94 protein-coding genes and 2 pseudogenes (2 of these 96 only partly in view) are annotated in these 115,343 nt (G+C 71.4%); 41 read left to right on the top strand and 55 right to left on the bottom strand.

Annotated elements, in window-relative coordinates:
* The 3 genes in view from OG242_RS26585 to OG242_RS26575 are tightly spaced (at most 6 nt apart) and all read left to right on the top strand, a layout consistent with a single transcriptional unit that may run on beyond the window.
* On the top strand, positions 1–154 hold the end of the coding sequence (locus OG242_RS26585) for an ABC transporter ATP-binding protein (protein ID WP_405900540.1). It extends 635 nt beyond the left edge of the window; the window shows 154 of its 789 coding nt (coding positions 636–789); its start codon lies beyond the left edge, outside the window; its stop codon occupies positions 152–154.
* Positions 141–1,046, top strand: a complete 906-nt coding sequence (locus tag OG242_RS26580) for an ABC transporter permease (protein ID WP_405900539.1) — start codon at positions 141–143, stop codon at positions 1,044–1,046. The genes OG242_RS26585 and OG242_RS26580 overlap by 14 nt, the downstream gene beginning before the upstream one ends.
* Positions 1,047–1,052: 6 nt before the next feature.
* Positions 1,053–1,811: a sirohydrochlorin chelatase gene (locus OG242_RS26575; protein ID WP_405900538.1), complete on the top strand. Its 759-nt coding sequence runs from the start codon at positions 1,053–1,055 to the stop codon at positions 1,809–1,811.
* A 24-nt stretch (positions 1,812–1,835) separates the two neighbouring features.
* On the opposite strand, the gene OG242_RS26570 is transcribed toward OG242_RS26575, so the two are convergent.
* Both OG242_RS26570 and OG242_RS26565 read right to left on the bottom strand, forming a co-directional pair.
* Positions 1,836–2,468, bottom strand: a complete 633-nt coding sequence (locus OG242_RS26570; RefSeq protein ID WP_405900537.1) for a DsbA family protein — start codon at positions 2,466–2,468, stop codon at positions 1,836–1,838.
* Positions 2,469–2,536: 68 nt separating this feature from the next.
* The gene (locus OG242_RS26565) at positions 2,537–3,118 is read right to left on the bottom strand and encodes a TIGR03086 family metal-binding protein (RefSeq protein ID WP_405900536.1); all 582 of its coding nucleotides are present in this window, start codon (positions 3,116–3,118) and stop codon (positions 2,537–2,539) included.
* Between the two features lie 138 nt (positions 3,119–3,256).
* Between OG242_RS26565 and OG242_RS26560 the strand changes: the two genes are divergently transcribed.
* A complete protein-coding gene (locus OG242_RS26560; RefSeq protein ID WP_405900535.1) occupies positions 3,257–4,093 on the top strand; it encodes an ABC transporter ATP-binding protein in 837 nt (278 codons plus the stop codon).
* A gap of 10 nt (positions 4,094–4,103) precedes the next feature.
* Here OG242_RS26560 and OG242_RS26555 read toward each other — a convergent pair whose 3' ends face one another.
* Both OG242_RS26555 and OG242_RS26550 read right to left on the bottom strand, forming a co-directional pair.
* Positions 4,104–4,496 (bottom strand): DUF4440 domain-containing protein, encoded by a 393-nt coding sequence (locus tag OG242_RS26555; RefSeq protein ID WP_405900534.1) that lies wholly within the window; start codon positions 4,494–4,496, stop codon positions 4,104–4,106.
* A gap of 170 nt (positions 4,497–4,666) precedes the next feature.
* Entirely contained in the window at positions 4,667–5,869 is a 1,203-nt protein-coding gene (locus OG242_RS26550; protein ID WP_405900533.1) for a S8 family peptidase, read from the bottom strand.
* 359 nt (positions 5,870–6,228) lie between these two features.
* Between OG242_RS26550 and OG242_RS26545 the strand changes: the two genes are divergently transcribed.
* On the top strand, positions 6,229–8,520 hold the full coding sequence (locus tag OG242_RS26545) for an MMPL family transporter (RefSeq protein WP_405900532.1): 2,292 nt from the start codon (positions 6,229–6,231) through the stop codon (positions 8,518–8,520).
* 55 nt (positions 8,521–8,575) lie between these two features.
* Here OG242_RS26545 and OG242_RS26540 read toward each other — a convergent pair whose 3' ends face one another.
* From OG242_RS26540 to OG242_RS26530, 3 genes are read right to left on the bottom strand one after another with little or no spacing between them, the layout of a single operon-like run.
* Positions 8,576–9,868, bottom strand: coding sequence for an ABC transporter substrate-binding protein (locus OG242_RS26540; protein ID WP_405900531.1), 1,293 nt, complete (start codon positions 9,866–9,868; stop codon positions 8,576–8,578).
* Positions 9,868–10,707: a carbohydrate ABC transporter permease gene (locus OG242_RS26535; protein ID WP_405900530.1), complete on the bottom strand. Its 840-nt coding sequence runs from the start codon at positions 10,705–10,707 to the stop codon at positions 9,868–9,870. Before OG242_RS26535 ends, OG242_RS26540 begins: the two co-directional genes overlap by 1 nt.
* On the bottom strand, positions 10,704–11,645 hold the full coding sequence (locus OG242_RS26530) for a carbohydrate ABC transporter permease (protein ID WP_405900529.1): 942 nt from the start codon (positions 11,643–11,645) through the stop codon (positions 10,704–10,706). Before OG242_RS26530 ends, OG242_RS26535 begins: the two co-directional genes overlap by 4 nt.
* A 287-nt stretch (positions 11,646–11,932) precedes the next feature.
* Here OG242_RS26530 and OG242_RS26525 point away from each other — a divergent pair, with 287 nt between their 5' ends.
* Positions 11,933–12,799 carry a phosphotransferase enzyme family protein gene (locus OG242_RS26525; RefSeq protein ID WP_405900528.1) on the top strand — a complete coding sequence of 289 codons (867 nt, stop codon included), beginning with the start codon at positions 11,933–11,935 and terminating at the stop codon, positions 12,797–12,799.
* A gap of 163 nt (positions 12,800–12,962) precedes the next feature.
* Here OG242_RS26525 and OG242_RS26520 read toward each other — a convergent pair whose 3' ends face one another.
* Both OG242_RS26520 and OG242_RS26515 read right to left on the bottom strand, forming a co-directional pair.
* Positions 12,963–13,691 carry a 3'-5' exonuclease gene (locus OG242_RS26520; RefSeq protein WP_405900527.1) on the bottom strand — a complete coding sequence of 243 codons (729 nt, stop codon included), beginning with the start codon at positions 13,689–13,691 and terminating at the stop codon, positions 12,963–12,965.
* Between the two features lie 66 nt (positions 13,692–13,757).
* On the bottom strand, positions 13,758–14,990 hold the full coding sequence (locus OG242_RS26515; RefSeq protein WP_405900526.1) for an SAV2148 family HEPN domain-containing protein: 1,233 nt from the start codon (positions 14,988–14,990) through the stop codon (positions 13,758–13,760).
* A gap of 367 nt (positions 14,991–15,357) precedes the next feature.
* On the opposite strand from OG242_RS26515, the gene glgX reads away from it, so the two are divergent.
* Both glgX and treY read left to right on the top strand, forming a co-directional pair.
* Positions 15,358–17,532: a glycogen debranching protein GlgX gene (gene glgX / locus OG242_RS26510; protein ID WP_405900525.1), complete on the top strand. Its 2,175-nt coding sequence runs from the start codon at positions 15,358–15,360 to the stop codon at positions 17,530–17,532.
* A gap of 91 nt (positions 17,533–17,623) precedes the next feature.
* On the top strand, positions 17,624–19,990 hold the full coding sequence (gene treY / locus OG242_RS26505; RefSeq protein WP_405900524.1) for a malto-oligosyltrehalose synthase: 2,367 nt from the start codon (positions 17,624–17,626) through the stop codon (positions 19,988–19,990).
* Between the two features lie 4 nt (positions 19,991–19,994).
* Here treY and OG242_RS26500 read toward each other — a convergent pair whose 3' ends face one another.
* Together OG242_RS26500 and OG242_RS26495 are read right to left on the bottom strand one after the other, a co-directional pair.
* Positions 19,995–21,032, bottom strand: a complete 1,038-nt coding sequence (locus tag OG242_RS26500; protein ID WP_405900523.1) for a cytochrome P450 — start codon at positions 21,030–21,032, stop codon at positions 19,995–19,997.
* A gap of 48 nt (positions 21,033–21,080) precedes the next feature.
* Positions 21,081–22,031 (bottom strand): LysR substrate-binding domain-containing protein, encoded by a 951-nt coding sequence (locus OG242_RS26495; RefSeq protein ID WP_405900522.1) that lies wholly within the window; start codon positions 22,029–22,031, stop codon positions 21,081–21,083.
* An 88-nt stretch (positions 22,032–22,119) separates the two neighbouring features.
* On the opposite strand from OG242_RS26495, the gene lpdA reads away from it, so the two are divergent.
* Positions 22,120–23,541, top strand: a complete 1,422-nt coding sequence (gene lpdA / locus OG242_RS26490) for a dihydrolipoyl dehydrogenase (RefSeq protein ID WP_405900521.1) — start codon at positions 22,120–22,122, stop codon at positions 23,539–23,541.
* 9 nt (positions 23,542–23,550) lie between these two features.
* On the opposite strand, the gene OG242_RS26485 is transcribed toward lpdA, so the two are convergent.
* Positions 23,551–24,117, bottom strand: a complete 567-nt coding sequence (locus OG242_RS26485; RefSeq protein WP_405900520.1) for an FHA domain-containing protein — start codon at positions 24,115–24,117, stop codon at positions 23,551–23,553.
* A 198-nt stretch (positions 24,118–24,315) separates the two neighbouring features.
* On the opposite strand from OG242_RS26485, the gene OG242_RS26480 reads away from it, so the two are divergent.
* The gene (locus tag OG242_RS26480) at positions 24,316–25,272 is read left to right on the top strand and encodes a GNAT family N-acetyltransferase (protein ID WP_405900519.1); all 957 of its coding nucleotides are present in this window, start codon (positions 24,316–24,318) and stop codon (positions 25,270–25,272) included.
* Positions 25,273–25,279: 7 nt separating this feature from the next.
* On the opposite strand, the gene OG242_RS26475 is transcribed toward OG242_RS26480, so the two are convergent.
* Positions 25,280–26,635: a GH1 family beta-glucosidase gene (locus OG242_RS26475; protein WP_405900518.1), complete on the bottom strand. Its 1,356-nt coding sequence runs from the start codon at positions 26,633–26,635 to the stop codon at positions 25,280–25,282.
* A 174-nt stretch (positions 26,636–26,809) separates the two neighbouring features.
* Here OG242_RS26475 and treZ point away from each other — a divergent pair, with 174 nt between their 5' ends.
* Complete coding sequence (gene treZ, locus OG242_RS26470) at positions 26,810–28,570, top strand: malto-oligosyltrehalose trehalohydrolase (protein ID WP_405900517.1); 1,761 nt, start codon at positions 26,810–26,812, stop codon at positions 28,568–28,570.
* Between the two features lie 14 nt (positions 28,571–28,584).
* On the opposite strand, the gene OG242_RS26465 is transcribed toward treZ, so the two are convergent.
* A complete protein-coding gene (locus tag OG242_RS26465; protein ID WP_018523670.1) occupies positions 28,585–29,715 on the bottom strand; it encodes an aminopeptidase P family protein in 1,131 nt (376 codons plus the stop codon).
* A 182-nt stretch (positions 29,716–29,897) separates the two neighbouring features.
* On the opposite strand from OG242_RS26465, the pseudogene OG242_RS26460 reads away from it, so the two are divergent.
* A pseudogene (locus tag OG242_RS26460) lies at positions 29,898–30,221 on the top strand (VOC family protein).
* Positions 30,222–30,237: 16 nt separating this feature from the next.
* On the opposite strand, the gene OG242_RS26455 reads toward OG242_RS26460, so the two are convergent.
* The 8 genes from OG242_RS26455 to OG242_RS26420 all read right to left on the bottom strand — a co-directional run bounded on the left by OG242_RS26455 (position 30,238) and on the right by OG242_RS26420 (position 35,833).
* Entirely contained in the window at positions 30,238–30,648 is a 411-nt protein-coding gene (locus tag OG242_RS26455) for a hypothetical protein (RefSeq protein WP_405900516.1), read from the bottom strand.
* Positions 30,645–31,103, bottom strand: a complete 459-nt coding sequence (locus OG242_RS26450; protein WP_405900515.1) for a hypothetical protein — start codon at positions 31,101–31,103, stop codon at positions 30,645–30,647. Before OG242_RS26450 ends, OG242_RS26455 begins: the two co-directional genes overlap by 4 nt.
* Before the next feature lie 54 nt (positions 31,104–31,157).
* Entirely contained in the window at positions 31,158–31,628 is a 471-nt protein-coding gene (locus OG242_RS26445) for a hypothetical protein (RefSeq protein ID WP_405900514.1), read from the bottom strand.
* A gap of 121 nt (positions 31,629–31,749) precedes the next feature.
* Entirely contained in the window at positions 31,750–31,902 is a 153-nt protein-coding gene (locus OG242_RS26440; protein ID WP_405900513.1) for a hypothetical protein, read from the bottom strand.
* A gap of 4 nt (positions 31,903–31,906) precedes the next feature.
* Entirely contained in the window at positions 31,907–32,806 is a 900-nt protein-coding gene (locus tag OG242_RS26435; protein ID WP_405900512.1) for a LysR substrate-binding domain-containing protein, read from the bottom strand.
* A gap of 88 nt (positions 32,807–32,894) precedes the next feature.
* Positions 32,895–34,088 (bottom strand): glycine C-acetyltransferase, encoded by a 1,194-nt coding sequence (locus tag OG242_RS26430; RefSeq protein WP_405900511.1) that lies wholly within the window; start codon positions 34,086–34,088, stop codon positions 32,895–32,897.
* A 27-nt stretch (positions 34,089–34,115) separates the two neighbouring features.
* Positions 34,116–35,144, bottom strand: a complete 1,029-nt coding sequence (gene tdh, locus OG242_RS26425; RefSeq protein WP_132901106.1) for an L-threonine 3-dehydrogenase — start codon at positions 35,142–35,144, stop codon at positions 34,116–34,118.
* A 242-nt stretch (positions 35,145–35,386) separates the two neighbouring features.
* On the bottom strand, positions 35,387–35,833 hold the full coding sequence (locus OG242_RS26420; RefSeq protein WP_405900510.1) for a MarR family winged helix-turn-helix transcriptional regulator: 447 nt from the start codon (positions 35,831–35,833) through the stop codon (positions 35,387–35,389).
* A gap of 268 nt (positions 35,834–36,101) precedes the next feature.
* Here OG242_RS26420 and OG242_RS26415 point away from each other — a divergent pair, with 268 nt between their 5' ends.
* The 3 genes from OG242_RS26415 to OG242_RS26405 all read left to right on the top strand — a co-directional run bounded on the left by OG242_RS26415 (position 36,102) and on the right by OG242_RS26405 (position 40,284).
* Positions 36,102–36,722 (top strand): L-threonylcarbamoyladenylate synthase, encoded by a 621-nt coding sequence (locus OG242_RS26415; protein WP_405900509.1) that lies wholly within the window; start codon positions 36,102–36,104, stop codon positions 36,720–36,722.
* Positions 36,723–37,152: 430 nt separating this feature from the next.
* A complete protein-coding gene (locus OG242_RS26410) occupies positions 37,153–39,603 on the top strand; it encodes a GTPase-associated protein 1-related protein (RefSeq protein WP_405900508.1) in 2,451 nt (816 codons plus the stop codon).
* Between the two features lie 219 nt (positions 39,604–39,822).
* Positions 39,823–40,284: a hypothetical protein gene (locus OG242_RS26405; RefSeq protein ID WP_405900507.1), complete on the top strand. Its 462-nt coding sequence runs from the start codon at positions 39,823–39,825 to the stop codon at positions 40,282–40,284.
* A gap of 30 nt (positions 40,285–40,314) precedes the next feature.
* Here the strand turns inward: OG242_RS26405 and msrB are convergent, their stop codons facing one another.
* The 4 genes from msrB to OG242_RS26385 all read right to left on the bottom strand — a co-directional run bounded on the left by msrB (position 40,315) and on the right by OG242_RS26385 (position 43,589).
* The gene (gene msrB, locus OG242_RS26400; protein ID WP_405900506.1) at positions 40,315–40,719 is read right to left on the bottom strand and encodes a peptide-methionine (R)-S-oxide reductase MsrB; all 405 of its coding nucleotides are present in this window, start codon (positions 40,717–40,719) and stop codon (positions 40,315–40,317) included.
* A 10-nt stretch (positions 40,720–40,729) separates the two neighbouring features.
* On the bottom strand, positions 40,730–42,127 hold the full coding sequence (murC, locus tag OG242_RS26395; RefSeq protein ID WP_405900505.1) for a UDP-N-acetylmuramate--L-alanine ligase: 1,398 nt from the start codon (positions 42,125–42,127) through the stop codon (positions 40,730–40,732).
* A gap of 42 nt (positions 42,128–42,169) precedes the next feature.
* The gene (locus OG242_RS26390) at positions 42,170–42,622 is read right to left on the bottom strand and encodes an indole-3-glycerol phosphate synthase (protein WP_405901732.1); all 453 of its coding nucleotides are present in this window, start codon (positions 42,620–42,622) and stop codon (positions 42,170–42,172) included.
* Positions 42,623–42,824: 202 nt separating this feature from the next.
* Positions 42,825–43,589, bottom strand: coding sequence for a pyrimidine reductase family protein (locus OG242_RS26385; RefSeq protein WP_405900504.1), 765 nt, complete (start codon positions 43,587–43,589; stop codon positions 42,825–42,827).
* Between the two features lie 37 nt (positions 43,590–43,626).
* Between OG242_RS26385 and zapE the strand changes: the two genes are divergently transcribed.
* The 6 genes and pseudogenes from zapE (at position 43,627) to OG242_RS26355 (ending at position 48,419) form a co-directional block, all read left to right on the top strand.
* Positions 43,627–44,721 (top strand): cell division protein ZapE, encoded by a 1,095-nt coding sequence (gene zapE, locus OG242_RS26380; RefSeq protein WP_405900503.1) that lies wholly within the window; start codon positions 43,627–43,629, stop codon positions 44,719–44,721.
* A gap of 92 nt (positions 44,722–44,813) precedes the next feature.
* Positions 44,814–45,239, top strand: coding sequence for an OsmC family protein (locus tag OG242_RS26375; RefSeq protein WP_405900502.1), 426 nt, complete (start codon positions 44,814–44,816; stop codon positions 45,237–45,239).
* A 179-nt stretch (positions 45,240–45,418) separates the two neighbouring features.
* Positions 45,419–45,836 (top strand): annotated as a pseudogene (locus tag OG242_RS26370) (VTC domain-containing protein); the annotation flags it as partial.
* A 10-nt stretch (positions 45,837–45,846) separates the two neighbouring features.
* Positions 45,847–46,029: a hypothetical protein gene (locus OG242_RS26365; RefSeq protein ID WP_405900501.1), complete on the top strand. Its 183-nt coding sequence runs from the start codon at positions 45,847–45,849 to the stop codon at positions 46,027–46,029.
* Between the two features lie 81 nt (positions 46,030–46,110).
* The gene (locus OG242_RS26360) at positions 46,111–47,487 is read left to right on the top strand and encodes an alkaline phosphatase PhoX (protein WP_405900500.1); all 1,377 of its coding nucleotides are present in this window, start codon (positions 46,111–46,113) and stop codon (positions 47,485–47,487) included.
* Positions 47,488–47,579: 92 nt separating this feature from the next.
* Positions 47,580–48,419 carry a polysaccharide deacetylase family protein gene (locus OG242_RS26355; RefSeq protein ID WP_405900499.1) on the top strand — a complete coding sequence of 280 codons (840 nt, stop codon included), beginning with the start codon at positions 47,580–47,582 and terminating at the stop codon, positions 48,417–48,419.
* 12 nt (positions 48,420–48,431) lie between these two features.
* Here the strand turns inward: OG242_RS26355 and OG242_RS26350 are convergent, their stop codons facing one another.
* The 3 genes from OG242_RS26350 to OG242_RS26340 all read right to left on the bottom strand — a co-directional run bounded on the left by OG242_RS26350 (position 48,432) and on the right by OG242_RS26340 (position 50,286).
* Positions 48,432–48,644, bottom strand: coding sequence for a hypothetical protein (locus OG242_RS26350; RefSeq protein WP_405900498.1), 213 nt, complete (start codon positions 48,642–48,644; stop codon positions 48,432–48,434).
* Between the two features lie 14 nt (positions 48,645–48,658).
* Positions 48,659–49,330 carry an ABC transporter gene (locus OG242_RS26345; protein ID WP_405900497.1) on the bottom strand — a complete coding sequence of 224 codons (672 nt, stop codon included), beginning with the start codon at positions 49,328–49,330 and terminating at the stop codon, positions 48,659–48,661.
* 278 nt (positions 49,331–49,608) lie between these two features.
* Positions 49,609–50,286, bottom strand: coding sequence for an AIM24 family protein (locus OG242_RS26340; RefSeq protein WP_405900496.1), 678 nt, complete (start codon positions 50,284–50,286; stop codon positions 49,609–49,611).
* 71 nt (positions 50,287–50,357) lie between these two features.
* Here OG242_RS26340 and OG242_RS26335 point away from each other — a divergent pair, with 71 nt between their 5' ends.
* The 3 genes from OG242_RS26335 (at position 50,358) to OG242_RS26325 (ending at position 53,497) form a co-directional block, all read left to right on the top strand.
* On the top strand, positions 50,358–51,131 hold the full coding sequence (locus tag OG242_RS26335; protein ID WP_405900495.1) for a peptidyl-tRNA hydrolase: 774 nt from the start codon (positions 50,358–50,360) through the stop codon (positions 51,129–51,131).
* 90 nt (positions 51,132–51,221) lie between these two features.
* Complete coding sequence (locus tag OG242_RS26330; protein WP_405901731.1) at positions 51,222–52,520, top strand: DUF692 domain-containing protein; 1,299 nt, start codon at positions 51,222–51,224, stop codon at positions 52,518–52,520.
* The gene (locus OG242_RS26325) at positions 52,436–53,497 is read left to right on the top strand and encodes a TIGR04222 domain-containing membrane protein (protein WP_405900494.1); all 1,062 of its coding nucleotides are present in this window, start codon (positions 52,436–52,438) and stop codon (positions 53,495–53,497) included. Before OG242_RS26330 ends, OG242_RS26325 begins: the two co-directional genes overlap by 85 nt.
* Before the next feature lie 181 nt (positions 53,498–53,678).
* Here OG242_RS26325 and hemQ read toward each other — a convergent pair whose 3' ends face one another.
* Positions 53,679–54,413, bottom strand: coding sequence for a hydrogen peroxide-dependent heme synthase (gene hemQ / locus OG242_RS26320; protein WP_405900493.1), 735 nt, complete (start codon positions 54,411–54,413; stop codon positions 53,679–53,681).
* Positions 54,414–54,417: 4 nt separating this feature from the next.
* Complete coding sequence (gene hemG / locus OG242_RS26315) at positions 54,418–55,890, bottom strand: protoporphyrinogen oxidase (RefSeq protein ID WP_405900492.1); 1,473 nt, start codon at positions 55,888–55,890, stop codon at positions 54,418–54,420.
* A gap of 127 nt (positions 55,891–56,017) precedes the next feature.
* On the opposite strand from hemG, the gene OG242_RS26310 reads away from it, so the two are divergent.
* Together OG242_RS26310 and OG242_RS26305 are read left to right on the top strand one after the other, a co-directional pair.
* Positions 56,018–56,947: a DUF4349 domain-containing protein gene (locus OG242_RS26310; protein ID WP_405900491.1), complete on the top strand. Its 930-nt coding sequence runs from the start codon at positions 56,018–56,020 to the stop codon at positions 56,945–56,947.
* Between the two features lie 65 nt (positions 56,948–57,012).
* Complete coding sequence (locus OG242_RS26305) at positions 57,013–58,395, top strand: FAD-dependent oxidoreductase (RefSeq protein ID WP_405900490.1); 1,383 nt, start codon at positions 57,013–57,015, stop codon at positions 58,393–58,395.
* A 22-nt stretch (positions 58,396–58,417) separates the two neighbouring features.
* Here the strand turns inward: OG242_RS26305 and hemE are convergent, their stop codons facing one another.
* On the bottom strand, positions 58,418–59,491 hold the full coding sequence (hemE, locus tag OG242_RS26300; protein ID WP_405900489.1) for a uroporphyrinogen decarboxylase: 1,074 nt from the start codon (positions 59,489–59,491) through the stop codon (positions 58,418–58,420).
* Positions 59,492–59,582: 91 nt separating this feature from the next.
* Between hemE and OG242_RS26295 the strand changes: the two genes are divergently transcribed.
* The 5 genes from OG242_RS26295 to OG242_RS26275 all read left to right on the top strand — a co-directional run bounded on the left by OG242_RS26295 (position 59,583) and on the right by OG242_RS26275 (position 66,191).
* On the top strand, positions 59,583–60,251 hold the full coding sequence (locus tag OG242_RS26295) for a DUF3000 domain-containing protein (RefSeq protein ID WP_405900488.1): 669 nt from the start codon (positions 59,583–59,585) through the stop codon (positions 60,249–60,251).
* A gap of 265 nt (positions 60,252–60,516) precedes the next feature.
* Entirely contained in the window at positions 60,517–61,179 is a 663-nt protein-coding gene (locus tag OG242_RS26290) for a response regulator transcription factor (RefSeq protein WP_018100712.1), read from the top strand.
* Positions 61,180–61,295: 116 nt separating this feature from the next.
* Positions 61,296–62,570, top strand: a complete 1,275-nt coding sequence (locus tag OG242_RS26285) for an HRDC domain-containing protein (RefSeq protein WP_405900487.1) — start codon at positions 61,296–61,298, stop codon at positions 62,568–62,570.
* A 265-nt stretch (positions 62,571–62,835) separates the two neighbouring features.
* Positions 62,836–64,062 (top strand): thiolase family protein, encoded by a 1,227-nt coding sequence (locus OG242_RS26280; protein ID WP_405900486.1) that lies wholly within the window; start codon positions 62,836–62,838, stop codon positions 64,060–64,062.
* The gene (locus OG242_RS26275) at positions 64,059–66,191 is read left to right on the top strand and encodes a 3-hydroxyacyl-CoA dehydrogenase NAD-binding domain-containing protein (protein WP_405900485.1); all 2,133 of its coding nucleotides are present in this window, start codon (positions 64,059–64,061) and stop codon (positions 66,189–66,191) included. The genes OG242_RS26280 and OG242_RS26275 overlap by 4 nt, the downstream gene beginning before the upstream one ends.
* A 75-nt stretch (positions 66,192–66,266) precedes the next feature.
* On the opposite strand, the gene OG242_RS26270 is transcribed toward OG242_RS26275, so the two are convergent.
* From OG242_RS26270 to OG242_RS26245, 6 genes are all read right to left on the bottom strand, one after another.
* Entirely contained in the window at positions 66,267–67,655 is a 1,389-nt protein-coding gene (locus tag OG242_RS26270; RefSeq protein ID WP_405900484.1) for a hypothetical protein, read from the bottom strand.
* 43 nt (positions 67,656–67,698) lie between these two features.
* Positions 67,699–69,702 (bottom strand): PIG-L family deacetylase, encoded by a 2,004-nt coding sequence (locus tag OG242_RS26265; protein ID WP_405900483.1) that lies wholly within the window; start codon positions 69,700–69,702, stop codon positions 67,699–67,701.
* A 58-nt stretch (positions 69,703–69,760) separates the two neighbouring features.
* Positions 69,761–72,634 (bottom strand): stealth conserved region 3 domain-containing protein, encoded by a 2,874-nt coding sequence (locus OG242_RS26260; RefSeq protein ID WP_405900482.1) that lies wholly within the window; start codon positions 72,632–72,634, stop codon positions 69,761–69,763.
* 9 nt (positions 72,635–72,643) lie between these two features.
* Positions 72,644–73,573 carry a hypothetical protein gene (locus OG242_RS26255; RefSeq protein WP_405900481.1) on the bottom strand — a complete coding sequence of 310 codons (930 nt, stop codon included), beginning with the start codon at positions 73,571–73,573 and terminating at the stop codon, positions 72,644–72,646.
* Positions 73,570–75,375 carry a stealth family protein gene (locus OG242_RS26250; RefSeq protein WP_405900480.1) on the bottom strand — a complete coding sequence of 602 codons (1,806 nt, stop codon included), beginning with the start codon at positions 75,373–75,375 and terminating at the stop codon, positions 73,570–73,572. The genes OG242_RS26255 and OG242_RS26250 overlap by 4 nt, the downstream gene beginning before the upstream one ends.
* A gap of 383 nt (positions 75,376–75,758) precedes the next feature.
* Positions 75,759–76,868 carry a hypothetical protein gene (locus OG242_RS26245; RefSeq protein WP_405900479.1) on the bottom strand — a complete coding sequence of 370 codons (1,110 nt, stop codon included), beginning with the start codon at positions 76,866–76,868 and terminating at the stop codon, positions 75,759–75,761.
* Between the two features lie 256 nt (positions 76,869–77,124).
* On the opposite strand from OG242_RS26245, the gene OG242_RS26240 reads away from it, so the two are divergent.
* Positions 77,125–78,228, top strand: coding sequence for an LCP family protein (locus tag OG242_RS26240; RefSeq protein ID WP_405900478.1), 1,104 nt, complete (start codon positions 77,125–77,127; stop codon positions 78,226–78,228).
* A 42-nt stretch (positions 78,229–78,270) separates the two neighbouring features.
* Here the strand turns inward: OG242_RS26240 and OG242_RS26235 are convergent, their stop codons facing one another.
* A complete protein-coding gene (locus tag OG242_RS26235) occupies positions 78,271–79,401 on the bottom strand; it encodes a hypothetical protein (RefSeq protein ID WP_405900477.1) in 1,131 nt (376 codons plus the stop codon).
* A gap of 174 nt (positions 79,402–79,575) precedes the next feature.
* On the opposite strand from OG242_RS26235, the gene OG242_RS26230 reads away from it, so the two are divergent.
* Complete coding sequence (locus OG242_RS26230) at positions 79,576–79,959, top strand: NTP pyrophosphohydrolase (RefSeq protein WP_405900476.1); 384 nt, start codon at positions 79,576–79,578, stop codon at positions 79,957–79,959.
* A 3-nt stretch (positions 79,960–79,962) separates the two neighbouring features.
* On the opposite strand, the gene OG242_RS26225 is transcribed toward OG242_RS26230, so the two are convergent.
* The 9 genes from OG242_RS26225 to ngcE form a co-directional block, all read right to left on the bottom strand.
* Positions 79,963–81,498: an amino acid permease gene (locus OG242_RS26225; protein WP_405900475.1), complete on the bottom strand. Its 1,536-nt coding sequence runs from the start codon at positions 81,496–81,498 to the stop codon at positions 79,963–79,965.
* A gap of 171 nt (positions 81,499–81,669) precedes the next feature.
* Positions 81,670–83,598: a 1-deoxy-D-xylulose-5-phosphate synthase gene (dxs, locus tag OG242_RS26220; RefSeq protein WP_405900474.1), complete on the bottom strand. Its 1,929-nt coding sequence runs from the start codon at positions 83,596–83,598 to the stop codon at positions 81,670–81,672.
* 191 nt (positions 83,599–83,789) lie between these two features.
* The gene (locus OG242_RS26215; RefSeq protein WP_405900473.1) at positions 83,790–85,088 is read right to left on the bottom strand and encodes a sugar ABC transporter permease; all 1,299 of its coding nucleotides are present in this window, start codon (positions 85,086–85,088) and stop codon (positions 83,790–83,792) included.
* Positions 85,085–85,873 (bottom strand): ATP-binding cassette domain-containing protein, encoded by a 789-nt coding sequence (locus tag OG242_RS26210; RefSeq protein WP_405900472.1) that lies wholly within the window; start codon positions 85,871–85,873, stop codon positions 85,085–85,087. The genes OG242_RS26215 and OG242_RS26210 overlap by 4 nt, the downstream gene beginning before the upstream one ends.
* A gap of 235 nt (positions 85,874–86,108) precedes the next feature.
* Entirely contained in the window at positions 86,109–87,176 is a 1,068-nt protein-coding gene (locus tag OG242_RS26205; protein WP_405900471.1) for a sugar ABC transporter substrate-binding protein, read from the bottom strand.
* 123 nt (positions 87,177–87,299) lie between these two features.
* The gene (locus tag OG242_RS26200; protein WP_405900470.1) at positions 87,300–88,499 is read right to left on the bottom strand and encodes an ROK family protein; all 1,200 of its coding nucleotides are present in this window, start codon (positions 88,497–88,499) and stop codon (positions 87,300–87,302) included.
* Between the two features lie 223 nt (positions 88,500–88,722).
* Entirely contained in the window at positions 88,723–89,640 is a 918-nt protein-coding gene (locus OG242_RS26195) for a carbohydrate ABC transporter permease (RefSeq protein WP_405900469.1), read from the bottom strand.
* A 94-nt stretch (positions 89,641–89,734) separates the two neighbouring features.
* Complete coding sequence (locus tag OG242_RS26190) at positions 89,735–90,658, bottom strand: carbohydrate ABC transporter permease (protein ID WP_405900468.1); 924 nt, start codon at positions 90,656–90,658, stop codon at positions 89,735–89,737.
* Between the two features lie 50 nt (positions 90,659–90,708).
* Complete coding sequence (ngcE, locus tag OG242_RS26185) at positions 90,709–92,154, bottom strand: N-acetylglucosamine/diacetylchitobiose ABC transporter substrate-binding protein (RefSeq protein ID WP_405900467.1); 1,446 nt, start codon at positions 92,152–92,154, stop codon at positions 90,709–90,711.
* Positions 92,155–92,932: 778 nt separating this feature from the next.
* On the opposite strand from ngcE, the gene OG242_RS26180 reads away from it, so the two are divergent.
* Positions 92,933–96,499 carry a GH92 family glycosyl hydrolase gene (locus OG242_RS26180; RefSeq protein WP_405900466.1) on the top strand — a complete coding sequence of 1,189 codons (3,567 nt, stop codon included), beginning with the start codon at positions 92,933–92,935 and terminating at the stop codon, positions 96,497–96,499.
* A gap of 62 nt (positions 96,500–96,561) precedes the next feature.
* Here the strand turns inward: OG242_RS26180 and OG242_RS26175 are convergent, their stop codons facing one another.
* Together OG242_RS26175 and OG242_RS26170 are read right to left on the bottom strand one after the other, a co-directional pair.
* Positions 96,562–97,206, bottom strand: a complete 645-nt coding sequence (locus OG242_RS26175) for a histidine phosphatase family protein (RefSeq protein ID WP_405900465.1) — start codon at positions 97,204–97,206, stop codon at positions 96,562–96,564.
* Positions 97,207–97,326: 120 nt separating this feature from the next.
* Positions 97,327–98,196, bottom strand: coding sequence for a LysR family transcriptional regulator (locus OG242_RS26170; protein ID WP_405901730.1), 870 nt, complete (start codon positions 98,194–98,196; stop codon positions 97,327–97,329).
* Between the two features lie 158 nt (positions 98,197–98,354).
* Between OG242_RS26170 and OG242_RS26165 the strand changes: the two genes are divergently transcribed.
* On the top strand, positions 98,355–99,515 hold the full coding sequence (locus tag OG242_RS26165; RefSeq protein ID WP_405900464.1) for an alpha/beta hydrolase: 1,161 nt from the start codon (positions 98,355–98,357) through the stop codon (positions 99,513–99,515).
* Here the strand turns inward: OG242_RS26165 and yicI are convergent.
* Complete coding sequence (yicI, locus tag OG242_RS26160; protein WP_405900463.1) at positions 99,496–101,748, bottom strand: alpha-xylosidase; 2,253 nt, start codon at positions 101,746–101,748, stop codon at positions 99,496–99,498. The two genes, OG242_RS26165 and yicI, sit on opposite strands and share 20 nt — an antisense overlap.
* 270 nt (positions 101,749–102,018) lie before the next feature.
* Between yicI and OG242_RS26155 the strand changes: the two genes are divergently transcribed.
* From OG242_RS26155 to OG242_RS26140, 4 genes are read left to right on the top strand one after another with little or no spacing between them, the layout of a single operon-like run.
* Positions 102,019–103,248 carry an ABC transporter substrate-binding protein gene (locus OG242_RS26155; RefSeq protein ID WP_405900462.1) on the top strand — a complete coding sequence of 410 codons (1,230 nt, stop codon included), beginning with the start codon at positions 102,019–102,021 and terminating at the stop codon, positions 103,246–103,248.
* A gap of 11 nt (positions 103,249–103,259) precedes the next feature.
* Entirely contained in the window at positions 103,260–104,207 is a 948-nt protein-coding gene (locus OG242_RS26150) for a carbohydrate ABC transporter permease (RefSeq protein WP_405900461.1), read from the top strand.
* 5 nt (positions 104,208–104,212) lie between these two features.
* Positions 104,213–105,067 carry a carbohydrate ABC transporter permease gene (locus OG242_RS26145; protein ID WP_405900460.1) on the top strand — a complete coding sequence of 285 codons (855 nt, stop codon included), beginning with the start codon at positions 104,213–104,215 and terminating at the stop codon, positions 105,065–105,067.
* A gap of 9 nt (positions 105,068–105,076) precedes the next feature.
* The gene (locus OG242_RS26140) at positions 105,077–106,456 is read left to right on the top strand and encodes a GH1 family beta-glucosidase (RefSeq protein ID WP_405900459.1); all 1,380 of its coding nucleotides are present in this window, start codon (positions 105,077–105,079) and stop codon (positions 106,454–106,456) included.
* Positions 106,457–106,520: 64 nt separating this feature from the next.
* Here the strand turns inward: OG242_RS26140 and OG242_RS26135 are convergent, their stop codons facing one another.
* Positions 106,521–106,781: a GlsB/YeaQ/YmgE family stress response membrane protein gene (locus tag OG242_RS26135; RefSeq protein WP_405900458.1), complete on the bottom strand. Its 261-nt coding sequence runs from the start codon at positions 106,779–106,781 to the stop codon at positions 106,521–106,523.
* Between the two features lie 273 nt (positions 106,782–107,054).
* Here OG242_RS26135 and OG242_RS26130 point away from each other — a divergent pair, with 273 nt between their 5' ends.
* On the top strand, positions 107,055–107,912 hold the full coding sequence (locus OG242_RS26130) for an FG-GAP repeat domain-containing protein (protein ID WP_405900457.1): 858 nt from the start codon (positions 107,055–107,057) through the stop codon (positions 107,910–107,912).
* Between the two features lie 96 nt (positions 107,913–108,008).
* Here the strand turns inward: OG242_RS26130 and acnA are convergent, their stop codons facing one another.
* A complete protein-coding gene (gene acnA / locus OG242_RS26125; protein ID WP_405900456.1) occupies positions 108,009–110,723 on the bottom strand; it encodes an aconitate hydratase AcnA in 2,715 nt (904 codons plus the stop codon).
* Positions 110,724–110,919: 196 nt separating this feature from the next.
* The gene (locus tag OG242_RS26120; protein WP_405900455.1) at positions 110,920–111,612 is read right to left on the bottom strand and encodes an MOSC domain-containing protein; all 693 of its coding nucleotides are present in this window, start codon (positions 111,610–111,612) and stop codon (positions 110,920–110,922) included.
* 148 nt (positions 111,613–111,760) lie between these two features.
* Here OG242_RS26120 and OG242_RS26115 point away from each other — a divergent pair, with 148 nt between their 5' ends.
* Positions 111,761–113,290 (top strand): UDP-N-acetylglucosamine 1-carboxyvinyltransferase, encoded by a 1,530-nt coding sequence (locus tag OG242_RS26115; protein ID WP_018523598.1) that lies wholly within the window; start codon positions 111,761–111,763, stop codon positions 113,288–113,290.
* 447 nt (positions 113,291–113,737) lie between these two features.
* Here the strand turns inward: OG242_RS26115 and OG242_RS26110 are convergent, their stop codons facing one another.
* Positions 113,738–115,343, bottom strand: the 3' portion of a protein-coding gene (locus OG242_RS26110; RefSeq protein WP_405900454.1) for a DUF262 domain-containing protein. It continues 671 nt past the right edge of the window; the window shows 1,606 of its 2,277 coding nt (coding positions 672–2,277); its start codon lies beyond the right edge, outside the window; it ends in the stop codon at positions 113,738–113,740.

The raw sequence follows: 115,343 nt of genomic DNA, 5'->3' as shown, positions 1-115,343 counted from the left end.
GGTGCTGCTCTCGTCCCGCCCCGGCCGTGTCGCCCGCGAGTGGACGGTCGACATCGAGCAGCCGCGCCGTATCGAGGACACCGCCGTCGCGGAACTGTCCGTCGAGATCACCGAACAACTGCGTGGGGAGATCCGCCGTCATGGCCAGCACTGACATCAAGTCGGACGAGGCGGGGTCCGGCGGGAAGCCGGACGATCTGGCCGGCCTCGAAGCCGGTCTGGACGCCCTGGACGCGGTGCACGTGCAGCGCACCCCGGTGCGCGAGGTCCTGCTGCGCAAGGTCCTGCCCCCGCTGGTCGCGGTGGCCCTGGTCGTGGTCGTCTGGCAGCTGCTCGTCTGGGGCGAGGTCACCGAGGACTACAAGCTGCCCTCGCCGTCCGCCGTCTGGGACAGCGCCCACGACATGTGGCTTCAGGGGACGCTGCTGGAGGTGGTGTGGACCAGCATCTCGCGCGGTCTGCTCGGCTTCCTGCTGTCCGTGGCGATCGGTACGCCGCTGGGTCTGCTCGTGGCCCGGGTGAAGTTCGTCCGGGCCGCGATCGGCCCGGTCCTGTCCGGGCTGCAGTCCCTGCCCTCGGTGGCCTGGGTGGCGCCGGCGGTGATCTGGCTCGGGCTGAACGACTCGATGATGTTCGCGGTCATCCTGCTCGGCGCGGTGCCCTCGATCGCCAACGGCCTCGTCTCGGGCGTCGACCAGGTGCCCCCGCTCTTCCTGCGGGCCGGTCGCACGCTGGGCGCGACGGGGCTGCGCGGGACCTGGCTGATCGTGATGCCGGCCGCCCTGCCGGGCTATCTGGCGGGCCTCAAGCAGGGCTGGGCGTTCTCCTGGCGTTCCCTGATGGCCGCCGAGATCATCGCCTCGTCCCCGGACCTCGGTCTCGGGCTCGGCCAGCTGCTGGAGAACGGGCGCAACAACGCGGACATGCCGGGGATCTTCCTCGCCATCATCCTGATCCTGTTCGTCGGCATCGCCATCGACCTGCTCATCTTCAGTCCGCTGGAGCGGTGGGTGCTGCGCAGCCGCGGTCTCCTCGTCAGGAACTGAGCGCCCATGTCCTCTCCGGTCCTCCTCGTCATCGCCCACGGCAGCCGTGACCCCCGGCACGCCGCGACCGTGCACGCGCTGACCGCGCGGGCGGGGGCGCTGCGGCCGGGGCTCCGGGTGGAGACGGCCTTCCTGGACTTCAACGCGCCCTCGGTGCCGCGGGTCCTGGAACGGCTGGCCGCCGAGGGCGCGCCCGAGGTGGTGGCGCTGCCGCTGCTGCTCACCCGGGCGTTCCACGCGAAGTCGGACATCCCGGCGGTGCTGCGCGAGGCGCGCGCGGCGCTGCCCCGGCTGCGGGTGCGGCAGGCCGAGGTGCTCGGCCCGTCGCCGCTGCTGAACGCCGCGCTGGAACGGCGGCTGTACGAGGCCGGGGTCCGCCCCGGCGACCGAAGCTCGACCGGGCTCGTCCTGGCCTCGGCGGGCTCATCAGACCCGGAGGCGATCGCAGTGATCGCTGAAATCGCGCGGGAGCTGCGGCACACCGGTTGGTGTTCCGTGCGGCCTGCGTTCGCCTCCGCATCCCTTCCCCGCACCGAGGACGCGGTTCGGGCCCTGCGCGCCGAGGGCGTGCGCCGCGTGGCGGTCGCCCCGTACGTGATCGCGCCCGGCCGCCTCCCGGACCGCATCGCGGCGGGGGCGGCCGAGGCCGGCGCGGAGGTGCTGGCCGGGGTGCTGGGCCCGGCCCCGGAGCTGGCCCGGCTGCTGCTGGACCGGTACGACGAGGCGAACGCGACCGCGTCACTGCCGGTCGCGGTCAGCGCCTGAGGCGAGCGGCGCGCCCGGATCCGCTCAGCCGACGTCGATGCCGCCCGTGCGGGTGCGCTTGAGCTCGAAGAAGTCGGCGTGGCCGGCGAGCACCCGGAAGCTGTCGAACAGCCGGGCCGCCTCCTCGCCGCGCGGGATCGCCCGTAGCACCGGCCCGAACCACACGGTCCCGTCGACGTGGATCGTGGGCGTACCGACGTAGCCGCCCGCCTCCGGGTCCTGGCCCGCCTCGTGGCTGCGCCGCACGGCCTCGTCGTACGCCTCGGTGTGCGCGGCCTCCGCGAGGTGGGCGGGCAGGTCCAGCTCCGCGAGGGACTGGGCGGCCACCTCGTCGAAGTCCTCGTTCTTCTGCTGGTGGATCCGGCTGCCGAGGGCCGTGTACAGGTCGCGCAGGACCTCTTCGCCGCGCTCCTCGGCGGCCGCCGCCGCCACCCGGACGGGGCCGATCGACCGGTCGACGAGGTCCCGGTACCAGTCGGGGAGTTCGTTGCCGATGTTGTGGAGGTAGAGGCTCATGACGTGGAAGCGGAGCTCGATGTCGCGGTGCTGCTCCACCTCCAGCATCCAGCGTGAGGTGATCCAGGCGAACGGGCAGGCCGGGTCGAAGTAGAAGTCGACGACGGGCCTGCCCTGTTCCGGGGCTCGGTGTGTGGTCATGGGACGAGCCTAGCCAGCCGGTGGCGCACTCCCCCGGGCCATTCGGCGCCCCGTGGCCTGGGCCATTCTCAGGACGCGCTCCACTGCGGGTCGCGTCCGCTCAGGGCAAGCGCGCGGGTGAATCCGGTGGCGCCGGGGACGGCCACCTCGTCGGTGAACCCCTCGTACTGGCGGTAGAGCGCGGCGGTCTTCTCGACGTTGTCCAGGACGTAGGCGGCGGCACCGTCGGAGACCCGGAACTCCTGGCCGGTGGCGCGGGCCACGTCCCAGCCGTGCAGCGCGATCTCCTCGACGAGCATCGCGGCGGTGCCGGCGGCGGGGGACGCGGACTCGCCCTCCCCGATGGTGCCCTCCCAGGCGGACGGGTCGGACCAGGCGGCGACGGCCCGGTCGAGCTGGGCCGCGTACCGCTCGGCCCAGTCGGCGTCGGTGGTGAAGTCGCGGGCGACGAGCGCCTCGGGGAGCTCCGTGCGCAGGGCGCGGTGCTCCATGCCGTGCGAGGTGTAGAGCACCCAGTGGTTGATGAGGGTGCGGACGTCCCAGTCCGCGCAGGGGGTGGCGGTCGCCTCCAGCTGTCGGGCGCTGACGCCCCGGGCCACACGGGCGGCCTCGGCGGCGCATTCGGTCATGTGGGCGTGCTCGGTCTTCATGCACCCCAACGTAGGCACGGGCGTGCGGCCGGTATTGAAGAAAGGCGACAGGTGCCGGACGAGGAGCGTGTACGGGGCACGGATAGGCTTTCCGGTGCGCAGGAAGCCGCTCGCGCCCGTACGAAGGAGCAGCCGCACGTGACCACCACCGCACCCCTGTCCCCCGCCGCCGTCACGGCCCCGGTCCCGGTCATCCGGGCCGACGGGGTCTGCCTCGTACGCGACGGGAACGTCCTGCTCGACTCGGTCTCGCTCACCGTGCGCGGCGGGGAGCACTGGGCGCTGCTCGGGGCCAACGGGGCGGGCAAGAGCACGCTGCTCGGGCTGCTCGGGGCGGTCACGCATCCCACCCGTGGTTCGGTCGAGGTGCTGGGCCGCACGCTGGGGCGGGTGGATCTGCGGGAGCTGCGGACGCTCCTCGGCCATGTCAATCCGCGCCATCCGCTGCGTTCCCCGCTGACGGTGAGCGAGGTGGTGCTGACCGGTCTGACGAATTCGGTCGAGCCGGTGCCGCGCTGGTCGCCGGGTCCGGGGCAGCGGGAGCGGGCGGAGCGGCTGCTGAAGATGCTGGGCATGGGCGGCAAGACGGGCTCGCGCTGGCCGGCGCTGTCGCAGGGCGAGCGCGGCCGGACGCTGATCGCCCGCGCCCTGATGCCGGAGCCCCGGCTGCTGCTGCTCGACGAGCCGGCGACCGGCCTCGACCTGGCCGCCCGGGAGCAGCTGCTGGACAGCCTGGACGCGTTGCGCGAGGAGCACCCGGAGCTGGCGACCGTGCTGGTCACCCATCATCTGGAGGAGCTGCCCGCGTCGACCACGCACGCGATGCTGCTGCGCGGTGGGCGGTGCCTGGCCTCGGGCGGGGCGGACGAGGTGCTGACCACGGACCGGGTCAGCGAGTGCTTCGGGCACCCGGTGCGGATCAGCCGGACGGACGGCCGGTGGGCGGCCCGGGCCCGGCGGGCGCCCCGGGGCTGACGCCGGGGGCTCAGTACCCGGGCGCGGGCTCGGCGGGCGCGGCCTCGAACGGCGTGGCCTGGTGGTAGTAGAGCAGCCAGCCCACCGCGGTGCGGCGCCAGAGCGAACTGTGGTGGGCGCGCCTGCCGTTGACCTCGGTGTCGAAGGTGAGGTGGACGAGCTCGTCGGCGAGGTGGACGCCGCTCATCCCGGAGGCGGTGAGCCGTCCCGGCCAAGGGGCCAGGCCCGAGACGAGCAGGTCGATGATCATGGACCGGTCCCAGTGGCGGCCGGTGCTGTCCACCTCCTGGTAGTCGGGGTGCAGCACCTGGTCGAGGAGGCCGGCGGAGGCCCGGACCAGGGGGTCCATGAGCCGGAGCTCCCCCTCGATGGCCGCGGCCACGCCCGGCGCCGGCCCGGTCATCCCCGTCTCCCGCCCGTATCGGTCGTCATGGGGCAAGCCTAGGGCCTGTATTGAGTTGTGGCGCGGGAGAAGGAGCGGCGTTCACTACAGGCCCCAGGACGGCAGACACGCACCGTGCGGCCGCCGCGCCCCGTGGGGGAGAGCGCGGTGGCCGCCGGTGGGTGGCGCTGTTACTCGACGATCTTCAGCAGCTTGTTCGCGGTGCCCGCGGTGGCGTTGCCGATGGCGTCCGGGGTGGCGCCGTCGGTCAGGGCCGTGGCGACCTCGGCCGGGGTGGCGTCCGGGTGTCCGGCCAGGTAGACGGCGGCGGCGCCGACGACGTGCGGGGTCGCCATCGACGTACCGGAGATGGTGTTGGAGCCGGTGTCGCTGTCGTTCCAGGACGAGGTGATGTCGGAGCCCGGGGCGTAGATGTCCACGACCGAGCCGTAGTTGGAGAACGACGACTGCTCGTCGTCCACGGTGGACGAGGCGACCGTGATGGCCTCGGGGACGCGGGAGGGCGAGCCCTCGCCGGCGTCGCTCGACTCGTTGCCGGCGGCGACCGCGAAGGTGACGCCGGAGGCGATGGCCTTCTGGACGGCCGCGTCGAGCGCCTCGTCCGCCCCGCCGCCGAGGCTCATGTTGGCGACGGACGGGCCCTGGTGGTTCTCGGTGACCCAGTCGATGCCGGCGACGACCTGCTCGGTGGTGCCGGAGCCGGAGTCGTCCAGGACGCGGACGGCGACGACCTTGGCCTTCTTGGCGACGCCGTACGTCGACCCGGCTATGGTGCCGGCCACGTGGGTGCCGTGGCCGTTGCCGTCGTCGGCGCTGTCGTCGTTGTCCACGGCGTCGAAGCCGGAACTGGCCCTGCCGCCGAACTCCTCGTGGGTGGTGCGGACACCGGTGTCGATGACGTACGCGGTGACGCCCTCGCCGGCGCTGTCCGGGTAGGTGTACGCGTTGTCGCCCGCGGTCCCCGTCTGGTCGATGCGGTCCAGGCCCCAGGACGGCGGGTTGTCCTGGGTGGCGTCGATGTGGAACTTCTTGTTCTGGACGACCTTGGAGACGGCCGGGTCGGCGGCGAGCCGCTTGGCCTCGGTCTCCGAGAGGCCGCTGGCGGAGAAGCCGTTGATGGCGGAGCTGTAGTTGCGCTTCAGCTTGCCGCCGTACTCCTTGGCGAGCTCCGCCTTGTCCGCCTTCTGGTCCAGCATCACGATGTAGCTGCCCGAGACCGCGGTCGCCGCGTCGGCGCCGTAGATCTTGCCCGTCGCGGGGGCGGGCGTCGCTCCCGCGAACGGGCTGCCCATCAGGGTCACGCCGGCGGCAGCCGCCACCGCGGTGATGGAAGCGGTCAGCTTGAACCGGTGTGCGCGCTTGTGAATGGCCATGAAGAGGGGTCTCCTCGTCATTCTTTGTGGGGGGATTGGCCCCCGGCCGGAAGATCTCCGGGGGTTGGCTCGAAACCCTGACCGATTGACGCGCGCAGTTCAAGGCCTTCATGCACCTCTGACGCAGTCGTCAATCTTTCGTCACAAGACGCCCGCACCTGCTCCCCGATGCGCCAACCACCTTTACGTGTAAGGGGCTTCGTTCCTCCTTCTGGGGGGCAAGCACCGTCCCCAGGTCGGAGACCCCCGGCTCCCGCCTCGGCAGACAGCATGACGAGATGGCTTTACGCCGCGCCTACTTTCGAATGCGGGAGGCGGCGGCGGTGGGCCGGTGCCGGGCACAAGGGGGCAAGCCCGTCATGGGGAGAGTGGATGCGGCGCGGACGCGGGAGCCGCGGGTACGGGGCATCGCGGCCCGGGCGGGCGGCTGGAGCGCCCGGCACCGCTGGGCGGCGGTGGCGGTCTGGGTGCTGTTCGTCGTCCTGGCGATGGGCCTCGGCTCCGCGGCGGGCCGGGTCGACGTCAAGGAGAGCGACCAGATGTCCGGCGAGGTGGGCCGGGCCGTGCAGATCATCGAGGACGCGGGGCTCAAGGACCCGGCCGGCGAGACCGTGCTCATCCATTCGGAGGGCGAGGACGGGGCCGTGGCCGGTTCGCCGGAGTTCCGCGCGGCGGTCAAGGACGTGATCGGGGCCGTGCAGGCCACCGGTGAGGTCACCGCCGTCACCTCGCCGTACACCACCGAGTCCATCTCGGCCGACGGGCACAGCGCGCTGGTGCAGTTCGAGATGCGGGGCGACCCGGAGACGGCGAGCGAGCGCGTCGCGCCCGTGCTGGACGCCGTCGCCGAGGTGGACGGCGCGCACAAGGAGCTGCTCATCGAGGAGATCGGCGGCGCCAGCATGGGCAAGACGTTCGACGACGCGTTCGGCAGCGACTTCCAGCGGGCCGAGTTCTCCGCCGTGCCGGTCGCGCTCGGCATCCTGCTCATCGCCTTCGGCGCGCTGGTCGCCGCACTCCTCCCGGTCGCCCTCGCGCTCACCGCGATCATCGCGACCATGGGCCTGATGGGCGTGGTGAGCCACCTCCAGCCGATGAGCGACACCGCCAACTCCGTGATGCTGCTGGTCGGTCTGGCCGTCGGCGTCGACTACTGCCTGTTCTACCTGCGCCGCGAGCGCGAGGAGCGGGCCAAGGGCCGGGACCCCCGGACCGCGCTGATGATCGCCGCCGCGACCAGCGGACGCGCCATCGTCGTCTCCGGTGTGACGGTCTGCGTGGCGATGGCGGGCATGCTCTTCACCGGCATCGCCGAGTTCGAGGCGATGGGCCTGGCCTCGCTGATGGTCGTCGCGGTCGCCATGGTCGGCTCGGTCACCGTGCTGCCCGCGCTCCTCTCGCTGCTCGGTGAGCGGGTCGAGAAGGGCCGGGTGCCGTTCCTGAACCGCCGGAAGCGCTCGGAGCGGGGCGGCGCCGACGGCGAGAGCCGGATCTGGCGCGCGGTGCTCACCGCCGTGCTGCGCCGCCCGTGGACCGCGCTCGTGGTCGCCGCCGGCGCGCTCGCCGCGATCGCGCTGCCCGCGCTCGGCATGCACACCCAGAACCTCACCCTGGACCAGGAGTTCGGCGACTCGCTGCCGATCGTGCGGACCTACGACCGGCTGAACGAGGCGTTCCCCGGGGGCGCCGACCCGGCGCAGGTCGTGGTGAAGGCCGACGACATCGGTGCCGCGCCGGTGCGCCGGGCGTTGGAGGAGTTCCGCCGGCAGGCCGTCTCCTCGGGCGCTTCGAAGGGCCCGGTCGACATCGTGACGCACGACGCGGAGAACGTCGCGGTCATCGACGTACCGCTGGTCGGCGGTTCGGACCAGGAGAAGGCCGAGAAGAGCCTGGACCTGCTGCGCGACACCGTGCGTCCGGCGACGTTCGGCAAGGTCGCGGGGGTCGAGGCGCCGATCACCGGGCAGGTCGCCGGTTCGAAGGACTTCAACGACCAGATCGTGGGCTCGGTCGTACCGGTCTTCGCCTTCGTGGTCGTCTTCGCCTTCCTGCTGATGCTGCTCTGCTTCCGGTCGCTGACGGTCGCGGTCACCTCGATCGTCCTCAACCTGCTCTCGGTGGGCGCCGCCTACGGCATCCTGACCGCGGTCTTCCAGCACGGCTGGGGCGCCTCGCTGGTGGGCGCGGAGGGCGTCGGCGCGATCATCTCCTGGCTGCCGCTGTTCCTCTTCGTGATCCTCTTCGGGCTCTCGATGGACTACCACGTGTTCGTGGTCTCCCGTATCCGTGAGGCCCGCCTCCAGGGCCGTACGACCCGGGACGCCATCGCCCACGGGGTGGTCACCACGGCCGGTGTGGTGACCAGCGCGGCCGTGATCATGGTCGCCGTGTTCGCGATCTTCGGCACGCTGTCGATGCAGTCCATGAAGCAGATGGGCGTCGGCCTCGCGGCGGCCGTGCTGATCGACGCGACGATCATCCGCGGGGTGCTGCTGCCGGCCGTCATGGCCCTGCTGGGCGAGCGCAACTGGTACTTCCCGAAGTGGCTGGGCTGGCTGCCCGACATGACGCACGACGAGTCGTACGACGACGAGCCGGCCCTGCCCGCACCGGCGCGCGGCGGCGAGGAGCCGGAGCGGGTCGGCGTCTGACCCCCGCCGTACGTGTGCCCTCCTCCCGGACCGCCGGGAGGAGGGCACACGCCGTTCAGCGCTGGTAGCGGGCCAGGACCCGGTTGCCGTCGGTCACCAGACGCTTCTTCAGCTCGGCCGCGTCGATCGCCCCGCTGTAGTACTCCTGGAGCGCGGGGGTCGCCACCTTGTCCTTCCACTCGGGGTAGCCGCGCACCGACTGCGCCGGGGCGGACCGCAGCGACCCGGCGAGCGCGGCGCCCGTCGCCCAGCCCAGGTCCGCGGTGTGCAGCGAGGGGTCGGCCAGCGCCTCGGTGCCGGTGGGCAGCATCCAGTCCCCCTTCGCCAGGCGGACCATGTTGGCGGGCTTGAGCAGGAAGTCGATGAAGCGGACGGCCTCCTTCTTGTGCGGGCTTTCCTCCGCGACGGACAGGGTCTGCGGGCTCACCCCCTGGGCCGACCCGTCCCGGCCGGCCGGGGCGGGGAGCACCGTCCACTCGAACCCCTTCGGCGCCTGCTCGACGACCTGCTGGCGGTACGAGAACCCGAGCGGCACCATCGCGTACTTGCCGCCGAAGAGGCCGGGCAGGGTGTCGCCGCCGCCCATGCCGAGAGCGGTGCGGGCGGCGCTGTGGTCGGTGTTGACCTGGTCGTGGATGGTGCCCGGGACCACCTGGTCGCCCTCCCCCATCGCGACGGTCACCTTGCCGTCGGCGCCCCGGTGGAACAGCTCGCCGCCCGCCGAGAGGCCGAGGTTGAGGGTGACGGAGACGGGCTCCTTGAGCGGCCAGGCGACCCCGTACCGGCCCTCCCCTGTCAGCTCCTTCGTCACCTTCCGGAACTCCGGCCAGCTCCACGGCTTCCCGGGGGTCGGGATGCGGACGCCGGATGCCTTCAGGATCTTGGTGTTGGCGATCAGGACCCGGGGCTCCTGGAGGAACGGCACTCCGTAGACCCCGCCGTCGAAGGTGGCCGTCTCCCAGATGTTGCCGGGGATGGCGTCGGTGAGCCCCTTCGGCAGGAGCGGGCGCAGGTCGGCGAGGTAGCCGCCGTACGCGAAGTCGGCGAGGTCGTCGGACGCGTCGTGGATGACGTCCGGCGCCTCACCGCCCTCGAAGGAGGTGAGGAGCTGGTCGTGCACGCTGTCCCAGCTGCCCTGGACGTACTCGACGCGGATGTCGGGGTGGGCCGCGTTCCACTCCTTCACCAGCTGCTTGTTGATGTCGACGGACTCCTTCTGCCAGGCCAGCGACTGGAAGCGGAGCGTGATCCTCCCGTCCGTGTCGCCGTCATCGCCCCCGCCGCAGCCGGTGAGCAGCAGGGCCAGCGCGGTGGCCGCCGCAGCCGCCGTACGTACCAGCGCGCGCATCAGTTCTTCACCGCCCCGGCCAGCATGCCGCCGGTGATCCGCCGCTGGATCACGGCGAACAGGACGAGCGAGGGAAGGGTGGCGAGGAACGCGGCGGCGGCGAGCGGCCCGAGGTCGCTGGCGCCCTCCGCGCCGAGGAAGTGCGTCAGTACGACGGGCAAGGTCTGCTTCTCCGGGGTCTTGAGGAGGACGAGGGCGAAGAAGAACTCGTTCCACGCGGTGATGAACGCGAAGAGCGCCGTGGCGACGATCCCGGGGGCCAGCAGCGGGGCGGTGACCGAGACCAGCGTCCGCAGCCGCCCGGCCCCGTCGACCGCCGCCGCGTCCTCCAGCTCGCGCGGCACGGCCCGTACGTATCCGACGAGCATCCACAGCGCGAAGGGCAGGGCCCACACCACGTAGACCATGATCAGGCCCCAGAGGGTGTTGATCAGGTGCAGGTTCTTCAGGACCAGGAAGAGCGGAATGATCAGCAGGACGAAGGGGAACGCCTGGCTGACCACCACCCAGCCGGTGGCGGCCGTGGCGAGCCGGGTCCGGTGGCGGGCCATCACATAGGCCATCGGGGTGGCGATCAGGACAGCGATCAGCCCGGCCGAGAGCGCGGCGATCAGCGAGTTGGCGGTGGCCCGCAGCAGCGGCTGCTCGTCGAACGCCTGCCGGAAGTTGTCCAGCGTCGGGTGCTGCGGGATCCAGGTCGGGTGCAGGGAGCCCAGCTCGGGCGCGGGCTTGAAGGCGGTGGAGATCAGCCACAGGAACGGGAACGCGAGGAAGACCAGGTAGCACAGCAGCGCCACGTACTGCCCGGCGCGCACGGACCGTTTGGTACGCATGCTCATCGGTCGTCGCCTCCCCTGAGCCGGCCGGCGAGATACACGGCGAGGATCACGGAGATCACCGCGACCATCACACAGCCCATCGCGGCGGCGTAGCCGAACTGCCCGTAGCGGAAAGCCTCCTCGTACGCGAACAGCATCGGCAGCCGGGTCCGCCCGCCGGGGCCGCCGTTGGTCAGGACGTAGACCAGGGCGAAGGAGTTGAAGTTCCAGATGAAGTTGAGCGCGGTGATGGACAGGGCGACCGGTCTGATGGCGGGCCAGGTCACCGTCCTGAACCGGCGCCAGGCGCCCGCCCCGTCCAGCGCGGCGGCCTCGTGGAGTTCGTGCGGGGTGTTCTGCAGCCCGGCCAGCAGGGCGACCGTGGTCTGCGGCATCCCGGACCAGACGCCGACGACGATCACCGCGGGCAGCGCGGTGGCGAGCCCGGTCAGCCAGTCCCGGCCGTCCCCGAGCCCCAGGTCGCGGATGGTCTCGTTGAGGATGCCGGCGTCCGGGCTGTAGACCAGCCGCCACATGATGCCGACGACGACCTCGGGCATCGCCCACGGGATGATCGCCAGGGCGCGGGCCAGCCAGCGCATCCGCAGGTTCTCGTTGAGCAGCAGCGCCAGGCCGAGGGCGAGCACGAACTGCGGGACGGTGACGCCCACCGCCCACACCAGACCGATCCGGAACGACTCCCAGAACAGCCCGTCATGCAGCAGGTCCTGGAAGTTCAGAGTGCCGGCCCACTGGGTGGAGCGCGTGCGGCCGGACTGGGCGTCGGTGAAGGCCAGCGCGATGCCGTAGAGCAGCGGGCCGACGCTCAGGATCAGGATCGGGATGAGAGCCGGCAGCACCAGGAACCAGGTGCCGGCACCCCGGTCCAGCCGGCCGTCGGTGCGCTTGCCGGGCGGCCCATGGCGCCCGGACCGCACGGTTGCACTCGCCAATGTCATGCGTAGGGCCTTTCGTTTGGGTCAGGCCGGATCAGGGAGCGGGCTCTGGTGCCGTGCATCGCAAGGCGGAGGATTGAGGTAACGCGGAGCGTTGGTGATTGACGACAACGCCGCGAGGTGCGGCACCAGAGCCCGCGAGCCCGGCATGATCCAAACGAAAGGCCCTGGGCCCCCTTTGCGTCGTTCGACCGGCTACTTGCCGTTCTGGCCGCTGAGGTGGCCTCCGTCATCGTGCTGACGGGCCGCCGGTTCGTCAAGGCAACCTGCACGGATGCGAAAATCGGACCATGAACGAGATGGAAGCGCGCGAGGTGCTGGCCGCCGCCGGGTTCTCCGGCGGGGCGGAGCTGCTCGCGCTCGGCGAGAACGCGGTGTTCACCGTCGGCGACCTCGTCGTCAAGGTCGGCCGGGACGCCGTGCGCCACCCCGAGCTGCTGGAACGGGCCGAGCGCGAGGTGGCCGTCGCCCGGTGGCTCGCCGCCTCCGGCGTCCCCGCCGTGCGGGCGGCCGAGGGCGGGGCCCGGCTGGTCGGGGGTCATCCGGTGACCGTATGGCACCGGCTGCCCGAGGCGGTGCGGCCCGCCGAGCCGCGCGATCTGGCCCCGCTGCTGTCCGCCGTGCACGCGCTGCCCACGCCGGAGGGCTTCGCGCTGCCGCGCCGGGAGCTGCTGGGCGGCGTCGAGCGGTGGCTGCGGCTGGCGGGCGACGCGATCGATCCGGCCGACGCGGCGTATCTGCGCGAGCGCCGCGACGGCTTCGCGGCTGCGGCAGCGGCGCTGGTCCCGCATCTGCCGCCCGGCCCGATCCACGGCGACGCGCTGGCGCGCAACGTCCATGTCGGCCCGGACGGGCCGGTCCTGGTGGACCTGGAGACCTTCTCCTCGGACCTGCGCGAGCACGATCTGGTGGTCCTCGCACTGTCCCGTGACCGGTACGGCCTGGCGGCCGAGGCCTATGACGCGTTCACCGGGGCGTACGGGTGGGACGTGCGCGAGTGGGACGGCTGCGGGGTGCTGCGGGGGGCGCGGGAGACGGCGAGCTGTGCGTGGGTGGCGCAGCATGCGCCCGTGAACGGGCGGGCCCTTGCGGAGTTCCGGCGCAGGGTGGCGTCCCTGCGGGACGGGGACCCTTCGGTGCGGTGGTATCCGTTCTGAGTCGGCTGGGGTGCCCCCGGCGTGCCGGTCCAGCGTTTGTCCTCAATCGCCGGACGGGCTTGATTTTGCCGCCACCCGTGTCCTCCCGCGGCGGGAATACGGGCCGAAATTCAAGCCCGTCCGGCGATTGAGGACAACACACGGACGGGCGTGACAGCCGCATTCAGGCGGTCGTGCGCACCGGCTCCCGCACCGGCCACTGGCCGTCCACCACCGCGTCCGCCGTGCCCTTGCGGCGGAGGAACTGCTGGAAGTCCGCGGCCCACTCCGCGTACCAGGCGATCTGGCGTTCGTGCAGTTGCTCCGCCGGGAGTTCGGCGACGACGCGGTGGCGGGCGGCTATCGCGTACGCCACGCGGACCGCGGCCAGCGCGTCCGCCGTCGCGTCGTGGGCTCCGCCGTGGACCACGCCGTACTCGACGCAGACCGCCTCCAGGTTGCGCTTGCCCTTGCGGTAGCGGTCGACGGCCCGGTCGATGGTGTACGGGTCGATGACGGGGCCGACGGGCGCGCCGCCCAGCCGGTCGGCGAGCGAGGGCAGCCCGTGGCGGTGCAACTCGGCGGTGAGCAGGGTGAGGTCGAAGGCCGCGTTGTACGCCACGACGGGCGTGCCCCGGCGCCAGTACCCGGCCAGTATGTCGGCGATCTCGTCGGCGACCTCACGGGCCGGCCGGCCCTCGGCGGCCGCGCGCTCGCTGCTGATGCCGTGGATCGCGGAGGCCTGGGCGGGGATGCGGATGCCCGGGTCGGCCAGCCAGCTGTGCCGGGCCACCGGCTCGCCGTCCCGGCCGTCCACGGCGATCACCGCGGCCGTCACGATCCGGGCCTCCAGCGGGTCAGTCCCCGTCGTCTCCAGATCGAAGCCGACCAGCGCGTGCCGGTGCCAGCTCATCCCGTACCTCCTTCGTGGTGCTCCCCCGGATGACGACCACCCTCGCACGGGCCACTGACAACGCCGTCAGGAGACCGGCCGGGAGTCCGTCCACACGGACTCGAACTCCTCGCGGTAGGTCTCGAACAGCCCGTGCTCGTACCCCTGCCCCGCCCGTACCACCGCACGCCCGCCGCCGCGCAGCACCAGCACCGGCGCCTCCATGCCGCGCGCCCGCCGCAGATAGGTCTGCACGACGCCGACCGCGTCGGCCCCGTCGCCGTCCACCAGGTAGGCCGTGAAGCGCGGGGTCTCGTCGAAGACGTGGATCTCGAAGGCGCCCGGGTCGCGGAGCTTGGAGCGCACCCGCCGCATGTGCAGGATGTTCATCTCCACGGACCGGCTCAGCTCGCCCTTCTTGAGCCCGAGCTCCCGTTCCCGGCGCTTGACCGCGCTGCTGGCCGGGTTGATGAAGAGCAGCCGGATCCGGCAGCCCGACTCGGCGAGCCGGATGAGGCGGCGTCCGGAGAAGTTCTGCACCAGCAGGTTGAGCCCTATCCCGATCGCGTCCAGCCGGCGCGCGTCGCCGAAGAGGTCCTCGGCGGGCAGCTGGCGCTGGAGGCGCACCCGGTCGGAGTGGACGGAGACCACGTCCGCGTACCGGTCGCCCACCAGCTCCTCGACGGCGTCGACCGGGAGCCGGTCGGCGGAGGGCACGGCCGCCCCGCTGCCCAGCATCTCCAGGAGCCGGGCCGAGGCCCGCTCCGCCTGGGCGAGTACCGCCTCGTTGAGGGCGCGGTTGCGGGAGACGACGTTGCGCGCGACCTCCAGCTCGTCGAGTGCCAGTTCGACATCGCGGCGGTCGTCGAAGTACGGCTCGAAGCAGGGCCAGTGCTGGACCATCAGCTCGCGGAGCTGGGGCAGCGTGAGGAAGCTGAGGACGTTGTCGTCGGCCGGGTCGAGCAGATAGCCCTTGCGGCGGGAGACCTCGCGCACGGCGACGGCGCGCTGCACCCACTCCTGGCCGGCGGGCCCGGCCGCGGCCACCACCCAGTCCTCGCCGTGCACGGGTTCGTAGATCGGCCGGAGCACCGCCGCGACCACGGCGCGCAGCCGCTGTTCGACGAGATTCAGCCAGATATAGGCGCGCCCGGCCCGCTGTGCGCGCGTGCGCACCTCGCTCCAGGCGTCGGCACCCCAGTCCAGTTCCGCGCCGATCTCCAGGGGCTGCGCCAGCGAGACCGCCCCGGGCGGGACCTCGGCCACGTCCCCCTCGTGAGCCGCGTCACCAGGGGGCAGCTCGAACCCTCCCGAGCTCACCCACGCACCGCCTTCCACTCCCCCACCAACGATCAAGGAAGGGTACTCCGGGAGCGGGAGCCGGTGCAGCCGGATGCGCAGGCTCCTTTACCAACTCCCCATGGAATCAAACCTGTTCCGGTCGCCGGGTTCGACGGGAGTGAGCGGATTCATAGTGATTAAACACCCCAGCGAGGACCGTGAACCGGACAGCCGTGGACCGGGTGCGATCGGAGGCCGGTTCCGGGCGACACGGAGAGGCACGAGGTTGACCGACCGGCCGACGTCCTAGGTAAGGGGGGCTCTTTCGGGGAAGATCTGGGCCGGGGCCCCCAGGCGGCCCCGTAGTTCCCCAGGCGACCGCGGCAGAACTGGAAGAGTCGAATCCATGCAGGTGTGGCCGGGACAGGCGTACCCGCTCGGTGCCACGTACGACGGCGCCGGGACCAACTTCGCGGTCTTCTCGGAGGCCGCCCACCGAATCGAGTTGTGCCTGCTGCACGACGACGGTTCCGAGACGGCGGTGGAGCTGAGAGAGACCGATGCCTTCGTCCGGCACGCGTATCTGCCCGGAGTGATGCCCGGTCAGCGCTACGGATTCCGGGTGCACGGCCCGTACGAACCGGAGCGGGGCATCCGGTGCAACTCCGCCAAGCTGCTCCTCGACCCGTACGCGCGCGCGGTCTCCGGGCGGATCAAGTGGGGCGAGGAGGTGTACGGCTACCCCTTCGGGAAGCCGGACGCGCGCAACGACCTCGACTCCGCCCCGCACACGATGTCCTCGGTCGTGGTGAACCCGTACTTCGACTGGGGCGACGACCGGCGCCCCCGTACGGACTACCACCGCACGGTGATCTACGAGGCCCATGTGAAGGGCCTGACGATGCTCCATCCGGGGCTGCCCAAGGAGCTGCGCGGCACGTACGCCGGGCTGGCGCATCCGGAGATCATCGCCCACCTGACGGAGCTGGGCGTCACGGCGATCGAACTGATGCCGGTGCACCAGTTCGTGCAGGACCACCGGCTGGCGGACGCGGGGCTCGCCAACTACTGGGGTTACAACACGATCGGGTTCTTCGCCCCGCACAACGCCTACGCCTCCTGGGGCGACCGGGGCGAGCAGGTCCTGGAGTTCAAGCAGGCCGTGCGCGCCCTGCACCAGGCGGGCATCGAGGTGATCCTCGACGTGGTCTACAACCACACCGCCGAGGGCAACCACCTGGGGCCCACGCTGTCCTTCCGGGGACTGGACAACGCCTCGTACTACCGGCTGACCGACGACCAGCGCTACTACATGGACACCACGGGGACCGGCAACTCCCTGCTCATGCGCTCGCCGCACGTGCTCCAGATGATCATGGACTCGTTGCGGTACTGGGTGACCGAGATGCATGTGGACGGCTTCCGCTTCGACCTGGCGGCCACGCTGGCGCGCCAGTTCCACGAGGTGGACCGGCTGTCGTCGTTCTTCGACCTGGTGCAGCAGGACCCGGTGGTCAGCCAGGTGAAGCTGATCGCCGAACCGTGGGACGTGGGCGAGGGCGGCTACCAGGTGGGGAACTTCCCGCCGCTGTGGACCGAGTGGAACGGCAAGTACCGGGACACGGTCCGCGACCTGTGGCGGGGCGAGCCGCGGACCCTCGCGGAGTTCGCCGGACGGCTGACCGGTTCGTCGGACCTGTACCAGGATGACGGGCGGCGCCCCCTGGCCTCGATCAACTTCACCACCTGCCACGACGGCTTCACCCTGCACGACCTGGTCTCGTACAACGACAAGCACAACGACGCCAACGGCGAGGGCAACCGGGACGGCGAGAGCCACAACCGGTCCTGGAACTGCGGCGCCGAGGGCGAGACCGACGCACCCGAGGTGCTGGAGCTGCGCGAGCGCCAGATGCGCAACTTCATCGCCACGCTGATGCTGTCGCAGGGCGTGCCCATGCTCAGCCACGGCGACGAGTTCGGCCGCACCCAGCAGGGCAACAACAACGCCTACTGCCAGGACAACGAGCTGTCCTGGGTGCACTGGCCCGAGCCCGCCGCCGCGCTGGGCGCCGACGGCGAGGACGAGGAGGAGGACGAGGAGCCGGACGGCGAGGCGGCGGGCATGAGCCTCCTCGAGTTCACCCGGGCGATGGTGTGGCTGCGCCGCGACCACCCGGTCTTCCGCCGCCGCCGGTTCTTCCACGGCCGCCCGGTGGAGGGCACGCACGACGAGCTCTCGGACATCGCCTGGTTCACCCCCCAGGGCAAGGAGATGACCCAGCGGGACTGGCAGGCCGCCCACGCCAAGGCCCTGACGGTGTTCCTGAACGGTCACGCCATCTCGGAGCCGGGGCCGCGCGGGGAGCGGATCTCCGACGACTCGTTCCTGCTGATGTTCAACGCGAGCGCCGAGACCCTTCAGTTCGCGGTGCCCGTCAACCACGGCCGGCAGTGGCACGCCGTGGTGGACACCGCCCGCCCGGCCGGGGTGCTGACCGGGGCGGGGCCGAAAGTGGCGGCGGGCGAACGGGTGACGCTCGTGGGGCGCAGCATGGTGGTGCTGCAGCGGCCCGCCTGACCGGGCCGGCCGGGCCGCCCGTGTCACCCCGTCGTGGCCTTGTTCCGGGCGGGGTGACACAGGCGGCCCGGATGTGGGTACGAAGGTTCCCATGACGCCTACCGCCACGTACCGGCTGCAGCTCCAGCCGGAGTTCCCGTTCCGGGCCGCCGAGGACGCCGTGCCGTATCTCGCCTCGCTCGGCGTCTCCCATCTGCATCTCTCCCCGGTCCTGGAGGCCGTGCCGGGCTCCCGGCACGGCTACGACGTCACCGACCACGGCCGGGTCCGGGCCGAGCTGGGCGGCGAGGACGGGCTGCGGCGGCTGGCGCACACGGCCCGCGAGCACGGGCTCGGCCTGGTCCTGGACATCGTGCCCAACCACATGGCGGCCGACCCCCGGCACAACCACGCCCTGCGCGAGGTGCTGCGCGAGGGCCCGGAGTCCCCGTACGCCCGCTGGTTCGACATCGACTGGGCGGCCGGCGACGGCCGGATGCTGCTGCCGGTGCTGGGCGGCCGGATCGGCGACGAGATGGACGGGATGCGGGTCGACGGCGAGGTGCTGCGTTACGGCGAGCAGGAGTTCCCGCTCCGGGCCGGCACCGCCCACCTTCCGCTGCCGGAGCTGCTGGACGCCCAGCACTACCGGCTCGGCTGGTGGCGGCTGGCCCGCACCGAGCTGAACTACCGGCGGTTCTTCACCATCTCGGACCTGATCGGCGTGCGGGTGGAGGACCCGGAGGTCTTCGCCGCCACCCACGGCAAGATCCTCGAACTGGTACGCGCCGGCGTGGTGGACGGCCTGCGGATCGACCACCCGGACGGCCTCGCCGACCCGGCCGGCTATCTGTCGCGGCTCTCCGAGGAGAGCGGCGGGGTCTGGACGGTGGTGGAGAAGATCCTCACCGGCTCCGAGCAGCTGCCGGCCGGCTGGGCGGTGGCCGGGACCACGGGGTACGACGCGCTGTACCGGATCGACGGACTCTTCACCGACCCCCGGGGCGCCGCCGAGCTGCTGGGCCACTACCGCGAGGCCGCGTCCCCGGCCGGCGACCGGGGCGGCTACTGGACGGCGACCGTGCGCCGGGCCGCGTACCGCGTCGTCACCCATGAACTGGCGGCGGAGACCGAGCTGCTGACCCGGCTGGCCTCCCGCATCTGCGCCGGGGACCCCGCCCTGCGCGACCACGCCCCCTGGGCGCTGCGCACCGCCGTGCGCGAGCTGCTGGTCCGCGTCCCGGTCTACCGCCCGTACGTGACGGCGGGCGGCCCCTGCTCCGAGGCGGCCGGGGCGACGCTCGACGCGACGGCGGTGAGCGACGCCAAGGCGGTGTTCGCGGTACGGGAGGAGGCCTCGGCCGTCGACGTGGTGCGGGACCTGGCGCTGGGTCGGCTGGGTGGCGGCTCCGACCGGGCGGCGTTCTGTGCGCGGTTCGCCCAGACGTCGTCCGCGTTGCGGGCGAAGGCGGTCGAGGACACGGCGTACTACCGCTACCTGCCGCTGATCTCGGCGAACGAGGTGGGCGGCGACCCTGGGCACCCGGCGGTCGAACCGGAGGACTTCCACGCCTTCTGCACCCGGCTCGCCCGCGACTGGCCCGCCACCGGGACGGCCCTGACGACGCATGACACGAAGCGCAGCGCCGATGTGCGGGCGGGCATCGCGGTGCTGTCGCAGTGCCCGGGGCGGTGGGCGGGTCTGGTGGCGGGGCTCGCCCGGTCCGCCCAGGCCGCGCCCGATCCGCAGCTGGCCTGGCAGGCGTGGCAGACGGCGGTCGGCTGCGCGGGGATTCCGGCGGAGGAGCGGGCGGCCCGGCTGGAGCCGGCGCTGCTGAAGGCGGTGCGCGAGTCGGGCCTGTCCACGAGCTGGACGGAGCCCGATCCGGTGTACGAGCGGATGGCGTCGGACTTCATCGCCGCCGGGCCCGCCGCTGACACCGGGCCCGTGCGGTCCCTCGTGGAGGAGTTCGCCGCCCCGCTCGCCACCCATGTACGGGCGCAGTCCCTGGGCGCGGCGCTGGTGCACCTGACGATGCCCGGGGTGCCGGATCTCTACCAGGGCACCGAGCGCGCGTATCTGGCGCTGGTCGACCCGGACAACCGGCGGCCGTTCCGGGAGCCGTCGCCGGACGCGCCCGCCGACGAGAAGGCGGAGCTGACCGCCGCGGCGCTGCGGCTGCGGCGGGAGCGGCCCGCGGTGTTCGGCGAGTCCGGCACGTACGCCCCGCTGCGCGCCTCGGGCCCGGCGGCGGCGCACTGCCTGGCGTTCTGCCGCTCGGGCGAGGTGGTCACGGCGGTGACCCGGCTGTCCCTGCGGCTCGCGGAGTCCGGCGGCTGGCGCGGGACGCGGCTCGCCCTGCCCGACGACGGGGTGTGGCGGGACCTCCTCACACCCGGCCGCGAGTTCACGGGCGGCACGGCCGAGGTGGCGGAACTGTTCGCGGAGCGGCCGGTGGCGTTGCTCGTACGGGGGTGAGGGCTCAGCCCGGCCGGACGAGGAGGGAGCGCGGGCCCCTCGTCAGCAGGCCCGTGGCGGCCGGACGGAAGCCCCCCTCCCAGCGGAGGCGGGGCATCGCGTCGAGCAGGGCGCGCAGCCCCTGTTCGGCCTCCAGGCGGCTGAGCGCCACGGCCGGGCAGCCCGGCGGACCGGTCAGCGTGCGGTCCTGGTCCGGGCGGAACGGGTCGAAGACGTCCGGGGCGGCGAACCGTTGCGGGTCCCGCGCGGCGGCCCCGACGAGGCAGGCGACGGGCGCCCGAGCGGGGAGCGTGCCGCCGCTGAGGGTGACTTCGGCGACCGTGCGGCGCAGGACGACCTGGACCGGCGGATCGTGGCGCAGCGACTCCGTCCAGGCCCGGCCGGTGAGCGCGGGTTCGATGCGCAGGGCGGCCAGCAGGTCGGGGTCGTCCAGCAGGTTGGCGAGGAGCGAGGCGAGCGCGGTGCGGCGCAGGGCGGTGTCCCGGAGGCAGGGGCCGTCCGCGGCGGCAGGGCCGCCCGCTCCCTCCCCGCCGTCCGGGTCCGCGCCGGACGCGGCGGGCAGCCAGCGGCAGAACTCCTCGACGAGGTCGGCGCGGGGGCGGCGGGCGATGCGCCGGGCCAGCACGTAGGCGGTGCGTTCCACGCGCTCGGCGAGGCCGGCGGGGACGGTGCCGGTCACCACGGTGTAGCGGTCGGTGGGCAGGCAGCGCGGGCTGCCGTGGCACAGGCCGATCGGTGCGGGGCCGCCCCTCGGCGCCCCGTCGTGCGGGAAGCCGGTGAACCGGGGGTCGGTGAGGGCGGCGGTGACGTCGTCGTACCGGCTGATCAGCCAGGCGCCGAGGGGCGCGTCGTAGCTGAGCGGGTACTGCTCGCGCAGCATCCGGTAGAAGCGGTACGGGTCCCGGGCGGCGCCGCGTGCCAGCAGGCTGGGGCCGGTGGAGGGCCGGCCGGTCCGGCGGGATCGCGCGGACCGGGTGGCGGGGGCCCGGGGCTCGGGCGAGGTGGTCGGGGCCGGTATGTCTCGGGGCGCGTCGGCCTGCATGGCGTTCCCCCGGTCACGTCGGTGCGCCGGTGCGCGGCGCGGTCCCTCTCAGGGCATCACCTGAACGGGCGCGTCGCAGTCGGCGCGCGGCCGTCCGGGTGACACGGGGGCCGCCTCGGCGCCGCGCCGGACGTCGGCGAGCAGGTCGGTGAACGCGGCGGCCGCACCGGTGAGCGCGACGCGCGAGAAGACGGCGAGCTCGCGCCGCCAGGGCGGGTCCACGGTGAGCAGGGCGCAGTCCTCGCCGACCGCTCCCCGTACGACGTGGGCGGGGGCGGTGGCGACGCCCACACCGGCCGCCGCCATGCGCACCGCCGTCGAGGTGTGCTCGGTGCGCACCGCCGTACGGGGGACGAATCCGGCCCGGGCGCAGGCCCAGTCGAGGAAGGGGCGCCCCTCGACGACGGCCTCCATGGCGCAGCGCACCCAGAACCGGTCGGCGAGTTCCTGGAGGCGGACGGAGGCCCGGCCGGCGAGGGGGTCGTCGAAGGGGACGACGATGACGATGTCCTCCGCGCCGATGGGCACGACCGGGCCGCTCCAGCCGGCGGGCGGCGGGCCGACGGCGAGGTCGGCGGTGCCGCGTTCGATCCGGTCCTCCAGCGCCTCGGTGGTGGCGTACTCGTGCAGGACGAGACCGACCCCGGGGTGGGCGGCGCGCCAGCGGGCGAAGACGTCGGGGAGTATGCCGACGGCGATGGCGTGGACGGTGGCGATGTGCAGCTCGCCGCCCTGCGCGCCGGCGGCGGCGCGCGCGGCGCGGCGGGCCTGGGCGGCGCTGCGGACGGAGCGTTCGGCGTGGGGCAGGAAGGCACGGCCCATCGGGGTGAGGCGCACGCCGCGCGGCAGCCGTTCGAGGAGGGGCCCGCCGACGGCCCGTTCCAGGGCCTTGATCTGGTGGGAGAGCGCCGGCTGGGTGACATGGAGGTGTTCGGCGGCCCGGGTGAAGGAGGACTCCTCGGCCACCGTGACGAAGTACTCCATCTGCCGCAGGCTCATCGCACCTCCCCGTCATGAGCACTGTGCATGGAAGCCACACAAACATTGCCTTGGACTCATGGCAAGGACCGGGCGGAGGGTGGGAGCCATGACACAGGAGCAGCGGGTGGGGGAAGCGGACGTCGTCGTCATCGGCGGCGGGACCGGGGGTTATTCGACGGCGCTGCGGGCGGCCGGGCTCGGGCTGAGCGTGGTCCTCGCGGAGCGCGACAAGGTGGGCGGGACCTGTCTGCACCGGGGCTGCATCCCCAGCAAGGCGATGCTGCACGCCGCGGAACTCGTCGACGGCATCGCGGAGGCCCGTGAGCGGTGGGGCGTGAAGGCGGTCCTGGAGTCGGTGGACTGGCCGGCGCTGGTCGCCACCCGCGACGACATCGTGTCCCGCAACCACCGGGGCGTACAGGCGCACTTGGCGCACGCGAACGTGGACGTGGTGGCGGGGAGCGCCGAGTTGACCGGGCCGCGCGGGGTACGCGTCGAGGGGTACGGGGAGGTGGCCGCCCGGCGCGGGATCGTGCTGGCGACGGGGTCGCGGCCCCGGATGCTGCCGGGCCTGGCGGCGGACGGGCGGCGGGTGGTGACCAGTGACGACGCGCTGTTCGCGCCCGGTCTGCCGGATTCGGTGCTGGTGCTGGGCGGCGGGGCGATCGGGGTGGAGTACGCCTCGCTGCACCGGTCGATGGGGGCGCGGGTGACCCTGGTGGAGGCGGCGGACCGGTTGGTGCCGCTGGAGGACGCGGACGTGTCGCGCCATCTGACCCGGGGGCTGAAGAAGCGGGGCATCGACGTGCGGGCGGGCACCCGGCTGCTGGAGGCGGTGGTGCTCGACGACGGGGTCCTGGCGACGCTCCGCACCCCGCGCGGTGAGACCCGGACGGTGGAGGCGCAACGGCTGCTGGTGGCGGTGGGCCGGGTCCCGGTAACGGACGGGCTCGGGCTCGCCGCCGCCGGACTGGCCACCGACGGGCGGGGGTTCGTGGCGCCGGCGGACTGGTCGCGGCTGGAGACCCCGGTGCCGGGCGTCCACGTGGTGGGCGATCTGCTGCCGCCGCCGTCCCTCGGGCTCGCCCACGCCTCGTTCGCGGAGGGGCTGCTGGTGGCGGAGACCCTGGCGGGGCGGCGGTCCGCGCCGGTGGACTACGACGCGGTGCCCCGGGTCACGTACTCGGCGCCGCAGACGGCCGCGGTGGGGCTCTCCGAGGCCGCCGCGCGCGACGCGGGCCACGACGTGGTGGTCAACACCATGCCGCTGACCGCCGTAGCGAAGGGCATGGTGCACGGGCAGGGCGGCATGGTGAAGGTGGTCGCCGAACGGGACGGACGGGTGCTCGGGGTGCACCTGGTCGGGCCGCACGTCTCGGAGATGATCGCCGAGTCCCAGCTGATCATCGGCTGGGACGCGGAGCCCTTCGACGTGGCCCAGCACATCCACCCGCACCCGACGCTCTCCGAGGCGGTCGGCGAGTCCTTCCTCACCCTGGCGGGCCGGGGACTCCACCAGCAGGCGTGACCGGCGGCGTCAGAGGGGCGGCCGGATCGCGGGGGCGGACAGCCGGAACATCATGCGGCCGAAGCTCACCTGGTCCCCCTCGCGCACCGGGACCGTGCCGGTGACACGCTGCCCGTTGACGCAGGTGCCGTTGGTCGAGCCGAGGTCGCGCAGCAGCCAGCTGCCGCCGTGCGCGGTCAGCTCCGCGTGCATCCGGGAGACGGTCTCGTGGGTGAGGCGCAGTCCGTTGCCCGGGTCGCGGCCGATGAGCAGGGGGCTCGGGCTGGGGGCCGGCAGCAGCAGCTTCGGCAGCCGCTCCGCCCGCCACGCCCTGCGGACCCGCTCGGGGAAGCCGGAGACCCCGCCCACGACGCGCAACAGCCCCCGGGACCAGCGGCCTTCGCGCTCCAGGTCCTTGGTGAGGGCTTCCAGCTCATCGGGACGGCTGGTCGTCAGCGCCACCTCCATGCGTTGCATGAAGGTGTCCTGGGAGAGCTTGCCCTGGGCCGCGCCCTCCCTGAGCACACCGAGAACACGGTCGCGCTGCGCGTCGGACAGGCGCGCGGTGGGCGTGTGGAACTCGAACGGGGACGTCACATGCCGATTGTCGGTCCGAGCGCCCCGAAGTGTCCAGGACAACCCTGCCTTTCCGCCCCTCCTGACCTGCGCGGGACCTGCGCGCGGCCTGCTCCGGACCGCTGCGGATATCCAGGGGCGGCGGTTCCGGAACGTTGCTAGGGTCTGCCGCTGCCGCCCGGCGATCGCCCTGGCGTGCCCGTACAACCTGGGAGTTCAGTGCCCGACGCACAGCTCGATCTGTCCATACGTCCGCTCAACGGCCCCGAGGAGCTGGAGCTCTTCCTCGAACTGCCGTATGTCCTCGACCACGAACTGGCGGACGACCTGGCCACCGGCCGCCGCCGCCCCGAGTGGATGTGGGTGGCGCTGCGCGGTGAGCGGGTGGTGGCGCGGATCGCGTGGTGGAGCAGGGACGGCGAGGCGCCGCTGCTGCTCGACGTCTTCGACCTCGACGACACCCTGCCCCTCGCCGAGCGCGAGGAGGCGGGGCTGCGGCTCGTCGAGACGGCGACCGCCGCCGTCGTACCGGCCAGGACGCCGCGCCCCGAGTACGGGCGCTTCGTGCCGGCCGACTGGCGCGAGGACCCGGCCGTCCGCGAGGCCGTCGAGGCCCGCGTGCGGGTCATGGAGCGCACCGGCGCCCGGATGCTCGTGGAGCGGCTGCGCCTGGAGTGGCGCCCGGGCACACCGGTGCCCGCCGCGAGCGGCCGGCTGCGGTTCCGGCCGGTCACCGGGCGCGAGGACCTGCTCGCGCTGATGACACCGGTGATGGAGGGCACCCTCGACGCCCACGGGCAGCAGGACCTCGCGTCCGGCCTCTCGGCGCGCGAGGCCGCCGAGAAGCACTACGACGAGGAGTTCGCCGGGTACACGACGCCCCGGGAGTGGTGGCGGGTGGCCGAACTCCCGGACGGGGAGCCCGTGGGCTTCGTGATCCCGGCCCGCAACAGCTACAACCCGATCATCGCGTACATCGGGGTGCTGCCCGCCCACCGCGGCCACGGCTACATCGACGACATCCTCGCCGAGGGCACGCGGGTGCTGGCCGGGCAGGAGGACGTGGTGCGCGTCCGGGCCTCGACGGACCTCGGCAACGTGCCGATGGCGAAGGCGTTCGCGCGGCTGGGCTACATCAACTTCGAGCGCTCCTTCGACATGGTGTGGGACGACTGACGCCTCCTCAGTTGCCGCTCGTGCGCTGCGCCTTGATGACGTCCCGGTACCAGGCGTAGGACGCCTTCGGGGTGCGGCGCAGGGTCTCGTAGTCGATGTGGACGAGGCCGAAGCGCTTGGCGACGCCCTCGGTCCACTCGATGTTGTCGGTGAGCGACCAGGTGAAGTAGCCGCGTACGTCGACACCCGCGTCGATCGCCTCCCTCAGCGCCCTCAGGTGGCCGTCGAGGAAGGCGATCCGGCGGGTGTCCTCGGCGGGCTCGTCGACCGCGCAGCCGTTCTCCGTGATGTAGACGGGCGGGAGCAGGTCCCCGTACCGCTCCCGCAGCTGTACGAGGGTCTCGCGCAGTCCGTCCGGGACGACGGGCCAGCCGAAGTCGGTCTTCTCGTAGCCCTCGATCTCCCGGATGCCGAAGGGCAGGCCCTCGGGCATGCCGAAGCCGGCGAAGCTGTCGAGGGCCTCCGGTGCGGGGGCGCCGACGCGGGTCGGGTTGTAGTAGTTGACGCCGTACCAGTCGAGCGGGGCGGCGATCGTCCGCAGGTCGTCCTCGACGGGGCCCGGCATCAGGGCCGCGAAGTTCTCGTCGGGGTAGCGGCCGGTGAGCAGCGGGTCCGCGAAGAGCCGGTTGGTGAGGGTGTCGTACAGCTCGGCGGCGAAGCGGTCCTCGTCGGACTCCCCCGCCGGCCAGACCGGTGAGTGGGACACGGCGATGCCGATGTTGCCGGCGCCAGCCGCGCGCAGCGCGCGTACGGCCAGGCCGTGGGCGAGGAGCTGGTGGTGTGCGGCGGGCAGTGCGTCGAACAGGAGGGTGCGGCCGGGGGCGTGCTCGCCCAGCGCGTAGCCCAGGAGAGTGACTTCGGCGGGCTCATTGACGGTGATCCACATGGGGACGCGGTCGGCGAGGCGTTCGGCGACGATGCCCGCGTACTCGGCGAAGCGGTAGGCGGTGTCCCGGTTGAGCCAGCCGCCTGCCTCGTCCAGCTGGAGCGGGGTGTCCCAGTGGTAGAGGGTGGGCGCGGGCGTGATGCCGTGGGCGCAGAGTTCGTCGACGAGCCGGTCGTAGAAGTCGAGCCCCTGCGGGTTGACCGGTCCGCTGCCGCCGGGGACGACGCGCGGCCAGCTCACCGAGAACCGGAAGGCGTCGGCGCCGAGTCCGGCGAGCAGCGCGACGTCCTCGCGGTAGTGCCGGTGGAACCCGGTCCCCCGGCCGGTGTCGGTGCCGTCCTTGATGCGCCCGGGCTGTGCGGCGAAGGCGTCCCAGCCGGAGGGGCCCTTGCCGTCGGTGTCGGCGGCGCCCTCGGTCTGGAACGCGGAGGCGGAGGCTCCCCAGAGGAATCCGGGCGGGAAGAGCGGCACGGTCATCTCGGCCTCCACAGCCGTAGGAGGGGTGCGTAGGACAGAACCCGACAGGGCAGTGATCAGTTCCAGACCTTAATCGCCGGTGTCGGACTCGATCCAGAGTGTCATCGGCCGGAGATCGCATCGTGTGCCGACCATGGGCCGGGGTGGACGGCCCCGGAAGCGAGGGAGCGCCGCATGTTGTTCGAGGTATGGGCACCGGACGCGGGATCGGCCGTCCTGCGGCTGAGGGACGAGTCACTGCCGATGGAGCCCGATCCGGACCGGACCGGCTGGTGGACCGCCGAGGCGGAGGCCGTGGACGGCGACCGGTACGGCTTCGCCCTAGACGGCGGACCGGTACGCCCCGACCCGCGCTCGCGCCGCCAGCCGGAGGGCCCCGACGGCGAGTCGGCGGTCGTCGACCACGACGCCTACACCTGGCGCTCGGAGTGGGCGGGGCGGGACCTGCCGGGCGCGGTCCTGTACGAGCTGCACATCGGCACGTTCACCGACGAGGGCACGTTCGACGCGGCGGCGGCCCGCCTCGGCCACCTGGAGGAGCTGGGTGTCACCCATGTCTCGCTGATGCCGGTGTGCCCGTTCCCCGGGGTGCACGGCTGGGGGTACGAGGGGGTGTCGCTGTGGGCCGTGCACGAGCCGTACGGCGGCCCCGGGGGACTCAAGCGCTTTGTCGACACGGCGCACGGCCTGGGGCTCGCCGTCGTCCTGGACGTGGTCCACAACCATCTGGGCCCGTCGGGCAACTACCTCCCCGCGTTCGGCCCGTACTTCACCGAGACGCACCACACCCCGTGGGGCGCGGCGGTCAATCTGGACGCGCCGGGCTCCGACGAGGTGCGGGCGTTCCTGCTGGGCAGCGCGCTCGCCTGGCTGCGGGACTACCGGCTGGACGGTCTGCGGCTCGACGCGGTGCACGCGCTGGCCGACACCCGGGCGCTGACGTTCCTGGAGGAGCTGTCCGCCGCGGCCGACGCGCTCTCGGCGGAGCTGGGGCGCCCACTGCCGCTGATCGCCGAGTCAGACCTGTGCGACCCGCGTACGACGACCCCGCGCGCGGAGGGCGGGCTCGGGCTGCACGCCCAGTGGAACGACGACTTCCACCACTGCCTGCACACCGCGCTGACCGGTGAGGACCAGGGCTACTACGCGGACTTCGCGGCCGCCCCGCTGGCCGGCCTCGCCAAGACGATGACGAGCGCCTTCTTCCACGACGGCACGTACTCCAGCTTCCGGGGCCGTACGCACGGCCGCCCCGTAGACGTGACCCGCGGCGCGGCCCACCGCTTCGTCGGCTACGCCCAGACCCACGACCAGATCGGCAACCGGGCGCTCGGCGACCGGCTCGCCGCCTCCCTCTCCCCCGGGCTGGCGGCCTGCGCGGCGGCGCTCGTACTGACCGGCCCGTTCACACCGATGCTGTTCATGGGTGAGGAGTGGGGCGCCCGCACCCCGTGGCAGTTCTTCACCGACCACACCGATCCGGAGCTGGCGGAGGCCGTACGCACGGGCAGGCGGCGGGAGTTCGGGGCGCACGGGTGGGCGGAGGAGGACATCCCCGACCCGCAGGACCCCGCCACCCGGGCCCGCTCCTGCCTGGACTGGGACGAGCTCCACCGCGAGCCGCACGCCCGGCTGTACGCCTGGTACCGCGAGCTGATCGCCCTGCGCCGCACCCTGCCGGACCTGCGCGACCCGGACCTGGCGAGCGTGAAGGCCGCGTACGACGACGGGGCGCGCTGGCTCGCGGTGCGCCGGGGCGATCTGCGGATCGCGGTCAACCTCGACGGGAAGCCGGCCGCGATCCCGCTGGGCAACGGGCGGCACCGGGGCGGTCCGGGGCGGGTGCTGGCCGCGTGGCTGCCGGTGGACCCGCCGGGACCGGACGGGATGCTGCACCTGCCGCCGGAGTCCTGCGTGGTGCTGGCCGACGACTGACCGCCGGCCAGCTCCTACTCCACGATCGCGAGTTCCCGGGCGGTGGCGTTGAGCCGGCGCCCGCCGTCCTCGGTGACGGTCACGATGTCCTCGATGCGGACGCCGAAGCGGCCCGGCAGATAGATGCCGGGCTCCACCGAGAAGCACATGCCGGGCACCAGCGGCTGCTCCTCGCCCTCGATCATGTACGGCGGCTCGTGGGTGGTGACGCCGATGCCGTGGCCGGTGCGGTGGATGAAGCGGTCGCCGTAGCCGAACTCGGTGATGACGGCGCGGGCGGCCCGGTCGACCTCCTGGCAGGAGACGCCGGGGCGCACCGCCGCGCACCCCGCCTGCTGCGCCTCGCGCACGATGTCGTGGACCCGCTGCTCCTCGGCGGTGGGCTCGCCGACGTGGACGGTGCGGGAGGTGTCGGAGCCGTAGCCGTGCTTGAGGCCGCCGAAGTCGAGGACGACCATGTCGCCGTGCTCGATGGTGCGTTCCCCCGCCTCGTGGTGCGGGTTGGCGCCGTTGGGGCCGGAGCCGACGACGGTGAAGTCCACCTGGGAGTGCCCGTGCTCGGTGAGCAGCCGGGCCAGGTCGGCGGCGACCTCGGTCTCCCTGCGGCCGGAGAAGCGGACCTTGAGGATCTCCTCGTACGTGGCGTCGGCGGCGGCTCCGGCGGCGGCGATCCGCGCCAGCTCGTGGGCGTCCTTCACCGCGCGCAGCATCGGCAGGGCCTGGGTGAGCGAGGCGTACGAGGTGTCGGGCAGCCGCTGCTGGAGGCCGAGCAGGTGCATCGCCCAGGCGTTGTCGCTGATCCCGAACCTGCCCCGTGCGTCGAGCAGCGGCGCGGTGACGTCGTACGGGTCCTTGCCGTCCGTCCAGTCCCGCAGGGTCATGGCGGGGGCGCCGACCGCCTTCGCCGCGTCCGGGGCCTCCAGCGTCGGGACGACCAGCACGGGGTCCTGGCCCGCCGCGAGGACGAGGAGCGTGAGGCGTTCGGTGTCCGCGGGCGGTGCGTAGCCGGTCAGGTAGACCATGTCGGGCCCCGGCGCGACCAGCACCCCGGCGAGCCCGGCCGCGGCGGCGGTCTCGGCGGCCCGCGCCATCCGGGCCCGGTAGTCGTCGGCGGTGAACGGCGCGGGCTGGCTGGTGCTGGACATGCGGGTCCTCCTGACGGCGCGGAACGGCCCTCCCATCCTGCCTCTTCCGGCCGTGCGCACGCGAGCGGTCGGGCTCCCTCGCCCGGCAGGACGACGAGGTCGGCGCGGTCCATGCCGGATCCGGATAGTGTCCCGTCCGGGGACCGGTGCCCCTGCCGCCCTGCCGCACCGCGAGGAGTTCCATGCCGCACATCGCCCTGGTCAACTGGTCGTGCGCCACTACGACGAGGCCCTCTCCTTCTACACCGGCGCCCTCGGCTTCGGGCTCGTCGAGGACACCGACCGGGGCGACGGCTCGCGCTGGGTGGTGGTGCGGCCGCGGGGCACCGAGGGCACGGGGCTCCTGCTGGCGCGCGCCAAGGACGAGGCCCAGGCGGCGAGCGTCGGCGCGCAGACCGGCGGCCGGGGTGCGGTTCCTGGAGGAGCCCCGCCACGAGGCCTACGGCTCGGTCGCGGTCTTCGAGGACCTGTACGGCAACCGCTGGGGCCTGCTCCAGCCGGCGTGACGCGGCAGCCCGGCCGTCAGCCGCCCGTGCCGGGCAGGCTCGTGAAGCTGACGACCGGGCCGTCGACCGTCTCGGTCGCCCGGACGTCGAAGGCCCGGTGCGGAAAGGCGTCCGCGAGGGAGAGGCGCCAGGCGCGGGCGATCTCCCGGGCGAGGTCGAGAGCGTCCGTCCGGGATGCGGGATCGTCGTCGAAGTCGACGTACATCCACAGCCGGAACTGATTGAGGGTCGCCTCGACGGAAGCGACGTCTCCCTTCAATTCGTCGTACCACAGCTGGAAATTTGCGGGGGCGTATGAACGGTCCCACAGCACACATCCCCGCACCTCGACGAACCGGGGCAGGAACACGCGCGAGAGGGCGATCCACTCGGCCGGGCCCGCGGACTGGGAGAGAATGTCCAGATAGTCGGCTTCGCCGCCCCTCACTCCGTGCCACCCCACACGGCCTCCAAGTCCTGGCAGTGAACGGTGATTGATGCATCCGTCAGTGCGATCTCATGCAGGCAGCCGCCCTCCCGGGGAAGGACTTCGTCGAGCAGCACGGTATCGGCCTGCATCCAGTCGATCGACTGGTCGTAGTCGATCGAGAAGTGCGATACACCCGAGTATCGAATGCGAAGGCCGGATTCGTGTTTCCACTGGTTGGCGGCGAAATCGATGACGACGATACCGCGCTTGTCCGTCGGTACGGAGATCTCCGCCAGCTCCAGGTCCTTCACGCAACGACTGCTGCGCATACGGTAGTGCTCCGCGTCGGACGCATGGGCCCAGGCGCCAGGAGGCAACGCGTCCCGCATTTTCGGAAGCTCGCCAAGATAGGCGCTCGGGTCCAGATCGAACCCGTGCACCTCGGCGTCCCACTCCGCCTTCACGAACTTCATCGCACGCCTTTCGCTCCGTGCCCGGTACCGCCCGGAGTCTCCCACGAGGAGGAATCACGTCGGGGAGTACTCGATCAGCGCAGGCATGGCACGGTGATCAGTCCCCTCCATCGTCACCACAACATCCTTGCGAGTCGCGTCTCCCAGGTGCCGGACAAACGCTTCCAGACGAGCGAAGGACAGAGGACCATCGACATCGGCGGGGTCAAACGTGAATTCGATCTCGTCAACGTCGAAGAAGTAACAGGTGAACCAGATATCACCCACCTGCACAGCCAGGCTCGCAGATTCCTCCGGTTCACTCTCCAGGCGGCCGAACAAACTACCGGCATCGGGAATCACGCCGTCATTCGATTCCGAAAGCGTCCAAGCGAATCGGACGGTCCAGTCCGTAGATTCCAGCCCCTCAAGAAGATTCCGCCAGTCCGTGATCGAGGCGTCCAGGATGCACACATCGCGGAGCGCCCCGTCAGCCTCGAAGTCCTCGCTGCGGTACCGCATACCGATACCGCCCCATCCGTCCATCACAGGAACCCTTCGAACGGGGGCTGACCATTTCGCCGGCTCCACCGGGCACCCCATCCATCTGGACCTGTCGTTGTGCATTCGCGGGTGACACCACCGTACTGCGCGGACCGTGAGGTGCTCACCGTCTGAACGCGTACCTGGCGGTGCAGCCGTTGACCGTCTCGCTGAGCGGGCGGCCCAGCGCGTCCCGCTCGACGTTGATCTCCGCCTCCGCGCTGGCCGTGTGGGCCAGATCGCCGTAGGCCCCATACACCCGTTCGGTTCCCGCCACCGCCTCAGCCGGCCGCGCCCGCCAGCGCGTCCAGGACCGGTGCGATCAGCGGGTGGGCCTCGGCGCCCCGGCGTACGGCGGCGAAGACGCGGCGGGTGGGGGCGGCCCCCCGCACCGGGCGGACCACCACGCCGGTCAGAGACATGCCGCGCAGGGCGGTGCGCGGGACCAGGGCGACACCCGCGTCCGCGCCGGCGAGTGCGACCACCGCGTGGAAGTCGTCCGAGGAGTGTTCGAGGTTCGGGGCGAAACCGGCGTACTCGCAGGCCAGGACCACCACGTCGTGACAGGGGTTGCCCGGGTACGGACCGATCCAGGCGTCCTTGGCCAGTTCGGCGACGGCCACCTGCTCCTGGCCGGCCAGCCGGTGGCCAACCGGGAGCACCGCGTCGAACGGCTCCGAGTAGAGGGGGACGCGGGTGAGGCGGCGGTCGTCCTCGCCGGGGGCGCCCCGGTATTCGACGGCGACGGCGACGTCGACCTGTCGGTCCAGGACCATCGGGACGCTGGCGTCGCCCTCGGCGTCCTGGACGCGGACCTTGATGCCAGGGGCGGTCCGGCTCAGCGCGGCGATGGCGGGGGCGACGACGAGCCCGATGCCGGTGGCGAACGCGGCGAGCGTGACCGTACCGGCCTCGCCCGAGCCGTACGCGGCCAGCTCGGCCTCCGCCCGCTCCAGCTGGGCCAGCACCGCGTTGGTGTGGGTGAGCAGGATCTCGCCGGCCGGGGTGAGCCGGGCGCCCCGGGAGCCGCGTTCGACGAGGCGGTGGCCGGTCTCCTGCTCCAGGGCGGCGAGCTGCTGGGAGACGGCGGAGGGGGTCAGGTACAGGGCGGCGGCCGCGGCGGTCACCGTGCCGTGGTCCGCCACGGCACGCAGGACGCGCAGCCGCCGTGCATCGATCATGTGCCCTATTGTCCCAGGTCGCGGAGGGGCCTCGGCCCAGGTCGCGGAGGCGCCCTGACCGCCCCCGCGACCGATCCGGGACCGGGGCCTAGCCCTCCAGCTCGGCGCGCGCCGCGACGAACGCGTCCACCGCGCGGTTCACGTCGTCCGTGGAGTGCGCCGCGGAGAGCTGGACGCGGATGCGGGCCGCGCCCTGGGGGACGACCGGGTACGAGAACCCGATCACGTACACACCGCGCTCCAGGAGCAGCTCCGCCATCCGGCCTGCCTTCGCCGCGTCCCCGATCATGACGGGGGCGATGGCGTGGTCGCCGGGCAGGATGTCGAAGCCCTCCGCGGTCATCCGGGTACGGAAGAGCGCGGTGTTGGCGTTGAGCCGCTCGCGCAGGTCGCCGGCGGACTCCAGGAGGTCGATGACCTTGAGGGAGGCGGCGGCGATGACCGGGGCGAGCGAGTTGGAGAAGAGGTACGGGCGCGAGCGCTGGCGCAGCAGGGCGACGATCTCGGCGCGGGCCGCGACGTAGCCGCCGGACGCGCCGCCGAGGGCCTTGCCGAGGGTGCCGGTGATGATGTCGACGCGGTCCATGACGCCGTGCAGCTCGGGCGTGCCGCGGCCGCCGGCGCCGACGAAGCCGACGGCGTGCGAGTCGTCGACCATGACCATGGCGTCGTAGCGCTCGGCGAGGTCGCAGATCTCGCGCAGCGGCGCCACGTAGCCGTCCATGGAGAAGACGCCGTCGGTGACGATCAGGCGGCGCCGGGCGCCGGACGCCTCCTTGAGCTGGGTCTCCAGGTCGGCCATGTCGCGGTTGGCGTAGCGGAAGCGCTTGGCCTTGGACAGACGGATGCCGTCGATGATCGAGGCGTGGTTGAGGGCGTCGGAGATGACCGCGTCCTCGGCGCCGAGGATCGTCTCGAACACGCCGCCGTTGGCGTCGAAGCAGGAGGAGTAGAGGACCGTGTCCTCCTGGCCCAGGAAGGAGGAGAGCCGCTGCTCCAGCTCCTTGTGGACCTCCTGGGTGCCGCAGATGAAGCGGACCGAGGCCATGCCGTAGCCCCAGCGGTCCAGCGCCTCGTGCGCGGCGGCGATCACCTCGGGGTGGTCGGCGAGGCCCAGGTAGTTGTTGGCGCAGAAGTTGAGCACCTCGCCGGGGCGGCCCCCGGCGGTGACGGCCACGGTCGCGGACTGCGGGGTGCCGATGACGCGTTCGGGCTTGTGCAGCCCGGCGGCCTCGATCTCTTCGAGGGTGGTGCGCAGATCGTCGCGTACGGAGTCGAACATGCCGGATTCCTTAAAGAGGTGAGGAGGTCAGACGGTCCAGTCGAGGATGACCTTGCCGCCGCGTCCGCTCGCCGCGTCGTCGAAGGCCGCCTCGAAGTCGCGGTAGCCGTACCGGCCGGTGATCACGGGGGCGAGGTCGAGGCCGCCCTCCAGCAGGACGGACATGGCGTACCAGGTCTCGTACATCTCGCGGCCGTAGATGCCCTTGATCGTGATCATGGAGGTGACGATCCGGGCCCAGTCGACGGCGAACTCCTCGGAGGGCAGTCCGAGCATCGCGATCCGGCCGCCGTGCGTCATGTTCGCGATCATGTCGCGCATCGCCTCGGGGCGGCCGGACATCTCCAGGCCGATGTCGAAGCCCTCGCGCAGGCCCAGCTCCTTCTGGCCGTCGGCGATGGTCTGCTCGCCGACGTTGAGCGCCAGGCTGACGCCGACCTTGCGGGCCAGCTCCAGGCGGGCCTCGCTGACGTCGGTGATCACGACGTTGCGGGCGCCGGCGTGCTTGGCGACGGCGGCGGCCATGATGCCGATCGGGCCGGCGCCGGTGATCAGGACGTCCTCGCCGACCAGCGGGAAGGACAGCGCGGTGTGCACGGCGTTGCCGAACGGGTCGAAGATCGCGGCGACGTCGAGGTCGACGGGGACCCGGTGCACCCACACGTTGGAGGCGGGCAGCGCGACGTACTCGGCGAAGGCGCCGTCGCGGCCGACGCCGAGGCCCAGCGTGGAGCGGCAGAGGTGGCGGCGGCCGGCCAGGCAGTTGCGGCACTTGCCGCACACGAGGTGGCCCTCGCCGCTGACCAGGTCGCCGACGGCGATGTCGACGACGTCCGCGCCGATCGCGGCGACCTCGCCGACGAACTCGTGGCCGAGGACGAGCGGGGTGCTGATGGCCTGCTGCGCCCAGCCGTCGTAGTTGCGGATGTGCAGGTCGGTCCCGCAGATGCCGGTGCGCAGGACCTTGATCAGTACGTCGCCGGGGCCGGTCTCGGGCTCGGGGACGTCCATCAGCCAGAGTCCGGGCTCGGCCTTCTGCTTCACGAGTGCCTTCACGGCTGCGGCTCCCTGTACCTGGTGCGGAGTTGAACTCCCCGGGCCGGGGGCATGCCGAAGGAAGCCTGCGGCCCGGGGAAGGATGAGAGGGACGGCGTGGCAGCGCGCTCGCACCGGCTGCCGCGCACCATCCTCCGCCGTCACGGAGAAATCTGCCGTACCCCGCGCCCCAGGTCCATCGAGGTTTTCTTAAGCGGGGCCGCAGCTCCGCTTCACGCCGTGCGGGGCTTGCGCCGTACGGCTCAGTCGCGCGGCCAGGGCCGCCCGTCGAGGCGCTCGATGTCCCGGTTGAGCCGGGCGAGGTCGTCCGCGAAGCGGGCGGCCTCCTCCGGGGACCAGTCGGCCAGGACCCGCCGGAGCCCCTCCCGGTTCTCCGTCCGGTCCTTGTCGAGCCGGCGTTCGCCCTCGGCCGTGATGGCGAACTTCCGGGCGATCCCGCCGTCGGGGTCCGGGATGCGGTCGACGACACCGGCCCGGAGCATCGCGGCGGTCTGCCGGTTCAGCGTGGAGGTGTCCAGTCCGAAGGCGTCGCGCAGCTGGCCGATGGACATCGGCCCCTGGGCCCGGATACGGCTGAGGAGGATGTACGCGCTGCGGTCGAGCCGCCCGCCGCCCCGCGAGGTGAGCAGACTCATGTGCCGGCCGAGGAGCATCGTCTCGAACTCGATCCGGTCCACAGGCATGTCCACGCGCGGCTCCCTACGACGGCTGTGCGCCTGCCCCGCCGGGACGGCGACCTCTCTGTACAGATATACCACGGAATGTGTGCACGATGCATGCAACATGCATGATGCACACCACCTGCGCTACCCGAGCGGCCGGCCTCACGCCCCCGTGACCAGCGGCCGAAAAGGTTTGAGCGGCGCCCGCCACTCGAACCGGTTGTCCTGCCCCTCCGGGGACCGGACAATCCGCCGCACCGCATGCCGCCCGCCCGCCCGCCCGTAGACTCGCCGGATGGCGAAGTATTTCGACGTACACCCCGAAAATCCCCAGCAGCGCACCATCACCAACGTGGCCGAGAACATCCGCTCCGGGTCGCTCGTCGCGTATCCGACGGACTCCTGCTACGCGCTCGGGTGTCAGCTCGGCAGCCGGGACGGCCTGTCCCGCATCCGGGCGATCCGCCACCTCGACGACCGCCACCACTTCACGCTGATGTGTCAGAACTTCGCGCAGCTCGGGCAGTTCGTGCACATCGACAACGACGTGTTCCGTACCGTCAAGGCATCGACGCCCGGCCAGTACACGTTCATCCTGCCGGCGACGAAGGAGGTGCCGCGCCAGCTGCTGCACCCGAAGAAGAAGACCGTCGGCGTCCGCATCCCGGACCACCCCGTGGTCCAGGCGCTCCTGGCGGAACTGGGCGAACCGCTGCTGTCCAGCACGCTGCTCCTGCCCGACGAGGCCGAACCCCTGACCCAGGGCTGGGAGATCAAGGAGCGCCTCGACCACGAGGTGGACATCGTCATCGACTCGGGCGACTGCGGCACTGAGCCCACGACGGTCATCGACTTCTCCAACGGCGAGCTGGAGATCGTACGCCGGGGGGCCGGCGACACGACGCGGTTCGAGTAGTCCGGCGAGGGCCCCCGCGATGCGCCGAGGATCGCCGGGGGCCTTTGTGCGGTGCCGCGACCCGCGCGGCCAACTTCCCTTGTGCGCGGCGGCCGTCCGCTTCTCGCCGCGGAGTCATTAGGGCCTGTACTGAGTTGTGGCGCGGGAGAAGGAGCGGCGTTCGGTGCGTGCGATCACGGTGCGGTCGGGATGTCCTCGTAGCGGAGCTACTTGGGCATTTCGGCCGTGCCGTGAGCGTACGTGCCGGGCGTCGCGACGCCGCGCCACAACTCACTACAGGCCCTAGGGCGCGCGCCTCCTTGATAGCGTCGCCCCAGCGACTGCGGAGCACTCCCCGCCGGGGTCGCCGCTCTGCCGGACGGCGCTGCCACGGCGCGAGCGGGTGCGGGTGGCAGGGGATCTTCACGGCAGGGACGAAGAGAGCCGACGCATGAGCCTCGCGCAGTTGCACTACACCTCGGCGGCGGACGGGGACGGAACCGGCGAGGACGGGCCGACAGCCGCCCGGTTCACGGTGGTTGACGCCTCGATACCCGCGTCCGTGCTGACCGAGGCGGGGCCGCTGCTGGCGTACGAGGCGCCGCGCGGCACCCCGGAACGGCTCACGGACACCGCCCTTCGCGCCCTGCCCGAGGCGCTCAGCTTCAGCCTGCTCTCCGACGGCAGCCGACTGCTGGCCCGGACCGTCGCGGTGCGCTCCCCCCGCTCGTCCGCCGTACGCTTCCACGCGCACGCGGTCCATCTCCCCGGCGGCACCCGGCTCCCCGAGGGGACGCTGCCGCTCACCGCCTGCCGGTCCGCCCGCTGGGCCTCCACCACACCGGACCGGCCGCGGCCCGACCCGGTCGCCGCACTGCCGGCCGCGACCGTCAACGAGGCCCGCGAGCGGGAGGCCCTCAACGACTTCGCCGTCTCGCGCGGCCCCTGGCTCGCCGGTGTGCTGGCCGATCTGCGCCGCCTCCACGGCCCCGGGGCGCCGGAGCGGGTCGTGCTCGTCGAGCGGCAGAGCGCCGACGTCGCCCGGTGGCTCGCGCTGGCCGGGACCGCCCTGCCGGACGGGCTCGCCGAGCGCCTGACCTTCACCACCTACACCCGCCGCCCGCGCGAGGCCGCGCAGCAGGTCGTGGGGGTGCTGCCCGAGGACGCCGAGGACCTGGCGGACTCCGGGCTGCGCGTGCACGTGTGCGGCGGGCCGCGCCCGGAGGGACGGGCGGGCGACGTGTGGGCCGAGACGGCCGCCCGGGTCTGGCGCGGCCGGGCGCCGGAGCTGTTCCGGGAGGCGGCCGCGCTGCCCGGGGAGCCGTTCGCGGCGGGGCCGCTGGCGGTGACGGCCCTGTGCGCCGGGATACCGCTCGGCACCGATGAGCGCGCGGCGGCGGCCGGCTGGGCCGCCGAGCGGCCGTACGCGCTGGACGGGAAGCGGACCCGGCAGCTGGTCGAGGCGCTGACCGCGCCCGGGGTCGACGACCGCTCCGGCGCCGAGTTCGACGCCGCCGGGCGGCTGTTCGCCGCGCTCGACGGCCGCTCCCCCGCGACCACCACCGCCCCGCTCGCCGCGATGCTGGTGACGGAGGCGGTGCGCGGCGGCAACGGCTCCCTGGAGCTGCCGGGCCGTGCCGCCTTCAGCGGGCCCGAGGGCGCGGCCGTCGCCGGGGTCCTCGGGCCGGAGATCCTTTCCGAGCTGGGCGGCGCGGGCGTCGGCCTGGACGTGGCCCGTACGGTGCAGCTGCTCCGGGTGGCCCGGCTGCTCGGGGTGGACTGCGCCGAGCTGCTGCCCTCGGTCGTGGACCGGCTGGCCCCCGCGCTGCTGACCGGCGGCGAGGAGGGCGCCCCCGACTGGGCGCCGGCGCTGCTGGAGCTGATGGACGAGCAGTTCGACGTCCGTACCGCCCTGCTCGGCGCGCTGGACCGGATCGCGCCGGACAGCCCGGCCGGGGTGGAGCGGCTGCTGAGCCTGGTGCCGCTGCCCTTCACCGGCACACAGGCGCTGCCGCACCTGCGGATGTGCGCCGGGGCGCCGGAGGCCAGGGCCGGCTGCGGCGAGGACCGGGTGGCGGCGCTCCAGCGGATCACGCGGGCCGGCGGGGTGTCCCCGTTCGCGGAACCGCTGGTGCTGCGGACGGCGGCGGGCCTGGTGTGGGGCGAGGAGGCCCCGACGCCCGCCGAGGCCCGGCTGCTGCTGGAGGCGGCGACCTCCGACGCGCACCGGGCGGCCGGCACCTGGTCGCTCCTGGTGGCCGCCGCACTCGCCGCCGGTGCCGGGGACGGGGAGGCGCCGGAGCTGGCCCACGACCTGCTGCGCGGCTTCCCGCAGGAGACAGGGGGCCGGGTGCGCGCGGCGCTCCAGCTCCTCGAGTTCGCCCGGGATGTGCGCTCGGGGGCGGCGGAGCCGGAATGGGCCGAACGGGTGCGGGCGCTGCGCGCGGAGGCGGAGCCGGTGGAGCCGGGCGTGCTCGGGCAGGCGTGCGACGCGGTGGCCGGGCGGCTGCTGGCGCCGGAGCGGCCCGACGCGGAGCTGTACGCCGTGGTGCACAGCGGTGACACGGATCTGGTCGCAGCCTACGAGCGGGCGGCGCGCGGTGACGTGGTCCGGGCCCGGCTGGCGGCCGACCCCGGGTACGCGGCGGACTGCTTCACGGTCTGGACGGCCCACCCGCACGCCGGGCCCGTCTGGAGCGCGGCCGCCTCCGGGCTGCTCGAAGAGGTGCTGCGCCCCGTGGTGCGGAAGCTTCCCGCCGACCGGGTCGCGGCGGTCGAGGAGGCGGTCGGGCGCTCGGGCAGCAGCGGCCGGGCGGAGGCCTTCCGCGACTGGAACCGCCGCGAGCGCCGCACGCTGGGGCGCCTGGGCCGGCGCATCGCAGGGCGGGTCCGGCGGGGCTGAGCGGGGACGCCCCGCCCAACGGCCCGCCCCGGCCGCACGGCCCACCCCGGCCAACGGCCCACCCCGGCCAACGGCCCGCCCCGGCGCCACGGCCGCCCCGCCCAACGCCCCGCCCCGGCGCACGCACGTCACGACGCGCTCCCGGCGCCGGGTACCGTTGAGGGCACCGATCTCGTGTGCCCTCCTGGCGGGCTGCGTGGACCCCAGGAGGAGCAGCACATGACGACGAACCGCGGCCGCAAGGACGTCATCCGCGACCGGATGGCGGCGACCGGCGAGTCGTACAACGTGGCGGCCCGCAATCTCAAGGCCATGAAGGACATGGGCGCCACGCGCGAGGCGGTCCTCACCCAGCGCTGGCAGCCGGCCGATTCGCCGGACGTGCCCTGCCCCTGCGGCGGCACCTGCGAGCCGGGTGAGCGGTGCGGGCGCTGCCACGCGCTGCACCGGCACGTGGCGCGCTACCCGGGCAGCACCACCGAGGTCGAGACGTGGGTGGACCGCTACGAGTGCCTGGGCTGCCCGGCCTCGTACACCCTGACCGTCGTCCTGCCGGGCCGCCCCTGGGGCGTCGCGGAGACGGTGATCAGGGGCGGCGCGGCGGAGCCGGTCGTACGGGCCCGGGTCTTCCCGGGGGTCGCGCACCCGCTGCTGCGGCAGGAGGAGCCGTACGAGGACTGACGCGGCGCGCCGGTCCCCGTACCCGGGGGATCAGGCGTCCGGCGTCAGGCGCAGCGAGATCGAGTTGATGCAGTACCGCTGGTCCGTCGGGGTCGGGTAGCCCTCGCCCTCGAAGACATGGCCCAGGTGGGAGCCGCAGCGGGTGCAGCGGACCTCGGTGCGGACCATGCCGTGGCTGCGGTCCTGGATCAGTTCGACCGCGTCGGTGTCCTTCGGGTCGTAGAAGGACGGCCAGCCGCAGTGCGACTCGAACTTGGTGTCGGAGCGGAACAGCTCCGCGCCGCAGGCCCGGCAGGAGTAGACGCCCTCGGTCCGGGTGTCCGTGTACTCACCGACGAACGCGGGCTCGGTGCCGGCTTTGCGCAGCACCGCGTACTCGGCGGGGGTGAGTTCCTCCCGCCACTGTTCGTCCGGCTTCTCGACGTCGTACGCCACGGTGGCTCCTTCAGCTCGACAGGTGGTCCAGGATCTGCGGGCCGAGGTCGGTGACGTCGCCCGCTCCCATGGTGAGAACGAGGTCGCCGGGCTTCGCCATTCCCGCGACGGCCTCGGGGACCCGCTCCTTGTCGTGGACGGCGGTGACGTCGGCGCCGGCGGCGGTCGCGGCGTCGATGATCAGGGCGCTGGTGACGCCGGGGACCGGGTCCTCGCGGGCCGGGTAGATGTCCAGGACCACGGAGGCGTCGGCGAGGGCGAGGGCCTGGCCCATCTCGGTGCCGAGCTCCTGGGTGCGGGAGAACAGGTGGGGCTGGAAGACGACGAGGAGGCGGGCACCGGTGGCGGCGCCGCGCATGGCCTCCAGGTCGGCGGTCATCTCGGTGGGGTGGTGGGCGTAGCTGTCGATGACCTGGACGCCGGCCGCCTCGCCCTTGAGCTGGAGGCGGCGCTTGACCCCGGTGTACTTGCCGAGGGCCGAGGCGAGGTTGTGGGCGGGGATGCCGAGGGCGATGCCGGCGGCGAGGGCGGCCACCGCGTTGAGCGCGTAGTGGCGGCCGGGGACGGAGACGGTGAAGGTGAGGAACTTCCCGCCGAGGACCACCGTGACCTCGCTGGTCAGACCGCGCGGGGTGATCTTGTGGACGCGCACGTCGGCGGTGCCGGACTCGCCGTAGGTGACGACGGTGAGCGCGGGCAGGGTCTCGCGGACCCGGCGGGTCAGCTCGACGGCGCCGGACTGGTCGGCGGAGACGACGAGGGTGCCGTCGGGGACGATCTTGCCGGCGAAGGTCTCGAAGGACTCGTAGATCTCGTCCATCGAGGCGTAGTTCGCGTGGTGGTCCAGCTCGACGTTGAGGACGATCGCCACGTCGGGGTCGTACTTCTGGAAGCTGCGGTCGCTTTCGTCGGCCTCGGCGACGAAGATGTCGCCCTCGCCGTGCGCGGCGTTGGTGCCGGGTCCGGCCAGGTCGCCGCCGATGGCGTACGAGGGGTCGAGGTCCAGCTCGCTCAGGGCGACGGCCAGCATCGAGGTGGTGGTGGTCTTGCCGTGGGTGCCGGCCACCGCGATGGAGCGGAGCCCGCCCATGAGCGAGGCCAGGGCGTCGGAGCGGTGTACGACGGGGATCGACAGCTCCCCGGCGCGCACCAGCTCCGGGTTGTCGGCGCGGATGGCGCTGGAGACGACCACGCTGGTGGCGTCGTCGGCCAGGTGACCGGCGGCGTGCCCGATGTGGACGGTCGCCCCCAGAGCGCGCAGCGCGTCGGCCGTGGGGGACTCCTTGGCGTCGCTGCCCGCGACCTTGGCGCCGCGCTGGGCGAGGATCTTGGCGATGCCCGACATTCCGGCGCCGCCGATGCCGATGAAGTGCGGCCGTTCCATGGCGGCAGGAATACCGGGTGCCATACGTGTCTCTCCCAGGGTGCGTACGGGTAAGGGCCTCCCAGCCTATTCGCTGTGCGCGAAGAGCTTGAGCACCGGGACGCCGACCTTGTGCCGGGCCCGGGAGGCCCAGTCGCGGTGGAAGAACTCCTCGACGTAGTGGGGCGCGGTCAGCACGATGACCTCGTCGGCCCGGGACTCCTCGACGACCGAGGTGAGCTTGTCCAGGGGGTGGCTCTCGATCACCTGTCCGACGGCTTCGGAGCCCGCCTGGCGCAGGGCCTCCAGGGACACTTCGAGGGCGAGTCCGGCCGACTCCCTGGCGTTCCTGCCCTCGGGCTCCTCGCTCTCGCGGGCCGCTTCCTTCAGTTCGCCCATCGCCAGGTCGTCGATGGCCCGCAGCAGGACGTCCGCCTGGTCTCCGCGCGGCTGCATGAGGACGACGAAGGAGGTGCGCTCCTCCCCGTGCAGGGTGGTGACGAACTCGACGTCCTCGGACGTGAGGGCCTTCTCGATCATCAAAACGCTGGTGAACACCACAGAGCCCTTCTCTTCAGCGACCGTCGCCGGTCGCTGCCGAAACCATCCTTCCCCGCGCTCGCACGGGGACTGCGAGACCCATTCTGCCCACGGAACGCTAACCGGAACGCGATATTCCGCTGATTGCCGCCCAGGGGTGGGGGTACGCGAGACCCCTGGGGCGTACGGGGACGGCCGGGTCTCAGGACCGGCGGTACCGCGAGAAGAGGAATCCGTCCTCCTCCAGCAGCGAGTCCAGGGCGAATCGTTTCGGCAGATCCACCGCGGGCCCGCCCGCGATCCGCTGGGCGTCCCCGGCCGTGAGCAGCGGCGCGACGGTCAGGCACAGTTCGTCCAGCACGTCCTCGGCCACGAACTGCCCGAGCAGCCGGGGCCCGCCCTCGGTCAGCAGCCGCCGGTGCCCCCGGTCGGCCAGCTCCCGCACGGCGCGGGCCGGGTCGACGCGCGAGCCCTCCCCCGCGATCACCACCTCGGCGCCCGCCTTCCGGGCCGTCGCGATCCGGTCCGGGGGCGCGCCCGCCCCGGTCAGCAGGAGCGTCGGGACCAGCGGCGAGACGAAGAGCGGGAGCGAGAAGTCCAGGTCCAGGCTGCCGCTGACCACCGCGACGGCCGGTGCGGGCGTCTGGCCGGCCGCCGCCCGCCGCGCCGCGAAGGCGTCCCGTGCCCTGGCGGGGCGGTACCCCTCCTGGCGCACGGTCTCGGCACCGGCGATCACCACGTCGGCCAGGCCGCGCAGCGTGCCGAAGATCCGCATGTCGCTCTCGCAGGAGATCGGCTGGGAGCGTCCGTCGTGCTGGGCGGCCCCGTCGAGGGTCGACACCATGTTGGCGCGCAGCCAGGGGCCGTCCGTGCGGGGGTAGGCGTAGGCGTCGGCGAGGTCGTCCAGGCTCCATTCGCCCGGGGCTTCGGCCGCTGTCAGGTCGGTCACAGGGAACAGGCGTCGCATGTCCGGCAGTCTGGCACGGGTCGTAAGCTTGACGGTTGTGTCGTCCTCCCACGCCGTGCCGGGGTCCAGCCCCATAGCCGAAACGGCCCCGCTGTCCCTGTGCGCCCGCGAGCCGCACGTCCCCGCCGACCGTCTGGTCGCCGAGATGGTGCCGCCTCCGCGCTTCGACTCGGTGCGTTTCGATACGTACGTACCCGACCCGAACCAGCCGAGCCAGACCGAGGCGGTCCGGGTCCTGAGCGACTTCGCCGCCGGCCTCGGCGGGGCGCACGCGATGGGCGCGGGCAAGCGGAAGTGGTTCGGCCGCAAGGCGCCGGCGCGGCCGTCCGGGCCGCGCGGGGTGTACCTCGACGGCGGCTACGGGGTCGGCAAGACCCACCTGCTCGCCTCCCTCTGGCACGCCACGCCGGCCGCGCCCGAGCTGAAGGCGTTCGGCACGTTCGTCGAGCTGACGAACCTGGTGGGCGCGCTCGGCTTCCAGCAGACCGTGCGGACGCTGAGCGGGCACCGGCTGCTGTGCATCGACGAGTTCGAGCTGGACGACCCGGGCGACACCGTGCTGGTGTCCTCGCTGCTGAGCCGGCTCGTCGAGGAGGGCGTCGCGCTGGCCGCGACCTCCAACACGCTGCCCGGCAAGCTCGGTGAGGGCCGGTTCGCCGCCGCCGACTTCCTGCGCGAGATCCAGGGGCTCTCCGCGCACTTCCGCCCGCTGCGCATCGACGGCGAGGACTACCGCCACCGCGGTCTGCCCGAGGCCCCGCCGCCGTACTCGGACGAACAGGTCACCAAGGCCGCGTACGCCACGCCGGGCGCCGCCCTGGACGACTTCCCCTCGATCCTCGACCACCTGGCCCGCGTCCACCCCAGCCGGTACGGGGCGCTGACGGACGGGGTGAAGGCGGTGTGCCTGACCGACGTGCGGCCGGTGCCCGACCAGTCGACGGCGCTGCGGCTCGTGGTGCTCGCGGACCGGCTGTACGACCGGGAGGTGCCGGTCCTCGCGTCCGGGGCGCCCTTCGACGAGCTGTTCAGTGAGGAGATGCTGAACGGCGGGTACCGGAAGAAGTACTTCCGGGCGATCTCCCGGCTCACGGCGCTGGCGCGTGACGCGAAGGGGCTGGTGGCGCAGTAGGTTCGGGGGCGTAAGGACGTACCACCGGCGGGACACGACGCAGTGCCCCGCCGTCCCCGTACAACCGCGCATTCCGTTCGAAGGGAACCAGCATGGCTACCACGCGTCAGGCGCACACGGTCTGGGAAGGCAATCTGACCGAGGGCACGGGCGTCGTCACGTTCGACTCCTCCGGGATCGGCGACTACCCGGTCTCCTGGCCGTCCCGTGCGGAGGAGGCGAACGGGAAGACCAGCCCCGAGGAGCTGATCGCCGCGGCCCACTCCAGCTGCTTCTCGATGGCGCTCTCGCACGGCCTCAGCGGCGCCGGCACCCCGCCGGCCCGGCTGGAGACGAAGGCCGACGTCACCTTCCAGCCCGGCACCGGCATCACCGGCATCCACCTCACCGTCGTGGGCGAGGTGCCCGGTCTCGACGAGGCCGGCTTCGTCAAGGCGGCCGAGGACGCGAAGGCCAACTGCCCGGTCAGCCAGGCGCTTTCCGGCACCACGATCACGCTGAGCGCCTCGCTCGGCTGATCGCTCCCCCGCTGTGTCCCCGGGCCGCCGGTCCGGGGACACAGGCATTTCCGCACCGGCCGTGTTCACCTTCCGGCCATCTTGGGATCCTCCTGCAATACACCCGGGTTCCTCATCGCTTCCTCATCCGTCGTTGGTTGCGTATCGCGGTCCGGCACGGACGACGAAGGAGGCGCACGGTGTCGCAACCCGACACGGCTACGGACGACCCCCCACCGCTGCATGTGGCGAGCAGGCCGCACGCCTTCAACAGATACGGGCTGAAGTTCCGCCGCAAACTGCGCGTCAGGCACTACGGCGATCCGGTCGGGGTCACGGACGACTCCCCGGCCTGCGTCGAGATCAAGCAGCGCGTCAACCGGGTCACCCAGAAGCGCCGCATCACCCTCCCGTACGGGACGGCCCGCCGGCTCTGCGACGGGGCGCGAGCTGGTGGAGCACTCCCCGAAGGAGCGGGCGTTCATCCACGAGGTGCTCGACCCGGTCGTACGGCTGAACCTGCGGCCCACCGCGATGACCGGCTACCAGCGCGAGGCGCTGGTCGGGTGCGCCGCCGACACCGGGCCGCGGATCACCTTCGACCGGCGCATCCGGGGCCTCTCCCCAGGTGATCGGCAACCTCCTGGCCAACGCCTGCCGGCACACCCCGCCCGGCACGCGCGTCGAGGTCCGGGTGGGCGCGGTGCGCACCGGCCCGGAGACCGGGGGGACGGACCGGCCGGGCTACGGCTGCGTCTTCCGTCTGCTGCCGCCCCGGAGCGTCGGCTCCGGTCCGTACTGTCCGGCGTGACAGCGTTCACCGAGGGCCTCGGATGGGCAGGCCTGCTCTTGACGAAGCCATGTCACTTGTCCCCCAAGCAGGGAGTTGCTCATGTCAGTCGCACCCCGCCCCGCCGCCACCCGGCGGAACGTTCTGGCCGCGAGCGGCGCCGCCGCCGTCTCCCTCGCCTTCACGGGGGCGTTCACCGAACTCTTCGCGGGAAGCTCGGCCGCCCGCGGCCACAGCGGTTACGGCCCGCTCGTGCCGGACCCGGACGGTCTGCTCGACCTGCCGAAGGGTTTCCGCTACCGGGTGCTGTCGCGGGAGGGCGACGCGCTCCGCTCGGGCGAGGGCCGGGTCCCCAGCCACTGCGACGGGATGGCCGCGTTCAAGGCCAGGGGCGGGCACGTACGACTGGTGCGCAACCACGAGAACCGGGTGGACGCCGCGATCCCCGTACCGACGGTCGAGGGGCTCACGTACGACCCGATGGGCAAGGGCGGCTGTACGGCCCTGGAGCTCGACGGCCACAACCGGGTGCTGTCCGAGCGGGTCGCGATCGCGGGCACGGCGGTGAACTGCGCGGGCGGGCGCACCCCCTGGAACACCTGGCTGACCTGCGAGGAGACCGAGGACAAGGCCGGGACCAACGGATACACCAAGGACCACGGCTACGTCTTCGAGGTGGACGGCGCCGATCCGCGCCGCACCGGTGCCGTGCCGCTGACCGCGATGGGCCGCTTCCAGCACGAAGCCGTCGCGATCGACCCGCGCGACGGGACCGTGTACGAGACGGAGGACGCGTTCGAGAAGCCGTTCGGCCTGTTCTACCGCTTCCTGCCGGAGAAGCCGCTGGGCGGTACGGGTTCGCTGCGCGCGGGCGGCCGGCTGGAGGCCATGCGGGTGCCGGGGGTGCCCGACCTCTCGGCCGTCCAGGAGACCGGGACGGTGTTCGAGGGCGTCGAGTGGGTCCCCGTACCGGATCCGCAGGCCGCCGAAACCCCCATCCGCTTCCAGGACTTCGGCCCGAGGGGCATCACCCACGGCCAGAAGCTGGAAGGCTGCTACTGGGGCGGTTCGTGCGTCTACTTCGTCTCCAGTTTCGCGCACCGCGACGAGGGTTCGGCGGCGGACCACTACGGCCAGGTCTGGCGCTACGACCCCGCCCGGCGCCGGCTGACCCTGGTCGTCGTCTTCGGCCCCGGCACCGACCTCCAACTGCCCGGCGAGTCCCCCGACAACATCACCCTCGCCCCCGACGGCGGCCTGATGGTCTGCGAGGACGGCGGCGGCGCCCAGCACGTGTTCGGCCTGACCCGGCGCGGCGAGGTGTACCCGATGGCGCGCGGCCGGCAGAACACCGGAACGCCGGAAGAGCCGGAGTGGGGCGAGTTCGCGGGCGTCACGTTCGCACCGGACTACGGGACGATGTACGTGAACGTCTACACGCCGGGCACCACGTTCGCGGTGACGGGCCCCTGGCGCTGACGCGCCGAAAGTCGTGCGCCATCTGCGTGGGGCGGAGCCCGGTCGGCGTGCCCGCCCCGCGCACCTTCCGGGCGATCGGCTAGCTTCCGGAAATGATCAGATCTGCGTACAAAATGGCCGCTCTGGGTGTGCTGGGTGCGGTGCTCGTCGGATGCGGACAGGCCGGGCCTCGTACGGCCGCGGAACGGCCCCCGGCCTCCCCGCCCCCCGCCCCCTCGGCCTCCACCGAGCAGCCCGCGGTCATGGCCCCCGGGCCCGGCGGGCTGACCCCCGTCTTCAAGCGCGGTCCGCAGCACGCGGCCAAGGTCGTCGCGCTGAGCTTCGACGCCGATATGACGGCCGACGAGGGACCGCGCGCGGCGGCCGGTGAGCACTTCGACAACCCGGAACTGATCGCCCTGCTGCGCCGGCTGAAGGTGCCCGCGACGGTGTTCATGACCGGGCGGTGGGCCGAGGAGTACCCGGACCAGGCCCGCTCCATCGGCACCGATCCCCTCTTCGAGATCGGCAACCACTCCTACAGCCACTACGCCTTCACCACGCCCTGCTACGGGCTGCCCACGGTGGAGAAGGGCGGCGTGCGGAAGGAGGTGCAACGGGCCTTCGGGGCGATCCGCCGGACCGGTGCCCGCAACGTGGTGCCGTACTTCCGCTTCCCCGGCGGCTGCTACGACGACGACACGCTGCGCGCCCTCGGGCCGGAGAAGGTGACCGCCGTGCAGTGGGACGTCGTCAGCGGCGACGCCTTCGCGACGGACGCGGACGCGGTCGCCGAACAGGTGCTGGACGGGGTGCGTTCCGGTTCGCTCGTCGTCATGCACTGCACGCGCAGCGCGGCGCCGGTGACCGCCGAGGCGGTCGCTCAGGTCGTGCCGGAGCTGCGGAAGCGCGGCTACCGCTTCGTCAGGGTGTCCGAGCTGATGGCGGGCTGAGAGGACCGCGTCTCACCCCGAGCACGCCGTGCGCTGGGCCTCCTGCCACTCGCACACCGGGCACAGCGTGATGCCCTTGACCGACTCGGCGTACTCGGTCGGCTTCCGGCACAGCACGCACTCGGCGTACGGCGGCCCCTCGGCCCGTTCCGGCGTGCCGGCCGGGGCCGTCTCGCAGTAGGACCCGGATTCCGCTTCCGCCCGCTCGTTCCTGTCCTCACTCATACGTACGAGCCTACTCAGCCGCGTACCGAACTGAGCCGGCAGGCGAGCGCGAGCGCGGCGGTCGCCACGGCGGCCGCCGCGAGCAGCGGGAGCACCGGCACATGGACGGTGCCGGTCAGCGAACCGGTGACCAGGCCCGTCACCGCGTACTTCGCGGGCGATCCGGCGGTGACCAGGGCCAGCAGCGCCACGAGCACGGTCGCCGCGACGGACCAGCCGCGTCCGTGCAGCAGCGGCCGGCCGCACAGCGCGCCCGCCGCCGCGCCCAGGAGCACGCAGCACGCGGTGGCGAGGAGTCCGGCGGCCCCGGCGGGCGGCAGGGGCACCCGCACCGAGTGGTCGGTACTGGCCGGGTCGCTGATCGCCAGCACCACGGCGGTGGCGGCCGTCCCCAGCAGCCCGGCGCACCCCAGCGCGGCGAGCAGGGCCGCCAGATGGGCCCTCGGCTGCCCGCCGGCCGCCGCCGCGACGACGGCCCGCGCGGCGGGCGGCTCCTGAGTGACGCAGACGCGCACCAGCCAGGCGGTGACCGGCAGCATCCCGGCGGCGGTGTAGCCGAGGGAGTCCAGCACGGGCTGCCCGGAGCGGACGCCCACGGCGAGGAAGGCCAGGTACAGCAGCACCGGGGCCAGCCAGCGCTGCGACCGTACGAGCAGGGCGGCCTGGTAGCGGATGAGCGCGGTCATGGTGCCTGGTCCCCGTCCCGGGTGGTCGAGCGACGCCGCCGGGGGCCCGCGCCGGGCCCCGGCCCCGGCGCCACGCGCCCGATGTGCCACGGCGGCCGGGCCGTGAGCAGCGCGCGGAGCAAGGCGTCGGAGTGCGCGGCCGGGACCGTGAGGCGGGCGGTTCCGTCGTCGGTCAGGGTGTACGCGGGAGCGCCGGGCAGCCCGGGCGGCAGCGGGGTCCCCGGCGAGGCCGTACCGGCGGCCGACTCCCCGCAGCCGCAGGATCTCCGTACCGGTGCTCAGTGCGACGACGCCTTCTCGGGCTTCAGCTCACTCGGCCGTACGATCACGAACCCCTGGCCGTCCAGGCGCAGTTGAACGGCTTCCCCCGAACCGCCCCGGATCATCGAGCCGACGCTCTGCGAGCGGTTCAGCGAGGTGTTCAGCTGGGCGCTCCAGCCGACGACGGCGTCCGTGTCGACGAACACCGGCTGCTGGGGCGAGACCGGGATGACGATGGGGTGGCCGTCACACATCAGACCCAGCTTGCCGTAGCCGGTGAAGACGCTGTTGAAGAGGCCGCCGCCGGTCATCCCGGCGCCCTTCACGGTCTTGATCTCGTACGAGAGGGTGGGGTCGAAGCACAGGACGTTGCGGCCGTTGATGGTGAGGGAGTCGCCCTGCTCCAGCTCCACGATGAAGCAGTTGGCGGCCTCGTGGGCGAACCACGCCTCGCCCAGGCCGCGTACGGCCATCAGGGGCAGCCCCTCGCCGGTGACCGCGCGCTTGAGCAGGCCGCCTAGGCCCTGGCCCTTGTGCTCGAACTGGAGATCACCGCGGAAGGCGACCATCGATCCCTGCCGGGCGTGCATCTCCCCGTTGACCGCGTACTTTATGGATTTGGCGTTCTGCAGTGTCATCCCGGGGGCGGTTGCCTGCTCGGCCATGTGCTCGCTGGAAAAGAGATCGCTCTTCATACGCGGCATCCTCGCCCGGAGCCACACATTCCGCCAAGAACGGTGTCCGGGACGGCTGGCAGACTGGTCGGGTGAGCAGCAACGACACCCCCGCGTCCCCGTCCGCCGAGCCGACCGCACCGCCCGTGGACAGCCCCTTCCGGTCCGAGTGGACGAACCGGGACGAAGCACCGCAGTACGTACTGCCGTTGGTGGTGCACATCGAGAAGACCGCGCCGCCGGCCCGCACCGACGCCCTGCGCACGGCCGCCCGCGCGGTCCTGGTGATGCTCTCCGACGAGCGGTCGGTGGGCGAGGGCGAGTGGGCGCGGCTGATGCGGGACTGGCAGGACGCCCGCATCCGCAAGGTGGTCCGGCGGGCCCGGGGCGCGGAGTGGCGCAAGGCGTCCGCGCTGCCCGGGATCACGGTGACGGGCGAGGAGGCGGAGGTGCGGGTCTTCCCGCCGGTGCCCCTGGACGGCTGGCCGAAGGAGCTGGCCAAACTCCAGGTCTCGGGGACGGACCTGGACGACCCGGAGCCGCCGGCCGCGCCCGACCCGGCGCACCCGGTGCTCTGGCTCAACCCGGACCTCGGCATGTCGGCCGGCAAGGAGATGGCGCAGGTCGGGCACGGGGCGCAGCTCGCCTGGTGGGAGCTGACGGAGACCGAGCGCAAGGCGTGGCGCGAGGCCGGGTTCCCGCTCTCGGTGGCCACGGCGGCGCCGGGCGACTGGCGGGAGCTGACGGAGAGCGGGCTGCCCGTCGTACGGGACGCGGGCTTCACGGAGATCGCGCCGGGCTCGTGCACGGTGGTCGCCGATCACCCGGCGCTGCGGCCGCGGGCGGTACCCGTGAACCTCAAATGAAGCTCTGAACGTCTCCCCTTTCGGATTCGGGGCCGCACTCCGGGGCCATCACCCCTGCACAGAGCGAGGGGGAGCGGCATGGGGGACGGCATGAGGCTGGGCATCGGGATCGGGTGGCGGCCGGAGATCGCCGACGAGGTGGAGGCGCTGCCGGGGATCGACTGGGTGGAGGCGGTCGCGGAGAACCTCTGCGCCGGCCATCTGCCGGACTCCCTGGTACGGCTGCGGGAGCGCGGGGTCACCGTGGTGCCGCACGGGGTCTCGCTGGGCCTCGGCGGGGCCGACCGCCCGGACCCCGGCAAGCTCGCGGACCTCGCCGCCCGGGCCACGCTGCTGGGCGCGCCGCTGGTGACCGAGCACATCGCGTTCGTACGGGCGGGCGGGGTGCGCACCGGGTCGCCGGTGCTGGAGGCCGGGCACCTGCTGCCCGTGCCGCGCACCCGGGCCGCGCTGGACGTGCTGTGCGAGAACGTGCGCATCGCGCAGGACGCGCTGCAGGTACCGCTGGCGCTGGAGAACATCGCGGCGCTGATCTCCTGGCCGGACGAGGAGCTGACCGAGGGGCAGTTCCTGGCCGAGCTGGTCGGGCGGACCGGGGTGCGGCTGCTGATCGACGTGGCCAATCTGCACACCAACCACGTGAACCGGGGCGAGGACCCGGCGACCGCCCTCGACGAGCTGCCGGTGGAGGCCATCGCGTACGTGCATGTGGCGGGCGGGGTCGAGAAGGACGGCGTGTGGCACGACACGCACGCCCACCCGGTGACCGCTCCGGTGCTCGACGTGCTGGCCGAGCTGCGGTCCCGGGTCGACCCGCCGGGGGTGCTGCTGGAGCGCGACGACGCGTTCCCGCCGGCCGGTGAGCTGGCGGTCGAGCTGGACGCGATCCGAGGGGTGCTGGAGAAGGGCGGGGGTGCCCCGGCGATCACGGCTGCCTCTGGGGTCACGGCTGCCTCTGGGGTCACGGCCGTCGCGCCCGAACCCGTACGGGACGGGCTCGCGGTCGCGGAGACCGCCCTGCTGTCCGCCCTGGTCGCGGGGACGCCCGCGCCCAAGGGGTTCGACCGGCAGCGGCTCCGGGTGCAGAGCCGCGCCCTCGCCGCCAAGCGCGCGGACGTCGTGGCGAAGGTGGCGCCCGAGCTGCCGGAGATCCTGGGGAGCGGCTACCGGGAGGCGTTCCTCGCGTACGCCGGAGCGCGGCCCATGACCGCGGGGTACCGGCGCGACGCCCTGGACTTCGCGGAGCACCTGCTCGTCGCCGGCCGCCCCGAGGACGACGCGGCCCGGCGCCGGCTGACGCACTGGTGGCGGGACCGGGCCGCGCCCCGGCCGCCCGGGCGCGCCACCCGGCTGGTGCGGGCCGCCCGCTCCGTGCTGGTGGGGCGGTGACGGGCATGGACGCGACGCTTGTGTTCCTCACGCTCGCGGTGGTCATCTCGTCCACCCTGCTGATCTGCGGCCTGGTCCGTTCCCGCCGGGGGGAGGGCGGCCCGGTGCACGACCTGTCCGAGGTGGCGTTCCTGAACGGCGGGCCCGGCCGGGTGGTCGACACCGCGCTGGCCGCCATGCACGCCGACGGCCGGCTGACCGTCGGCGGTCCGGGCATCGTCGCCGTCCTGCGGCCGGTCGCCCACGACCTGGTGGAGCGCGCCGTGCTCCAGGAGCTGGCCGCCGCGCCGAGCGGGGCGCTGGCCACGCTGCGGGTGGCGGTGATGCGGCACGCGGCGGTGCAGGAGACCGGTGACGGTCTCGCCGCGCGCGGGCTGCTGGCGCCGCCGGGCGCGAACGCCAAGTGGCGCGTCTGGGGCCTGTTGCAGGTGCTGCTGTGCCTCGCGTCCGGCCCGATCACCATCGGCCTGGCCATCGCCCACTTCATGGAGGACGACGGCGGCCCCGACTGGGCCCACCCGTTCGCCGTGGCGATGATCCCGGCCGCCGTCGTCGGATTCGTGTCCGGGCTGGTCTGCGCGGCGGTGGCCCGGTCCCGCGTCACCGGGGCGGGGCGCAGGGCGGCGGCCGCGTTCGGGGTCGCCCACGCCTGCCGGACCGACCCGGCGTTCCTGGTGGCGACCCGGGGATTGCACGGCGTCATGGACCCGGAGCTGCGGACGCACCTGGTGACGGCGGCCCGGACCCGGCCCACCCGCTCCCCGTACACCCCGCACGGCTCCACGGACTCGGCGCTGCTTCTCGCGCCGACGGTGTGGTGTGCCGGGGCGAGCCCGGGCGGCGGCTGCGGGAGCTCATCGGGCAGCAGCTGCGGCGGCGGGTCGAGCTGCGGGGGCGGCAGCAGCTGCGGCGGCGGGTCGAGCTGTGGCGGCGGCTCCTCCTGCGGCGGCGGATCGGGCTGCGGCAGCAGCTCCTGAGACGACCGGCCGGGCGGGCGTACGGAAGCCGCTGGGTACCCGCGAATGACAAACGGTGCGGCGCGCATGACGCGCGCCGCACCGCTGAGCCGAACCCGGTGTCGCTGGACCAGCGGGCGGCACCAGGTGCCGTGTGCCCGCCGTCTGATCTTCCGGGTTGGGGTGGCCGGGAGCCCGTTCGCTACGCGAGCCCGGCCACCAGGTCCGCGACCGACTTGCGCCGGCCGGTGAAGAAGGGGACCTCCTCGCGGACGTGCATCCGCGCCTCGGAGGCCCTGAGGTGACGCATCAGGTCGACGATGCGGTACAGCTCGTCGGCCTCGAACGCCAGCATCCACTCGTAGTCGCCGAGCGAGAACGAGGCGACGGTGTTGGCGCGCACGTCGGGATAGCCGCGGGCCATCTTGCCGTGGTCCGCGAGCATGCGGCGGCGGTCCTCGTCGGGCAGCAGGTACCAGTCGTACGAGCGCACGAAGGGGTACACGCTGACGTAGTTGCGCGGCGTCTCGTCGGCGAGGAACGCCGGGACGTGCGACTTGTTGAACTCGGCGGGGCGGTGCAGCGCCATGTTCGACCAGACCGGCTCCAGGTGCCGGCCGAGCCGCGTGCGGCGGAAGAGGTTGTACGCCTCCTGGAGTTCGTCCGCGGTCTCGGCGTGCCACCAGATCAGGAGGTCGGCGTCGGCGCGCAGGCCCGAGACGTCGTACGTGCCGCGGATGGTGATGTCCTTGGCCGCAAGCTGGTCGAACAGCTCCTGGACCTCACCGGCGACGGCCGCGCGGTCCGTGTCGGCGGGCAGGACGTCGCGCAGCTTGAAGACGGACCACAGCGTGTAGCGGATGACCTCGTTGAGGTCCTTGGCCTTCTTGCCGGCGTTCGGAGCCTTGCTTGATGTCTCAGTCTCGGGTGCACTCATACGGCTATTGTCCCGCCTCGCTCCGAGTGCCCTGAACCAGGGTCGGCGTGGCGATGATCTCTCCGGTGAGATCCCCGGCGATCTCGTCCGCGGCCCGGTGGGCGCTCGCCACGCAGGCGGGGATGCCCACTCCGTCGTACACCGCGCCGCACACCCGCAGCGCGGGCAGCTTCGCGACCGCGTCGCGGATGCGGGCGACCCGCGCGAGGTGCCCCACCGGGTACTGCGGCAGCCCGCCGATCCACCGGGTGACCCCGGTCGCCACGGGCCGGGCGGTGAGCCCGGTCGCGGCGGCCAGGTCGCGCAGCGATACGCCGGCCAGCTCGCCGTCCTCGCGGTGCAGGTGCTCCTCCTCGCCGTACCGGCCCACCGAGGTCCGCAGCACGAACAGGTCGGGTGCCGCGTCGGAGACCCACTGCCACTTGTGGGTGGAAAAGGTGGCGGCCTTGATGGTGTGCCCGTCGACCGGCGGTACGAGGAAGCCGGAGCGCCCGTCGAAGGCGCTGCCGGTGACGTCGGAGCGCCGGAACGCCATGGTGACCAGGGCCATCGACGCGTACTCGACGCCCGCCAGTTCGGTGGACGCGCCCGGCGACTCGGCGGCGAGCAGGGTGGCTGCGGACCAGGCGGGGACGGCGAGGACGATGCCGTCGGCGTGCACGACGCGGGTGTCGGTGCGTACGTCCCAGCCGTCGGCGGTACGGGCCAGGCCCAGCACGGGCGTCTCGGTGAGGATCTCGCCGCCCCCGGCCCGTACGGCGTCGGCGACGGCCCCCGGCAGGGTGCCGATGCCGCCCTCGACGCCCTGGAAGACGGGCCCGGTCTGCTGCGTAGCGGCGGCCCGCTCCTGGAGGCGGGTGACCCCGTCGAGCAGCGAGCCCCCCTGCTGGGCGGCCTGGAAGAGCTGCGGGACTGCGGCGCGCATCGAGATCCGGTAGGCGTCGCCCGCGTACACCCCGCCGAGCAGCGGTTCCACCAGCCGGTCGACGACCTCGCGGCCCAGCCGGTCCGCGACGTACGTGCCGACGGAGACGTCATCGCCGACCGCGGTCGGGGGCAGTTCGCGGTCCCGGGCGATGCGGGCCAGGCCCTCGGGCGACAGCACCTCGCCCAGCACGGACGGGTCGCCCGGGACGCCCATCACATGGCCCTTGGGCATGGGGCGCAGCGCGTCGCGTGTCCACAGGGCCGCGGTGGCCGTGGCGGGCGGCTGGAGGCGGTCGCCGAGGCCCACGGCGCGGGCCAGGCCGACGGCCTCCGGGCGGCGGGCGAGCATGGACTCGGCGCCGAGGTCGACCTGGACGCCCGCGATCTCGCCGGTCATGAGCTTGCCGCCGAGCCGGTCGGTCGCCTCCAGGACGGTGACCCCCAGCCCGGCGCCGACGAGCCGGTGGGCGGCCGCGAGTCCGGCGATGCCGCCGCCGATGACGACGACGTGGCGGGGGGCCCGGTCCGCGCGGTGTGTGGATGGCTGCATGGCTCCACTCTCTCAAACCGGTTCCGAGTCCTGACCGTGACCGGTTCGAAACCGGATTCGCGGGTCCGTCCGCACGCCCCGGTACGTCCCACCGTCGTCATCAATCACCCGTCCTGGGGGGACAGTTATGCAGGGAGCACCCTTCATCCGTACCGGCAGAGGCAGGCGCACCGCGTTGGCCGCCGGCCTGCTGACCGCCGTGCTGGCGCTGAGCGGCTGCGGCGCGGCGAGCGACGCGTCGGACAGTAAGGCCGACCGGGGCGGCGTGGCCGAGCCCGGGCAACAGGCGGACGCGGCGGCCGGCAAGGCCGAGGAGCCGGCGGCCGGTTCCGCCCGCGCGGAGGAGCAGCGGAAGAAGACCCCGAAGCCGACAGCGACCCACGTCATCCGCACCGCTTCCCTCTCCGTAGAGGTGAAGGACGCGTCGAAGGCGGCCACGAACGCCCGGGCGGCGGCGCAGGACGCGGGCGGGCTGGTCGAGAAGGAGACCACCGAACGGATCGACGGCACGCGGGACTCCTCGAACCTCGTGCTGCGCGTGCCGCAGGAGGCGTACGACGAGGTGCTGCGGGAACTGTCGGGCGCGGGGAAGCTCGTCTCGCGTACGTCGGCGGCCAAGGACGTCACCGACCAGGTCGTCGACATCGACAGCCGGATCGCCACCCAGCGGGCGAGCGTGGCACGGGTCCGCGAGCTGATGGACCGGGCCGGCAAGCTGGCCGATGTGGTCGCGCTGGAGGGCGAACTGAGCAGCCGTCAGGCCGCGCTGGAGTCGTTGCTCGCCCAGCAGGCGTCCCTGAAGGACCGTACGACGCTGGCGACCATCACGCTCGAACTGGTGGAACCGGAGGCGGCGGCCGGGGCGGCCGACGACGACCCGGGCTTCCCGGACGCCGTCGCCGGGGGCTGGCACGCCTTCGTGACGATGCTGCGGTGGCTGGCGATGGCGGTCGGCGCCGCGGCCCCGTTCCTCGCCGGGGCGGCCGTCCTGGCCGTGCTGTGGCGGCTGCTGCACCGCCACCGGGGCGCGAAGCGGGGTGCCGTCGAGGGCGAGTGAGTACGTCGCCGTCGCGGTCCGCGCCGTAGCGTGGGTCCTCATCGACGGGCTTCGGAGGGACTGGCATGGCGGCGGAACGACTGGTGGTCATCGGCGGGGACGCGGCGGGCATGTCCGCCGCGTCCCAGGCCCGGCGGCTCAAGGGCCCGGACGAGCTGAGCATCACCGCCTTCGAGCGGGGCCACTTCACCTCGTACTCCGCGTGCGGCATCCCGTACTGGGTCAGCGGCGACGTGACGGACCGGGACGACCTCATCGCCCGTACGCCCGAGGAGCACCGGGCCCGGGACATCGATCTGCGCACCCGCACCGAGGTGACCGAGATCGACGTGGCGGGGCGGCGGGTGCGCGCCCTGGACCGGGACTCCGGCGAGACGTACTGGACCGGGTTCGACAAGCTGGTGATCGCCACCGGGGCCCGGCCGGTGCGCCCGGAGCTTCCCGGCATGGACGCGGCCGGGGTGCACGGGGTGCAGACCCTGGACGACGGGCAGGCGCTGCTGGACAGCCTGGACCGTGCGGAGGGCAGGCGCGCGGTCGTCGTCGGGGCGGGGTACATCGGCGTCGAGATGGCCGAGGCGATGCTGAAGCGCGGCTTCGAGGTGACCGTCCTCAACCGCGGCGAGCAGCCGATGGCGACGCTCGACCCGGACATGGGGCGCATGGTCCACGACGCCATGGACGGGCTCGGGATCACCACGGTGAACGGGGCGGCCGTCACCGCCATCCGGACCGGGCGGGACGGCCGGGTCACCGAGGTCGTCACGGACGACGCGAGCTACCCGGCGGACATCGTGGTGCTCGGCATCGGCGTCGAGCCGGAGACGGCCCTGGCCCGGGAGGCGGGGCTGCCGGTCGGACCGCACGGCGGGCTGCGCACCGACCTGGCGATGCGGGTCGTCGGCCACGAGAACATCTGGGCCGGCGGCGACTGCGTGGAGGTCCTGGACCTGGTCGCCGGCCACACCCGGCACATCGCGCTCGGCACCCACGCCAACAAGCACGGCCAGGTCATCGGCTCCAACGTCGGCGGCGGCTACGGCACGTTCCCCGGTGTGGTGGGTACGGCGGTGAGCAAGGTGTGCGACCTGGAGATCGCCCGGACCGGGCTGCGCGAGAAGGACGCCCGGGCGGTGGGACTGCGGTACGTCACGGCGACGATCGAGTCGACGAGCCGGGCGGGCTACTACCCGGACGCGCGGCCCATGACGGTGAAGATGCTCGCGGAGTACCGCACGGGCCGGCTGCTCGGTGTGCAGATCGTGGGCCGCGAGGGCGCGGGCAAGCGGGTCGACGTGGCGGCGGTGGCGCTCACCGCGCGGATGACCGTCGAGCAGATGACCGCGCTGGACCTGGGGTACGCCCCGCCGTTCTCGCCGGTCTGGGACCCGGTCCTGGTGGCGGCCCGCAAAACCGTGTCGGTGCTGCGGAAGGCGGGCACCGACTGATCGGCGCCCGCCTCCGCGGGGTTCAGCGTGCGGTGCTGGTGTGGACGTACTCGACGAGCCGGGACAGCGCGTCCGGGTCCATGTTCGGCATCACGCCGTGGCCCAGGTTGAAGATATGGCCCTCCAGGCCGGCGGCCGCGTCCAGCACCTCCCGGGTCTTGGCCTCCACCGCGGAGGCCGGCGCGAACAGCACCGCCGGGTCGAGGTTGCCCTGGAGCGCCTTGCCGGGGCCGACGCGGCGGGCGGCCTCGTCCAGCGACACCCGCCAGTCGACGCCGACGACGTCCGCGCCGGCCTCGCCCATGAGGCCGAGCAGTTCGCCGGTGCCGACGCCGAAGTGGATGCGGGGGACCTCGTACGGGGCGACGGTGTCGAAGACCTTCGCGGAGGCGGGGAGCACGGAGCGCCGGTAGTCGGCGGGGGCGAGGGCGCCGACCCAGGAGTCGAAGAGCTGGACGGCCGAGGCGCCGGCCTCGATCTGGACCTTGAGGAAGGCGCCGGTGATCTCGGCGAGGCGGTCGAGCAGGTCGGCCCAGAGCTCCGGGTCGCCGTACATCATGGCCTTGGTGTGCTCGTGGTTGCGGGACGGGCCGCCCTCCACGAGGTAGCTGGCGAGGGTGAACGGCGCCCCCGCGAAGCCGATCAGCGGGGTCTCCCCCAGCTCGGCCGTGAGCAGGCCGATGGCCTCGGTGACGTACGGGACGTCCTCGGGCGTGAGGTCGCGCAGCCGGGCGAGGTCGGCGCGGGTGCGGATCGGCTCGGCGATCACCGGGCCGACGCCGGGCTTGATGTCGAGGTCGATGCCGATCGCCTTCAGCGGGACGACGATGTCGCTGTAGTAGACGGCGGCGTCGACCTTGTGACGGCGTACGGGCTGCATGGTGATCTCGGCGACGAGCTCCGGCATCGTGCAGGACTCGAGCATCGGGATGCCTTCGCGCACCTTCAGGTACTCCGGCAGCGAGCGTCCCGCCTGACGCATGAACCAGACCGGCGTGTGCGGGACCGGCTCACGCCGGCAGGCCTTCAGGAACGCCGAGTCGTAGGTGGCGGAAGTCTTCGTCTGCTGCCCGGAGGGGCGGTCGTTGGCACTCACGCACAGAATCTTCGCACGCGTGGGGAACGAGCCCGGCCCCGCACGGGTGTCCTCCGCGCACGGAGCTCGCATTCCGCCTACTCTTCCCCGCATGGCTGCGGCTCAGGGACACATCTCCGGTCAATCCGATGGCGCTGACGGCACGGACGGTGCGGACGGCGCGGAGGGTGGTGCCGTCCCGTCCGCGTTCCGTTCGGCGGTGGACGCGCTGCGTGCGGCGCGGCTGCGTCCCGAGCTTGAGGTGGAGCCGACCCGCCCGCCGAAGCGGCTGGCGCCGCACGCGTACGCGATGGAGGCGGCGGTCGTCGACGGCGACGAAGACCTCGCCGACGGCCGCCTCGTCCTGCTCCACGACCCGGCCGGCCACGAGGCCTGGCAGGGCGCGTTCCGGCTCGTGACCCTGGTGCGCGCCGAGCTGGAGCCGGAGATGGCCGCCGATCCGCTGCTGCCCGAGGTGTGCTGGTCCTGGCTGACCGGCGCGCTGGAGGCCCGCGGCCTGTTCTACGGCGAGGCCGGCGGGACGGTCACCATGGCGGGCTCGCACTACTTCGGTGCGCTGGAGACGCGGCGTCCCGCGACCCAGATCGAGATCCGCGCCTCCTGGACGCCGCGCGAGGGCCGCGGCGGGGTGCCGGACACGGCGGCGCACCTGGTGGCGTGGGGCGACCTGCTCTGCCAGATCGCGGGCCTGCCGCCCTCGGGCCCGCTCGACGCGGCGGTGGTCACACTCCCGCAGCGACGCGGCCCGCAGGCACCGTAGCCCCTGCCGGGATCGGCGCGAGCGGGGCGGCCTCCGGGCCGCCCCGCTTTTCGTGACGCCGCGTCATGCGATCACTTTCAGCCAACGGAAAACGCCCTCCGGAATCGATCGGGCACCCCATTTGCCCGGATTGTTACTCAACAAATCGTGATCTTCCCCTAAAGGAGCAGGGGTCTGCTGCCGAAGGAGTCAATGACCCTTCAAGCACGGTTCGCCCCGGCTTCATCCCCGAGCCGGCCCGTCCCGCCACTCCCCAGGAGGCCTGGTGTCCGTTCTCCTCGAGCAGCCCGCAAGCCTGGTCGCCTACCGCCCGAACAAGCCGACGGCCATGGTCGTCGTGGCCGACCCGCGCGTCCGTTCCACCGTCACCCGCCATCTGTGGGCCCTCGGAGTTCGTGACGTCATCGAGGCGTCGTCCATCGCGGAGGCCCGTCCCCGCGTCGGCAACCCGCGCGACATCTGCGTAGCCGACGTCCACCTGCCCGACGGTTCCGGGCTGACCCTGCTGTCCGAAACCCGAGCCGCCGGCTGGCCCAACGGTCTCGCCCTGTCCGCCGCCGACGACATCGGCGCCGTGCGCAACGCCCTCGCGGGCGGCGTCAAGGGCTACGTCGTCACCGGCACCCGTACCAACATCGGCCATCCGGCCCGTCCCGGCGTCGCCCCCATCGGCGCCACCGCCGCCCGTATGCACCGCCGGCCCCCCGGCACCCCGAGCCACCCGGGCGGCTACCGCGAACTCTCCGGCCGCGAGGTGGAGGTTCTGCGGCTCGTCGCCGAGGGCCAGTCCAACAAGGCCATCGGCGTCTCCATGGGCCTGTCCGCCCTGACCGTCAAGAGCCACCTCGCCCGTATCGCCCGCAAGCTCGGCACCGGAGACCGCGCAGGAATGGTCGCCGTGGCCCTGCGGACGGGCATCATCCACTGATCCCCTCACCCGGCCGGTGCGCTGAACACGCGGAACCGGCTGGATTACGCGCATCGGCGGCTGTCGACGGAACGTTCCGTCGGCAGCCGCCGCGTACACACAGATACCCTTGACACGTGACCGACGCCCAAGAGACCGCAGCAGACACATCACTGCGAACCACCGGGGGCGCTCCCCCGGACGACGTCGCCCCGGCGCCGATCCCCTTGCTCGAACCGCGCGAGGGCATTCCGCCGGTGGTGGCGTCCGACGACGCCCTGGCCGCGGTGGTCGCCGCATTCGCCGCGGGCTCGGGCCCGGTGGCCGTGGACGCCGAGCGGGCGTCCGGCTACCGCTACGGCCAGCGCGCCTACCTCGTACAGCTGCGGCGCGACGGGGCGGGCAGCGCGCTCGTCGACCCCGTCGGCTGCCCCGACCTGTCCGGGCTCGGCGAGGCACTGCAGGGCACCGAGTGGATCCTGCACGCGGCGACGCAGGACCTGCCCTGTCTGCGCGAGATAGGGATGACACCGACCGGGCTCTTCGACACCGAGCTGGCCGGACGGCTGGCCGGCTTCCCGCGGGTCGGCCTCGGCGCCATGGTCGAGAACGTCCTCGGCTACTCGCTGGAGAAGGGGCACTCCGCCGTCGACTGGTCCACCCGACCGCTGCCCGAGCCCTGGCTGCGCTACGCCGCGCTCGACGTCGAGCTCCTCATCGACCTGCGCAACGCCCTGGAGGACGAGCTCGACCGGCAGAACAAGCTGGAGTGGGCCCAGGAGGAGTTCGCGGCCATCGCCTCGGCTCCGCCCGCTCCCCCGCGCCAGGACCCGTGGCGCCGCACCTCCGGGATGCACAAGGTCCGCCGCCGCCGGCAGATGGCGGTGGTACGGGAGCTGTGGAACGCCCGTGACCAGATCGCCCGGCGGCGGGACATCTCGCCCGGCAAGGTGCTCGGCGACGGGGCGATCATCGAGGCCGCGCTCGCGCTGCCGCCCAACACGCACGCCCTGACCGCCCTGCCCGGCTTCGGTCCGCGCATGGGGCGGCGCCAGCTGGAGCAGTGGCAGGCCGCCGTCGACCGGGCCAAGGCGCTGCCCGACACGGAGCTGCCGCAGCCGGGACAGGCCCTCGCCGGCCCGCCCCCGCCGCGCGCCTGGGCCGACAAGGACCCGGCCGCCGCCGCCCGGCTCTCGGCCGCCCGCGCCGCGGTCTCCGCGCTCGCGGAGCGGCTGCACCTGCCGCAGGAGAACCTGATCACGCCGGACACGGTGCGCCGGATCTGCTGGGAGCCGCCGAAGAACCCGACGCCGGAGACGGTGGAATCCGCGCTGGCCGGGTACGGCGCACGCCACTGGCAGATCGAGCAGGTGGCCCCGCTGCTGTACCGCGCTCTGACTCAGCCCTCGTAGCGGCACAGGACAGGGGCGTGATCACGCCAGGTTCCGCGCGGTCCGCGCGCGCATCCTGAAATGGCCCGGACGGATTCGAAAACGAGTCCGTCCGGGCCATTCGCCGTGTGCGGGGCACCCTTCCACGGACAATTTCCGCGTGTGACCTTCGCCGCTCCCGCCCCAGGGGGTGGGCAGTCTGGTTACCCGCAAGTAGCATGAGCGGAGCGGCGTGCCCCGGCGCGCCCCGCAGCAGTGCCATCCCGCACCCTGGAGGAGAGCCATCGTGCCTCGTACCATCCGGGACGTCGTCTTCGTCGACGGCGTCCGCACCCCGTTCGGCAAGGCGGGCCCGAAGGGCATCTACCACGAGACCCGCGCCGACGATCTCGTCGTGAAGGCCATCCGGGAGCTGCTGCGCCGCAACCCGGACCTGGACCCCAAGAAGATCGACGAGGTCGCCATCGCCGCGACCACGCAGATCGGCGACCAGGGCCTCACGCTCGGCCGTACCGCCGGGATCCTGGCCGGGCTGCCGCAGTCCGTCCCGGGCTACTCCATCGACCGCATGTGCGCGGGCGCCCTGACCGCCGTCACCTCGACGGCGGGCTCCATCGCCTTCGGCGCGTACGACGTCGTCGTCGCCGGTGGCGTCGAGCACATGGGCCGCCACCCGATGGGCGAGGGCGTCGACCCGAACCCGCGGTTCGTGTCGGAGAAACTGGTCGACGAGTCCGCCCTGTTCATGGGCATGACCGCGGAGAACCTGCACGACCGGTACCCCACGATCACCAAGCAGCGCGCCGACGAGTACGCGGTCCGCTCGCAGGAGAAGGCCGCCAAGGCGTACGCCAACGGCAAGATCCAGCAGGACCTGGTGCCCGTCTCGGTGCGCCGCACGAACGCGGAGGCCGGTGAGACGGGCTGGGGCCTGGTCACCGCCGACGAGCCGATGCGCCCGGGCACCACCATGGAGTCCCTGGCCGGCCTGAAGACCCCCTTCCGCGCCCACGGCCGCGTCACGGCCGGTAACGCCGCGGGTCTCAACGACGGCGCCACCGCCTCCCTGCTCGCCGCCGAGGACGTCGCCCGCGAGCTGGGCCTCCCGGTCAGGATGCGCCTCGTCTCGTACGCCTTCGCGGGCGTCGAGCCGGAGGTCATGGGCTACGGCCCGATCCCGGCCACCGAGAAGGCCCTGGCCCAGGCCGGCCTGTCCATCTCGGACATCGGTCTCTTCGAGATCAACGAGGCGTTCGCCGTACAGGTGCTGGCCTTCCTGGAGCACTACGGCATCGCCGACGACGACGCCCGCGTCAACCAGTACGGCGGCGCGATCGCCTACGGTCACCCGCTGGCCTCCTCCGGCGTCCGGCTGATGACGCAGCTGGCCCGCCAGTTCGAGGAGCAGCCCGAGGTCCGCTACGGCCTCACGACCATGTGCGTCGGCTTCGGCATGGGCGCCACGGTCGTCTGGGAGAACCCGCACTTCGAGAACGCCGGAGGCGACAAGTGAGCACCACCACGACCGAGCTTCTGAAGGGTGCGGCCGAGCTGTTCCCGGACGAGGTCGTCACCCAGGCCCACGTACGCCACCTGGACCTGCCGGCCGGTGCGGGGCGCTTCGCCCTCATCACGCTGGACAACGGCCTGGACCACACCAAGCCGACCACCTTCGGACCGCAGTCGCTGGCGAACCTGAACGCCGCCGTCGACCAGGTCGAGAAGGAGGCCGCCGACGGCGCGATCACCGGCATCGGCATCACCGGCAAGCCGTTCATCTTCGCGGTCGGCGCCGACCTCAAGGGCGTCGAGCTGCTCAAGGAGCACAAGGACGCGCTGGCCATCGGCAAGGGCGGCCACGACGTCTTCCGCCGCCTCTCCGGCCTCGCGGTCCCGACGTTCGCGTACTACAACGGCGCGGCGATGGGCGGCGGTGTCGAGGTCGGGCTGCACTGCTCGTACCGCACCGTCTCCAAGGCGCTGCCCGCGTTCTCGCTGCCCGAGGTCTTCCTCGGTCTGGTCCCCGGCTGGGGCGGCTGCGCGCTGCTGCCGAACCTGATCGGCGCCGACCGCGCGGTCTCGGTGATCATCGAGAACTCGCTGAACCAGAACCGCCAGCTCAAGGGCAAGCAGGTCTTCGAGCTCGGCATCGCTGACGCGATCTTCGAGGGCGCGGACTTCCTGGAGCGCTCGCTGGTGTGGACCGCCGACGTGCTCAACGGCACGGTCGCGGTGGAGCGCCCCGACGTCGACCGCGGTGAGGCCTGGGACCAGGCCGTCGCCCGCGGCCGCGCCATCGCCGACTCCAAGGTGCACGGCGCCGCCCCGGCCGCGTACCGCGCGCTGGAGATCATCGCCGCGGCCAAGGACGGCGACCTGTCCGCCGGCTTCGACCGCGAGGACCAGGCCCTGGCGGACCTGATCATGGGCGGCGAGCTGCGCTCCGGGATCTACTCGTTCAACCTGGTCCAGAAGCGCGCCAAGCGCCCGGCCGGTGCCCCGGACAAGAACCTGGCCCGCCCGGTCACCAAGGTCGGCGTGGTGGGCGCGGGCCTGATGGCCAGCCAGCTCGCCCTGCTGTTCCTGCGCCGCCTGGAGGTGCCGGTCGTGCTGACCGACATCGACCAGGAGCGCGTCGACAAGGGTGTGGGCTACGTCCACGCCGAGATCGAGAAGCTGCTCGGCAAGGGCCGCGTCAACCAGGACAAGGCCAACCGCCTCAAGGCCCTGGTCTCCGGTGTGCTGGACAAGGCGGAGGGCTTCTCCGACGCCGACTTCATCATCGAGGCCGTCTTCGAGGAGATCGGCGTCAAGCAGCAGGTGTTCGCGGAGGTCGAGGCGGTCGCCCCGGCGCACGCGATCCTCGCCACCAACACCTCGTCCCTCTCGGTCACCGAGATGGCGTCGAAGCTGAAGCACCCGGAGCGGGTCGTCGGCTTCCACTTCTTCAACCCGGTCGCGATCCTCCCGCTCCTGGAGATCGTGCGCGGCGAGCAGACGGACGACGCCTCGCTGGCGACGGCCTTCGGTGTGGCCCGCAAGCTGAAGAAGACCGCGGTGCTGGTGAAGGACGCCCCGGCGTTCGTCGTCAACCGCATCCTCACCCGCTTCATGGGCGAGATCCAGAACGTCATCGACGAGGGCACCCCGGTCGAGGTCGCGGAGAAGGCCATCGAGCCGCTCGGCCTGCCGATGTCCCCGCTGGTGCTCCTGGAGCTCGTCGGCCCGGCCATCGGCCTGCACGTCTCCGAGACCCTGAACCGCGCCTTCCCGGAGCGCTTCACGGTCTCCGAGAACCTCGCGGCGGTCGTCAAGGCGGGCAAGCGCGGCTTCTACGTCTACGACTCCGGTGCGCCGGTCCTCGACCCCGAGGTCGCCGCCCTCCTCAAGCAGGGCGACACCGTCCTGACCGAGGAGCAGGTCCGCGACCGCGTCCTGGACGCGGTCGCGCAGGAGATCGGCCTGATGCTGGCCGAGGGCGTCGTCGCCGAGGCCCAGGACATCGACCTCTGCCTGATCACCGGCGCGGGCTGGCCCTTCCACCTGGGCGGCATCACGCCGTACCTGGACCGCGAGGGCGTGTCGGAGCGGGTGAACGGGAAGAGGTTCCTGGGCGCGGGGGTGGCCAGCGTTCCGGCGTAACTCGCAGCGATGCGCTAGAAAAGGGGGGTACCGCGGGACCGGCTCGGGCCGGCCGCGCGGTACCCCCCTTTCGCGTCACCAGGTGGGCAGTGCCGGATAGTGCTTGCAGCCCGGCCCGCAGGGCAGACGCGAGGACATCGACGTGTGCAGCCAGCTGTCCTCGGGCACGCCGTGCACCTTCAGCTCCCGGCGCGCCGGGGCCGATTGGATGGCGCTGAACACCGCCACGAACTCGACGGTGTAAGTGCCCGGTCGCCAGTTGTGGGCGTGGGAGACACGCCAGCTGCCGTCCTCCTGCACCGGCGCCTCGGCTATCAGCCGGCCCTGCTCAAGCACCACGACCTTCTCGACGCCGCGTCCCGCCTTGCCCGAGAACCGGGGGCGGGGACCGCTCCATGCTCCCTTGCGCGGTCCAATGACCTCGGGCGTCTCCAGCAGGTCGAGGGACTCGAACTCCGTCTCCGCCGATGTGGACACCGCATTGCCGGCGAGGGCGACCGCGGTCACCTTGTGCCGGCCTCCCGGCCACTGCACGGCGCGCCGCCACTGCCATGCCCCGTCCTCGGCGGTGCGGGTCCCGCCGAGATATTCGCCCTCCTCGAAGAAGAGCACGTACTCGGCGCCCTTGGGGGCGGTCCCCGTGAGCTTCCGGCCCGCACCTACCAGGGCGCCGGGGGCCGGGGAGGTGAAGGTCGGCGCGGCGGCGACCTCGGGCTGTGCGGTCAGCGCCAGCTGCGGCTGCTGCACGGTGAACTCGGTCTGCACCGGCGGCAGCCGGCCCGGCACCAGTCGCTGGGTGTTCACCAGCCCGGGCGGCAGTCCGGGCAGGGCGGCCAGTCCGCTCGCCACCAGTCGCGCCGCTTCACGGGCTCCGGCGTGGTTGAAGTGGGTGGCGTCGATGATGCCCTGCGGGTGCTTCGGATGTTCCCCGGGATCCAGCCACCGGAAGAGGCCCCGAGCCCTCATGGGGCCGAGCTCGGCGAGGAGCTGGGTGGTGGAGGCCCCCATATCGATGACTGGGCAGCCAAGTTCCGCGCCGACCTCCATCATCAGCCGCGGGTATCCGTCGTGTGCCTCCACCGGGCTACCGGAGACGCCGAAGACACAGCGGGCCGAGGGTGTCACGAGGACGGGCACAGCACCCTCGGCCCGGATCGCCTCGACGTACAGCCGCAGGTACTCCTGGAATTCGCGCGGGTGGTGGTAGAGGTTGGCCTGGTTGATCCGCTGCTCGACGTTGCCGAAGGCGATGAGTACGAGGTCACCGTGGCCGATGAGGTTGAGCAGGGACGTGAACCGCTCTGTGTAATAGGCCCGCAACGTCATGGCGTCGCGCGCGTAGTTGCGTACGTCGCAGTCGGGGCCCAGGAACTCGGTGAGGTACTGGCCCCATCCCGCTAGCGGCGACTCCTCCTCCGTGCGTGAGGCGGCCACCGAGTTGCCGATGACGCAGATCTTTCTCATGTCTTCTTCCAGTCTCTGTTGTCACCTGGCCCCGGGGCGGGGGTCAGCTCGCCTGCCAGGGGCCGAAGCGGACGCCCGGCCGTGGTTCTTCCTGCCGCGCCCAGTGCAGCCGTCCGTCCGCGCCGAGCACCGTGACGACCGCCCGGCCGTGCGCGTCGGCGGCGATCGACGGCGCGCCGGCCATCTGGATCTCGTGGCGCTCCCACTCGGGCTGCTCCGTGATCCGCTCGTCCGCCGGCAGCACGGCCACCGCGGGCCTGCTCCGCTCGTCCCTGCGGGCGAGGACCACCACATCATGGTCCGGGGCAAGCAGCCGGGCCGCGGCGACCGCGCCGGTGCCACCGTCCTCGCTGAGCCGGTCCACCCGCTGCTCCCACGTTCCGTTGGGGCGCTGCCGGTGGCGCATCACCGCGCCGGTGTCCTCCTCCCGGTAGAACAACGCCACGCGGCTGCGGCCGACCTGGACGGGGGTCAGGCCGGAGGCGGGCCGCCAGCTCTCCGGCACACCGCTCACCAGCTGGTCCTCCAGCTTGAACGGCCCGTACACGGCCTCCTGCCGCCACCGAACCCCTCCGGTTCGGTTGGTGGCGTACATGTCGATGCGACCGGTGGTGCGCGCCACGGTGGTCAGGGAGTCCTGCATGCCGCGCCCGCCGAGCACCTCCCACTCGCCGAGCCCTTCCGGCGTCTCGCGTCGCATGCTGACGCCGATCGAGAAGTTCCGCACGAAGACGTGCAGGTGACCGGCCGGGTCCACCACGGCGGCGGGCACCCCGACCTCGCGGCAGCGCCGCCAGTCGCGGGTGGCCTGGTCGGGGTTGCCCATGGACTCCCAGGGCAGCACCGAGCCGGTGTGTCCCTGGCGCCACATGCGCACCACTTCGACGTCGACCCGGCCCTCGGCACCCGGGACGCGCCGCAGCCCGACCAGGTGGACGCCGCCGTTGCGGTCGGGGGCGACGGCGAGGCACGGCATGAGGTCGCCGCCGGGCACCAGCAGCGGTCCCTCGAAGCGTCCGGTACCGGCTTCCGTCTCCGTCCACACCGCGGCCTGGTCGCCCAGGACCGCGTAGGCGGCGAGCCGGCCGTCCTCCTGCCGGTGCAGCCACTGGGTGCCCTGCGGATAGCGGCTGCGGGTGCTCCACCCGTACCGGCGGATGTCGGATCCGTCGCCGAGTTGCAGGTCGCCGCAGTACCGGTGCGCGCAAGCGTGCCCGTCGGCGCCCGCGTACACGTCGACCAGGGATTTCTTCAGCGCGTGGGAGCGCTCGCTCAGGTTGCTGGGCCAGTGCTTGTTCCCGTAGCCCGTGAAGTGCTCGGTCAGCGGCGGGCGGCCGTCGGCGCTCAGGTGCCGACGGAGCGCCTCGCGGGCGAACTGGGCGGTGGCGGTGTGGTCCGCGTGGTCGCTGGAGGTGATGCCGCGCGTCTCGTCGTACGACTCGTGCAGCGGGTCCGGGTCCATGGTCCACAGCAGCGTGGGCTGTGTGCAGGAGAGCAGTTGCGTGAGGGCGCCGACGACGTCCTCACGGCCGAGGGCCTGCGCCTGGTGCAGGGCGGACTCGGCGGCGAGGAGGGTGGGCTGCCGGGTGGCCCGTCCGTCCCAGAGGCTGGTCAGCCGGGCCGCCGGCGGGTCCGCCGGGAAGCCGTGTGCGGGATCCGCCGTCCGCAGGCCCAGGAAGAAGAGCTGCACCTGCGGCGCGTCCGCCAGGAAGAACCGCTCGGCGGCCACACCCGGCAGCAGTTCGACCGGCTCCCGGACCCAGGCGGCTTCCCTGTCGCCCAGGACCATGGTGGCGTAGGCGGCGCGCAGTCCGTTCTGACGCGCCTCCATGTACCCCGGGTAGTCGGCCGGGACCTGCTGCCGCAGCGGGTCACGTGTGTCCACGTTGCGTCCGTCGGCCTCACCGGCCGTGAGGTAGACGCTGGTGACACGGTGGCCGGCGGCCAGCAACCGGTACAGGTCGGGGTTGGCGAAGTAGAGGTCGTCATCGGCGTGCGCGAACACCTGGAAGAGCGACGTGGAGTTCGCCTCGGCTGGCTGGGTCATGGTCGGTGGACGCTCCGATCGGGCGCGGCTGAGGAGCGGGCGCCTGGGCGGGACATGTTCACATCGGCCATCCCGGCAGGTTGCCGGCGTGGAAGCGCTGGTTGCGCGGGGAGCCTGCCTCGAACTGGCTGGCCACCGGGAAGTACGAGGGCAGGAAGGCCGCAAGCACGGCGTCCTGCTCGTCCTCGGTGACATCGCCGTCGTGGTAGTCGTTCAGGCAGAACACGTCGTGCGGACGGTTGAGCTGGAGGCGGGAGAGCCGCTGCCGGTGCTCGCTCAGGCCCACGTTGACGAAGCCGCAGTTGATGCTGCCCGGTGCCGACCGCTGGGTGTGGAACCCGAAGTAGTGGTGCAGCGACGAGGCGATGGCGAGATCGGAGTGGCTGCGAAAGCGGCTGGCAGCGGTCCGGGTGACGGCGGGCTCGTAGTAGTGCTCGATGTCCGCGAGGACGCTGCGGCGCAGGGGGTGCGGCGCGTGCAGGAAGGAGTGGGCGATGACCTGCCCGAACGAGTCGGCTATCAGTTGGCGGTTGTTCTTGGCCGCGCTCACGTTGAACTCGTCGGCGGCCGTCGTCGGCCCCATGGGCACGGTCGTCGGGGACATGAAGTGCTTGGCGACGCCGTTGCTTTGGAAGAACATGCTCGGCTGGAGCACCCGGCCGATGAAGACGTCGTCGTTGAAGTACAGGAAGTGCTCGGACAGCCCGTCGATGCGGTGCAGCCGGCTCTCGATGGCGTGCGAGTTGTACGTCGGCAGCACCGAGGGATCGGCGAAGATCTCCCGGTGGTCGACCACGCGGACCCGCGGGTGGTTCAGGTCGAGCCACTCCGGGACCTGCTGGTCGGTGACCAGGTAGATGGTGCGGATCCACGGGGCGTACATGTCGATGGAACGCAGCGAGTAGCGCAGCTCGTCGCGGTCGCGGAAGCGGGCGGCGCTGCTCGCGGAGTCCTCGGTCTGCATGCCGAGGGCGTGCATCACCGCGTGCTTCCGTTCCAGCCAGCCGATGTCGCCGCCGTTGACCCAGGTGTACACCGCGTCGATGGGGAAGTTGACGTCTCCGTGGACGGCGCCGGCGTACGGCTCGATGGTGGGGTAGGTGCGCCCGCCCAGGACGGTTCCGATGACGTTCATGTTCTGGGTGGGCACCCTGTCGCCCACCACGGTGCGCACCGGCGAGACCATCGTGCTCGGGTCCTCCGGGTCCTCCTCCCAGAAGTTGACGGTGCAGCCGTAGACCCCGGCGAGGCGGAGAGTGCGGGCGGGCGTGACGGCATTCTGGTAGACGCGCACGGCGGAGCAGGGGGTCTGCGCGTGCTGCTCGGCGAATGCGGCGAGGACCGTGGCGGTCGGGCTCTGGCGTTCGTTGAGCAGCGCCACGTACACCGCGCTTTCCGCGTGCGCGGCGGTGAGGGCCTTGAGCACGGACTCCCGGTTGGAGACGTGGACGGCGACCGCGTGCCGGACGTTGGTGTCCCGGGTCACGAAGTACGGGATGCGCGCGTTCTCCAGGGCAGTGGCGACCAGGGCGAGGTTGTGCTGGACCACGTCCCAGGGGGATTCGCTGCCCATCCGGCGGCACAGCTGGCCGCCGTCGCGCACGAGAGCCCGGTCGGCACGGAGCAGCCGCTCCTCCAGGGCCCGCTGCGCCTTGGTGTCGATGGTGGTCGCGGGGGCCGGCGCGGCCGGACGGAGGATCCCCTCCTGGCCGCTCATCAGGGCGTGCAGGGCCTGCCGCTCCGCCTTGCGGGACTCGCGTTCCCCGGACGGCCGGGCGGCGTGCAGCTCGGCGAAGATCTTCTCCCACATGGCGGTGACCACGGGCGGCGCGAGCCGGGCGACCGATTCCGCGGCCGCGTGGCCCATGCCGTGGCGCAGGGGCGCGTCCTCGATGAGCCGGATGAGCGCCCGGGCTGCGGCATCGGTGTCCCCGGCCGGCACGAGGATGCCGGTCTGCCCGTCCAGGACGACTTCGCGCGGACCGTTGGGGCAGTCGTACGAGACCACGGGCACGCCGGCGGCCTGGGCCTCGGTCAGCACCAGTGGGAAGGCCTCGTTGCGGGAGGTCATGAGGGCGATGCTGGCCTTGGCCCACTCCTCGGCGAGGTGGGGGGAGTTGCCGTTGAGCTGGACGCTGTCCTGGAGGCCGAGCATGTCGATCTGCCGTCGCAGGGTGCCCGCGAGCGGGCCGTCGCCGAAGACGCGCAGCGTCCAGGTGGGGTGCACGCGGGCCACGGTGTCCCAGATGGTGATCGCGTGGTCGATCTGCTTCTCGCCGACGAGACGGCCCGCGATGACGACGCTCCGGGTCTCCAGGGTCGAGCGGGGCCGGAATCCGCGCGGCAGCGCGTTGGGGACGACGTCGATGCGGGGCGCGCTGTGGCCGAGGGTTTCGGCGAACCAGTCGCGCGTGCGGTTGCTGAGGACGGCGAGCGCGTCCAGGCGGGAGGCGTAGCGCAGGAGAGGCTCGGCGCTGGCGCCCCGCAGCTCCGAGACCCGGTGCTCCTGGTGGAGCGTCATCACGTGTGGGGGCGCCAGCTGGACCGCGAGGGCCATGAGCGCCGGCGTGGTGGTGATCAGGAGATCGGTGTCGGTGTGCTGGAGCGCGTACTCCAGTTCCAGGTCGGTCAGGCGGTTGAACGCCGCTTCCCAGGCCGGGTCGACCAGGGTGCTCGGCCGGTCCGCCACCTGTGCCCACGCCTCGGGGGCCAGTCCGGTGGGGCGGACGGGGAGGGGGGCGGGGCCGGTCCGGTCGATCAGGTAGTCGACGCGGATGCGCTCGTCGATCGGGAAGAAGAGCTGCGGCTGGGTCTTGAGGATGCTCATCACGCGGACGTCGTGGTTGCCCACGAGTTCGGCGGCCTGGTTGAACACTGCTCGTTCGGTGCCTCCCACGGCGTCCGCGGTGAGCAGGAGAAAAGTGATCTTCATTGGGCGCGGTTACACGGCTTCCGTCATCGGGCTGCACTGGATGCGGAAGTTACCCGCGGGTGTGTAGCGGGGCAGTACGAGCAAGGGGTGGCGGCCCACGGGCGTGACCGCGGTCTGCCGGTAGGCGAAGACCCGCCCGGGGTTGCGGACGTCGTGGAGGCGCCGGCCGAGGCGCATGGTCCGCAGGTTCCCCGAGCTGAGAACCAGGTCCCACTGCTCGGCACGGTCACGGAGCGGGGCCATGAGGTGCAGCGGCACGGACACCTGCCACAGCCCTTCGCCGAACCGTTCGGCGCTCGCCTCCAGGCGACGCCCCGAGGCGACGAACTCCACCGAGGGGGACTCGGGCCTTCCGCCCACCACCCGGAAGGTGACGTCGACCTGGCTGTGGGTCACGTGGACCCGCACGACCTCCGCCGACGGCTGGGGCCGGCTCAACGTGACCTGGGCGCTGCCGGTGACGCTGCGGCCCAGCCGGTAGCGGTCGCCGGTCGCGGCGGACGCCTCCATGGGGCGCGTCGGACCGCCGTACGGGGTGGGGAGGTCCACGAGGAGCAGGGGCAACGCACGGCGGCGCAGTCCCTGCGACAGGCGCAGCCGGATCTTCCAGCGGCCGGGCGTCAGCGGCAGGCCGCTCACGTCCTGCCCGAGCAGGATCGCGGCGTCCATCGCGACGCCTCCGTCGTGGTCGGTGTACACCTTGGCGTCGGTGGCGTGCCGGCGGCCCCGGCGCCGCAGCTCGATCCGGGCGTTCTCGTCCGGCCGTACCCAGTGCGGCATCCGGGCGTGCAGGTTCACGGTCTGCCCGTCCAGCACGGCGGCGTAGTGGAGCACGGCTGCACGGCCCTGGCGACGGGGCAGGAAATAGCGACGCAGCAGGACCGACCGGCCACGGGCGGCTCGGCGACGCAGTGCGCGCAGGGGGCGTCGGCGTTTCATCTGGCAACTCCGTCGGCAAGGCCGCGTTGGGTGGGAACCGCGTCGAGCGTCGAGGCCGAGGCGCGGCGGTCGGTGAGCCGGGTGGGACCGACGACCCCGTCGGGCAGCTCGTAGCGGCTGGGTACGGGGAAGTAGGCGTCGAGGAAGTCCCTGACCATGCGCTCCTGTGCCTCCGGGTCGGGGTGTTCGACGGTGTCGTTCAGGCAGAACGTGTCGAAGTGCCGGTGGGCCAGGAGGCTGTCCAGGCGGCGCCGCGCCTGGTCCGCGGCGAGGTCGATGTACTGGTAGCGCAGGTTCCCCGTGGTCGTGCGGCCGGTGTGGAAGCCGTAGTAGTGGTGCAGGGACGAGGCGATGGGGACGTCGTCCGGCGACCGGAAGCGGGAGTGCTGGGTGCGGTGGTGCTCCGCGCTGTAGACCAGCTCGATGTCGGAGAGGATGCTCCGGCGCAGCGGATGCGGGGTGTGCTTCATCTTCTGCGCGATACGGGTGCCGAAGGACCGCTCGATCAGGGCCCGGCTGTTCTTGCCCGCCGCGTTCACCGGCAGGTCGTCGCTGTCCACGGGGCCGGTCGGTATGAGGGCCTTGGACTGGAAGAACTTGGTCAGGCCGTTGGTGTGGAAGAAGCGGTCGGCGCTGAGCGGACGGCCGAAGAACACGTCGTCGTTGAGGTAGAGGAAGTGCTCGGACAGGCCCTCGATGTGGTGCAGCTGGCTCTCGATGGCGTGCGAGTTGAACGTGGGCAGGGCGGTGGGGTCCGAGAAGATCTCGCGGTGGTCGACGACCTTGATGCCCGGTGCGTCGGTGTCCAGCCAGCCGGGCACCTGTCCGGCCGTGACCAGGTAGACGGTGCGGACCCAGGGCGCGTACTGGTGCAGGGAGCGCAGGGAGTAGCGCAGTTCGTCGCGGCTGGTGAAGCGCGAGTCGTTGGCCGCCTGCTCGTGCAGGGGCTGGGGCGCCTGGTCACCCTGCTGCCCCGAGCGGACGGCGTCGCGTTCGGCGCTCCACTGGGGGTCCGAGTCGTCGACCCAGGTGTAGACGACGTCGATGGGGAAGAGGTGGTCGTCGGCCAGGGGCTGGGTGAACTCGGCGACGGTACGCGCGCTGCCGGTGGAGTAGGCGCCGGGGATCAGGGCGAAGAGGGCCTGCGGGACGATGTGGCGCGGTGCGTCGACCGCCACCTCGGTCACCACGCGGTTGGGGCGGGGTGCCTCCAGTTGCCCGTCCCGTTCCTCCCAGAACTCCACGTCGCAGCCCTGGTCGGCGCCGTAGACGAGTTCCTCGGTCGGGTCGGTGACGTACCAGGCGACGCGGAGGGCGGCGTGCTTGCGCAGCTGGCGCCAGGACTTGGCGCCGTCGCCGGGCCGCATGCCGGACTCCGACGCGGTGGCCGCCCCGACGTAGCCGGGGGTCTGTTCGAAGGCGATCTGGAGCATCTCCTCCGCCGACTCGCGCTGTGCTGCGGGCACCGCGACGGTCGGGAGGTCCAGCGTGGCGCCGCGCACGCAGAAGTAGTCGACTCCCCCGGCCTCCAGTGCGGCGACGACGATGTGCAGATTGCGGGCTCTGGCCGCCCACGCCGTGGCGCCCTCGACGACCAGGGCGTGCACGTGCCGGCCCTTGACGCGCACCACACGGCGGGTGGAGGTCAGGCTGTGCCGGGGTCCGTTGCGGCGGCCGCCCATCGCCCACACGACCGTCGCGGACCGGATGGCGTCGACGGAGCTGAACGAGGACTTCACCACTGAGCGCAGCGGGGCCGGGACTCTGCGCACGATGCCCTTCCGCGCGCCGGCCGGCACCACGGACCGATATGCCGAAACCAGCGATCCCGCCTCCGGATTGCCGGAACCGACCACGAGGCATCCACCACCCACGCCACTGCGGTCCAGCACCCGCCTCGACCGGATGCCTCGTTGCGCCCGGACGAAGGACGGCATGAGACCGAAACCTGTCATCCCCCATGAAAAACCGCCCCGCAGGGCGGTCACACTTGCTCACCCACGAACAAGTCACAGAACCTTCACATAAAGACCCGGTCAACGTCCAGTCAAAATGGTGAACGCGTGCAATATGCACCCGTGACGAATCCCACGGAGGACTCGTACAACCTTTTACGACTTCACGTGATCATCGCGTGAAGGGCGGATGACATCGCGGTGCCGTCACCCCACGGAGCTCCGCCGGGTCACAGCCGCTGCCACTGTGCCGAGAGCGTGAGCCCCGGACCCGGCTCCTGCCGGGCGAAGGACACGGCCCCGTCCCGTCCACGCACCGCCACGACGACGCGACCGTGCCCGTCGACAGCGAGCGCGGGTTCCCCGACGCACTCCTGGGCGGTGTCGGACCACCAGACGCCGTCCTGCTCCCCCTCGGTGCCGCAGACCCCGATCAGCAGGGTGCCGCCCGTCCCGCGCTGCGCGAGGACCGTGCAGTCGTAGCCGTCGAGCGCGGCGCGCAGGGCGACGACGGCGCCCTCTCCGGGGTACCCGCCCAGCAGTACGGGCCAGGCGCCCGCCCGGAAGGAGACGATCCCTGCCGTGGCCGCATCGGTCCAGTAGTACGTGAACCGGTCCGGCGCCGTCTCCAGCGCCGTCGCGGTCCCCTCCAGGGCGTAGAACTGCAAGGGAGGAACCATCTGCAGCGGGCCGTCCGGCGCGTCCTGACGCCATTGCAGCACCCCGCGGTCGCTGGTCGCGAAGACCTCCACGAGCCCGCCCGAGGTCACCGACGGCACGATCCCGGCGGAGAGCCCGCCGCCCTTGAGGTCCTGCCAGGACCCCCACTTGCCGCCCTTGCCCTCGCGGCGCATCTGCAGTCCGCCGCCCGCGTTGCGCGCGAAGACGAAAACCGTCCCCTGCGCGTCGACGGCTCCGGCCGGCGGACCCACCTTCAGGCCCTTCTCCCGGTCCCGGTAGAAGTTGCCGAGGGAGCGCCACGCGGTGACGGGGCGGCCGGTCTGGTACTGGACGGCGTGCACGAAGTCCACCTTCGGCCCCTCGGCGTCCCGGCGTTCCCGCCGGCCGAGGAAGTGCACGTACGCGTTGGCGCCCTGTACGACGGTGAGGTCCGTCAGGCCCGCGACCGGCACGAAGTCGGGTCCGTCCCACCGGTCGCCGCCGGGGCTCCGCTGCGTCCAGCGCAGCAGACCGCCGTCCGTGCGGGCGTAGACCGTGAGCCTGGCGTCCTTGCCGAGCGTCATCCAGCGGCCGCGCGGCACATCGCTGACCCCGTGGCTTCCGGAGGGCCGGGCCGAGAGGAGGGCGCTGTCCGCGGAGCCCGTTCTTCTTCTCCGCATGGCCCCCGTCACCCTCTCCCCTTCACCGGTTCTTCATCGCGCCCGCACAGGACCGATAGCATCATATGCGCAGCAACGACGCGCCCACTCCGGGCCGTCCCGGCCGGTGACCCGGGAACCGAAACACGTATTCGCACGATCGTCTGTTCTATAGTGCACGCTCAGTCATGCACGCACGGACCGGCCCAGCCCCCCACCCGAGTCCCACGCACTCCACAGCCCGCCCGGGGCCACGAGATTTGAGGACTCGACCACGATGAGCCACGACGCCATACCCGCGAGCACGCAAGAGGGCCGTCCGGCGTCCCACGGCGGCCGGGGGAAGCGTAAGGAGGGCCGCAAGCGTCGTCGCGGCCTCAAGATCACCCTCATTGTCCTGCTCGTCCTGCTCCTCGCCGCCGGCGGCACCGCCTGGTGGCTCTGGAGCCGGCTCGACGGCAACATCACGGGCGTCGACATCAACAAGGCGCTCGGTGAGGACCGGCCCGAGAAGCTCCCCACCAGCGGGCAGAACCTGCTGGTCCTCGGGTCGGACTCGCGGGCCGGTGCGGAGAACAAGAAGCTCGGCGGCGGCGTCGGGGTCAGCGGGGCGCGGTCCGACACGGCGCTGGTCGTGCACATTCCGGAGGGCCGGGAGAAGGCCGTCGCCGTCTCCATCCCGCGCGACACCCTGGTGACCCGGCCCGAGTGCACCAAGGGCGACGGTTCGACGGTGCCCACCAAGGACCGCGTGATGTTCAACTCCGTCTACTCGCAGGTCGGTCCGGCCTGTGTGGTCAAGACCGTCGAGAAGATGTCCGGCGTACGCATCGACCACTACCTGGAGATCAACTTCGCCGGGTTCAAGGGCCTCGTCGACGCCATCGGCGGCGTCACCGTCGACGTCCCGGAGGACATCCACGACAAGTCCTCCGGTCTCGACCTGACCGCCGGGTCGCACAAGCTCAACGGGACCGAGTCCCTCTCCTACGTCCGCACCCGGCACGGCATCGGTGACGGCAGCGACCTCGGCCGCATCGGACTCCAGCAGCAGTTCCTCATGGCTCTGCTCAGCGAGGTGAAGAAGCAGGATCTGCTGGGCAGTCCGACGAGCGCCTACAAGATCGCCAACTCGGCCACCAAGTCCCTCACCACCGACGAGGACCTGGCCTCGCTCACGTCGCTCACCCAGTTCGCCCGTTCGATGAACGGTGTCGACCCGGAGACGATGGAGACGATCATGCTCCCCGTCGCCTACGACAAGATCGACCCCAACCGCGTGATCGCGGCGGAGCCGCAGGCCACGACCCTGTGGAAGGCGATCCGTACGGACAGCGCCATCCCCGCGTCGGCCAAGAAGTCCCCCGCCACGGGCGGCTGACAGACCACGGGGGCCGGGGGCCGGACGGCCCCCGGCCCCGTTTCACACCCGCCGCGCAGGCCCCAGCGCGAGCCCCGGTTCGCTGTTCTGCCGGGCCACGTACAGCCCGCCGCGCTCGCCGATCACCGCCAGCACCACACGCCCCCGCCCGTCGAGCGCCAACGCCGGGGGCGCGCCGGTGCGTTCGCCCGTCGCCGCCCACCACAGGCCGCCGGCCTCGTTCTGCGTACCGCAGGCCGCGAGCAGCACACGGCCGTCGCGGGCGCGGTGGGCGAGCACGGTGCAGTCGTAGTCGTCGAGTTCGGCGCGCAGCACCGCGACCGGGCCCTCCGCGGGGGTGTCCCCGATCGTGATGGGCGGGGTGTCCAGGCGGTTGGCGACCAGGGTGCCCGCGGTGGCGTCGGTCCAGTAGTAGGTGTTGCGGTCGGGAGCGGTCTCCAGCACGCTCACCGCGCCGCCGGCGATCCTGACGTTCAGGTTGTCGCCCTTCTGGAGGGCGCCGCCGGGCTCGCTCTGGGCCCACCGCATGGCCTTGTTGGTGCCGGGGACGAGCAGCTCGATCCGCCCCGACTCGGCGACCGCGACGGCCATCGTCTCCTTGCCGAGGGTGCCCCTGAGGTCCTTCCACCCCTCCCACTTGCCGTTCTTGCCCTCGCGGCGCATCATCATGCCGCCGTTGGCGTTGCGGACGAAGACGTGGACCGCGCCGGTCGCGGCGACACCGGCGGCCGGCGGACCGATGCGGGCGGCCCGCTCGTCGCCGTCCTTGTACGGATTGCCCAGGGTCCGCCACGCGGTGACCGGGCGGCCCGTCTGGTACTGGACGGCGTGCACGAGGTCGACCTGCGGCAGGCCGTCCGCCCCGTCCACGGTCCGGCGCCCGACGAAATGCACGTAACCGTCCGCGCCCTGGGCAAGGCCGAGGTGGTTCAGGGCGGGTACGGGGAAGAACTCCGGGCCCTCCCAGCCGGGTCCGCCGGGGCGTTCCTCGGTCCAGCGCAGGAGCCCGTCCTCGTTGCGGGCGTACGCGGTGAGCCTGCCGTCCTTGCCACGCACGAGCCAGCGTCCGTCGACCGGGGTCTCGGCCGTCTCCCGGGCGCTGTCGAAGTCTCGCGGGGCGTCCTCGCCCTTGCCCGAGGCGCTCCCCTGGGCACGTCTCGACCTGGCTCGCATGTCGTGGCGTCTTCCTTCCGTGATGGTCCGCTCCCGAGCTGCGGCTTTGTGTCACGACCGGCACCCGGAAGTCGGGGAGCACCATCATAGAATCACCGTTCGAACCCTTGGAATCACCGCGTCCGGCCCGCGTGCGCGAGGCTCCGGGGCACCCTGACGTGACAGGCTGGCCCCATGCCGACTCCGCTGTCCCTGGTGATCGTCGACGCCGCCAACGTGGTCGGGTCCGTTCCGGACGGCTGGTGGCGCGACCGCCGCGGCGCGGCCGAGCGGCTGCGCGATTCGCTGGTGCCGTACGCCTCCGACGGCCTGCCCGGTCTGCCGGGTCCCGTCGATCTGGTCCTGGTGGTCGAGGGGCGGGCCCGGGAGGTCGCTCCGGTGCCCGGGGTGCGGGTGGAGGCGGCCGCGGGCAGCGGTGACGACCTGATCGCGGAGCTGGCGGCGGAGGCCGCGCCGCGCCCCTGCCTCGTCATCACCGCCGACCGCGGGCTGCGGCGCCGGGTCGAGGCACACGGGGCGCGGTGCGCGGGGCCCCGCACGGTGCGGCCGGAGGCGTGACGGTCACGTACGGGGGCGTGCACCGCGCTCGGCCTCGGCCCGTCCGCGGTGCAGCCGGCTGTGCGAGCGGCCGTACGCGAAGTAGATGATCACGCCGATCACCATCCAGATCGCGAACCGCAGCCACGTCTCGGCCGGCAGGTTGAGCATCAGCCAGACCGAGGCGGCCACCGACACGACCGGGACCACCGGCACCCACGGCGTGCGGAAGGCGCGGTGCAGGTCCGGGCGGGTGCGGCGCAGCACGATGACGCCGAGGGCGACGACCACGAAGGCGAAGAGCGTGCCGATGTTCACCAGCGTCGCGAGCTCGTTGATGCTGGTCACGCCGGCGACGACGGCGATGATCACGCCGAGCAGGATGGTCGGGCGGTACGGGGTGTGGAAGCGCGGGTGCGTCTTGGAGAAGAACCTCGGGAGCAGGCCGTCGCGGCTCATCGCGAAGAACACCCGGGTCTGGCCGAGCAGCAGGATCATGCACACCGTGGTGAGGCCGACGGCGGCGCCGAAGCTGATGACGCCCGCGTAGAAGGGGTGCCCGACGGCCTTGAAGGCGTCGGCGAGCGGGGCGCTGACGGACAGCTCCGTGTAGTGCTGCATGCCGGTGACGACGATCGACACGGCGACGTAGAGCACGGTGCAGATGAGCAGGGAGGCCAGGATGCCGCGCGGCATGTCGCGCTGCGGCAGCTTCGTCTCCTCGGCCGCCGTGGCGACGACGTCGAAGCCGATGAAGGCGAAGAAGACGACGGAGGCGGCGGTGAAGATGCCCATGACGCCGAAGTTCGTCGGGGCGTAGCCGAAGATCAGCTGGACCAGCGGGGCGTCGAACCCGGACCCGGAGGGCTGCGGCTCGGCGTCGGGGACGAACGGCGAGTAGTTGCCGGTGTCGATGAAGAACAGGCCCGCGATGATAACGACCAGGACGACGGCGATCTTGATCGCGACCACCACCGTGGTGACCCGGGCGGAGAGCTTCATGCCCAGTACCAGGATCACGGTGAGGACCAGCACCAGGGCGAAGGCGAGGATGTCGAAACCGAAGCCGTCCGCCACGTCCGGCCCGGCCAGCACGTCCGGCAGGTGCCAGCCGGCGTTGTCCAGCAGCGAGCGGACGTAACCGGACCAGCCGACCGCGACCACCGCGGTGCCCAGCGCGAACTCCAGCACCAGGTCCCAGCCGATGATCCAGGCGACCAGTTCGCCGAGCGAGGCGTACGAGAAGGTGTACGCGGACCCCGCGACCGGCACGGTGGACGCGAACTCCGCGTAGCACAGGGCAGCCAGCGCGCACACGACGCCGGCGACGACGAAGGCGAGGGCGGTGGCCGGGCCCGCCGTCTCCTTGGCCACCTTGCCGGTGAGGACGAAGATGCCGGTGCCGATGACGACGCCGACCCCGAAGACCGTGAGGTCGAGGGCGGAGAGGGACTTCTTGAGGGCGTGCTCCGGCTCTTCGGTGTCGCGGATGGACTGCTCGACCGTCTTGGTCCTGAACAGCCCGTCTCCGCTGGGGGGCAGGTCCTGCTGCGTGCTCACCGGCGTACCTCCACGCACTCGTCGTGCACGCCATGATTCGGACCCGGCCGGACCACCTGTCCGCGGCACGCCTGCCGCGGCGGGATTTCACGCGAACGGGCCGGTCGGACCACTCGTTACGGGTGGTCCGACCGGCCCGTTCGGCCGAAGCGGCAAGACACCCCCTACGGGTCAGTCCCGGACGCGCTCCGCGATGGTGCGGTCCTCCGCGCCCGTGGAGTAGCGCCCGTCGAGCTTGGCGACCAGGCCGGTGACCTGGCGGGCGATGTCCGGGGCGGTCAGCCCGATCTCGGCCATGACCTCCTTGCGGGAGGCGTGGTCGAGGAAGACCGACGGGATGCCGAAGTCGCGCAGCGGGACGTCGACGTCCGCGTCGCGCAGCGCCTGGGAGACCGCGGAGCCGACGCCGCCGGCCCTGCTGTTGTCCTCGACGGTGACGACGACGCGGTGCTGCGCGGCGAGCGGGGCCATGGCCTCGTCGACGGGCTTGACCCAGCGGGGGTCGACGACGGTCGTCGAGATGCCCTGGGCGTCGAGCAGGTCGGCGATCTCCAGGCACATCGGGGCCAGGGCGCCGATGGAGACGAGCAGGACGTCGGGCCGGGCGGCGGCGGGCTTGCGCAGCACGTCCATGCCGCCCACCGTGCCGACCGCCTTGACCGAGGGGCCGACGGCGCCCTTGGAGAAGCGGACGACCGTGGGGGCGTCGTCGACGTCGACGGCCTCGCGCAGCTGGGCGCGGACCTGGTCGGCGTCGCGCGGGGCGGCGATCCGCAGGCCGGGCACGACCTGGAGGATCGACATGTCCCACATGCCGTTGTGCGAGGCGCCGTCGGTACCGGTGATGCCGGCCCGGTCCAGGACGAAGGTGACCCCGCACCTGTGCAGGGCGACGTCCATCAGGACCTGGTCGAAGGCGCGGTTGAGGAACGTGGCGTACACCGCGAAGACGGGGTGCAGGCCGCCGGTGGCGAGGCCGGCCGCGGAGACCGCGCCGTGCTGCTCGGCGATGCCGACGTCGTAGATCCGGTCCGGGAACTCCTTCTCGAACCCGGTCAGGCCGACCGGCTGGAGCATGGCCGCGGTGATCGCGACGATGTCCTCGCGTTCGTGGCCGAGCTTGACCATCTCCTCGCCGAACACCGAGGTCCAGTCGAGGCCGGAGGTGGCGACGGGCAGGCCCGTGTCCGGGTGGATCTTGCCGACGGCGTGGAAGCGGTCGGCCTCGTCGAGCAGGGCGGGGGTGTAGCCGCGGCCCTTCTCGGTGAGGCAGTGCACGATGACGGGGCCGCCGAAGCGCTTGGCGCGCTGGAGCGCGGACTCCAGGGCCTCGATGTCGTGGCCGTCGATGGGGCCGACGTACTTCAGGCCGAGGTCCTCGAACATGCCCTGCGGGGCGATGAAGTCCTTCAGCCCCTTCTTGGCGCCGTGCAGCGTCTCGTACAGCGGCTTGCCGACGACGGGGGTGCGCTCCAGGAGGTCCTTGCCGCGGGCCAGGAAGCGTTCGTAGCCGTCGGTGGTGCGCAGGGTGGCCAGGTGGTTGGCGAGGCCGCCGATGGTGGGCGCGTAGGAGCGCTCGTTGTCGTTGACGACGATGACGAGGGGGCGGTCCTTGGCGGCGGCGATGTTGTTCAGCGCCTCCCAGGCCATGCCGCCGGTGAGGGCGCCGTCGCCGATGACCGCGACGACGTGGTCGTCCTTGCCGCGGACCTCGTTGGCCTTGGCGAGGCCGTCGGCCCAGCCCAGGACGGTGGAGGCGTGCGAGTTCTCGATGACGTCGTGCTCGGACTCGGCGCGCGAGGGGTAGCCGGACAGGCCGCCCTTGCTCTTGAGCCTGCTGAAGTCCTGGCGGCCGGTGAGGAGCTTGTGCACGTAGCTCTGGTGGCCGGTGTCGAAGAGGACCTTGTCCTTCGGCGAGTCGAAGACCCGGTGCAGGGCGATGGTCAGCTCGACGACGCCCAGATTGGGGCCGAGGTGGCCGCCGGTCTTGGAGACGGCGTCGACGAGGAAGGTCCGGATCTCTTCTGCGAGCTGCACCAGCTGCTCGGAAGTGAGCCGGTCAAGGTCACGCGGTCCCTGGATCTGGGTCAGCAACGGCACCCGTGCCTCCTTGCGTTTGAGCCGGTCGAACTTCTTGCCGATCCGCAGAGTCTAAATGTTCGGCAACGTCCGCGTACGCCTGGGGCGGGGACGCGGCCACCCCCGGTGCCGGAAACACGAGTATGCCCGAGCCCCGGCACGCAGGTGCCCGGCACCCGTGGCGGGTGCCGGGCAATCCTGCGGATCCGCGGTCAGGCGCGGCCCGCTGTCTTCTGCGTCTTGCGCGAGACCGAGTCGATGATCACGGCGATGAGGAGGACCGCACCGGTGATCATGTACTGGATCGCGTTCGACGACAGGTTCATCTGGTTGAGGCCCTGGACGATCGACTGGATGACCAGGATGCCCAGGAGCGCGGACCAGACCTTGCCGCGTCCGCCGAACAGGGACGTACCGCCGATGACGGCCGCGGCGATGCACATCATGAGCTGGTTGCCGCCACCGAGCGAACGGTCGGCGCCGCCGGTCGCGGAGGCCAGGAAGAGACCGCCGACCGCACCGAGCGTGCCGGAGATCGAGAACACCGAGATACGGATCCAGGACACGTTGATACCGGCACGGCGCGCCGCCTCGACGCCACCGCCGACCGCGAAGACCTGACGGCCGTACGTGGTGCGGCGCAGCACGAAGTCGGTGAGGACCAGGATCGCGAGGAAGATCACCAGGGAGAGCGGGAGGCCCTGCTGCTGGTTGAACGCGTACGCGGCGAGGAGGGCCAGGACGGCGAGCAGCGCGGTGCGCAGGATGATCTCGCTCTGCGGGCGGTGCGGCAGCTCCGCGGCCTTGCGGCGCCTGGCGTCGCGCAGCTGCGCGAGGTAGAAGGCGACGATCACGAAGATGGCCAGGCCGTAGGCGGCGGCGACGTCCTGGAAGTAGTAGCTGGTGAGGTCGCGGACGAAGCTGCCGAGCGGGGTGGTGATGGTGGACTTCTCGCCCATCACCCAGGTCTGCATGCCGGCCCAGCCCAGGAAGCCCGCCAGGGTCACGACGAACGCGGGCACGCCGATCTTGGCGAAGACGATGCCGTGGAAGGCGCCGATGACCGTGCCGGACAGGATGCCGAGCACGATGGCGAGGGAGTCGGGCATGTCGGTGCCGAGGACGGCCCACACCGCGCCCGCGAGACCCGCGACGGAGCCGACCGCGAGGTCGATCTCGCCGAGCAGCAGCACGAAGACGATGCCGACGGCCATGATGCCGGGGCCCGCCGCGTACAGCGTGATCTGGTCGAGGTTGTACGAGGTGAGGAAGTTGCCGGTCTCCAGCTGGAAGACGATCCCGATGATGATCAGGCCCACCACGACGGGCAGCGAGCCGATCTCGCCCGAGCGCACCTTGCGCTTGAACTCGGTCCAGTAGCCCTTGAAGCCCTGCTCGCGGACGAGCAGGCGGGGGTCGACGGCCGGCACCGCGCCGTCCGCCGCCGCGGGAGCCTCGGTGGTCTCCGCCTGGGCCGGGACCTTGGCCGGAGTCTCGTTGATGTTGCTCACTTGGATGCCTCCGCGCTGCGGGACTTGCGGCGGGTCACGGCGTTGTCCGTGGCGCCCGTGATCGCGGCGATGATTTCTTCGTGGCTGGTCGTCGCCACGGGGAAGACGCCGTTGTTGTGGCCGAGTCGCAGCACGGCGACCTGGTCGGCGACGGCCTTCACATCGGCCATGTTGTGGCTGATGAGGATGACGCCGAGGTTCTGCTCGCGCAGCCGCTCCACGAGGTCGAGGACCTGGGCGGTCTGCTCGACGCCGAGGGCCGCGGTGGGCTCGTCGAGGATCACGATCTTCGGGTTGCCGACCAGGGCACGGGCGATGGCCACGACCTGGCGCTGGCCACCGGAGAGCGCGGCGACCGGGATGCGGACGCTGGGGATGCGGATGGAGAGCGTGGACAGGAGGTCCTGGGCCCGCTTCTCCATGGCGACCTCGTCGAGGACGCCGCCCTTCTTGATCTCACGCCCGAGGAAGAGGTTGGCGACGACGTCCAGGTTGTCGCAGAGCGCGAGGTCCTGGTAGACGGTGGCGACGCCGAGGTTCTGGGCGTCGTGCGGACGGCTGATGTCCACCTTCTCGCCCTCCCACTCGATGACGCCCTCATCGATGGGGTGCACGCCGGCGATCGTCTTGACCAGCGTGGACTTTCCTGCACCGTTGTCGCCGACCAGGGCGACCACTTCTCCGGCGTGGACTTCGAGATCGACACCGGAGAGGACCTGGACCGCTCCGAATCGCTTGAAGACCCCACGCAACGCCAACACGGGCGTCTGTGACACGTGAACCATCTCCTTCGCCGCCTGACCGGCGGGGATGTGCCGCCTGACCGGCGGAGACGCCGCGCCACGGGGGGCAGCGTCGACGTACGGGAAGCACTGGGGGGGAAGAGTGTCCGGCACCCGGCCGGAAGCGGGGTGTGAGCCGGCCGGGGCCGGACAGTCATGGGGGGTGGGCGGACTCCGCCATGCGGTGCGGATCACGCCCGTTCGCGCCGGGGCTCGTCGGCCCCGGCGCGAGGAGGGACTACTTGATGCCCAGTGCGGTGCACTTGGCGGCGATGTCCTTCACGCAGACATCGGCGACCTTGTAGATGCCGTCCTTGATCACGGTGTCCTGGATGTTGTCCTTGTTCACCACGGTCGGCTCAAGCAGCGTGGACGGAACGCCGTCCGTCTCGCCCTGGGCGCCGACGTCCTTGCCCTGGAGCAGGTTGACGGCGAACTGGGCGGCCGCCGGGGCGAGCTGCTTCGGCGACTTGTAGATCGTGAAGGTCTGCGTACCGGCGATGATCCGCTGGATGCCGGGGAGCTCGGCGTCCTGGCCGCCCACCGGGATGTCCTTGATGCCGGCGTTGCCCAGGGACGTGATGATGCCGCCCGCCATGCCGTCGTTGGCGGAGTAGACGGCGTCGATCTTGCCCTTGCCGACCGAGGAGATGGCGGCGGTCATCTTCTCGCCGGCGATCTTCGGGTCCCACTCGCCGGAGGCCTCGTAGGCGATCTTGATCTTGCCGTCGAGGGACGCGTGGGCGCCCTTCTTGAACAGACCGGCGTTCGGGTCCTTCTCGTCACCGTTGATCATGACGAGGTTGGCGCCGGAGGCCTTGGAACCGAGGGCGTCGAGGATGGCCTGGCCCTGGAGCGTGCCGATCTTCTCGTTGTCGTGGCTGACGTAGGCGTCGGCACCGGCGATGGCGCGGTCGTACGCGACGACCTTGACGCCCTTCTTGTGGGCGTCGGCGACCCAGGCGGCGGACTTCTCGGCGTCGACCGAGGAGATCGCGATGACCTTGATGCCGTCGGCGATCTGCTGCTCGAACTGCTGCTTCTGCTGGCCGACGTCACCGCCCGCGTTGTTGTAGACGACCTCGCAGTCCGCGCAGTCCTTCTTGACCGCTTCGATGAACAGCGGCTTGTCCAGCGTCTCGTAGCGGGCGGTCTTGTTCTCCGGGAGCAGCAGACCGATCTTGGTCTTGCTGCCCGAGTCCGCCGAGTCCTTCTTGTCGTCGCCGGCCTTGCCGCAAGCGGCGAGGGAGAGGGCCATCGAGACAGCGGCCGTGCCTATGACGATGCGTCGCGTGCTTGCGTTCATTGGGGGTTTGCCTCCCTGACGAGGCCGCAACGTCGCGGCCGAGGTGGCTGGAAGTCAACTCGGCCGCAAGGGCGGCGTCAAGGAGTAAATCCTTAACGAGATGACAACGGTGCCATTCGTTATCTAAGTGAAGGCAGGAGTGGCCGCAGGGAGGGTGCTCTCCAAAAGTGTTGAATCCCCCATCTCGCTCAGGACGAGCGCCAGCGCGCCCAGCACCTCCGCACGGCCCCCCAGAGCCCCCGGAAGCACCGAGAGCTGCCGGGCGGCACTGGGGATGGCGTAACGCGACACGGAGTCCCTGATGGGCCCCAGAACCAGCTCCCCGGCCTCCGCCAGCGAGCCGCCGAGCACCACACGGCTCGGGTTCAACAGATTGCAGAGGTTGGCCACACCGCTGCCGATGTGCCGTCCGACGTCGCCGATCACCCGCCGGCACCCGGGATCGCCCTCGCGGGCCAGCTGGACCACCCGCTCCATGGTGAGATCGGGGCCGTGGCTGGGCTGGAGCAGGGGCAGGACGTACCGCGCGGCCGTGAAGGTCTCCAGGCAGCCGCGGTTGCCGCAGCGGCAGACCGGGCCCGATTCGTCGAGGGTGATGTGGCCGATCTCGCCGGCCGTGCCGCCGGGGCCCCGGTAGATGTGCCCGTCGATCACCAGACCGGCGCCGACACCGCTGGCGACCTTGATGTACGCGAGGTCCCTGACCCCCCGGCCGCTCCCCCACACCAGCTCGCCGAGCGCGCCCAGATTGGCGTCGTTGTCCACGTAGACCGGCACGCCGAGGCGGGCGGCGAGCTCCTCGCTGGGGTTGATGCCCGTCCAGCCCGGCAGGATCGACGTGGAGCCCAGCGTGCCGGACTCGACGTCGATCGGGCCGGGTACACCGAGCCCCACCCCGATGACCTTGCCCGGGCTGATCCCGGTCGTGTCGATCAGGCGGTTGACCAGCTGTTCCGCCCGCCCGAAGCCCTCGGCGGAGGAGGCGTCGACGTCCAGCGGCTCCGACTCCTCGGCGAGCACCTGGTGAGCCAGGTTGCCGACCGCCACGCGCAGGTGGGTGTGGCCGAAGTCGACGCCGATCACGATGCCCGCGTCCCCGCTGAGCGAGACGCTGCGGGCCCGGCGGCCGCCGGCCGAGGTGGGGGTCACCTCGACGGTGCCGCTCTCCTTCAGTTCGCGAACGATGTTGGAGACGGTGGCCGCGGACAGGCCCGTGCTTCTGGCGATCTCCGCCTGGGTGAGCGAACCAGCCATACGTACGGCGCGCACGACCCGCTCAAGGTTGGCGCGATGCAGAGATGTCTGCGACCCCGGAGTCTCCATCGACTCACTCACTCCTGCCATATTCTCCAACATGTGAACTCCAAGCTGACCGTTTTCGGGCGGGCCCCGTCAAGACCTTGAGCAGTCGGAGCCACGGATGAGCACGGCTCCTGCGCCCGGCGGCCCGGGCGAAATCCCCCGTACGCAGACGAACCGCCCGCCGGCTTGGATGCCGGCGGGCGGTTCGTTTCGTTCGTCAGGTGCGTTCAGGCGATACGGGGCGTTACTTCACCGCGCCCGCGGTGAGCCCCGCCACGACCTGGCGCTGGAAGATGATGTAGGCCGCGAGGACCGGCAGCATCGCCATCACCAGACCGGCGAAGAGCCCGGACCAGTCGCCCTTGTAGCCCTGGCTGTTGGCCAGTTCGACCAGCCCCTGCGAGAGCACCCGGTACTTCGGATCGGTGTTCAGCACCGTGGGCAGCATGTACTGGTTCCACTGGCCCAGGAAGTTGAAGATGCCGACGCTGATCAGGCCGGGCTTTGCCATCGGCAGCATGACCTGGAAGAACGTCCTGGTGTGCGAGGCCCCGTCGATCGACGCCGCTTCCGCCACCGACCCCGGCAGCGTCCGGAAGAAGGAGGTGAGGAAGAAGACGGTGAAGGGCAGCGAGTACGCGATGTAGACCAGGATCAGCCCGTGCCGCGTGTTCAGCAGGCCCATGTTGTTCATCACGAAGAACAGCGGGACCAGCGCGAGGATGATCGGGAAGCTCATCCCGCCGATGAACAGGTAGTAGATGAAGCGGTTGCCCGGGAAGTCGAACCGTGCGAGCACGTAGGCGGCCATCGAGCCCAGCAGCAGCGTACCGATGAGCGAACCGCCCACCACGAGGATCGTGTTGAAGAAGTAATCGCTCATGTGCGCCTGGCTCCAGGCGCGTGACCAGTTGTCGAAGTGGAGCTTGTCCGGCAGCGCCCACGGCGTCGACAGGATCGAGTCGTCGTTCTTGAACGAGGACATGATCGCCCAGAGCAGCGGCAGGACCACCAGGATCGCCCAGATGATCAGCACGCCGTGCGAGAAGACGTTGAGGACCTGGCCCTCGCTGCCCTTCCCCTTGCCGCCGGGGGCGGGCGACTTGGACACGGGGGCCGGTTCCGTCGCCGCGACCGCGGGAGGGGTTTCAGTGGCCTTCACGTGTGCTCACCTCGTACTACTGTCGAGCCGGCCGCCGCGGCCGGGCTGTCTTGCCTGCTGGGGGTCCGGGGAACGCGTCCCGGGAGGCGCGGCATCAGAACTCCAGCCGCTCGCGCCGGCCCAGCCGCATCACGACGGCGGCGAACGCCATGGTGACGATGAGAAGTCCGACACCGATCGTCGTCGCGTATCCGGCCTGACCGTCGCGGAAGGCGGTCTGGTACACGTACAGCGGCAGGATCGAGGTCGAGTAGTCGGGGCCGCCGGGGCCGACCGTCATGACCTGGACGGCCGTGAACGCCTCGACGCCGAGGGCCAGGATGCCCATGTAGACCCAGCCCGACTGGATGGTGTCCCAGAGCAGCGGGACGGTGATCTTGAAGAACGTCGTGACGCGGCTCGCCCCGTCCAGGAGCGCGGCCTCGTAGAAGTCCTTCGGGATGGACGCCATGCCGGCCGAGAAGAGGACGACGAAGAAGCCGACCGTCGACCAGACCAGCACCACCATGACGCAGATCAGCGCCAGGTTCGGGTCGCCCAGCCAGTCCGGCTGGACGGAGTCGAGACCGATCCCCTTCAACGCCGAATTCAGCATGCCGGAACGCGGGTTGAACGCGAACTGGAACAGCAGGGCGACGATGACGATCGAGAGGACCTGCGGGAAGAAATAGGCGATCTTGTAGAAGCCAGAGCCCCGCACGCCGGAGACCGCGGCGTTCTTGCGCCGGCGGCCTCCGACGTTGAGCATGAAGGCGAAGAAGAGCGCGAGGCCCAACGTCACCAGCGGCAGCACAAGCACCAACACCACGCTGTGCTGAAGCGACTTCCAGAAGATGTCGTCCTTCAGCATCCTGGAGTAGTTGCCGAACCCGACCATCTTGAAGTCCGGGCTCAGACCGGTCCAGTCAGTGAAGGAATAGTAGATGGCCTGGATGAACGGCCAGATGACGAAGACCGCGTACAAGGCCAAGGGGACTACCAGGAACCCCACAATGAACCGGTACTTGCCGTGCTGCATGATTTACCGACCCCGATCTTTCCGCGGGTGCCGCCGCTGGTGACGGTTGCTCACTGGTGCTTGTAGTGCTTGATGGACTGGTCCTTGGCCGCGGCGTCCGCGTAGCCCTGGATCTTCTTGATGGCCTCGGCCGGGGTCAGGCGGCCTGCCATCATCTCGCCGAGACCGGCGGTGCCGATCTGCTCCTTCTGGAGCTTCACGTACCAGTCCTGCATGCGCGGGTTCACCACGTTGTCGCCGGCCTTCTTCAGCGCGTCGACGCCGGACTGCAGGGCCGTGGAGAGGGTCAGGCCGTCGGTGCCGCCGTTGAAGGCGCTCAGGGACTTGACCTGCGTGGTGAAGTTCTTCGAGGACTCCTCGGAGAGCATGATGCGCAGCTGCTCCATGCCGCCCTGGGGGTTCTTCGCCTTGGCCGGGACGACGAAGGGTTCACCGCCGGACGCCCAGATGGTGCCGAAGGGCAGCTTGTCGGACGAGTCCAGGCTGGAGGGGGCCGCGACCATCATCTTGAAGTCGTCGGGCGTGGTCGGCGCCGCCTCGTTCTCCACCCAGGAACCGTTCGGGATGAAGAGCGCCTTGCCCTTCGTCCACTCGGTCTGCGACTGGATGTGGGTCAGACCGGGGGTGCCCTGGAGGATGTACCCCTTCTTGTACAGCTCGTAGTACGCCTCGAACGCCGCCTTGACGGCGGGGTCCTTCCACGCGTTCGGCTCCAGGTTGTCGATCTTGTCGAGAACCTCGCGGCCGCCGATCTTGGCGATGAACGGGTAGAGCGAGAACGGCAGGTAGTACGGGTACTTGCCCGGGTACGTCCAGCCCGCGACGCCCTTCTTCTTCGCCTTGGCGCAGAGGGCGAGCATGTCGTCCCAGGTCTCGGGGTACTCCGCGTCCAGCTTCTCCAGGTTGGTCTGCGAGTACCACACGCCGTACACGGTGTACGCGTAGTACATGATCCAGACCGGGTCGCCGTCGAACTGGCCCATCTCCAGCACGCCCGGACGCAGGGTGTCGCGGACCTTCTTGCTCGGGTCGTCGTAGGACGGGGCGTCCATCAGCGGCGTCAGGTCGAGCAGCTGCTTCTTGCCGACGAGGACACCCATGTCCATCTGCTCGGCACCGGAGTTGTCGATCAGGTCCGGCGGGGTGCCGCCGTTGAAGCGCGGCTGCAGCTGCGACTGGATCTTCTGCGTCGCGGTGTGCTTGACGTCCGCCTTCGGGAAGGCCGCCTTGTACTTCTTCTCGGCGTCCTTCGCGTACTTGTCACCGAAGCCGCCGTTGAAGATGACCACGTCGAGCGCGGTGCCCTCGTTGACGCCCAGCGGGTTCTTCGCGCTGGTCTTGCCCTTCTTGACGGGCTCGTCGCCGCCGCTGTCGCCGCTCGCGCAGGCGGACAGGAAGCTCATCGTCGGGACGGCGATCAAGCCGAGTGCGGCAGAACGCTTGATCACATCGCGACGGCCAAGGCCATCATTCTTGTGGGCGGAGGTGGATCCCATGCTCAAGTCCTCGCCTTCTCCAGGACTCAGGCGGTGTGTACCGGTCGCCCCGTCGAAATTCGCCTCAGCGAAGGGCCCCGCCACCGCGGTCAGTTGCGCTTGGGTGGTACAGATTTCAGGCTAACGATTGCCGTGGGGGGCGCCGGGGGACCGGACAGCCGACGCACCTGCGGCGTCGCGTTGCCCTGCCCCCGTGTCCCCCCAGCCGCACGACCGGTGAACCAGCTGTGCAGACGCCGACAGGTATAGTCCACTTGTCGCCAACTGAGCAAGATCGAAAGCAAGGTTGCACGGCAGTCTTTCCCGAGTTGAGACCTCGCGGATACCTCGACACTCCGCACCCCCCTTCGGATGTAACGTTTTCCGCATTCCGGTCGATTCACCGGACCGCTCTGATCCAACTCCTTGACACCACCCGCCACTTCGCTCCCTACTTGTTCCTGCGCACCTTCTGACAACGTTGTCCAAGCGCACACTTCCCCGGGAGGAATCGCTCGGCATGCACCCCCGACACCGTTCTCGCACGAGAAAAAGCAGCACGGCGGCACTGATCGCGGCCTCACTGGTCCTGGTCGTGACAGCCCCCACGGCGGCCGCCGCTCAATCGGCCGGGTCAGGTGAAAGAGGTCAAGGGCCCTCGGGCGACCGGACTTTCAGCACCTCCTTCGAGGAGGACGAAAAGCAACCGGACTGGCGCAATACCGTAGAAGAGGGCCCTGACGGAAAGAAGCGGTCATCGGGTGTCGATGGCGGATTCTCCTCCGGAATACCGGGCAATGTGACCGACAAGGTCACCGACGTCCGCGCCAGCGACGAGAACACCGGCGGCGGCGAGGTGAAGGAGAACCTCGTCGACGGCGAGTCCCGCACCAAATGGCTGTCGTTCGAGGCCACCGCCTGGCTGGAGTTCGACCTCACCGAACCGGTGAAGGTCGTGACGTACGCGCTGACCTCCGCCGACGACCACGACGAGCGCGACCCGAAGGACTGGACGCTCCAGGGCTCCGAGGACGGCAAGACCTGGACGGACCTGGACACCCGGACGGGCCAGACCTTCAGCGAGCGCTTCCAGACCAAGTCGTACGACTTCGAGGCGGACAAGGCGTACCAGCACTTCCGCCTGGACATCACGGAGAACAACGGCGCCACCGACGCCACCCAGCTCGCCGACGTCCAGTTCTCCGACGGCGACACCTCGGCCCCCGCGCCCTCCGACATGCGCACGCAGATCAGCAACGGCCCCTCCGGCTCCCCCACCGCCAAGGCCGGCGCGGGCTTCACCGGCAAGAAGGCGCTGCGGTACGCGGGCACCCACAAGGCCGACGGACGGGCGTACTCGTACAACAAGATCTTCGACGTCAACACGCGGGTCACCCGGGACACCGAGCTCTCCTACCTGGTCTACCCCCAGATGGGCGAGACGGACCTGTCCTACCCGGCCACGCACGTCGCGGTGGACCTGGCGTTCACGGACGGCACCTACCTCAGCGACCTGCGCGCCACCGACACCAACGGCGGGCTCCTGACCCCGCAGGGCCAGGCCGACGCCAAGCGGCTCTACGTCAACCAGTGGAACAAGGTCGAGGCCGGCATCGGCACCGTCGCCGCGGGCAGGACCGTCGACCGCATCCTGGTCGCGTACGACTCCCCCAAGGGCCCGGCGAAGTTCCAGGGCTGGATCGACGATCTGAAGATCGCGCCCGCGAAGCCGGAGAAGCGCAAGGCGCACCTCTCGGACTACGCCTCGACCATCCGGGGCACCAACTCCAGCGGCTCCTTCTCGCGCGGCAACAACTTCCCCGCGACGGCCGTCCCCAACGGGTTCAACTTCTGGACGCCGGTCACCAACGCCGGCTCGACCAGCTGGCTCTACGACTACGCGCGCGGCAACAACGACGACAACCTGCCCACCCTGCAGGCGTTCGCCGCGAGCCACGAGCCGAGCCCCTGGATGGGCGACCGGCAGACCTTCCAGCTGATGCCGTCGGCGGCCTCCGGCACCCCGGACGCCTCCCGCACGGCCCGCGCGCTGCCGTTCAGCCACGAGAACGAGACCGCGCGGCCCCACTACTACGGGGTGACGTTCGAGAACGGCCTCAAGGCCGAGATGACGCCGACCGACCACGCGGCGCGGATGCGGTTCACGTATCCCGGCAAGGACGCGAGCATCGTCTTCGACAACGTCTCCAACGACGGCGGGCTCACCCTGGACCCGGCCACCAGCTCGTTCACCGGCTTCTCGGACGTGAAGAGCGGCGGCTCGACCGGGGCGACGCGCCTGTTCGTGTACGGCGTCTTCGACGCGCCGGTCACCGCGAGCGGCAAGCTGTCGGGCGGCGGCGGCGACGACGTCACCGGGTACCTGCGCTTCGACGCGGGCAAGGACCGCACGGTGAACCTGCGCCTGGCGACCTCGCTGATCAGCATCGACCAGGCGAAGAAGAACCTGGCCGCCGAGATCCCCGCCTCGCACTCCTTCGGCCGGGTCGAGGACAGGGCGCAGGACGCCTGGGACGAGCTGCTGGGCAAGGTGGAGGTCGAGGGCGCGAGCGCCGACCAGCTGACCACGCTGTACTCCAGCCTGTACCGGCTCTACCTCTACCCGAACTCGGGCTCCGAGCGGGTCGACGGGAAGGACAAGTACGCCTCCCCCTTCTCGCCGCAGACCGGTCCGGACACCCCGACGCACACCGGCGCGAAGATCGTCGACGGCAAGGTGTACGTCAACAACGGCTTCTGGGACACCTACCGGACGACCTGGCCGGCCTACTCCCTGCTGACGCCGGAGAAGGCCGGCGAGATGGTCGACGGCTTCGTGCAGCAGTACAAGGACGGCGGCTGGATCTCCCGCTGGTCCTCCCCCGGCTACGCGGACCTGATGACCGGCACCTCCTCGGACGTGGCCTTCGCCGACGCGTACGTCAAGGGCGTGAAGTTCGACGCGAAGGCGGCGTACGACGCGGCCGTGAAGAACGCCACGGTCGTCCCGCCGTCCTCGGGCGTCGGCCGCAAGGGCATGGAGACGTCCCCGTTCAAGGGGTACGCCGACACCACGACCCACGAGGGCATGTCCTGGTCGATGGAGGGTTACGTCAACGACTACGGCATCGCGAAGATGGGCCAGGCGCTCTACGCGAAGACGCACGAGCAGCGCTACAAGGACGAGTCCGAGTACTTCATGAACCGGGCCCGCGACTACGTCGAGCTGTTCGACGACAAGGCCGGCTTCTTCCAGGGCAAGGACGCCAAGGGCGACTGGCGGCTGCCGTCGGACCTCTACGACCCGCGCGTCTGGGGCTACGACTACACGGAGACCAACGGCTGGGGCTACGCCTTCACCGCTCCGCAGGACAGCAAGGGCCTGGCCAACCTGTACGGCGGCCGCGACGGGCTCGCGAAGAAGCTGGACACGTACTTCGCCACCCCGGAGACCGGCACCCCGGAGTTCGCGGGCAGCTACGGCGGCGTCATCCACGAGATGACGGAGGCCCGTGACGTACGGATGGGCCAGTACGGGCACAGCAACCAGGTCGCCCACCACGTCACGTACATGTACGACGCGGCCTCGCAGCCGTACAAGACGCAGGAGAAGGTCCGCGAGGTCCTCGGCCGGCTGTACACGGGCAGCGAGATCGGCCAGGGCTACCACGGCGACGAGGACAACGGCGAGCAGTCGGCCTGGTTCCTCTTCTCCTCGCTCGGCTTCTACCCGCTGGTGATGGGCAGCGGCGAGTACGCGATCGGCTCGCCCCTGTTCACCAAGGCCACCGTGCACCTGGAGAACGGCCGCAAGCTGGTCGTGAAGGCGCCGAGGAACAGCGCGAAGAACATCTACGTCCAGCGCCTGAAGGTCAACGGCAAGAAGTGGACCTCCACCTCGCTGCCGCACGACCTGCTGGCCAAGGGCGGGACGCTGGACTTCGCCATGGGCCCGAAGCCGTCCGCCTGGGGCACCGGTAAGGACGCCGCGCCGGTCTCCATCACGAAGGACGACCAGGTGCCGTCGCCGAGGAAGGACGTGCTGAAGGGCGAGGGCCCGCTGTTCGACAACACCTCGGCCACCACCGGCACCGCCGCCACGGTCGAGCTGCCCGTCCCGTCCGCCACGAAGGCCGCCCAGTACACGCTGACCTCGGCCGCCAAGGCGACGGCCCCGGCCGGCTGGGTGCTCCAGGGCTCCTCGGACGGCAAGAGCTGGAAGGACCTCGACAAGCGGTCCGGCCAGTCCTTCGCCTGGGACAAGCAGACGCGGGCCTTCTCGGTGAAGTCCCCCGGCTCCTACGCGCACTACCGGCTGGTGTTCAACGGTGAGGCGTCGCTCGCGGAGGTGGAACTGATCGCCTGACCCCCGCCCCGCGCACGCGGACGGCCGGCAGCTCCCCGTGGGCTGCCGGCCGTCCGCCTTTCTCAGTCGCGTTCCGGCGCCTCCGGGACCGCCGCCGGGAACAGGCTCTCCGGCAGCGTGACGTTCCACGCGGTGATGACCGGGTTGCCGTGTTCCCGGCCCAGCCGCGACACCGCGCCCGTGGCCAGCTGGAAGAGGGTCCCCTCGGCCGGGGTCAGGCCCAGGTAGCGGGCGGTCAGGACCCGCAGGAAGTGCGAGTGGGCGACGAGCACGATGTCCTCGTCACCGGCCCGCCCGGCCGCCTCCGCGACCTCGGCCAGCACCCGGTCCGCCCGGTCCCCGACCTCCGCCGGGGTCTCGCCGGGGTGGTCCGCGGGGCCGGCGCCGACACCGTCCGTCCAGAGGTTCCAGTCGGGCCGGGTGCGGCGGATCTCGTCCGTGGTGATGCCCTCGTAGCCGCCGTAGTCCCACTCGCGCAGCTCCGGGGTGATGCGGGGCGCGGCGAGCCCGGCGAGCTCGGCGGTGCGCCGGGCCCGGACCAGGGGGCTGACCAGGGTGAGCGCGACGGAGCGGTCCGCGAGCAGGGGGGCCAGGGCGCGGGCCTGGCGTTCACCGAGGGAGGTCAGGGGCAGGTCGGTGTGGCTCGTGTGCCGCCCGTCGCGGGACCACTCGGTCTCGCCGTGCCGGATCAGGATCAGCTCGCCCATGTGAAGGCCATCCGCTCTCAGTGCTGTTCACGTTCTGTACAGGCGCCAACCCGCCGCACCACGATCGCATTCCGGCCGGGGCGGGGAGCGCGGGCGCGCCCGTAAGGGGAGCGGAAGACTCTAGGGGGCGCCGGTGGACGCATCGGCGAATGCCCGGATGAGCGGGGTCTCCGCCGCGGTGCGCCAGACCAGGGCCCAGCGGCAGGGGGGCGCGTCGCGGATGGGAAGGAAGACCAGCTCGGGCCACGCGTAGAAGTCGGGTACCTCGGCCGGTACGGCGGCGGTGGCCTGGCCGGAGGCGACGGCGCTGAGGGCCTCCTGCCAGGTGGTGACCCGGGGGCCCCGGCGGACGGGGCGGCCGGAGGGGGTGTGCCGCGGGTTGAGGACCTCCTCCATGGAGGCGGAGATCGAGCCGCCCTCGACGACGGCACAGTCCCCGAAGTCCTCCAGGCAGACGGACTCCCGCTCCGCGAAGGGGTGCCCGGCGGAGACCATGAGGAGCAGCGCGGAGGTGTGCGCGGTCGGTACGACGGTCAGCCCCGGCTCGTCGACCGGCAGCCATACGTACACCACGTCCACGTCGCCCGATGTCAGCAGGTCCAGGGGCGAGGCGGGCTGGATCTCGCGGTGCCGGACGCGGGCGTCGGGGTGGCGGGCCTGGAAGAGGTCGAGCGTGGCCTTCATCTGGAGGGCGTACGGGCCCATGGTGCCGAGGGTGAGGGTGCCCGTGGCACCCCGGGCGGTGGCCCTGGCCGCCTCGATGCCCTGCGTGATCTGCCCGTGTCCGCGCTTGAGCGCCCGGTACAGCTCCTCGCCGAGAGGCGAGAGGCGGACGCTGCGCGTGGTGCGGTCGAACAGGGGGCCGCCGATGACCCGTTCCTGTTTCTTGACCGCCTGGCTGACGCGACCGGGGCTGATGCCCAGCCGTTCGGCGGTGCGGCTGAAGTGAAGCTCCTCCGCGAGCGTCAGAAATATCTCGATCTCCCGCATCTCCACGCGCGGCCCCCCGGATTCTTTAGTCCAGAGTCAAAAGACGTTACCAGTCTCGTCGTTGATGCCTCGGGGGCGTCGGGGAAGACTGGTGAGCGCTGCCCTCGACCGGGGGTGCGCGTAAGTAGGCAGGCCCGGCTGCCGTTCCAGGAGGTACCGTGCCTGTCGGATATCTGATCCCCGTGCTCATCGTCGCGATCGGCACATGGTGTGCGCTGAGACCGGTGCCGTTCGAGCACCCGCTGGGCCGCCCCGGTTACGTCTTCGGCCTGGCCGCCAACGAGCTGCCGTTCGCCGCCTTCTTCTGGATGCTGCTGGTCCCCACCGCGGTGGCCTTCGCCCAGGACGACGTGATGGGCTCGCCGGGCGCCTGGGTGATCGTCGGGCTGGCCACCCTGACCGTGCCCGGGCTCGCGGTGATCGCCCACCGCGCATGGGGCGAGCGGGACCGGATCGAGCGGGCGATGACCGAGGGTCTTGGCGAGGGGTGGCGCGATTCCATCGACGCGGACCTCGCCGAGGGGCTGCGGAACCGGCCCCCGTGGTTCCGTGTCCTGTTCGTGCCGATCGTCAAGCGCCGGGGAGACGTGCGGCGCGTGGCGAACCTGTCGTACGGGGACGCGGGGCGCCGCAACCTGCTCGACGTGTACCACCACCGGGCCCGCCCGCAGGGTGCGCCCGTGCTGATCCACATGCACGGCGGGGGCTACACCGGCGGCCACAAGAACAGCCAGTCGTTGCCGCTCCTGTACCGGCTGGCGAGCCGGGGCTGGGTGACCATCAGCGCCAACTACCGGCTGAAGCCGCAGGTCCGGCACCCCGAGCACATGATCGACCTGAAGCGGGTGATCGCCTGGGCTCGGGAGCACGCCCACGAGTACGGGGCCGACCCGTCGACCCTGTTCGTGGCGGGCAGTTCGGCGGGCGGCCACATGGGCTCGGTCGCCGCGCTGACGCCCAACGACCCCGCGTTCCAGCCCGGTTTCGAGGACGCCGACACCTCGGTCACCGGGCTCGTCGTCCTGAACGGCTTCCTGGGCGCGTACTGGGACCAGGGCCCCGAGTCCTCCCCGCTGGGCCATGCCCGGCCGGACGCGCCGCCCATGCTGATCGTCCACGGCGACCTGGACCCGCTGGTGCCGGCCGCCGGCATCCGCGAGGTGGCCGACGGGCTGCGGACCGCCTCCGCGAACCCGGTCGTCCACGCCGAGTTGCGGGGCGGTCACCACGCCTTCGACCTGTACCACTCGCTCCGGTTCGACGCGGTGGTGGACGCGGTCGAGGCGTTCACCGCCTGGGTCAGATCGCGGGAGCGCTAAGGCCCGTCGTTTGGACCACCGCCTCGTACGGCCGGTCCGTGTCGGCGGTGACCCGGAGCGTGCCGCCCTCGCGGACCACCTCGTACGTGGCGGCGGGGTCGCCCGTGAGGCCGGGGACGGTCACCGTGCGGTGGAGGTCTCCGGTGCCCTCGGGGGCGTACACGCGCAGCTGGAGGTTGTCCGTCCAGTCGGCGTCGGGCCGGGAGGTGTCCGCGCCGAGCGGGAGGACCGCGCCGGGGCGGACCAGCAGCGGGAGGCTGTCGAAGCCGTAGGTGTCCCGGTGCCAGGCCGGGCCGGTGACGGTCTCGCCGGTGAGCAGATGGGTCCAGGTGCCCTCGGGGACGTAGTACTCCACCTCGCCGTCCTCGCTGAAGACCGGGGCGACCAGCAGGTCGGGGCCGAGCATGTACTGCCGGTCGGCGGTGCGGGCGGCCGGATCGTCCGGGAACTCCAGGAGCATCGGGCGCATGACGGGGACGCCGGTGCGGTGGGCCTCGACGGCCGCCCCGTACAGGTAGGGCATCAGGCGGTGCTTCAGCTCCGTGAAGCGCCGGGTGACCTCGACCGCCTCGTCGCCGAACTCCCACGGCACGCGGTAGGACGAGGAGCCGTGCAGCCGGCTGTGCGAGGAGAGCAGGCCGAAGGCGAGCCAGCGCTTGAAGACCGCCGGGTCCGGGGTGCCCTCGAAGCCGCCGATGTCATGGCTCCAGAAGCCGAAGCCGGACAGGCTCAGTGAGAGGCCGCCGCGCAGGGACTCCGCCATCGCCTCGAAGGAGGACCAGCAGTCGCCGCCCCAGTGCACGGGGAACTGCTGGCCGCCGGCCGTGGCGGAGCGGGCGAAGAGGACGGCCTCGCCCTGGCCGCGCTCCTTCTCCAGGAGTTCGAAGACGGCCTTGTTGTACAGGTGCGTGTAGTAGTTGTGCATGCGCTCCGGGTCGGAGCCGTCGTGCCAGACGACGTCCGTGGGGATGCGCTCGCCGAAGTCCGTCTTGAAGCCGTCGACGCCCTGCCCGAGGAGCGTGCGCAGCTTGCCCTGGAACCAGGCGGTGGCCTCGGGGTTGGTGAAGTCCACCAGCGCCATGCCGGCCTGCCACTTGTCCCACTGCCAGACGTCGCCGTCGGGGGTGCGGACGAAGTAGCCCCTGGCCGCGCCCTCCGCGTACAGGGGGCTCTTCTGCGCGATGTACGGGTTGATCCAGACGCAGATCCGCAGGCCCTTGTCCTTGAGCCGGGCGAGCATGCCCTCCGGGTCGGGGAAGACGGCCGGGTCCCACTCGAAGTCGCACCACTGGTACTCGCGCATCCAGAAGCAGTCGAAGTGGAAGACGGAGAGCGGGATGCCGCGCTCGGCCATGCCGTCCACGAACGAGGTGACGGTCGCCTCGTCGTAGGAGGTGGTGAACGAGGTGGTGAGCCAGAGCCCGAAGGACCAGGCCGGGGGCAGGGCCGGGCGGCCGGTGAGCGCGGTGTAGCGGGACAGGACGTCCTTGGGGGTGGGCCCGGCGACGACGAAGTACTCCAGCGTCTGGTCCTCGACGCTGAACTGCACCTGGCCGACCGCCTCGGACCCGACCTCGAAGGACACCTTGCCGGGGTGGTTGACGAAGACGCCGTACCCGCGCGAGGAGAGGTAGAACGGGACGTTCTTGTACGCCTGCTCGCTGCTGGTCCCCCCGTCCGCCTGCCACATGTCGACCACCTGGCCGTTCTTGACGTACGGGGTGAACCGCTCGCCGAGTCCGTGGATCGTCTCGCCGACGCCCAGTGCGAGCTGGGCGAACACGTGGTGGGCGCCGTCGCCGGTGGTGGCGAAGGCGGTCCCCTTGCGTCCGGCGGCGGTCAGGAGCCGGCCGTCCGCGTCCAGGAACTCCAGGCCGAAGCCTTCGGCGGTGGGGACGCGGAGGGTGAGCGGCCCGCTGGTCAGCTCGGCGGCGGCGCCGTCCTCGCGGGTGGCGGCGGAGGCGTCGCCGGTGGCGCCGGGCAGGGCGAAGTCGGGTCCCGGGCGGCGTTTGCCCGCCAGGTGGGTGACGCGGACCCCGATGACGCCTTCGGCGGGGGCGTACGCCTCCACGGTGATCAGGGGCGCGTTCAGCGTGTCCCCGCGGCGCGTCACGCGCTGGACGGCGGCGTACGCGGTGAGGCCGCCGTCGTCGAGGCGGAGGTCGCGGAGTTCGGTGGCGTACGAGGCGTGGACACCGTCTCGCATCTGCCAGAAGCCGTCGGTGAACTTCATGGGGGGGTCCGTTCCTGTGGGTACTGATTTTGATCGTACACAAAACAAATATTTTTCGAAGCGCTTCGACTCGCCGACCGGAACCTTTGCATCCGCCAGGAGACCGGCCCCCAGACCCCCTGCGACCGGGCACGTTGCCCCTGTGTGACGTGCACGTCACCAGGACGGTCTAGAAAACGGGCGAGCACATGACGTATTAGTACTGGCAGCAAACAAATCGGTCGGACGGCAGCGCAGCCGCCCGGGCCCTTGCCGACAAGAGGCAGCTGAATGTCGAACCGCTTCACCCCACGGGTCGCCGTCCCGCTCACAGTGGTCTCCGCGCTGATCGGCGGTGCGGTCCTGTCGGGCTGCGGCCAGCAGCGGGACCCGGACGTCTACACCGTTCTGAACTCCTCGACCGACGAGTCGTACCACCGCTGGGACGCCCAGACGCTGGCCCGGTGCAGCAAGCAGCTGGGGGTGACCATCGAGCAGCAGAGCGTCCCGGCCTCCCAGGTGATGACGAAGGCCCTGCGGATGGCGTCCTCGAAGTCGCTGCCGGACGTGCTCCAGCTGGACGCCTCCGAGATGCCGACGTTCGCCGAGGCCGGCGGGCTGATCCCGCTGAAGGACCTGGGCCTGACCACGAAGGACATCCCCGAGGGGATCGTGAACTTCGGCTCGTACGAGGGCACGTACTACGGGGCCGCCCGCACGGTGAACACGCTGGCGCTCTTCTACAACAAGGACACCCTCGACAAGGCCGGCCTGAAGGTCCCCACCACCTGGGCCGAGATGCGCGAGACCGCGAAGGAGCTCACGCACGGCAGGCAGTACGGTCTGGCGCTCAGCGCGGGCGGCGCGGAGGACGGCGTCTTCCAGTTCACGCCCTTCATGTGGTCCAACGGCGGCGACGAGACGAAGCTCGACAGCCCCGAGGTGGCCGGGGCGCTGGACTACTGGAAGAGCCTCCTCAAGGACGGCTCGCTGTCCAAGTCGACGGTCAACTGGACCCAGGCCGACGTCAACGACCAGTTCATGGCGGGCAACGCGGCCATGATGATCAACGGCCCCTGGCAGGTGGAGACCCTGAACTCCAGGAAGGGGCTGAACTGGGGCATCGCCGAGATCCCGGTCCCGAAGGCCGGCGACGACTCGGTGGGCCCGCTGGGCGGCGGCGTACTCACCGTGCCCAACACCGGCGACGAGGAGCGGGAGAAGATGTCCGCGAAGATCATCGGCTGCATGTCCGGCGAGCAGGAGCAGATCACCTACGCGCTGAACAGCTGGATGGTCCCGGCCAACGCGAAGGCCGCCGCCGAGTGGCGTACGCAGGTGCCGGAGCTGGACGCCCTGGCCGACCAGGTCGCCACGGCCCGCTCCCGTACCGCCAAGCTCGGCGCCCGGTGGTCGTCCGTGTCCCTCGCGCTGCAGAGCGCGTTCCAGTCCGCCCTGACCGGCGAGTCGAGCGAGGCCGCCCTCACCCGCGCCCAGAAGCGCGCGACGAGCGGGAACTGAGGTAACGAACCATGTCGACCACCACCGTCGCCGCGACGCCTGTGACGAAGAAGACCGCGAAGCCGCCGAACCCGGCCCGTGTCCGGCGCCGCAGGCGGCTCGCCCAGTGGGGCTTCATCGCCCCCGCCGTGATCTTCATGGCGCTGTTCTTCGGCTATCCGCTCGTCCGCAACATCGTGATGAGCTTCCAGGACTACTCGCCGTCCACGTTCTTCACGGGCGACTCCCCGTTCAACGGAACGGACAACTGGAGCAAGGTCTTCAACGACGAGCTCTTCGGCAAGGCCCTGTGGCACACGATCCTGTTCACCATCGGCTCGCTGATCGGGCAGTTCTGCATCGGCCTGGGCCTGGCGGTCTTCTTCACCCGCCGCTTCCCGCTCAACGGCGTGCTGCGGTCGCTGATCCTGCTGCCGTGGCTGGTGCCGATGGTCGTCTCGGGTGTCGTCTGGCGGCGCATCCTCGACCAGGACACCGGCGTCCTCAACTCCTTCCTCGGCACGATCGGCCTCGGCGGCGACACCCCGTGGCTGACCAGCACCAGCATGGCGCTGATCTCGGTGATCCTGGTGAACATCTGGATCGGCATCCCGTTCAACATGGTGATCCTCTACGGCGGCCTCCAGGAGGTCCCCAAGGAGCTGTACGAGGCCGCCTCGCTGGACGGTGCCTCCGCCTGGCGGACGTTCCGCTCGATCACGCTGCCGATGCTGCGGCCGGTGATCACCGTGGTGCTGGTGCTCGGCTTCATGTCGACGGTCAAGATCCTCGACCTGATCCTGGCCCTCACCGACGGCGGACCCGCCGACTCCACCCAGACCCTCGGCACCCTCACGTACCAGAACTCCTTCGTCCAGCTGGACTTCGGCGCCGGTGCCGTGGTCGGCAACATCCTGATCCTGATCTCCGCCGTCTTCGCGGTGTTCTACCTGCGGGCCAACCGCAACGAGGGGAAGTGACCGGCATGGCGAGCACCGTGCGTACCCCCGCCGCCCCCACGCCCACCACGGGCCGGCCGAAGCGGCGCTGGGGCGCCATGCTCATCGGCGTCCTGGTGCTGTGCGTGATGCTGTTCCCGCTGTACTGGATGGTGAACACCGCGCTCCAGCCCGAGTCCGGGCTGCTGGAGGTCGACCCCGTCCCGCACGGCCTGGACCTGTCGGGCTTCCGCTCGGCCCTCGCCGACCAGGGCGGCAACCTGCTGACCTCGCTGGCCGTGGCGCTCGGCGCGGTCGTCATCTGCCTGGCGATCTCGGCGCCCGCCGCGTACGGACTCGCGCAGTTCAAGCTGCGCGGTACGAAGACGATCGTCTTCGGCACGCTGATCACCCAGATGGTGCCGGGCATCGTCATCGCCAACGCCCTGTACAGCGCGTACGTGGACCTCGGCCTGGTCAACTCGTACGCCGGTCTGATGCTGGCCGACGCCTCGCTCGGCATCCCCTTCGCGATCGTCCTGATGCGGTCGTTCATGGTCGCCATCCCGCGCGAGGTCATCGAGGCCGCCGAGGTCGACGGGGCCGGCCGCTTCCGGACGTTCGTCCAGGTCGTGCTGCCGATGAGCCGGAACTCGCTGATCACGGCCGGGCTGTTCTCGTTCCTGTACGCGTGGAGCGACTTCATGTTCGCGCTGACGCTGAACACCACGGACGACGTCAAGCCGATCACGCTGGGCATCTATCAGTACATCGGCGCCCACGTCGGCGACTGGGGCTCGGTGATGGCCGCTTCCGTGCTGTCCGCGGTGCCGGCGGCGGTCCTGCTCGTCCTCTCCCAGAAGTACATCGCCGCCGGGATCACCGGTGGCTCGGTCAAGTAGGGGTTATGCATGAGTGAGTTCCCGGTCTTCCCGCCCGGTTTCGTCTTCGGCGCGGCCACGGCCTCGTACCAGATCGAGGGTGCCGCGCGGGAGGACGGACGCGGTCCGTCCATCTGGGACACGTACAGCCACACGCCCGGGAAGACGGACGGCGGCGACACGGGCGACGTGGCCTGCGACCACTACCACCGGTACCGCGAGGACGTGGCGCTGCTGCGGGAGCTGGGCGTCGGTTCGTACCGCTTCTCGATCGCCTGGTCGCGCATCCTGCCCGAGGGCTCCGGCGCGGTGAACCCGAAGGGGCTGGACTTCTACTCCCGGCTCGTGGACGAGCTCCTGGAGGCGGGCATCGAGCCGGCCGCCACGCTCTACCACTGGGACCTGCCGCAGGCGCTGGAGGACCGGGGCGGCTGGCGGGTACGGGAGACCGCCGAGCGGTTCGGCGAGTACACGGCGGTCGTGGCCGAGCACCTGGCCGACCGGGTGCCGCGCTGGATCACCCTCAACGAGCCGTGGTGCAGCGCCTTCCTCGGCTACTCCGTGGGCCGGCACGCGCCGGGCGCGAAGGAGGGGCGCGGTGCCCTGGCCGCCGCTCACCACCTGCTCGTCGGCCACGGCCTGGCGATGAAGGCGCTGCGGGCCGCGGGGGTCCGGGAGGCGGGCATCACGCTCAACCTGGACCGCAATGTGCCGGCCGCCCCGACGGACGCCGACCGGGCCGCGGTCGTCCGCGCGGACACCCAGCACAACCTGGTGTGGACGGAGCCGATCCTCGCGGGCCGCTACCCGGCCACCGAGGAGGACACCTGGGGCGAGCTGATCACCGGGCAGGACTTCCGGCGCGAGGGCGACCTGGACCTGATCTCCCAGCCGCTGGACTTCCTGGGCATCAACTACTACCGCCCCATCGTGGTGGCCGACGCCCCGCACCGCGAGCCCGACCCCGCGCTGCGGGTCGCCACGGACAACCAGTACGCCGAGACGCAGTACCCGGACGTGCGGCGGACGGCGATGGGCTGGCCGGTCGTCCCGGAGTCCTTCACCGATCTGCTGACCGCGCTCAAGGACACCTACGGGGACGCCCTGCCGCCGGTGCACATCACGGAGAACGGCTCGGCGGAGTCCGACACCGTGGAGCCGGACGGAGCGGTGCGGGACGCGGACCGGGTGGAGTACCTCCGTACGCATCTCACGGCGCTCCGGGCGGCGATGGACGCGGGCGTCGATGTCCAGGGCTACTACGTGTGGTCGTTGCTGGACAACTTCGAGTGGGCGCTCGGGTACGCGAAGCGGTTCGGCATCGTCCGGGTCGACTACGACACCCTGGAGCGCACCCCCAAGGACAGCTACCGCTGGTATCAGGCGCTGATCGAGGCACACCGGGCCTGACGGCACGACGAACGCCCTGCCCGCCGCTTCTCGCGGCCGGGCAGGGCGTTCGTCGTACGCGGGGTCAGGTGCGTCGTCGGGCCCACATGGGGCTGACGAAGGCGATGAGCACGGCGGCGACACCGATCTGGAAGATGTGCCGGATCCAGTCGATGCCCCCGGTGTCCCGCACACCGAAGGCGGTGGCGAGGGCGTTGCCGACGAGGGCTCCGACGATACCGAGCAGGACGGTCAGCCACAGGGGGATGGGCTGGCGGCCGGGGACGACCAGCTTGGCCAGCAGGCCGATGATGAGTCCCGCGATGATGGCCCACAGAAATGACACGACAACTCCTCTTCTACCGCTGTCCGACAAGTTTCGGGAAGCTGACTTCCGCTTGCCCGGCATCCGCCGGTGTACGCATGGCCGCCTGAGAAGCGGGCCCGCCCGGGCATCCCGTCAACGTCCGTATACCGGGGCGAAATCGCAGTCCTGGCCTCATTTCGCCAAACCCTTGGACACGTGAGGGACTCGTGAAAGGATCACCCTCAATTCCGTGGCGTGTCCCCGTATCCCGCGGCGCGTCACGCCTCGTCCCACCATCCATGGAGAACACACGTGGCCAAGATCTCTGGCCGTCGGCCCGGACGGGCTGCCACCCGTCTCGCCGCCGCCGCGATAACCGCGGCCCTCGTCGCCACCGGCGCCGCTGCCACCTCGGCCTCCGCCTCCGAGGTCGGCGACGCGCCCCTGTTCGGCCTCCAGGGCCTCAACAGCTCCGGCACCGCCTACACCTACGCGCCGCTCGGTGACGGCACCATCTCGTCGCGCGTCGAGTTCAGCACCGGCATGACGAACCTCAAGTTCGTCGGCCAGGTGGACAACGACGCGGACAACCTCGCGGACGGCCGCTGGCAGCTCGGCACCTCGGGCAACATCTGGTACTACGAGGGCAACTCCCCCGCCAAGAAGATCGGTTACGGCTGGGGCATCTACAACACCCTGGTCTCCGTCGGTCAGTTCGGCGGCGCCGAGGGCGGCGACCTGCTCGCCCGCGACGCCAAGGGCGACCTGTACCTGTACCTGGGCTACGGCGACGGCAGGGTCACCAAGCGTCTGAAGGTCGGCTACGGCTGGGACATCTACACCCAGATCGCGGGCAACGGCGACCTGACCGGCGACGGCAAGGGCGACCTCGTCGCGCGCGACAAGTCCGGCGTGCTGTGGCTCTACAAGGGCACCGGCAACCAGCACGCCCCGTACCAGAAGCGCACCAAGATCGGCAGCGGCTGGAACCAGTACAACGCCCTCTTCGCCGCCGGTGACCTGACCATGGACGGCATCACCGACCTGGTCGCGCGCAACGCCAAGGGCGAGCTGTACCTGTACAAGGGCACGGGCAAGGCGGCCGCCCCGTACAAGGCGAAGGCCATCATCGGCACATCGGGCTGGAACACGTACCGCCTGTTCTTCTGAGCCACTCGGCAGGGCCTGGGCAGTTCCTTCCGGAACATGAGAGGGCCGCACCCCCGTCGCCGGGGATGCGGCCCTCTCGCCGTACCGCCGTTTCCCTTACTTGCGGATCAGGCTGCGGAGCACGTACTGCAGGATGCCGCCGTTGCGGTAGTAGTCCGCCTCACCGGGGGTGTCGATGCGGACGACGCCGTCGAACTCCACACCGGTGTCGGTGGTGACCTTGACCGTGCGGGGGGTCGTGCCGTCGTTCAGCTCGGTGACGCCGGTGACGGAGAAGGTCTCCTCGCCGGTGAGGCCGAGGCTCTCGGCGGTCTGACCCTCCGGGAACTGGAGCGGCAGGACGCCCATGCCGATGAGGTTCGAGCGGTGGATGCGCTCGTAGGACTCGGCGACGACGGCCTTGACGCCGAGGAGCGCGGTGCCCTTGGCCGCCCAGTCGCGGGACGAGCCGGAGCCGTACTCCTTGCCGGCCAGGATGACCAGCGGGGTGCCGGCGGCCTGGTAGTTCTGCGAGGCGTCGTAGATGTACGACACCGGACCGTCCGCCTGGGTGAAGTCGCGGGTGAAGCCGCCCTCGGTGCCCGGCGCGATCTGGTTGCGCAGGCGGATGTTGGCGAACGTGCCGCGGATCATGACCTCGTGGTTGCCTCGGCGCGAGCCGTAGGAGTTGAAGTCACGGCGCTCGATGCCGTGCTCCGTGAGGTACTGGCCGGCCGGGGTGTCGGCCTTGATCGCACCGGCCGGGGAGATGTGGTCGGTGGTGACCGAGTCGCCCAGCTTGGCCAGGACCCGGGCGCCGGTGATGTCCTCGACCGGCGAGGTCTCCATGGTCATGCCCTCGAAGTACGGGGGCTTGCGCACGTAGGTGGACTCGGAGTCCCACTCGAAGGTGTTGCCGGTCGGGATGGACAGCGCCTGCCACTGGGCGTCGCCCGCGAAAACGTCCTGGTAGGACTTGTTGAACATGTCCTCGCCGATGGCGTTCGCCACGACGTCGTTGACCTCGGCCTCGGAGGGCCAGATGTCCGCGAGGTGGACGGGCTTGCCGTCCTGGTCGACGCCGAGGGCGTCCTTGGTGATGTCGACCTTCATCGAACCGGCGATGGCGTACGCGACGACCAGCGGCGGGGACGCCAGGTAGTTCATCTTGACGTCGGGGTTGATCCGGCCCTCGAAGTTGCGGTTGCCGGAGAGCACCGAGGTGACGGCCAGGTCGTGCTCGTTGACCGCCTTGGAGACCTCCTCCGGCAGCGGGCCGGAGTTGCCGATGCACGTGGTGCAGCCGTAGCCGACGAGGTTGAAGCCGACCTTGTCGAGGTACGGGGTCAGGCCCGCCTTGTCGAAGTAGTCGGTGACGACCTTGGAGCCCGGGGCGAGGGTGGTCTTGACCCACGGCTTGCGGGTCAGGCCCTTCTCGACCGCCTTCTTCGCCACGAGCGCCGCGGCGACCATGACGTACGGGTTCGAGGTGTTGGTGCAGGAGGTGATCGCGGCGACGGTGACGGCGCCGTGGTCCAGCTCGTACGTGGAGCCGTCGGGGGCGGTGACCGTGACCGGGTTCGTCGGGCCCGCGGCGCCGATGGCCGGCGAGTCGGAGGCCGGGAAGGACTCCTTGCCCGCCTCGTCGACGCAGTCCACGTAGTTGCGGACGTCCTGGGCGAACTGGGCCTTGGCGTTGGCGAGGACGATGCGGTCCTGCGGGCGCTTCGGACCGGCGATGGAGGGGACGACCGTGGAGAGGTCGAGCTCCAGCTTCTCGGAGAAGTCGGGCTCGGCGGCCGGGTCCAGCCAGAGGCCCTGCTCCTTGGCGTACGCCTCGACCAGGGCGACCTGCTGCTCGTCACGGCCGGTCAGGCGCAGGTACTTCAGCGTCTCGTCGTCGATCGGGAAGATCGCGGCGGTGGAGCCGAACTCCGGCGACATGTTGCCGATGGTGGCGCGGTTGGCGAGCGAGGTGGCGGCGACGCCCTCACCGTAGAACTCGACGAACTTGCCGACGACGCCGTGCTTGCGGAGCATCTCGGTGATGGTCAGCACCAGGTCGGTGGCGGTGGTGCCGGCCGGCAGCTCGCCGGTCAGCTTGAAGCCGACGACGCGCGGGATGAGCATGGAGACCGGCTGGCCGAGCATCGCGGCCTCGGCCTCGATGCCGCCGACGCCCCAGCCCAGCACGCCGAGGCCGTTGACCATGGTGGTGTGCGAGTCGGTGCCGACGAGCGTGTCGGGGTACGCCTGGCCGCCCCGGACCATGACCGTACGCGCCAGGTGCTCGATGTTGACCTGGTGGACGATGCCGGTGCCCGGCGGGACGACCTTGAACTCGTCGAACGCGGTCTGGCCCCAGCGCAGGAACTGGTAGCGCTCCTTGTTGCGGCCGTACTCCAGCTCGACGTTCTGGCCGAAGGCTTCCTTCGTACCGAACTTGTCGGCGATGACGGAGTGGTCGATGACCAGCTCGGCCGGGGCGAGCGGGTTGATCCGCTCCGGGTCGCCGCCGAGCTCCTTGACGGCCTCACGCATGGTCGCGAGGTCCACGACGCAGGGCACACCGGTGAAGTCCTGCATGATCACGCGGGCCGGCGTGAACTGGATCTCCTGGCTGGGCTGGGCCTGGGAGTCCCAGCCGCCGAGCGCGCGGATGTGGTCGGCGGTGATGTTCGCGCCGTCCTCCGTGCGGAGCAGGTTCTCCAGCAGCACCTTCAGGCTGTAAGGGAGGCGCGCGGAGCCCTCGACCTTGTCCAGCTTGAAGATCTCGTACGACTCGTCGCCCACGCGCAGCGTGCTGCGGGCGTCGAAGCTGTTCGCCGACACGACAGTCTCCTTCATCAATGTGCGCGTAACTCCGCGCCGCCTCACCACGGCGGGCGCCGCGTGGTGCCGCCTCGGACCACCGGATCATCCGCTAAGGTAAGGCTTAGTTAGGTAACCCTTACCGCGCAGTGCCCGCTGTGCGCCTTCGGCATATATCTCGATGTCGAGATAACTCTAGTACATGACCGCGGACAGGTCATGTCCGGGCGCCCCGTTCGGGGCGCGTGGCGCCCGTCCGGCGGCGGATCATCTCCTTGGTCTCGTCGGGCAGCGCGTCGGCTTCGGCGAGCAGCGGCAGCAGCCCCGGCTCCAGGGTCGAGGCCCGGAACTGCATCGCGACGGTCACCTCGTGCGCGGGCCGGTGCACGATCTCCAGCGGATCGCCCGAGCGGATCTCGCCGGGCTCGATCACGCGGAGGTACGCGCCGGGCAGGGCCGCCCGGGTGAACCGCTTGATCCAGCCGTCCCGCTCCAGCCAGCCCTGGAAGGTCCCGCACGGTATCCGCGAGCACGAGACCTCCAGGACGACGTCGGGCCCGATCCGCCACCGCTCCCCGATGAGGGCGCCGTTGACGTCCAGCCCCAGGGTGGTCAGGTTCTCGCCGAACACCCCGTCGGCGAGCGGTCCGCCCAGCTCGGCCTCCCAGCCGTCGAGGTCCTCGCGCGCGTAGGCGTACACGGCCTGGTCGGTGCCGCCGTGGTGTTCCACGTCGTAGACGCGGTCACCGGCCAGCCCGACCGCACCGGTGCCCTTCGGTCCGGGTGCGGTCACCGCGACCGGCCCGTCGGCCGGCCGCTTGTCGATGCCGGTCGCGCCCAGCCCCTTCCACGGGTTGGGGCGGGGGCGGCCGATGTTGACGGAGAGCACGCTCGTGCCGGAGGAATCCATGAGGCGGGACCCTACGAGCGACGGGACACGGAAGCGAGGGGGTTTCGGGGCACCGCCTTCACTCCCCTGCCGCGTCCGGCACACCACTCTCACCCGAACGGCACACCCCCACGCGAGTGCAATCTCATATCTGAGATAGCCTTTCGCCATGTCAGATGACTACCTCGTACGTATCGGCAAGCTCATCCGTGACGCCCGTCAGCACCGGGGCTGGACGCAGAGCCAGCTGGCCGAGGCGCTCGGCACCAGTCAGAGCGCCGTGAACCGCATCGAGCGCGGCAATCAAAACATCAGCCTTGAGATGATCGCCCGTATCGGTGAAGCACTCGACAGCGAAATCGTGTCGCTCGGCTACGCCGGTCCCATGCATCTGCGCGTGGTCGGCGGGCGCCGCCTCTCCGGCGCCATCGACGTCAAGACGAGCAAGAACGCCTGTGTGGCGCTGCTGTGCGCGTCGCTGCTCAACAAGGGCCGTACGGTGCTGCGCCGCGTGGCCCGCATCGAGGAGGTCTACCGGCTCCTCGAAGTGCTCAACTCCATCGGTGTGCGCGCCCGCTGGATCAACGACGGCACCGACCTGGAGATCGTGCCGCCGGCCCGGCTGGACATGGACGCGATCGACGCGGACGCCGCCCGCCGCACCCGCTCCATCATCATGTTCCTCGGCCCGCTGCTGCACCGCATGGACGCCTTCAAGCTGCCGTACGCGGGCGGCTGCGACCTCGGTACGCGGACGATCGAGCCGCACATGATCGCGCTGCGCCGCTTCGGCCTGGACATCGCCGCGACCGAGGGCATCTACCACGCCCGCGTCGACCACTCCGTCACGCCCGGCCGCCCCATCGTGCTGACCGAGCGCGGCGACACCGTGACCGAGAACGCACTGCTGGCCGCCGCCCGCCACGACGGCACCACGGTCATCCGCAACGCCTCCTCCAACTACATGGTCCAGGACCTCTGCTTCTTCCTGGAGGCGCTGGGCGTACGCGTCGACGGCGTCGGCACGACGACCCTCACGGTGCACGGCATCCCCGACATCGACGTGGACGTGGACTACTCCCCCTCGGAGGACCCGGTCGAGGCGATGAGCCTGCTCGCCGCCGCCGTCGTCACGGAGTCCGAGCTGACGATCCGCCGGGTGCCCATCGAGTTCCTGGAGATCGAGCTCGCGGTCCTGGAGGAGATGGGCGTCGACTGCGACCGCACCGCGGAGTACGCGGCGGACAACGGCCGCACCCGCCTGGTCGACCTGACGGTCCGCCCCTCCAAACTGGAGGCGCCGATCGACAAGATCCACCCGATGCCCTTCCCGGGCCTCAACATCGACAACGTCCCCTTCTTCGCGGCCATCGCCGCCTCGGCCCACGGCCAGACCCTGATCCACGACTGGGTCTACGACAACCGCGCCATCTACCTCACCGACCTCAACCGCCTCGGCGGCCGCCTCCAGCTCCTGGACCCCCACCGCGTCCTGGTCGAGGGCCCCACCCGCTGGCGCGCGGCGGAGATGATGTGCCCCCCGGCCCTGCGCCCGGCGGTGGTCGTCCTCCTCGCGATGATGGCGGCGGAGGGCACGTCGGTGCTGCGCAACGTGTACGTCATCAACCGCGGCTACGAGGAGCTCGCGGAGCGGCTGAACTCGGTGGGGGCGCAGATCGAGATCTTCCGGGACATCTGAGAGCTCTCAGAAGACGCGACACGAAACCCCTCCTGCCACTGCACAAATGCGAGGCGGGAGGGGGCTCTCGGGCGTCCCTGTAAATTTTCTGGGGCTCTGGCCGGGCAAGGAGGTTCCGGGTGGCGAGCGCTGCGCATAACCCGTGGTCGATCTGAGTCGATTACGGAATTGCGCGGGCCACAGCAACCTCACCTGTTCTGACTCAGGCTTGCTGGCATCCAGAGCGTCACGACCAACAGCCTGCGCCTGCTGTTCGGGGACCGCCTCAGCAGTGCGCGGACGGAAGGTCACCGGCACCATCCGTCGATGTGGCAGGAAGGTCGTAGGACTCCCACGCCGTCTGGCGAGTACCACTCCTACAGCTTTCCGTAGCAACGGACCGTGGTCTACACCAAGGGGAGGCCCCAGGTGCTTCCCCTCCAATCGGCGGGCTGACCACAAAGACGCTCATCCCCAGTGTTCCTCCTGGTAGCGCAGGAGGTCATCGCCGTGGAGCTGCTTGGTGCCGTTGCCGACCCGGACCCAGAAGTCGGTGGCGCCGTTGCCACCCTTGGCGGGCTTGGCGAAAACTGGCTTGCCTGCTGCAGCAACGCTGACCTGACAGACAACATTTCCGGAAATCTCGGGGAAACGGACGCGGACGGTGGTCGCTGTCGGAGTCGACAGGCTGTTGTCGAGGAGTTGGCGTACGAAGAGCTCGTACCCGTCGATGCTGGCCTGCGACTCCAGAGTGGTGAGGTCGTTCTCGATGCCGAGGACAGTCCCGTCGTCGGCGACGCCGATATACAGGTTTCCGCCCTCGCCGTTCAGGAACCCACAGACGGCCTTGACGATGTTGTGCCGTAGCGACTTGTCGGCCTCTCGGGTGTGCACGTTCCATCGGGCGCTAGCCTTGAACTCGGTGCCCTGGGACTCGCCGGCGGAGATCATGTCGGCTGGGGTGGTGGGGACGTACACAGGGCGCTCCCCCGTAAGGGTTTCGAACGCTTCCCGCACGACCTTGGCGATGAGCCGACGCCGCCGTTCCAGGAAGGTGGGATAGTCGAGCTGTTCCCAACCGACCGGGAGCGCGTGCCACCGCACCTGCCGCTCGAGCACCTTCGGGTCCATCTCATCCGTGATCCTCGGCCAGTAGTCACGTGGTGCGTCGGCATTGGGCAGCTCGTCCGCCGGCCATGTCACGTAGGCCATGTTGGCGATGGCATTGACTTGGCGCCGGTCCGTGATACCCATTCCGGCGAGCACCTTGCGGTGGAACAGGTTGTCCCGGCCGACAGCCTTGGCGGGCTGGACTGAAGGGTCCAGCAGATCACGGATTCGTTCGTCGCCGAAGAGCATTTCGCCGTCGAGAATATTGAGCGCCGCCTGGTAGGCGAACAGCACTGGTGAACGCGATGAGGATGTGTCCAGCCGGTTCGGGAGGGAGATGTCCCAGTAGTCGCCGGTGAAGTTCGCAGCGATGATCCGGTCGAGTTCTGCGGTGAAGGCTCGGCCGTCACCTGGCATCAAACTGCCAATACGTCCCAGGTCAAATTCCATCTGTGACTCCGGCGAGTTGGAATATCGGCCGGTGGTGTGCGCCATGAAGAACCACCGTGCGAGCACGGGACGGAGTTCATCGACCGGCAGTCCGAAGTCGTGGCGCCCGATCAGCCAGATGGTGTAGCTGTACAGCAGGGCATTATCGGAGGTGATCATCTTACGACTGCGGAAGCCGGCTGCCGTAACACACTGGAAGAACTCGTGCCAGCTGGTCAGGTCCAGGACCTTCGTGTGTGCTTGAGCGAGGCGGTTGAACTGCTCCTGCCGTCGAGTGGCGGTGACCTTGCCGGTTTCGAGGTCCTTTCCTCGTAGGACACTGTAGACGTGCTGCAGCCGGGCGCGCCGGAAGGCGACAGCGACAGCTACGCGCAGCAGTTGGTCTGGGCTAGGGTCCAGAAAGGCGTTTCGAGGACTCGGACCCGGGAGTCCTGCTACCACCGCGCCGCGGCTGAAGTCTTCGAGCTGGCGGCGGCCCTTCTCCCAGTGCACTGACATCAGGGTAAGGATGAAG

This window comes from Streptomyces sp. NBC_00727 (assembly GCF_045161745.1).
GTDB lineage: Bacteria > Actinomycetota > Actinomycetes > Streptomycetales > Streptomycetaceae > Streptomyces.
This window is presented reverse-complemented; position numbering and strand designations above follow the sequence as displayed.

Bases quoted from the DNA above. Each gene is read 5' to 3' on its own strand.
- ngcE (WP_405900467.1), bottom strand. From the start codon at position 92,154: ATGGGATCCACCTCCGCCCACAAGAATGATGGCCTTGGCCGTCGCGAT.
- OG242_RS26330 (WP_405901731.1), top strand. From the start codon at position 51,222: ATGAGGCTGGGCATCGGGATCGGGTGGCGGCCGGAGATCGCCGACGAG.
- OG242_RS26475 (WP_405900518.1), bottom strand. From the start codon at position 26,635: ATGACCGTGCCGCTCTTCCCGCCCGGATTCCTCTGGGGAGCCTCCGCC.
- OG242_RS26230 (WP_405900476.1), top strand. From the start codon at position 79,576: ATGCCGACTCCGCTGTCCCTGGTGATCGTCGACGCCGCCAACGTGGTC.
- OG242_RS26520 (WP_405900527.1), bottom strand. From the start codon at position 13,691: ATGAGCTGGCACCGGCACGCGCTGGTCGGCTTCGATCTGGAGACGACG.
- OG242_RS26575 (WP_405900538.1), top strand. From the start codon at position 1,053: ATGTCCTCTCCGGTCCTCCTCGTCATCGCCCACGGCAGCCGTGACCCC.
- OG242_RS26375 (WP_405900502.1), top strand. From the start codon at position 44,814: ATGGCTACCACGCGTCAGGCGCACACGGTCTGGGAAGGCAATCTGACC.
- OG242_RS26270 (WP_405900484.1), bottom strand. From the start codon at position 67,655: ATGAGAAAGATCTGCGTCATCGGCAACTCGGTGGCCGCCTCACGCACG.
- OG242_RS26405 (WP_405900507.1), top strand. From the start codon at position 39,823: ATGACGACGAACCGCGGCCGCAAGGACGTCATCCGCGACCGGATGGCG.
- OG242_RS26145 (WP_405900460.1), top strand. From the start codon at position 104,213: ATGGCGAGCACCGTGCGTACCCCCGCCGCCCCCACGCCCACCACGGGC.
- OG242_RS26115 (WP_018523598.1), top strand. From the start codon at position 111,761: ATGTCAGATGACTACCTCGTACGTATCGGCAAGCTCATCCGTGACGCC.
- glgX (WP_405900525.1), top strand. From the start codon at position 15,358: ATGCAGGTGTGGCCGGGACAGGCGTACCCGCTCGGTGCCACGTACGAC.
- yicI (WP_405900463.1), bottom strand. From the start codon at position 101,748: ATGAAGTTCACCGACGGCTTCTGGCAGATGCGAGACGGTGTCCACGCC.
- OG242_RS26205 (WP_405900471.1), bottom strand. From the start codon at position 87,176: ATGAACGCAAGCACGCGACGCATCGTCATAGGCACGGCCGCTGTCTCG.
- OG242_RS26465 (WP_018523670.1), bottom strand. From the start codon at position 29,715: ATGTCCAGCACCAGCCAGCCCGCGCCGTTCACCGCCGACGACTACCGG.
- hemG (WP_405900492.1), bottom strand. From the start codon at position 55,890: ATGCAGCCATCCACACACCGCGCGGACCGGGCCCCCCGCCACGTCGTC.
- OG242_RS26345 (WP_405900497.1), bottom strand. From the start codon at position 49,330: ATGACCGCGCTCATCCGCTACCAGGCCGCCCTGCTCGTACGGTCGCAG.
- OG242_RS26415 (WP_405900509.1), top strand. From the start codon at position 36,102: ATGGCGAAGTATTTCGACGTACACCCCGAAAATCCCCAGCAGCGCACC.
- treZ (WP_405900517.1), top strand. From the start codon at position 26,810: ATGTTGTTCGAGGTATGGGCACCGGACGCGGGATCGGCCGTCCTGCGG.
- OG242_RS26540 (WP_405900531.1), bottom strand. From the start codon at position 9,868: ATGCGCGCGCTGGTACGTACGGCGGCTGCGGCGGCCACCGCGCTGGCC.
- OG242_RS26120 (WP_405900455.1), bottom strand. From the start codon at position 111,612: ATGGATTCCTCCGGCACGAGCGTGCTCTCCGTCAACATCGGCCGCCCC.
- OG242_RS26235 (WP_405900477.1), bottom strand. From the start codon at position 79,401: ATGCGAGCCAGGTCGAGACGTGCCCAGGGGAGCGCCTCGGGCAAGGGC.
- OG242_RS26550 (WP_405900533.1), bottom strand. From the start codon at position 5,869: ATGGCCATTCACAAGCGCGCACACCGGTTCAAGCTGACCGCTTCCATC.
- OG242_RS26150 (WP_405900461.1), top strand. From the start codon at position 103,260: ATGTCGACCACCACCGTCGCCGCGACGCCTGTGACGAAGAAGACCGCG.
- OG242_RS26305 (WP_405900490.1), top strand. From the start codon at position 57,013: ATGGCGGCGGAACGACTGGTGGTCATCGGCGGGGACGCGGCGGGCATG.
- OG242_RS26495 (WP_405900522.1), bottom strand. From the start codon at position 22,031: ATGAGCCTGCGGCAGATGGAGTACTTCGTCACGGTGGCCGAGGAGTCC.
- OG242_RS26525 (WP_405900528.1), top strand. From the start codon at position 11,933: ATGAACGAGATGGAAGCGCGCGAGGTGCTGGCCGCCGCCGGGTTCTCC.
- OG242_RS26200 (WP_405900470.1), bottom strand. From the start codon at position 88,499: ATGGAGACTCCGGGGTCGCAGACATCTCTGCATCGCGCCAACCTTGAG.
- OG242_RS26435 (WP_405900512.1), bottom strand. From the start codon at position 32,806: ATGATCGATGCACGGCGGCTGCGCGTCCTGCGTGCCGTGGCGGACCAC.
- OG242_RS26175 (WP_405900465.1), bottom strand. From the start codon at position 97,206: ATGGGCGAGCTGATCCTGATCCGGCACGGCGAGACCGAGTGGTCCCGC.
- hemQ (WP_405900493.1), bottom strand. From the start codon at position 54,413: ATGAGTGCACCCGAGACTGAGACATCAAGCAAGGCTCCGAACGCCGGC.
- OG242_RS26535 (WP_405900530.1), bottom strand. From the start codon at position 10,707: ATGAGCATGCGTACCAAACGGTCCGTGCGCGCCGGGCAGTACGTGGCG.
- OG242_RS26360 (WP_405900500.1), top strand. From the start codon at position 46,111: ATGTCAGTCGCACCCCGCCCCGCCGCCACCCGGCGGAACGTTCTGGCC.
- OG242_RS26430 (WP_405900511.1), bottom strand. From the start codon at position 34,088: ATGTTCGACTCCGTACGCGACGATCTGCGCACCACCCTCGAAGAGATC.
- OG242_RS26390 (WP_405901732.1), bottom strand. From the start codon at position 42,622: ATGATCGAGAAGGCCCTCACGTCCGAGGACGTCGAGTTCGTCACCACC.
- OG242_RS26155 (WP_405900462.1), top strand. From the start codon at position 102,019: ATGTCGAACCGCTTCACCCCACGGGTCGCCGTCCCGCTCACAGTGGTC.
- OG242_RS26170 (WP_405901730.1), bottom strand. From the start codon at position 98,196: ATGCGGGAGATCGAGATATTTCTGACGCTCGCGGAGGAGCTTCACTTC.
- OG242_RS26570 (WP_405900537.1), bottom strand. From the start codon at position 2,468: ATGACCACACACCGAGCCCCGGAACAGGGCAGGCCCGTCGTCGACTTC.
- OG242_RS26565 (WP_405900536.1), bottom strand. From the start codon at position 3,118: ATGAAGACCGAGCACGCCCACATGACCGAATGCGCCGCCGAGGCCGCC.
- OG242_RS26500 (WP_405900523.1), bottom strand. From the start codon at position 21,032: ATGCAGGCCGACGCGCCCCGAGACATACCGGCCCCGACCACCTCGCCC.
- OG242_RS26245 (WP_405900479.1), bottom strand. From the start codon at position 76,868: ATGCGGAGAAGAAGAACGGGCTCCGCGGACAGCGCCCTCCTCTCGGCC.
- OG242_RS26445 (WP_405900514.1), bottom strand. From the start codon at position 31,628: ATGGACGGATGGGGCGGTATCGGTATGCGGTACCGCAGCGAGGACTTC.
- OG242_RS26580 (WP_405900539.1), top strand. From the start codon at position 141: ATGGCCAGCACTGACATCAAGTCGGACGAGGCGGGGTCCGGCGGGAAG.
- treY (WP_405900524.1), top strand. From the start codon at position 17,624: ATGACGCCTACCGCCACGTACCGGCTGCAGCTCCAGCCGGAGTTCCCG.
- OG242_RS26545 (WP_405900532.1), top strand. From the start codon at position 6,229: ATGGGGAGAGTGGATGCGGCGCGGACGCGGGAGCCGCGGGTACGGGGC.
- OG242_RS26385 (WP_405900504.1), bottom strand. From the start codon at position 43,589: ATGCGACGCCTGTTCCCTGTGACCGACCTGACAGCGGCCGAAGCCCCG.
- lpdA (WP_405900521.1), top strand. From the start codon at position 22,120: ATGACACAGGAGCAGCGGGTGGGGGAAGCGGACGTCGTCGTCATCGGC.
- OG242_RS26190 (WP_405900468.1), bottom strand. From the start codon at position 90,658: ATGCAGCACGGCAAGTACCGGTTCATTGTGGGGTTCCTGGTAGTCCCC.
- OG242_RS26410 (WP_405900508.1), top strand. From the start codon at position 37,153: ATGAGCCTCGCGCAGTTGCACTACACCTCGGCGGCGGACGGGGACGGA.
- OG242_RS26210 (WP_405900472.1), bottom strand. From the start codon at position 85,873: ATGGTTCACGTGTCACAGACGCCCGTGTTGGCGTTGCGTGGGGTCTTC.
- OG242_RS26240 (WP_405900478.1), top strand. From the start codon at position 77,125: ATGAGCCACGACGCCATACCCGCGAGCACGCAAGAGGGCCGTCCGGCG.
- OG242_RS26450 (WP_405900515.1), bottom strand. From the start codon at position 31,103: ATGAAGTTCGTGAAGGCGGAGTGGGACGCCGAGGTGCACGGGTTCGAT.
- OG242_RS26260 (WP_405900482.1), bottom strand. From the start codon at position 72,634: ATGAAGATCACTTTTCTCCTGCTCACCGCGGACGCCGTGGGAGGCACC.
- murC (WP_405900505.1), bottom strand. From the start codon at position 42,127: ATGGCACCCGGTATTCCTGCCGCCATGGAACGGCCGCACTTCATCGGC.
- OG242_RS26355 (WP_405900499.1), top strand. From the start codon at position 47,580: ATGATCAGATCTGCGTACAAAATGGCCGCTCTGGGTGTGCTGGGTGCG.
- OG242_RS26530 (WP_405900529.1), bottom strand. From the start codon at position 11,645: ATGACATTGGCGAGTGCAACCGTGCGGTCCGGGCGCCATGGGCCGCCC.
- OG242_RS26295 (WP_405900488.1), top strand. From the start codon at position 59,583: ATGGCTGCGGCTCAGGGACACATCTCCGGTCAATCCGATGGCGCTGAC.
- OG242_RS26255 (WP_405900481.1), bottom strand. From the start codon at position 73,573: ATGAAACGCCGACGCCCCCTGCGCGCACTGCGTCGCCGAGCCGCCCGT.
- OG242_RS26140 (WP_405900459.1), top strand. From the start codon at position 105,077: ATGAGTGAGTTCCCGGTCTTCCCGCCCGGTTTCGTCTTCGGCGCGGCC.
- OG242_RS26555 (WP_405900534.1), bottom strand. From the start codon at position 4,496: ATGACCGGGCCGGCGCCGGGCGTGGCCGCGGCCATCGAGGGGGAGCTC.
- OG242_RS26350 (WP_405900498.1), bottom strand. From the start codon at position 48,644: ATGAGTGAGGACAGGAACGAGCGGGCGGAAGCGGAATCCGGGTCCTAC.
- OG242_RS26265 (WP_405900483.1), bottom strand. From the start codon at position 69,702: ATGACCCAGCCAGCCGAGGCGAACTCCACGTCGCTCTTCCAGGTGTTC.
- OG242_RS26340 (WP_405900496.1), bottom strand. From the start codon at position 50,286: ATGAAGAGCGATCTCTTTTCCAGCGAGCACATGGCCGAGCAGGCAACC.
- OG242_RS26310 (WP_405900491.1), top strand. From the start codon at position 56,018: ATGCAGGGAGCACCCTTCATCCGTACCGGCAGAGGCAGGCGCACCGCG.